The organism is Rhodanobacter sp. PCA2 (genome assembly GCF_013620825.1).
Classification (GTDB): Bacteria; Pseudomonadota; Gammaproteobacteria; order Xanthomonadales; family Rhodanobacteraceae; genus Rhodanobacter_A.
The window spans coordinates 61,244-161,435 of sequence record NZ_NJIC01000047.1 but is presented as its reverse complement, the minus strand read 5'-3'; the positions used below and the strand labels follow the sequence as shown (position 1 = coordinate 161,435).

The following is a 100,192-nucleotide window of genomic DNA, read 5'->3' as shown; positions in this document are numbered from 1 at the left end:
CGCCCGCATCCTGGTGCTGGGCGCGGGCGGCGGCACCGGTGGCGTGGAGGCCAGGTAGGCGCTGGCGGTGCTGCCGGCGTCCGCCGGCTTCGCGGCGTCGGCCACCACGCGGTAGGGCAGCACGCCGGCCAGCGCGACCAGCGCGACCAGCAGCCAGCTGCGCACGCGTGGCATGGCGGTGGAGGTCTGTTGCAGCATGACGAGTCGCCTCTTGAGGTTGTGGAAGGTGGGGGAGGCGCCGGCGAGGCCGGCGTGCAGCGGGTGGGCCACGCCCAGTTGCAGCAGCAGGCGCCCGTAGTCCTGCGGTGCGGCGCGTCCCTGCGCCAGCGCCAGCGCGTCGCAGGCCGCCTCGCGGTGCAGCGCGTATTCGCGCATCGCCCAGCGCAGCGGCGGATGGAAGAACAGCAGCCGCGACGCCAGCGCGGGAATCCAGCCCAGCAGCAGGTCGCCGCGCTTGAGGTGCGCGAGTTCGTGCGCCAGCGCCAGCGCGGAGGCCTCGGCGTCCAGTGTGGAATGCGCCGGCCACAGCACGGCGGGGCGCCAGCCGCCGCCGACCTGGGGCGAGTCGATGTCCGGCGAGACCAGTACCGCGGGCGCGTGTTGCAGGCCCAGCTCGCGCGCCTGCCGTGCGCAACTGGCCTGGAGCGCGGCGTCCGTCGTCGGTACGGCCGAGCGGCGCAGCCGGCGGGCAAGCCGGTGCTGGCGGATGAGCGCAGGCAACTGGGCCAGCAGCAGGCACAGCCACAAGGCGATCAGGGCGGAACGCCAGTGGGTGGCCAGCCAGCCGGGCGCGGCTTCGGCCAGCGGCAGAACGGCTGGCGCCGTCGCCGAGGCCGCATCATCCGCGCGGGCGGCGACGCGGGCCGCGCCTGCCGATGCCATGACCGGCGTGGCCGCGACAATGCGCTGCGGGACGGTCGCCACCGCGGCATCCGGCGACGCCAGCAGCGGCAGCCGGATCGGCGCCTGCCAGCACAGCCCCAGCACGACCTGCAGCCCGACCAGCCACCACAGCGCGCAGCGCGCGGCGGCGGGCAGGCGCGGCAGCACGCGGATCAGCAGCGCCACGATGCCCACCAGCACGGCGGCCTGCAGCGAGGTCCAGGCCAGGCGTTCCAGCAATGGCGCGGTCAGATGAGCCAGTGTCGTCATCTCACTTCTCCTTGCGCGTGTTCTGCAGTTGTTTGACCAGCGCCTGCAGCTCGGCCAGCTCGTCGTCGCTGACCTTGCCGCGTTCCGCCATCCACGCCACGAAGGGCGACACGGAGCCGCTCAGCGTGCTTTCCACGAAGCGGCCCACCGCGCCGCGCATCGCCTCGCCGGGGCCGGTGGCGGTGCTGTAGCGGTACACGCCCTGCGCCTGGCGGCGCTTGAGGTAACCCTTGGCGCGCAGGCGCTCCATCATCGTCAGCACGGTGGAGCGGGCGAGGCCGTGCGCCTCGCCGAAACCCGCGGCCACTTCGCCCACGGAGACGGGCTCGTGCTCGGCCAGGTAATGCAGCAGGGCGAGTTCCTGGTCGCCGATGGAAGGTCTGGACATGCGGGCGCACCTGTTGTGACTACACGTGTCGGCACACTACGCCTGACGACACGTGTAGTCAACGGGTGCCGGAATGCACATGGGCGGCTTGCCTCCCGGCAAGCCGCCCATGCATGCAACACGATCGTGCGCCGGCCTCAGAACGCCATGTCGAACGCCACCTCGCCCTCCACGCCGACCTGGTAGGCCGAGACGCGGCGCTCGAAGAAGTTGGTCACTTCCTGCACGTCCTGCAGGTCCATGAAGTCGAACGGGTTCTTCGCGCCGTACTTCTTCGGCAGGTCGAGCTGGGCGAGGCGCTGGTCGGCGCAGTATTCCAGGTACTGGCGCACGTCCTTCACCGACAGGCCCACCACGCCGCCGGACAGCACGTCCTCGGCGAACTGCGTCTCGCAGGCGATCGCGTCCTCCAGCATTTCCTCCACCTGCGCGCGCATGGCTTCGTCGAACAGGTCGGGCTCTTCCGCGCGCACGGTGCGCACCACCTCGAAGGCGAACGCCATGTGGCAGCTCTCGTCGCGGAACACCCAGTTGGTGCCGGAGGCGAGGCCGTGCAGCAGGCCGCGCGAGCGGAAGTAGTACACGTAGGCGAACGCGGCGAAGAAGAACAGGCCCTCGATGCAGGCGGCGAAGCAGATCAGGTTGAGCAGGAACTGGCGGCGCTGCTCGCGCGTCTCCAGCCGCTGCACGTCCTGGATCGAGTCGATCCACTTGAAGCAGAACTCGCCCTTGGCGCGGATCGACGGGATGTTCTCGATCGCCGCGAAGGCCTTGGCGCGCTCGCCCGGGTCGGGGATATAGGTGTCGAGCAGGGTGAGGTAGAACTGCACGTGCAGCGCTTCCTCGTAGAGCTGGCGCGACAGGTACATGCGCGCCTCGGGCGCGTTGATGTGCTGGTACAGGTTCAGCACCAGGTTGTTCGACACGATGGTGTCGCCGGTGGCGAAGAACGCGATCAGGCGATGGATCAGGTGGCGGTCGGCCGCCGACATCTTGGTGTTGAGGTCGGTGGTGTCGAGCGAGAAATCCACCTCGTCCACCGTCCAGGTGTTCTTGATGGCGTTGCGGTACATCTCGTAGAACGCCGGGTAACGCATCGGGCGCAGGGTGAGCTCGAAACCGGGGTCGAGGATGTGCTGGGGGCGTTCGGGTTGGGCGGACATGTGTGGTTCCTTGGTTTTTTGCTCGTCGTCCCGGCGAAAGCCGGGATCCAGCGACTTTCGCCTATGCGATGACGTGGCGAGGGACTAAGGCACTGGATTCCAGCTTTCGCTGGAATGACGACTTGGGTGTGTTTGGAAGAATTCGGGATGCGTGAGCGGCAGCCTTGTGTCTACATGCTTGCGAGCCGTCGCAACGGCACGCTCTATACCGGTGTCACCTCCAAGCTTCCGGCGCGCGTCTGGCAACACCGCAACGAAGTGGTCGAAGGTTTCACGAGACGTCATCACGTGCATTCCCTTGTCTGGTTCGAGCTGCACGACGCGATGGAATCCGCCATCACCCGCGAGAAGGCGATCAAGACGTGGAGACGGGCCTGGAAGATCGAGTTCATCGAAAAGTCCAATCCGTATTGGCGTGACCTTTACGCAGAGGTTTGCCAGTGATCTTTACGTGGAGCTTTGCCAGTCAGGTCGACAACCCCTCACCGTCATTCCGGCGAAAGCCGGAATCCAGCGCCTTTGCACCTCGATAGCCAAAGGCACCGGGTCCCGGCTTTCGCCGGGACGACGGCAGGGCGTTACTGGCAGGCCTCGCAGTACTCCGGATTCTCCAGCGAGCAGAACACCGCGGCGTTCGCCTTCTCCTGCTCGATGGTGGGCGCGGGCGCCTCGGCCTTGCCGGCCGAGACCGTGGTCTTGGCGATCTTGGTGGCCGGGCGCGAGCGCAGGTAGTAGGTCGTCTTGATGCCGGACTTCCACGCGTACATGTACATGGAACTGAGCTGACCGATGTTCGGGTTTTCCATGAACAGGTTCAGCGACTGGCTCTGGTCGATGTACGCGCCGCGTGCGGCGCCCAGGTCGATCAGGGCCTTCTGCGGCAGTTCCCACACGGTGCGGTAGATCGTGCGCAGGCGCTCCGGGATCGCCGCTATGCCCTGGATCGAGCCTTCCGCCAGCTTGATCGCGTCGCGAATCTCGGACGTCCACAGGCCAAGCGTCTTCAGCTCCTCGACCAGGTAGCGGTTCACCACCAGGAAGTCGCCGGACAGCGTCTCGCGCTTGAACAGGTTCGACACCTGCGGCTCGATGCACTCGTAGCAGCCGGCGATGGAGGCGATGGTGGCGGTGGGCGCGATCGCGATCAGCAGCGAGTTGCGCAGGCCCTTCGCCTTGATCGACTCGCGCAGCGCGTCCCAGCGCGCCGTGTCGTTCGGCCGCGCGTGGGTCCAGTAGTCGAACTGCAGCTCGCCGCTGGCGGCGCGGCTTTCGGCGAAGCCCGGATGTGCGCCGTGCTCCATCGCCAGCTCGTTCGACTGCGACAGCGCGTGGTAGTAGACCTCCTCGGCGATGCGCGTGGACAGCGCCAGCGCCTCGGCCGAATCGAACGGCAGGCGCAGCTTGAAGAACACGTCCTGCAGGCCCATCACGCCCAGGCCCACCGGACGCCACTTGCGGTTGGCGGTGGCGGCGGTGTCGATGGGATAGAAGTTGAGGTCGATCACGCGGTCCAGCTGGCGCACCGCGGTGCGCACGGTGGCGGCGAGCTTGTCGAAGTCGAACGCGCCGCTGCCGTCGGCGTTCGGGGCGACGTGGCGCGACAGGTTGATCGAGCCGAGGTTGCACACGGCGGTCTCGCCGGCGTTGGTGACCTCGAGGATCTCGGTGCACAGGTTCGACAGGTGGATGACGTTCCCCGCCTTCGCCGTCTGGTTGCTGGTGGCGTTGCTGCGGTCCTTGAAGGTCATCCAGCCGTTGCCGGTCTGCGCCAGCGTGCGCAGCATGCGGGCGTACAGCTCGCGCGCCTTCACCTTCTTCACCGCCAGGCCGGCGGCCTCGGCTTCGCGATAGGCCTGCTCGAACGTCTCGCCCCAGCTGTCGACGAAGTGCGGCACGATCTTGGGATCGAACAGCGACCACTCGCCGTCGCTCTCCACCCGGCGCATGAATTCGTCGGGAATCCAGTTGGCGAGGTTGAGGTTGTGCGTGCGGCGCGCCTCGTCGCCGGTGTTGTCGCGCAGCTCCAGGAATTCCTCGATGTCGGCGTGCCACGGCTCCAGGTACACGCAGGCCGCGCCCTTGCGCTTGCCGCCCTGGTTCACCGCGGCGACGGAGGCGTCCAGCGTCTTCAGCCACGGCACCAGGCCGTTGGAGTGGCCGTTGGTGCCCTTGATCAGCGAGCCGCGCGAACGCACGCGCGAGTAGGCCAGGCCGATGCCGCCGGCGAACTTGCTGAGCTTCGCCACGTCGGCGTACTTGTCGTAGATCGACTCCAGCGAATCGACCGGCGAGTCGAGCAGGAAGCAGGAGCTGAGCTGCTCGTGCGCGGTGCCGGCGTTGAACAGGGTGGGCGAACTGGCGATGTATTCCAGCGCCGACAGCAGGCGATAGAGTTCCAGCGTTTCGCCGATCTCGCCGCCGCCCAGCGCGCAGGCGATGCGCATGAAGAAATACTGCGGCGTCTCGATCACGTGGCGCTTCTGCGGGTGGCGCAGCAGGTAGCGGTCGTACACCGTGCGCAGGCCGAAGTACTCGAAGCGGCGCGTGGCCAGCAGGTCGATCGCGTCGTTGAGCTTGCGCGCGTTCGCGGCCACGAAATCGCGCAGGCGCGCGTTGAGGATGCCGAGTTCCGCGCCGCGCGCGATCGACTGCGAGAAGCTCTGGATCTCCTGCCCGCTCACTTCCTTGTCGATGTAGGCGCCGAGCAGGCGCGCGGCGAGCTGGCCGTACTCGGGCTCCTCCGCGGTGAGCGCGGCGGCGGTGCGGATCGAGAGCTGGTCCAGCTCCTGCGTGGTGGCGCCGTCGTACAGGCCGCCGATGGTCTTCAGCGCCACGCGCATCGGATCGACCGCGTGCAGGCCTTCGGCGCAGCGCGTCACCGCGCGCACGATCTTGTTGACGTCCACCGCCTCCTGGCCGCCGTTGCGCTTGGTCACGCGCATCTGCGCCGGGTTGTGCGGCGGGGTGAGGGCGAAAGGCTCGCTCGGGGCGGCTTGTCGTTTTTCTTGCAGGGCGGGCATCGGGGTTTCACTGGCGGCGGCCGCGGCTTCGGCGGCCCCGGCGGAAAAGGCGGACGGCTCCGCGCGGGCGCCGGAACGCTCGCGGGTAGCGGTATCGAGAGGCTGCATGTCGGTGACTCCAGACCGTGGTGATCAACCGCCTGCTCCCGCGCGCAGGGCTGAAGTGGCGGTTGCTCGCGGACGGTCGTGCCATCGGGCGGCGGCCCGATGATCCGACGCGCCTCCCCGCGGAAGCCGTCACCACTCGGCATGGCGTTCCGGCCATGCCGTGTCGGCAGGTCTTCGGACTCGCGGACCCGGGTCTTGCGACCCACCTACTTGCCTTCGCTTCCCGGCCGCTGCGAGCCAGTGCTTGAGGGCCGGAGTCCGCCCGTTCGGGAGTGTCTGACGTGTCCCCGCCGCCGCTGGCGTCGTTGCCGCGCCTCGCCATGGCACCACCATGGCTCGTTGCTGCACCTGGCCAGCGACACCGATGACGGTGTCACCCATCTCCCGAACGGACGGACTCCGGCCCTTGGGCGTTCGTTTCCGCTTACCGCTGCGGGGCAGTTCCGGATTCGCACCGGATTCCCTTTTGAGCCCTGCCGACGATCGCGTCTGGCGGGGCACCGACAGACACAACATATCGGGATGTGCTGTGGGGGTCAACCACAACAAGTTGTGGAAAAGCCGTGGATAAGTGGCGCGGGCCGCGCCACGGCGCGCCCGCCGAGGCAGCGCCGCGCGGCAAGCGGTCCGGGGATGGCGTACGAGGTGCCCGGGGCTGCAGCCCGGCGACGCGGGAAGGACTTACAGCGCGTCCTGGTCCAGCTCGCCCGTGCGGATGCGGATCACCTGCTCCAGCGGGCTGACGAAGATCTTGCCGTCGCCGATCTTGCCGGTGCGCGCGGAGTTCTGGATCGCCTCCAGCACGCGGTCCAGCTGTTCGTCGGCCACCGCGGCCTCCAGCTTGATCTTCGGCAGGAAATCGACCACGTACTCGGCGCCGCGGTACAGCTCGGTGTGGCCCTTCTGGCGACCGAAGCCCTTCACCTCGGTCACCGTGATGCCCTGCACGCCGACGTCGGCCAGCGCTTCGCGCACGTCGTCGAGCTTGAACGGCTTGATGATCGCCACGACCAGCTTCATGGGATGTCCTCGGCAGGGGCGTCGAAGGCGACGCGGACGCCCATTTTGCCTTCACCGCCTGCTGCTGTCGCGTGGCCGATGGTGGCGGGTGTCACCAGGCGGCGCGGATGCCCCGTGCGGCATCGGGACAGGGCAGGCGACGGAGTCTGCGCGGATTCGATCCGGCCGGCTCGCGAACCCGGCTGGAAAGGGGCGGTTCATCGCAGGATGATGGGAACGGCGCGTGTCGGGGCGGGATGCGCAATCGTGCCTCGACGTTGGCTTGGCAAACGACGGGTCGACGACTTTTTCAAGCCTTGTGTAGGAAAATCCCTACATAAACTCACGGAGTCCACCGATGGTTCGTCTACCTGTTGTTCATCGATACTTTCATCCGACGAGTTCGAGGCGCCATCCATGACGGATAGGCTGGATATCGACCAGATAGCACGGCGCCTTGCATCGTTGGTTCCGCCCGGAGTGGCGCAGGCGCAGCAGGATTTGCGGGCCAATTTCCACGATGTCTTGGCGCAAGGATTGCGCCGCCTCGATCTAGTCACCCGCGAAGAGTTCGACGTCCAGAGCCAGGTACTCGCACGTACCCGGGCCAAGGTCGAAGAGCTTGAGCGGCGCGTGGCCGAACTGGAGGCCGTTGCCGCCGCCCGCGGGAGCTAGCACCACCAAGCCTCCTGGGAGCCGCCCCCGACTTGTCACCCTCACCCCGAGCTAACGGTCGGGGGCGGTTATTTATGTCCCGGTCCCGTGAATGGAGTCGCTTGATGCAGGTGTGTGACAGCGGCTTGCATGCGGGCCGGCAAGCGGTGGCCGCATGAGTCTCGCAGTCACCCTCAGCCGTGCCCAGGAAGGCATTGCCGCACCGCTGGTGATGGTCGAGGTGCACCTGTCCGGCGGCCTCCCGGCCACCAGCATCGTGGGCCTGCCCGAAGCCGCCGTGCGCGAGGCGCGCGATCGCGTGCGGGTGGCGATCCAGAACACCGCGTTCGAATATCCCGGCCGCAAGGTCACCGTGAACCTGGCGCCGGCCGAGCTGCCCAAGGACGGCGGCCGCTTCGACCTGCCGATCGCGCTGGGCATCCTCGCCGCCAGCGGCCAGGTGCCGCGGGACAAGCTGGACGATTGCGAATTCCTGGGCGAACTGGCGCTCAGCGGCTCGTTGCGCAGCGTGTCCGGCGTGTTGCCGGCGTTGCTGCGCGCGCGGGCGCGCGGGCGCCGCGTGGTGGTGCCGCGCGCGAACGCGGCGGAGGCCGCGCTGGTGTCGGAAGTGGACGTGCGCGTGGCCGATACCCTGGCCGAGGTCTGCGGCTGGCTGCGCGGGGCGCAGGAGTTGGCCGCTCCGACGGCGGTGGACGGCGAGGGCGGCGTCCGCGACGGCCCGGACCTGCGTGACGTGCGCGGCCAGCTGCAGGCGCGCCGCGCGCTGGAAATCGCCGCGGTGGGCGGTCACCACTTGTTGCTGGTCGGGCCGCCCGGCACGGGAAAGACCATGCTGGCCGAGCGCCTGCCGGGCATCCTGCCGCCGCTCAGCGAATCCGAGGCGCTGGAAACCTGCGCGGTGCTGTCGGTGACCGGCCAGGCCACCGATCCCGCGCGCTGGCGACGGCGGCCGTTCCGCGCGCCGCATCACACCGCGTCGGCGGTGGCGCTGGTGGGCGGCGGTTCGTATCCGCGTCCGGGCGAGATCTCGCTGGCGCACAACGGCGTGCTGTTCCTGGACGAGTTGCCGGAGTTCAGCCGGCACGTGCTGGAGGTGCTGCGCGAGCCGCTGGAATCCGGCCAGATCGTGGTCTCGCGGGCGGCGCGGCAGTGCACGTTTCCCGCCCAGTTCCAGCTGGTGGCGGCGATGAATCCCTGTCCCTGCGGCCACGCCGGCGATGCGCGGCGGCATTGCCAGTGCACCCCGGACCAGATCCAGCGCTATCGCGCGCGGGTCTCCGGGCCGCTGCTGGACCGCATCGATCTCGCGGTGGAAGTGCCTCCGCTGCCGTTGCACGAGATGGACGCGGCGCGCAGCGTGCACGACGAGGATTCCGCCACGGTGCGTGCCCGCGTGCTGCAGGCTCGGCACCAAGCCCTGGTGCGCGCGGGCCGGCCGAATGCGGAGGTCAGCCACCGCGAGCTGGAGCGCGATTGCGCGCTGGGTCCGGCCGAGCGGCGCTGGTACGAGCAGGCGCTGGAACGGCTGGCGCTGTCCGCGCGTGCCTACCATCGCGTGCTGCGGGTGGCGCGCACGATCGCCGACCTCGACGGCGGCGCGGCGCTGATCGAACGCGAGCACCTGGCCGAGGCTTTGCAATACCGCCGCTTTTGACCGGTCGGCTGGACGCGCCGCGTCGGCAGGCGTTCCGATGGTTTCCGTTTTGTTCCGAGGATGGCAATGAGTATTGAACCGGGTCTCGTGTTGACCGGCATGTTGGTGGTGGGCTTCCTGTGCCAGTGGCTGGCGTGGCGGGTGAAGCTGCCGGCGATCGTGTTCCTGCTGCTGGCCGGCCTGCTGCTGGGGCCGGTGAGCGGCCTGCTGCATCCGGACCAGTTGCTGGGCCCGCTGCTGTTTCCCATGGTGTCGCTGGCGGTGGCGCTGATCCTGTTCGAGGGCAGCCTCTCCCTGCGTTTCCACGAGTTGCCGGGCATCGGCAGCGCGGTGCGCGGGCTGGTGAGCTACGGCGCGCTGGTGGCGTTGCTGCTGCTGGCGCTGGCGGCTCATGTGGTGGCCGGCGCGGCGTGGCCGATCGCGCTGCTGTTCGGCGCGCTCACCTGCGTCACCGGGCCGACCGTGATCGCGCCGATGCTGCGCACGCTGCGGCCCAACGCGCGCATCGCGAACACCTTGCGCTGGGAAGGCATCGTGATCGATCCGCTGGGCGCGCTGTTCGCGGTGCTGATCTACGAGGCCGTGGTGTCGCGCCACGAAGGCAGCGCGCTGGGCGTGTTCGCCGCCACGGTGGGATGCGGCGTGCTGGTCGGCGCGCTGGCCGCGCTGCTGCTGGGCTTCCTGCTGCGCCGCCAGCTGATTCCAGAATACCTGCAGAATTACGGCGTGCTGGCCGCGGTGCTGTTCGCCTTTGTCGGTTCCAATGCGATCGCGCACGAGTCGGGCCTGCTCACGGTGACGATCATGGGCATCGCGCTGGGCAACATGCGCGGCGTGCACATCGACGACATCCTCGATTTCAAGGAACACCTCACCACGCTGCTGGTGTCGCTGCTGTTCATCCTGCTGGCGGCGCGGCTGCCGTGGCCATTGCCGGGGCATCTGCTGCTGGCGGGCCTGGCGATCTTCCTGTTCGCGCAGTTCGTGGTGCGCCCGGTCACCGTGCTGGTTTCCAGCTTCGGCAGCGCGCTGGACTGGCGCGAGCGCGCGCTGATCGGCTGGGTGGCGCCGCGCGGCATCGTGGCCGCCTCGGTATCCGCGCTGTTCGCGCTGCGCCTGCAGGAGCTGGAAGTGCCGGGCGCCGAGGTGCTGGTGCCGCTGGTGTTCATCCTGATCATCGGCACCGTGGTGCTGCAGAGCGCCACCGCGCGACCGCTGGCCTTGTGGCTGAAGGTGGCCGAGCCCGAGCCGAACGGCGTGCTGATCTTCGGCGCCGATGCGGTGGCGCGCGGCATCGGCGGAGCCTTGCACGAGGCGGGCTTCCGCGTGGTGCTGGCCGACGACGACTACGACGGCATCCGCCGTGCGCGCATGGAAGGGCTGGCGACGTTCTTCGGCAATCCGGCCTCGCCGCACGCGGAGCGCCAGCTCGATCTGGCCGGCATCGGACGGCTGCTGGCGATGTCCACCCATCGCGAGCGCAACAGCCTGGTCTGCGTGCACTATCGGGAGGAGTTCGGCCGCGAGAAGGTCCATCGCCTGCGCGTGCTGCCGCCGGAGGAGAGCGCCGGCCGCGCCGCGCTGGCCGAGAAGCTGCTGGCGCCGCCGCTGTTCGACGAGGCGATGACGCATGCGCGCTTCGCCGAGTTGCTGGCGCGCGGCTGGCGCATCAAGTCCACGCGGCTGAGCAGCACCTTCGACTGGCCGCACTTCATCGAGCAGTACGGTCCGGACAGCCTGCTGCTGTTCGGCGTGGAGGAACGCGGCGCCCTGCGGGTGGCTTCCGCCAGGCGCGAACCGGAACCCCGGCCGGGCTGGACGGTGATCGCGCTGGTGCCGCCCGAACGCAGCGAGTGAGCGGAAACGGGAAAGGCAGGCGCCTGGCGCCTGCCTTTCCCGCATTCCGCGACGCCTGCCGCGATCAGGCCACGGCGCTGCGCTGGAACTGCGCTTCCTCGGTCGAGCCCTTCAGCGCGGTGGTCGAGGACTGGCCCTGCTGGATCGCCTGGGTCACCGCGTCGAAGTAGCCGGTGCCCACCTCGCGCTGGTGCTTCACCGCGGTGAAGCCGCGGTCGGCAGCGGCGAATTCCTTCTCCTGCAGTTCCACGAACGCGCTCATCTGGCGGCGTGCGTAGCCGTGGGCCAGGTCGAACATGCCGTAGTTGAGGCTATGGAAGCCGGCCAGCGTGATGAACTGGAACTTGTAGCCCATGGCGCCCAGTTCCTGCTGGAACTTCGCGATGGTGGTGTCGTCCAGGTTCTTCTTCCAGTTGAAGCTGGGCGAGCAGTTGTAGGCCAGCAGCTTGCCCGGGAACTGCGCGTGGATGGCTTCGGCGAAGCGGCGCGCGTCCTCGATGTTCGGCTTGCTGGTCTCGCACCAGATCAGGTCCGCGTAGGGCGCATAGGCGAGGCCGCGGCTGATCGCCTGGTCGAGGCCGGCGCGGGTGCGGAAGAAGCCTTCCACGGTGCGTTCGCCATGGATGAACGGGCGGTCGTTCGGATCGATGTCCGAGGTGAGCAGGTCGGCCGCGTCGGCGTCGGTGCGCGCCACGATCAGGGTGGGCACGCCCAGCACGTCGGCGGCGAGGCGCGCGGCGTTCAACTTGTCGACCGCCTCGCGGGTGGGCACCAGCACCTTGCCGCCCATGTGGCCGCACTTCTTCACGCTGGCGAGCTGGTCCTCGAAGTGCACGCCGGCGGCGCCGGCCTCGATCATCGCCTTCATCAGCTCGAACGCGTTCAGCACGCCGCCGAAGCCGGCCTCGGCGTCGGCCACGATGGGCGCCAGCCAGTCGATGCCGTCGTCGCCTTCGGCGTGGTGCAGTTGGTCGGCGCGCAGCAGGGTGTTGTTGATGCGCTTGACCACCTGCGGCACCGAGTTCGCCGGGTACAGCGACTGGTCCGGGTACATCTCGCCGGCGCCGTTCGCGTCGGCGGCCACCTGCCAGCCGCTGAGGTAGATCGCCTGCAGGCCGGCCTTCACCTGCTGCATGGCCTGGTTGCCGGTGAGCGCGCCGAGGGCGTTGACGAAATCCTCGGTGTGCAGCGACTTCCACAGGCGCTCGGCGCCGCGGCGGGCCAGCGAGTGCTCGACGGGCACGGTGCCGCGCAGGCGGACCACGTCCTCGGCGGTGTAGTTGCGGCGGATGCCGGTCCAGCGCGGGTTGTTGTTCCAGTCCAGCGTGATCTGTTCGGCGGTGGGCAGCGAAATCTTCATGGCATTGCTCCGTAGCGGGCGTTCAGGCGAGTTGGTCGTAGGCGGGCAGGGTGAGGAAGTCGGCAAGCGTGTCGGCGTGGATCAGCTGGCGGATCAGCGCGGCGGCGTCGTCGGCGCGGGCGGCGCCGGGGTGGGCGCTGTCGCGCAGGCGGCTGGTGTGCACGGTCAGCGCGTGGTCGAACAGGGCGAAATCGATCGGCGCGTGGTCCGGGAATTCCAGGCCGCCGTGATGCAGCCACTGCCACAGCTGGGCGCGGGCGATCTCGGCGGTGGCGGCGTCCTCCATCAGGTTGTGGATGGGCACGCAGCCCAGGCCGTCCAGCCACGCCGCGGTGTAGCGCAGGCACACCTCGACGTTGTTGTCGAAACCGGCGCGGGTGACCGTGCCGGGGCAGGGCGCCAGCAGCTGCTCGCGGCCCACCCGCACGTCGAGGCGCTCCACGTCGCGCTGGTTCGGCTCGGGCATGTATTCGTCGAACACGGCCTGCGCCACCGCCACCAGCGCGGGGTGCGCCACCCAGGTGCCGTCGTGGCCGGCCTTCACCTCGCGCAGCTTGTCGGCGCGCACCTTGGCCAGCGCGGCCTCGTTCGCGGCGTCGTCGCCCTTGATCGGGATCTGTGCCGCCATGCCGCCCATCGCGAACGCGCCGCGGTGATGGCAGGTCTGGATCAGCAGCTCCGAGTAGGCCTTCAGGAACGGCACCGTCATCAGCACCTGGCCGCGCTCCGGCAGCAGGCGGTCGCGGTGGCCGCGGAGGGTCTTCAGGTAGGAGAAGATGTAGTCCCAGCGGCCGCAGTTGAGGCCCACCGCGCGGGACTGCAGCGCGTGCAGGATCTCGTGCATCTGGAACGCGGCGGGCAGGGTCTCGATCAGCACGGTGACCTTCATGCTGCCCGGCGGGATGTCCAGCTCGGTTTCCGCGTGCGCCATCACGTCGTCCCACAGCGCGGCTTCTTCCATGCTTTCCAGCTTGGGCAGGTAGAAGTACGGGCCGCGGTCGCGGCGGTGCAGGGCGCGGGCGTTGTGGAACGCGTACAGGCCGAAATCCACCAGCGCGCCGGCCATGGTCTCGCCGTCCACCGTGACGTGGCGCTCGGGCAGGTGCCAGCCGCGCGGACGCACCACCAGCACGGCGGGGTTCTCGTTCACGCGGTACTGCTTGCCCTCCGGCGAGGTGTAGTCGAGCGTGCCGGCCACCGCGTCGCGCAGGTTGACCTGGCCTTCCAGCTGGTTCGCCAGGCTGGGGGCGGAGGAATCCTCGAAGTCGGCCATGAACACCTTCGCGCCGGAGTTCAGCGCGTTGATGATCATCTTCCGCTCCACCGGCCCGGTGATCTCCACGCGGCGGTCGCGCAGCGCGGGCGGGATCGGGCCCACCGTCCACTCCGATTCGCGGATCGCGGCGGTGTCGGCGCGGAAGTCCGGCAGTTCGCCGGCGTCCCAGCGGGCCCGGCGTTCGCTGCGCGCCGCCAGCAGTTCGCGGCGGCGGGCGTCGAAGCGCCGGTGCAGGTCGGCCAGGAAGGCCAGGGCGCCCGGGCTGAGAATGGCCTGCTGGGCGGGGGTGGGCTGGCCGTGCAGCTGCACGGCTTCGGTATCGAGGCGTTCCCGGGGCAGGGCCATGGTCGGCTCCGTAGTCTGTTGGGGACTCGAAGCTAGGTCATGGATTTATAGTTTGACAAACCAAATGTTTCAATTTTTGATATTGTCAATGCCAATATCAAGTTCAAGTCACTGATATGACAGAACGAAAACAGACGCCTGACCGGGCAAAATCGGTGAAAAAAACACGTCGCAGTGCAGCAAAAAAGCGCGCCGGCGACGAGGCGACTGGTGCGGAGGCCGCCCGTTACTACTACAAGGGCAACCGCCACAAGCAGCTGCGCGCCTTCGTGGCCACGGTGAAACTGGGCACCTTGAGTCGTGCCGCCGAGTCGCTGTACCTGTCGCAGCCGTCCGTGAGCCTGCAACTCCAGGCGCTGGAGCGCGAGCTGGGCGTGGCCTTGCTGGAGCGCCGCCGCCGCCGCATCAACCTCACCGACGCGGGCGAGGCCTTGTACGAGCTGGCCCGCCCTCTGGTGGAAGGCTGGGAAAACCTGGACCGCGACTTCCAGGCCAAGGTGCAGGGGCTGCAGGCCGGCAAGCTCACCATCGCGGCCGGCACCTCCACCATCCAGTACCTGCTGCCGGACCTGGTGCGGCGTTACCGCGAGCACTATCCCGCGGTGCACCTGCAACTGGCCAACGTCACCGGCAAGGACGGCCTGGCGATGCTGCGCGAGGACAAGGCCGACTTCGCGGTGGGTTCCATGCTGGACGTGCCGCACGACATCGCCTGGGCGCCGGTGCGCCACTACGACCCGATGCTGATCCTGCCGCCCGGGCATCCGCTGGCGACCAAGGAGCCGCTGCAGCTGCAGGATCTCTCGCCCTACGGCCTGATCCTGCCGCCGCAGCGGCTGTCCACCTACCGGCTGGTGGACCTGGTGTTCCAGCAGAACCAGGTTCCCTACCAGGTGGCGATCGAGGTGGGCGGCTGGGACGTGATCAAGGAATACGTGGCGATGGGCCTTGGCATCTCCATCGTCACCGGCATCTGTATCACCGACGCCGACCGCGAGCGGCTGGTGGTGCGCAACATGCAGCGCTGGTTTCCCCAGCGCAGCTACGGCGTGGTGGTGCGCAAGGGCAAGTTCCTGAGCGCCGAGGCGCGCGCCTTCATCGACCTGGTGCGCCCGGGCCTGCTGACCTACCGCGACTACGACGAGTCGGGGCATTCGGAGCGGTAGGCGAGGGCAAGAGTGCGACACCTCGAGCCCTGATGCACCTCACGAGCGGGAATACGGAAGGACAGGTTTTGTGGCTCTTCGGATTTGATCGCGGCGACATGTGTTGCGACGCCGAGGTGGGGCGGATCGGAGACTCGATTGCGCGAAGCGTCGACGCGATCGCGCAGAGACCATTTCGGGCGGAGAAAGCGGAACGGCCCAGCGGCGCGGCTATTTCCCGCCGGATGGAGCAGGCGAATCCTTCGGCGATGCGACAGCCGGCGCCTGCTGCAAGTCGCCTACCGTGACGCGGCCGTAACGGTCCGTCCCCAGCCATTCGATGTCTTTCAGGCGTGCATAGTCCTGTGCCCGCCACAAGCCATCTTCGTACTGTTTCATCAGCTCGTACGGGTTGCTTTGGAGTGCGGCGAATTCGGAGTTGCCGGGCGTCAGCAACGTGCCGCCGGTGCCCACGAAGCCGGTGCGGCTGCCAAGCACCCCTTTCCGCCACGCGGTGACAAGAGCCCCGTCGAGCCGCTTCAACGCAACGGCATCACCGTATTCGGCATAAATTTCACGGCCCACCTCCAATGCCTCTGCGCGCTCGGTGGGCCCGAGTTCTTTCCAGTACAGCTCACGCTGAGCCACCATTTCCGGATAGCCGCGGCTGGCCGCCAGATCCATCCATGCGTACGCTCGCGGGCGATCCCGCTTCACTCCATCGCCGTTCCAGTACATGACCGCGATGATCGCTTGCGACGGCTTGTCCGCGAACCCCGCCGCACGCAGGAACAGCGGGAACGCCGTGACAGGGGCCTTGTTTTCGTAAGCCCGCTTTCCGAGTGAGCGATACCACAGGTCGGGATGGCTGATGAGGATGGGGCGGCTGGCCAACATCGCGCTCAGCACAACGTCGGCCCTGGAGCCCGCCCTGCCGCCGTCGTCATCGGCAGCATGCACCGGCGCGGCAATCATCATGCACAGCGTTGCGCATAGCTCAATGACAAGACCGATGGCGACCCGGCGCGGTGTCCTGTGCATCGGAGTCCCTCAGCGGGCGGGAAGGCCCGCCTTGCTCCGCAAGCATACGCCACGCCCTTGCCCTGGAGGCGACGCTTGTTCGAGCCGCGACAACCGACTGCCGTTGAAGGCCATGGCAGGCCTTCGCGGCCGCTGCGCGCGAGGATGTGGAGCATGTCCAGCCCGGGCGTGAGGTTCAGCGCGATGCAGGCGAGCAGGAAGGCTTGGCCAGACCTTCCCCGGGCGCCTCAACTGCGCCGCTGCAGTGCCAGCTTCAGGCCGAAGCCCAGCAGCACCGCGCCGCAGACGCGATCCATCCACTGGCCGACGGCGGGCTTGCGCTGCAGCAGGCGGTGGATGCGGCCGCCGGCCATGGCAAGCACCAGCGACCAGGCCAGTCCGGTGGCGATGAAGCTGGCGCCCAGCACCAGCAGGGCCAGCTGCGGATGCCCGGCCTGCAGCGACACGAACTGCGGCAGGAAGGCGAGGTAGAACAACGCCACCTTCGGGTTCAGCACGTTGGTGAGCATGCCCTGGCGGAACGCGGCGGCGAAGCCGGTGCCGCGCGTCTGCGTCGGCGCGCGGGCATGTTGCCGGCTGAGCAGCATGCGCAGGCCGATCCACACCAGGTAGGCCGCGCCGAGGTACTTCAGCACCGCGAAGGCCAGCGCCGACGTCATCAGCAGCGCCGACAGGCCCAGCACCGCGGCCAGCGTGTGCACCACGCAGCCGGCATTGATGCCCAGCGCGGCGCCCAGGCCCACCACGTGGCCTTCGCGGCCGCTGCGCGCGAGGACGTAGAACGTGTCCAGCCCGGGCGTGAGGTTCAGCGCGATGCAGGCGAGCAGGAAGGCGTCGTAGTGCTGGATGCCGAGCATGGGTTCACTCCGTGTTGCGGTACTTGCCGCGGTAGCCGCGGAACAGCGCGCGGATGCGCGCCATGTCGGCGTCGTCGTCGCCGGTGGCGTGTTGCGGAACGCCCAGCGTGAAGGTCCTGCTGGGGTAGTCGATGAACACCGGCAGGATCGGCACGTTCGCCTCGCGCGCGATGCGCAGGAAGCCGCTCTTCCACTGCTTCACCGGCTTGCGCGTGCCTTCCGGCGTGATGCCCAGCCACATCCGGTCGTGTGCCGCGAAGCGCCGCGCCATCTGGCCCACCACGTTCAGCGCCGCCTTGCGGTTGATCGGGATCAGCCCCAGCGGGCGCAGCACGACGCCCAGCGGGCTGTCCATCACCTCGCGCTTGATCATGATGTTGATGTCGAGGTCCAGCGCGATCTTCATCACCAGTCCCCACACGCCGTCCCAGTAGGAGGAGTGCGGGGCGCCGATCACCACCAGCCTGGGCAGGTCGGGCAGTTCGCCGGCCAGCCGCCAGCCGGACAGGCGCAGCACGCCGCGCATCAGCCACGACCAGAAGCGGCTGCCCCGGCGCGGCGCCTGCGGCGGCACCGGCGGCAGGATGGCGGCGCTCATTCGCGGTTCCAGTCGCGCGAACGCGTCTGCTTGAGCTTGCCGCGCTGCTGCTTGCCGACCAGGCGGCGTTCCTTCGATGCGCGCGTGGGCTTGGTCGCCACGCGCTTCTTCGGCGCGGTGAGCGCGCCGCGGACGATCTCGGCCAGCCGCTCGCGCGCATCGTCGCGGTTGCGGGCCTGGTCGCGGAAGCGGCGCGCCTGGATCACCAGCACGCCGTCGTCGGTGAGCCGGCGGTCGCGCCGCGCCAGCAGGCGTTCGCGCACGGCTTCCGGCAGGGTGGGCGAGCGCGCCACGTCGAAGCGCAATTCCACCGCGCTCTCGGTGCGGTTCACGTGCTGCCCGCCGGGGCCGTCGGCGCGCAGGAAGCGCTCGACCAGCTCGGTTTCGGGCAGGGAAAGGGTGCGGCTGATGGTCAGCATGCGGGAAGTTTAGGGGGAAGCGCGATAGGGGGCGAGAACCTGCGCCGACTCCGTCCGGGCTGAGCGTAGCCGCGCAGCGGCGGAGTCGAAGCCCTGTCGTGCGGCCTTCCTTCGACTTCGCGCCTGCGGCGCTACGCTCAGGACGAACGGGGCAGGGTGTTGTCTGGCGTGTTGCCGGGCAGCGCCCAGCCGAAGCGTTCCAGCAGTGCGCCGTACTCGCCGTCCAGCGGCGCCTCCAGCGTCATCGCCTCGCCGCTCGCCGGGTGCCGGAAATCCAGCCGCCACGCATGCAGCAGCATGCGGTGGCAGCCGAAGTGCTGCTTGTAGAGGCGGTTGTGGTCGCCGCGGCCGTGCTGGCAGTCGCCGATCACCGGATGGTGGATGTGGGCGAGGTGCTTGCGGATCTGGCGGAAGCGGCCGGTTTCCGGTTCGGCCAGCAGCAGGGCGTAGCGCTGCTGCGGATAGCGGCCCAGCGCGATCGGCACTTCCGTCGTGGCGAGCGTCCGGTAGCGCGTGCGTGCATCGCGGCGCGGGCCGGTCTCGCGCGAGCCGGGCAGCGGATAGTCGACCATGCCCTCGCCCGGCTCCGGCCAGCCGCGCACCACCACGAGGTATTGCTTGCGCACGTCGCGGCCCATGAACTGCTCGCCCAGCGCGGCGGCGACCTCGCTGCTGCGCGCCACCAGCAGCACGCCGCTGGTGGCGCGGTCGAGGCGGTGCGCGAGGTAGACGTTGCCGCCCACCTGCTCGCGCAGCACGTCCACCAGGTATTGCTCGGCGTCGTTCACCATCGCCGAGCGGTGCACGGGCAGGCCTGCGGGCTTGTTCACCGCGATCAGGGCGTCGTCCTGGTGGAGGATGTCGAGCATGCTGGGCGAGCCGGACTCAGTGCGAACGCATCCAGCCCCAGCCGAACGACAGCAGCCCCGCGACGCCCATGCCCAGCGGCAGCCACGGGCCGTGCTGGGGCGCCAGCGCCCACAGCAGGGTGGCGCACAGCAGCAGGCTGGCGCCGAACGCGCTGCCCGCGATCATGCGCAGCAGCCGGTGCAGCAGATGGCGCTGGTGGCTGAGCGTGTCCACGTCGGCAAGCAGGCGATGCTCGCCGTGTGCGACGCGTTCCAGCGAGTCGTGCACCAGTTCGGGCAGCTGCGGCGCGAGATGGAACCACTCGGGCAGGCGCTTGCGCACTTCGCGCAGCGTGCGCAGCGGGCTGTAGCGTTCGCGCAGGATGCGCTTCAGCACCGGATGCGCCACGGCCCAGATGTCGATCCCGGGATCGAGCATGCGGCCCACGCCCTCGATGTTGAGCAGGGTCTTCTGCAGCAGGATCAGCTGCGGCTGCAGGGTCAGCTCGAAGCGGCGCGCGGTCTGGAACAGCTTCACCACCAGCTCGGCCAGCGAGATCTGCGACAGCGGGCGGGTGAAGTAGGGCTCGCACACCGTGCGCACCGCCGCTTCCAGTTCATCCAGTCGCACCGTGGACGGCATCCAGCCGGCATCCACGTGGAGCTTGGCGATGCGCGCGTAGTCGCGCTCGAACAGCGCGATGAAGTTCTGCGCCAGCCAGTACTGGTCGGCCTCGGGCAGCGAGCCCATGATGCCGAAATCCAGCGCGATGAAGCGCGGCTCGGTGGGGCGCGTGGGGTCCACCCAGATGTTGCCGGGGTGGGCGTCGGCGTGGAAGAAGTTGTCGCGGAACACCTGCTCGTAGAACACCCGCACGCCCTTCGCGGCGAGCGCCTTGCGGTCGATGCCGGCGGCGTCGATCGCGGCGATGTCGTCACTGCTGATGCCGTGCACGCGTTCCAGCGTCAGCACGCGCTGCGCAGTCAGGTCCCAGTGCACCTCGGGCACGTAGAGGTCCACGCCGCTGGCGAAATTGCGCCGCAGCAGGCTGGCGCTGGCGCCTTCGCGCTGCAGGTCCAGCTCGTGCTCCAGCATCTTCTCGACTTCGGCGACCACGTCGAGCGGGCGGATCTTGTCGGCGCTCGGGTGCCAGCGCTGCGCGAGATGGCCCAGCGAATGCAGCAGGCGCACGTCGCGCGCGATCTTGGCGTCGATGCCGGGGCGCAGCACCTTCACCACCACGGCGCGGCCGTCGGGAAGTTCCGCGGCATGCACCTGGGCGATCGAGGCGGAGGCCAGCGGCGTCTCGTCGAAGCGGGCGTAGAGCCGGCCGACCGGCGCCTTCAGTTCGGCCTCGACGATGGCCTTCGCTTCCACGCCGGGAAAGGGCGGCACCTGGTCCTGCAGCAGGGACAGTTCGTCCGCGATGTCCTCCGGCACCAGGTCGCGGCGGGTGGAGAGCACCTGGCCGGCCTTGACGAAGATCGGGCCCAGCTCGGTGAGCGCGAGGCGCAGCCGCGCGCCGCGCGCCAGCGGGCGCACGTCGACAGGCGGACGACCGAGCAGCGGGCGCAGGAATTTCAGCGGGCGGAACAGGTGGGCGGCGTCGACCAGCTCGTCGAGCCGGTAGCGCAGCAGCACCACGGCGACGCGCAGCAGGCGCGGCACGACGGCCAGCGGGGTCACGCGCCCGCACCCTGGGCATGCGTTCCCTTCAGGCGCGCTTCGAGCCGGGCGAGGCGCGCTTCCAGCCGTTCGCCGCGTTCGCGCAGCGCATCCACGCCGTCGAGGAAGGCTTCCGCCTCGCCGGGCGCCAGCGCGAGGCGCGACTCGTCGCGCAGCCACGCGGCGCCGTCCTCGGTGAGGTGGCTGGCGGTTTCCTTCGCGTGCGTCAGCGCCTTGCGCACGGCGCGCGCCAGCGGCACGCCCAGCACGTCGCCGAAGCTGCGCGCGAAGGCTTCCTCGAAATCCGGCGCGAACTGCGTGGCGAGTTTTTCCAGCCGCCGCGCGAGATCGGCGTCGCCGGCAATCTCCACCTTGCCCGGCGCCACGCCATCGTCGCCGCGGCGCAGCGCCATCGCCAGCAGGCTGCCGGGCGTGGCGGCCACGCGCAGGGTGCTTGCGCCGGCCTCGTCCGCGTCCGGCGGGCCGACCTTGAGGCGGCCATCTTCCACGCTCACCGCCAGCGCGAGTTCGGGCCCGCGCAGGTGCAGCAGCACGCGGCGGCCATCCAGGGCGGCGAGCCTGGTTTGCGTGTCGGGGTCGAGCGACAGCGTGTGGTTCAGCGCGGTTTCCAGCGCGCGTCCGGCCAGCTTGCGCAGCGGCGACGGCAGCCAGGCGTTGGGTGTGGGATCGGTCATCCGGCGATTGTAGCCGGCGGATGCCGGGGGCCGCGTGCAGGGGCGCCGGCGTCAGGCCACCGCGCCGTCGAAGCCGAGCTGCCGCCAGGCTTCGTACACGGCCACGGCGACCGTGTTGGAGAGATTGAGGCTGCGGCTGTCCGGCTGCATCGGCAGGCGCAGGCGGTGTTCCTCGGGAATGGCGTCGAGCACGTCCGCGGGCAGGCCGGCGGTCTCGCAGCCGAACAGCAGCGCGTCGCCGTCGGCGTGGCGTGCGTCGACATGCCGCGTGCGACCGCGGGTAGTGAACGCGAACACGCGTGGCTGGCCGATCGCGGCGAGGCAGTCGTCGAGGCTGTCGTACACCTGCACGCGGGCGTATTCGTGGTAGTCCAGGCCGGCGCGGCGCAGGCGGGCGTCGTCCAGCGCGAAGCCGAGCGGGCGGATCAGGTGCAGCGCGGCGCCGGTGTTGGCGCACAGGCGGATGACGTTGCCGGTGTTCGGCGGAATCTCGGGGCGGAACAGGATGACGTGCAGCATCCGGTGATTATCGCGTGCATGGCGGCACGCGGGCGAATCGTGCCGGCGATCAGCCGCGCGGCAGCGGGCACGGCGCGTCCTGCGTCGCCACGCAGGGGCTGGACGAGGTGGCCAGCGCGTGCGTGGCGCGGGCGGACGCGGACGCCTGCAGCGAGGCCGGGGTGGCGGTCAGCATCGTGCCCAGCACCAGGGTGCAGGCCAGCAGGCAGGCGGCGAACAGGCCGTGCAGCATCAGGGTTTCGTGTTTCATGGGGATACTCCGGTCATCGTGCAAAGAGGTTGGGATCAACCCGGCTGGCGCGGGCAGATCACGCCATCGGCGGGCAGCGCGCATTGCGCGGGGGAGGCCAGCAGGATGCTGGCGGCGGTGCCGGTGGCGACGGAGCCGTGCGCGGCCAGCTGCACCGACGCCGGGGTGGCCGTCAGCATCGCGCCAAGCACCAGGGTGCAGACCAGCAGGCAAGCGACGAACAGGCCGCCCAGCATCGCGTTCTCGTATTTCATGGGTGTTCTCCGATTCGGGTGGATGTTTCCTGCACGAGAGGAAGTGCAATCCGCGTGCCAAACCGGAGAAACAACTCAAGTTATTGAATTGGAATAATTTTCCAAACGAGGCGTGCGGGGAGCGGCTTGTCCGCGGACAGCCGGACAAACCAGCCGGACAGCGAACCGCGCTCACATGGGGACGTGCCGTTCGTCACTATCAGGAACTTGCGGGCTCCTCTAGCCTCGCGGGGTACCCGAACCCGCATAAGGAGCGACACGATGGGAAGCAAGCCCTTGGCCCTGCTGATTGCAGGCCTGTTGAGCGTCACCGGCGGGGTCGCGCCCGAGCTGGCGCGGGCAGCGCAAAGCACCCCTGCCACGCATGGCATTCCGGAGATCGCCTATACCCGCTTCACCCTGCCGAACGGCCTCACCGTGGTCGTGCACGAGGACCACAAGGCGCCGGTGGTGGCGGTGAGCATCTGGTACCACATCGGTTCGGCCGACGAGCCGAAGGGCAAGACCGGGTTCGCGCACCTGTTCGAGCACCTGATGTTCTCGGGCTCGGAGCACCACAAGGGCACCTACTTCAAGCCGTTCGAGGTGGCCGGCGCCACCGACATGAACGGCACCACCTGGTTCGACCGCACCAACTATTTCGAGACCGTGCCCACCACTGCGCTGGACATGGCGCTGTGGATGGAATCGGACCGCATGGGCCACCTGCTCGGCGCCATCGGCCAGAAGGAGCTGGATACCCAGCGCGGCGTGGTGCAGAACGAGAAGCGCCAGGGCGAGAACCGCCCCTACGGCCGCGTCGACGAGAACATCCTCGCCAACACCTATCCCGCGAACCACCCCTACCAGCACGACACCATCGGCTCGATGGCCGACCTCGACGCGGCCTCGCTGGACGACGTGAAGAAGTGGTTCCACGACAACTACGGCGCCGCCAACACCACCCTGGTGCTGGCCGGCGACATCACCGTGGCCGAGGCGCGCGCGAAGGCGATGAAGTACTTCGGCGACATCCCCGCCGGCTCGCCCGTGGCGCACCAGCAGGCGTGGATCACCCCGCTGGCAGCCTCCACCCGCGGCGTGCAGCACGACCACGTGGCGCAGCCGCGCATCTACCGCACCTGGGTGGTGCCGCAGCTCGGCAGCGACGCCGCGATCCAGCTCGACCTCGCCAGCACCGTGCTGGGCGGCGGCAAGACCTCGCGGCTGTACCAGCGCCTCGTCTACCAGGACAAGCTGGTGGACAGCGTTTCCGCCGGCATCGCGCCGTTCGCGCTGGCCAGCCAGTTCCAGATCCAGGCCGACGTGAAGCAGGGCGTGGACCCGGCCAAGGTCGAGGCCGCGATCAACGACGAGCTGAAGAAATTCCTCGCCGCCGGCCCCACCGCCGACGAGCTCGACCGCGCCAAGATCGGCAACCGCGCCCAGTTCGTGCGCGGGCTGGAGAAGGTGGGCGGCTTCGGAGGCAAGGCGGTGATCCTCGCCGAGGGGCAGGTCTATCGCGGCAACCCCGGCGCCTACAAGCAGGACCTGGAGCGCGCCGACGCGGCCACGCCGGCCAGCGTCAAGGCCGCGGCCGACCAGTGGCTCAGCAAGGGCGACTACCTGCTCACCGTGCTGCCCGCCGGCAAGGGCTTCGATCCGGTGGCCGAGGACAAGGCGGTGAAGCCGCTGGGCGACGCCGCCGGCCGCCCGCAGCCGAAGGCGCCGGCCGCGCATGAGTACGCCGTCGGCAAGAGCGACGTGGACCGCAGCAAGGGCGTGCCGGAAGTGAACAGCTTCCCCGCGCTGAGCTTCCCGAAACTCGAGCGCGGCAAGCTCGCCAACGGCATCGAGGTGATCCTGGCCCAGCGCCACACCATCCCGGTGACCCAGGTGAAGCTGGTGTTCGACTCCGGCTATGCCGCCGACCAGGGCCACAAGCTCGGCACCGCGAACTTCGCCGCCACCCTGATGAACGAGAGCACCGGCAAGCTCGACTCGGTGGAGGTGGCCAAGACCAAGCAGCGGCTGGGCGCCCTCACCAGCGTCGGTTGCGCGCTGGACAGCTGCAGCGCCTCGCTCAACGCGCTGAACGACCAGCTCAAGCCCTCGCTGACGCTGTTCGCCGACATCGTGCGCGATCCCGCGTTCAAGGCGGCCGACATCGAGCGCGTGCGCGGCCAGTGGCTGGCCGACATCGCGCAGGAGAAGACCCAGCCCGTGGGCCTCGCGCTGCGCACGCTGCCGCCGCTGCTGTACGGCGCCGACCACGCCTATGGCATCCCGTTCACCGGCAGCGGCACCGAGGCCAGCATCAAGGCGCTCACCGCCGACGACCTGCGCACGTTCCAGCACGACTGGCTGCGTCCGGACAACGTGAAGATCCTGGTCGCCGGCGACACCACGCTGGACAGGATCATCCCCGAGCTCGACGCCGTGTTCGGCGACTGGAAGGCGCCCGCCGGCGCGATCCCGCACAAGAACGTCGCCACGGTGGCCGCCCAGGCCAAGCCGCGCGTGTTCCTGATCGGCCGCCCGGACGCGCCGCAGTCGCTGATCATGGCCGGCCTGCTCGCGCCGTCCACGCGGGCGCCGAACAACCTCGCGATCCAGGCGGCGAACGGCGCGTTCGGCGGCACCTTCACCTCGCGCCTCAACATGAACCTGCGCGAGGACAAGCGCTGGGCATACGGCGCGCAGAGCTTCCTGATGGATGCGCAGGGCCAGCGGCCGATGCTGTTCTACGCGCCGGTGCAGACCGACAAGACCGCGCCGTCCGCCGAGGAAGTGCTGAAGGAAGCGCGTGCGGTGATCGGCGACAAGCCGCTGACCGATGCCGAGATCGCCAAGATCAAGGAGCAGCGCATCCGCGCCTTGCCGGGCAGCTACGAGACCACCAGCGCGGTGCTGGGCGCGATGGACGGCATCATCGAGTACGGCCGCCCGGACGACTACGTGCAGACGCTGAAGCCGCGGCTGGAGGCGATCACCCAGGCCGAGGCCGAGGCGGCGATCAAGGAGATCGTGCGGCCCGAGGCCATGACCTGGGTGATCGTGGGCGACCTCAAGCAGATCGAGGCGCCGGTGCGCGCGCTGAAGCTGGGCGAGGTGCAGGTGATCGACGCCGACGGTAAGCCGGTGGCTGAGCCGGCGGCGAAGTAAGTCGCCGTACAGGACGCGGGCTTGCGCCACGCGTTAGCATGACGGCCGGGCAGTCCGCTGCCCGGCCGTCCTTCATCCCGATCCGGAGTTTTCCATGCGCAAGAGCGTCCTGCTGCTCGTCCCCGCCCTGCTGCTGGGCGGCTGCACGTGGGGCATCAATCCCACCCCGGCGTCGCAGAACGTGCGCACGGCGTGGAACGGCGACGTTTCCGGCTGCCGCGACCTGGGCAAGGTCACCGTGTCGGTGATGGACCATGTGGGCCCGGTGGACCGCAACGACATCAAGGTGCGCGACGAACTGCAGGTGATGGCGCGCAACCAGGCCGCCGAGATGCACGCCGACACCATCAAGCCGCTGGCCGAACCCAGCGGCGGCTCGCAGCCCTGGGGCGCCTACCAGTGCGGCTCGCGGACGATCCAGCCCGCGGGCACGCCGGCCGACCAGACGCAGCCGCCGCAGGGCGGCGGTACGCAGACCTTCCCGGTCAAGGGCGGCTGAGCCGGACCCATCGAGACACGCATGCGAAGGGCGCCGAACGGCGCCCTTCGCATTTTGCGCGACCGTACGCGCCGACGGGCGGGTGTACAACCGCGGCGGCCTTGCAGTCGAGGTTGCCGCCGATGACGCCACTGCCTCGACGCAGCGGTGTCGCGCGCCTGGATTGAGCCGACCCGCGTCCCGGCCCCATGGCCGGGCGGGCAGGGCCGGATGCGGCTTGCAGAACGTCCGCTTCAGGCATAAGATTCACATCCATATATTTCATATCTGAAATACAAACACAGACATCAATGTCTTCCTGCCGACCATGAGCAGCTTCGACCCCACCGAACAGCGCCTTGCCGTCACCTGCCGCCGGCAGCCGGCGTTTCCGCGCGAACCGGCCGTGCTGGTGCGCCTGATCAAGCACCTGTACAAGCGCGTGCACGACGACGCCAACGCGATGCTGAAGCCCTGGGGCATCAGCCATGCCGAGTACAACATCCTGATGATGCTGTACGGCACCGAGGGCTACACGCTCAACCCCTCGCAGCTGGCCGAGGCGGCCGGCGAGAAGTCGGCCAACATCACCCGGCTGGCGGACAACCTGTGCGACAAGGGGCTGATCGAGCGCACCGCGAGCGACGAGGACCGGCGCAAGGTCAGCCTCACCCTGAGCCGGGCCGGGCTGGCGATGATCGACGACTTCATGCCGGCCGTCTGCGCGTTGCTGGAGAGCCAGACCGCCGGCATGAAGCCCGCCGAGACGGCGCAGCTGGAGCGGCTGCTGAAGAAGTTCCTGGGCCAGCTGGAACGGGACTGAGGCGATGCCGGCACTGTCGATGAAGGCGGCACGCCGCTGGCCCGGGCTGGCCGAAGTCCTTGCCGGCGAAGGGCGTGCGTGGCTGTTCGTGGCCAAGACGCTGCTGGCGCTGTACCTGGCCGCGTGGCTGGCGATGTGGCTGCGGCTGGAACAGCCGGCCACCGCGATGATCACCGTGGGCATCGTGATGCATCCGCACAGCGGCATGGTGCTGGCGAAGAGCTTCTACCGCGCGCTGGGCACGTTGTGCGGCAGCGCGTTCGGGCTGGCGCTGATGTGCGTGTTCCCGCAGCAGCGCGAGCTGTTCCTGCTCAGCCTGTCGGTGTGGGTGGCGCTGTGCGCCGGCGGCGCCACGCTGTACCGCAACTTCATGTCCTACGGCTTCGTGCTGGCCGGCTACACGGCCGCGATCGTGGCGCTGCCCGCGATCAACGATCCGCTGGGCGTGTTCGACTCCGCGCTGATGCGGGTGTGCGAGGTGATGCTGGGCCTGGTGGTGGCCGGGGTGGTGAGCGACGTGCTGTTCCCCGAGCGCCTGCGTCCGCTGCTGCGGCAGCGGGCCCGCGAACACTTCGCGCACTTCATCGACTTCGTGCGCGGCAGCACCGGCGGCAGCATCCCGCGCGCGGAGATGGAGCAGGCGCACCTGCGCTTCGTGCGCGCCGCGGTGGAGCTGGAGAACCTGCGCGCCTCGGTGATCTTCGAGGACCCCGAGGTGCGCGCGCGCAGCACGCGCATGCGCCTGCTCAACCAGCACAACATGGCGGCGGCGACCAGCTTCCAGTCCCTGCACCACACCATCAACCGGCTGCAGCGCGAAGGCCGCACGGCCGAAGTGGATGCGCTGATCGCGCTGTACCGCCCGCTGGGCGCGGCGCTGGCCACGGCGCCCGGCGACCTGCACGAGCCCGCGGTGCTGGCGCCGCGCCTGCGTGCCTGCGCGCGGCAACTGCCCGCGCGGGAAGCGGAGCTGCGCGCGGGGCTGGCGCCGGGCCGCGCGCAACTGGCCTTCGACACCGGCGCCACCCTGCTGCGGCGTTTCCTCGACGAACTGTGCGCCTACGTCGAGGTGGAACTGGCGCTGCGCGGGCGGGTGCAGCGCGGCGGCGTGGAACGCGTGCATTTCCGCCGCGGCAACGACGCCACCGGCGCCGCCGTGGCGGTGCTGCGCACCTTCCTCACCATGACCGTGCTGAGCGCGTTCTGGATCGCCAGCGGCTGGCCGTTCGGCGCCAGCGCGATGCTGCTCGCCACCATCTTCAGCGGCCTGCTCGCGGCGGCGCCGAACCCGCTGACCTCCGCGTTCGTCACCCTGCTGGGCTTCGCCGGGGGCATCCTGGCCGCGCTCCACGTGGCCTACGGGCTGCTGCCGGGCAGCAGCGGCTTCGTGATGCTGGTCGCGGCCAGCCTGCCGTTCCTGGCGATCGGGCCGTGGCTGAACGCGCATGCCGAATTCGGCGGCATGGGCGGCGGCTTCTCCATCGGCATCGTCTACATCCTCGCGCTGAAGGACCCGATGGTGTACGACCTGGCGCATGCGTTGAACGACGCGATCGCGCAGCTCGCCGGCGTGGCGCTGGCGGCGGCATCGTTCGTGTTCGTGCCGCGCGTCACCGGCAGCGGCTGGCAGCGGCGGCGGCAGGTGCGGCGGCTGCGCGGGCAGGTGGTGCTGGCGGCTACCGCGCCGCTGCAGGGCCTGCCGTGGCGCTTCGAGAGCGTCAGCCGCGACCTGTTCCACCAGGTGATCGTGCACACCCGTCCGGGCAGCCGTCGGTCGCGCGAACTGCTGGCCTGGGCGTTGGCGGTGCAGGAAAGCGGGCGCGCGCTGATCGAGCTGCGGCAGCAGTTGCGCGCCAGCACGGCATCGCCCGAGGTGCGCGCGGCGGTGGACCGCGCGGTGCAGGCGGTGGCGCAGCTGTACCACCGTCCCGACGCAGGCCGTCGCCAGCAGGCCGAGGACGCCGTGCGCGCGGCGATCGACGCCTGCGCCGGCACGCCGACGCTGCGTCCGCGCCTGTACCAGTTGCTGGGCGCGCTGCGCGACGACGAATCGCCGCTGGCCGCCTGGACGTCCGCCGGGGAGCCCGCCGATGCCCCGTGAGATCGCCATCTGGGGCGTGCTGGTGCCCGGCCTGCTGCCGGTCTTCCTCGGCAGCCTGCTGCTGATGGTGCTGGTCGACCTGCTGATCGGGCGCTACGGATTGCACCGCTACGTGTGGCATCCGCCGCTGTTCCGGCTCGCCCTGTTCGCCTGCCTGTTCGGCGCCGCCGCGCTGCTGCTGCTGCATTGAGCGAGGGCCCGGCCATGATCTCCAGGCACTGCGCATCGTCATCGAATGGCCGCCCGCCGGGCCGGTTCGGTCGGCCCGCATTCCCGCGTCATCTTCCGGTCGTGGACGGACGTCCACTTCTTTCCGCTCCCCTGGTCTGCGCGCATGCGGCTTCCGGCGCAAGGCGGCTGCAGGCCACGATCAGGCTCTACCCATGAACAAGACTTCGCTGCTGCGCTTCCTGGTCACCGCCGTGGTGGTGGTGGCCGCCGTGCTCGGCCACCTGCTGTGGAAGCACTACCTGTATTCGCCCTGGACCCGCGACGGCCGCGTGCGCGCCGACGTGGTGAAGGTGGCGCCCGACGTGGCCGGCCTGGTCGCCGAGCTGCGCGTGCACGACAACCAGTTCGTGCATCGCGGCGACGTGTTGCTGGCGATCGATCCCTCGCGCTACCGGCTCGCGCTGGAGCAGGCCCGCGCCAACCTCGACGCGGCCGGCGCCAGCGTGCAGGCCGCGCAGGCGAACATCGCCGCGGCCACCGCCGCCGTGGCGGCGCGCAGGACCGACTACACGATGTACCGGGCACAGGCCACGCGGCGGTTGCAGGTGCCGGCGGGCAGCGTGGTGTCCAGCGAGACGCGCGACAACGCGGTCGCCACCGCGGAAGCCGCCGAGGCGGCGTGGCGCCAGTCCGGGGCTGCGTTGAAACAGGCGCAGGCGGCGCACGACCAGGCGCTGTCGGCGCAGGCGCAGGCGCAGGTGGCCGTGCGGAACGCCGAGCTGAACCTGTCGCGCACGCAGGTGCGCGCGCCGGTGGACGGCTACGCCACCAACGTGCAGGTGCGCGCCGGCGACTACGCGAATGCCGGCGTGCAGCAGCTCGCGCTGGTGGACAGCCACAGCTACTACATCTACGGCTACTTCGAGGAAACCAAGCTGCCGCAACTGCGCGTGGGCGACCCGGTGGACGTCCGCCTGATGGCGGGCGGCCTCGAGCTCCGGGGCCGCATCGACGGCATCGCCCGCGGCATCACCGACCGCGACAACGCCGGCGGCGCGGACCAGCTCGCGAACGTGAACCCCACGTTCAACTGGGTGCGCCTCGCGCAGCGCATACCGGTGCGCATCGGCATCGATCCGGAGCGGCTGCCCGCAGGCAGCGTGCTGGTTGCCGGCATGACCGCGACCATCACCGTGCATCCGCGCGCTGACGGCCTCGCCTCGCGGCAGGCGCGGCCATGAAGCGCCTGCGGCAGACGCTGGGCGCGGCTGCGCTGGCACTGGCGCTGGCGGGCTGTGCGTCCACCCACGGCCTGCATCCGGTCGGCCAGGAAATTTCGCCGGACCGCCTGCAGGCGGGACAAAGCCTTGCCGGCGCGCCGGTCAGCCCTGCCGCGTGGCCGCGGCAGGACTGGTGGCATGCGCTGGGCGATACGCAACTCGATGCGCTGATCGCCGAGGCGCTGCGCGACAACCCCGGTCTCGCGGTCGCCGATGCGCGCGCGCGGCTGGCGCAATCCGAAGCGCAGGCGCTGGACGCCGCCCGCGAACCCACCGTGGAGGCCGGCTACGCCGCCACTGGCGCGCGGCTTTCCGAGAAGGAAGTCGGGCTGGTGCTGCCGGAGGCGGTGGGCACGTTCGCGTGGATGCAGAGCGCCCACGTGGATTTCTCGTGGAACCTGGACCTGTGGGGCGGCCAGCGTGCCGCCTGGGAAGCCGCGCTGGGACGCAGCCGCGCCGCGGAAGTGGATCGCCGCGCAGCGCGCATCCAGTTGTCGGCGAACGTGGCGCTGGCGTGGATCCAGCTGCGCCAGGCCTTCGTGCTGCGCGATATCGCGCAGCGCGACGTGGAACGCTCGAACCGCATCGCCGCGCTGACCCGCACCCTGGTCGCCAGCGGCATGGGTCTGCCGGACAAGCTGCTGCTGGCGCGCGCCGAAGCCGGCATCGCGCAGCAACACCTGGCTGCCGCCGACGCAGCCATCGACAGCGCGCGCATCACTCTCGCCGTGCTGCTGGGCAAGGGGCCGGATCGCGGCCTGCAGATCGCGCCGCCGGCCGCGCCCCGGCCGGTGCCGATGGCGATCCCGCCCGACCTCACCGCCAACCTGCTCGGCCGCCGTCCCGACCTCGTTGCCGCGCGCTGGCGCGTGGAGGCCGCCGCGCAGGACATCAAGGCGGCGAAGGCGCGGTTCATGCCCAACGTCAGCCTCGGTGCGATGGCCGGATTCCTCGCGGTGGGCGACAACGTGCCGCTGTTCCAGCTGCCCGCACGCACCTACAGCGTGGGCCCCGCGCTGTCGCTGCCGCTGTTCGACGGCAAGCGCCTGCGCGCCGGCCTGGGCGCCCGCGATGCGCTGTACGACGAGTCGGTGGCCGGCTACAACCAGACCCTGGTGCACGCGGTGAACCAGGTGGCCGACCTGCTCAGCCTGTCGCGCGCGGTGCAGAGCCAGTTGCAGGCCCAGCAAGGCGTGCTGCAGAACGCCCGGCGCGCCTGCGAGAACGCGCAGATCGGCTACCGGGCCGGCCTGGGCACGGAGCTGGATACCCTGGTCGCCCGCCGCCTGCTGCTCACCGCCGAGCAGAACGATGCCGTGCTGCAGAGCCGGCAGGCCGAGCTGGCGGTGCGCATGGTGGAAGCGCTGGGCGGCGGTTTCCGGGACGATGCCGCGCGACAGGCAAGCCTCCGCCCCTGAGGCGCCGAAGCGGGGCAGGCTTTCCCGCTTTCGTTATCCTCTGGCGCATGAATACGCTGATCGACGCGCCACGGCGGATCGCCCGCCGCCTGGTTTCGCCCCTGCGCCGGCCGCGCGCCGCGGCATGGCTGGAGACGTTGCCGGGCTTCGTGCTGCCGGCCGCCGCGGTGACCGCGCTGTGCGGGCCGGACGCGTTCCGGCAGGCCTTGCTGGAACAGATCGCGCTGGCCACGCGGCGCATCGTGATCGTCGCGCTGTACCTGCAGGACGACGACGGCGGCCGCGAGGTGATGGATGCGCTGTACGCGGCGCAGGCGCGGAATCCGCAGCTCAGTATCGACGTGTACGTGGACTGGCACCGCGCCCGGCGCGGCCTGATCGGCAGGCAGCAGTGCGACGGCAACGCGGCGATGTACCGGGAGTACGCGCGCCGCGGCGGCGGCGTGCGCATATGGGGCGTGCCGGTGCGCACCCGCGAGCTGTTCGGCGTGCTGCACCTCAAGGGCTCGGTGTTCGACGACACGGTGCTGTACAGCGGCGCCAGCCTCAACGACGTGTACCTGGCGAAGCACGGTCGCTACCGGCTCGACCGCTACCACCGGCTGCGCGATCCCGCGCTGGCCGACGCCATGGCGGACTTCGTGCGCGAGCACTTCCGCGGCAACGGCGCGGTGCAGCGGCTGGACGCCGCCGGGCTGCCGTCCACGCGCGCGCTGCTGCCGGCGATCCACGCGTTCCGCCAGCACCTGCAGAAGGCGCGCTACGCCGCGCCGGCCGCGCCCGTGGCCGGCGCGGACGAGGTGGTGGTGACGCCGCTGCTGGGCCTGGGCCGCAACGACAACCAGCTCAACGAGACGGTGCTGGCGTTGCTGGGCGAGGCGCGCGAACGGGTGATCCTGCTCACGCCGTACTTCAACCTGCCGCGGCCGGTGCGGGCGGCGGTGGGCGTGGCGCTGCGGCGCGGCTGCCGCATCGACATCATGGTGGGCGACAAGACCGCCAACGATTTCTACATTCCCCCCGGGCAGCCGTTCACCACGATAGGGCTGCTGCCCTACCTGTACGAGAACAACCTGCGCCGCTTCGCCCGCGCGCATGCGGGCCAGCTCGCCAGCGGCCAGCTCAACCTGTGGTTGTGGCGCGACGGCGACAACAGCTATCACCTGAAGGGCTTGTTCGTCGACGGCGACGCGGCGCTGCTCACCGGCCACAACCTCAACCCGCGCGCCTGGGCGCTGGACCTGGAGAACGGCCTGCTGCTGCGCGACCGCGCGCAGCGCCTGCGTGCGATGCACGAGGCGGAATGGGCGGAGCTGCGCCGTCACGCCACGCGGCTGGCCGACTACCACGCGCTGGAAAGCCCGCGGCACTACCCGCCGGAAGTGCGGCGGCTGCTGCGCCGGCTGAGCCGGGTGCGGCTGGACCGGCTGGTCAACCGCCTGCTGTAGCGCGGTGCGTCAGGCGCCGAGCCGCTGCAGGCGCAGTTCCAGCCAGCGGCTGACGTCCGGCCATTCGCGGTCGAGGATGGAGTAGCACACGGTGTCGCGCAGGCTGCCGTCGGGGCGGCGCTTGTCGTTGCGCAGCACGCCGTCGCGGTGCGCGCCCAGGCGCTCGATCGCACGCTGCGAATCGAGGTTGCGGTGGTCGGTGTGGAACACCACCGCCGCGCAGCCCAGCGCATCGAACGCGTGCGCCAGCAGCAGGCGCTTGCAGGCGGTGTTGAGGTGGCTCTTCTGCCAGCGCCGCGCGTACCAGGTGTAGCCGATCGCCAGCCGCGGCAGCTCGGGCACCAGGTCGTAGTAGCGCGTGGTGCCGACGATTTCACCGCTGCCGAGTTCGCGCACCGCGAACGGCAGCATGCTGCCGGCGCGCTGGCCGGCCAGGGCATGTTCCACATAGTCGCGGGCCATGCCGGGTGCGGGTGCGCTGGTGAACCACAGTTTCCACAGTTCGCCGTCGGCGGCGGCCGCTTCCAGCGCGGGGGCGTGGTCGAGGGTGAGCGGTTCCAGCGCGACGTGCGTGTCGCGCAGCAGGACAGGGCGGGCAAAGGGCATGCGGCGGGGGCTCAGGCGTCGAGGTCGGGGATCAGCTTGCTTTCCAGCCGCGCGATGTGGTCCTTCAGCAGCAGCTTGCGTTTCTTGAGCCGGGTGAGCTGCAGCTCGTCGCGGCCGATCGCGCTGGCCAGCTGGGTGATGGCGGTGTCCAGGTCGCGATGCTCCAGCCGGAGTTCGGCAAGCAACTGGGCGGTTTCGGCGTGATCCTTTACCTGCATGGCGATGGGCGGCGGCGCGGATGTTGCCCGGTAGTGTAACGCCGCCGGAAGCGGGTGGAGCAGAGGGTACAATGCGCGTTCCGACCCCGCCGTTGCCGTCATGTCCGCGCTGCCCGAAACCGTTTCCACGCCCGCCGCCGAGACCGAGCGGCTCGCCACCCGGCTGCGCCACCAGGCCGGCAGGGCGATCACCGATTTCCGCATGATCGAGGGCGGCGACAAGGTGATGGTGTGCCTGTCCGGCGGCAAGGATTCCTACACCCTGCTGGACGTGCTGCTGCAACTGCAGGCGAAGGCGCCGGTGCGCTTCGAGCTGATCGCGGTGAACCTGGACCAGAAGCAGCCGGGCTTCCCGGAGCACGTATTGCCGCAATACCTGAAGTCGCGCGGCGTGCCGTTCCACATCATCGAGCAGGACACCTACAGCACGGTCGCCCGGGTGATCCCCGAAGGCAAGACCATGTGCAGCCTGTGCTCGCGGCTGCGCCGCGGCGCGCTGTACACCTGGGCGGCGGCGAACGGCGTCGGCAAGATCGCGCTGGGCCACCACCGCGACGACATCCTCGCCACGTTCTTCCTCAACCTGTTCCACCAGGCCAGCCTGAAGGCGATGCCGCCCAAGCTGCGCTCGGACGACGGCCGCCACGTGGTGATCCGCCCGCTGGCCTACTGCCGCGAGAGCGAGATCGCCGAATACGCGGCGTTGAAGGAATTCCCCATCATTCCGTGCAACCTGTGCGGCTCGCAGGAGAACCTGCAGCGCAAGCAGGTGCGGCGCATGCTGGACGAGTGGGAGCGCGAGCACCCCGGCCGCAGCGAGACGATGTTCCGCGCGCTGGGCAATGTGGCGCCCTCGCAGCTGGCCGACCGCAGGCTGTTCGATTTCGAGGGGCTGGCCGCAGGCGCCGGCGATTCGTGACATCATGGCCCGTTCGTCCGTATGGACGTCCATACTTACATCCGACCAGCAGCGAGAAATCACGTGTCCATCTTTGCATCCGTTGAAATGGCCCCGGGCGATCCCATCCTCGGCCTCACCGAGAAGTACGTCGCCGATCCGCGCAAGGAGAAGGTGAACCTGGGCGTGGGCATCTACGTGGACGACCAGGGCAAGGTGCCGGTGCTGGACGCGGTGCGCCAGGTGGAGCAGGCGCTGGCACGCGACAACCTGGCGCACAGCTACCTGCCGATCGACGGCCTGCCCGCGTACAACCGCGAGACGCAGCAGCTGCTGTTCGGCGCCGGCGCGCCCATCCTCGAGGCGGGCCGCGTCGCCACCGCGCAGACCATCGGCGGCAGCGGCGCGCTGCGCGTGGGCGCGGACCTGCTGAAGCAGGTGCTGGGCGCGAACGCGAAGCTGGCGATCAGCAACCCGAGCTGGGGCAACCACCACGTGGTGTTCCGCACCGCCGGCTTCCAGCTGGTCGACTACCGCTACTACGACGACGCCAGCCACGGCCTGGACTTCGCCGGCATGCTGGCCGATCTCGGCAAGCTGGAGCCGGGCACCGTGGTGCTGCTGCACGCCTGCTGCCACAACCCCACCGGCGTGGACCTGGACGCCGCGCAGTGGGCGCAGGTGGTGGCGCTGCTGAAGGACCGCGGCCTGCTGCCCTTCGTCGACATGGCCTACCAGGGCTTCGACAAGAGCGCGACCGAAGACGCCACCGCCGTGCGCCTGCTGGCCGACTCGGGCATTCCCGCGTTCGTGGTGGCGAATTCCTATTCCAAGTCGTTCTCGCTGTATGGCGAGCGCGTGGGCGCGCTGAGCTTCGTGGGCGCCGACCGCGACGAGGCCGCGCGCCTGCTGTCGAAGATCAAGACCACCATACGTGCGAACTACTCCAGCCCCGCCACCCACGGCGCCAGGCTGGTGGCGGGCGTGCTGGGCAGCGTCGAGCTGCGCGCCCTGTGGGAGCAGGAACTGGGCGCGATGCGCGACCGCATCCACACCATGCGCGGGGCGTTCGTCGACCAGCTCGCCGCGCTGGGCGCACCGGACTTCGGCTTCATCAACAAGCAGGCCGGCATGTTCTCCTACTCGGGCCTCGGCAAGGCCCAGGTGGACCGCCTGCGCGACGAGTTCGCGATCTACGCGCTCTCCAGCGGCCGCATTTGCGTGGCCGCGCTCAACACCGGCAATATCGACTACGTGACCAGGGCGGTCGCCGCCGTCTGCCGCTGATCGCCCTGCCTGGCACCCCAAGCCGTTCGCGTTGAGCGCAGCCCGCGCAGCGGGCGGAGTCGAAACGTCCCCATGTTTCGACTCCGGCCCTTCGGGCCCGTGCTCAGTGCGGACTGCGTTTTCGTCGCGTTTTCACTGGATGTCCCATGTTCTTCCGCAACCTCACCCTGTTCCGCTTTTCCCCCGCCGTCGCCGACGACCTCAAGCGCCTGGACGAGGTGCTGGGCGAACACCGCCTGCGCCCCTGCGGCCCGCTGGAGATGTTCACCAAGGGTTTCGTGCCGCCGGTCGGCCGCGGCGAGGATGCGCCGCTCACCCACGCGGTGAAGCACTGCACCTGGCTCACCGTGGGCGGCGAGGACAAGCTGCTGCCCGCCGCGGTGGTCAACGACGAACTGCAGCGCAAGGTGCGCAAGATCGCCGAGGAGGAAGGCCGCAAGGTGGGCGGGCGCGAGCGCAAGCGCATCAAGGAAGACCTGCTCACCGAGCTGCTGCCGCGCGCCTTCGTGCGCAGTTCGCGCATGTCCGCCTACGTCGATCAGAAACATGGCTGGCTGGTGCTGGACACCTCCAGCCGCAAGAGCGCGGAGAACGCGCTCAGCCAGATCCGCGAGGCGCTGGGCAGCTTTCCCGCCGTGCCGCTGGCGCCGGAGGAAGGCCCGCGCGTGCTGATGACCGACTGGCTCGCCACCGGCGGCCTGCCCGCCGGCCTCGCGCTGGGCGACGAGTGCGAGCTGCGCGATCCCGCCACCGCCACCGGCGCCATCGCGAAGTGCCGCCGGCAGGATCTGGATGCCGACGAGGTGAAGGAGCACCTGCGCAACGGCAAGCAGGTGTTCCAGCTCGGCCTGGTGTTCGACGACCGCATCAGCTTCGTGCTGGGCGAAGACCTGATCGTGCGCAAGCTGAAGTTCCTCGACGTGGTGATGGACGAGCTTGGCGACAGCTTCGAGGACGCGTCCGCCGAAGCCGACGCCGGCTTCGCCCTGCTCACCCTGGAACTGGAGCGCCTGCTGGCCAAACTGGAGGAATGGTTCGGCCTTCCTCGTCCCGCCGACGGCTGAGACTGGCGCCGGGCAAGGCCTGGCGGCCCTGCCATTCACGGCCCTTGCACAGGGGTAAGGGTCTCCCCGCATACTGTCCGTCCGGGCAGGCCGACCGACGGCCTGTCACCGGTTGGGCAGGCAGCAGGATCATGGCGCAGCATCTCGAAGGCGACTGGTTGGAACTGGCGACCGCAGGCGGCAACATCATCCGCGTGCTCAAGGCCGCCCACCCGCGTGCGCGCCGGCTGCGCCTCACCGTCACGCCCAAGGGCGCGCGCGTGACCTACCCCGACGGCACCCATCCGGCCCAGGTCAGCGCCTTCCTGCGCCACCACGCCGACTGGCTGGAACAGAAGCTCGACGAACTCAACCTGATCGTGAAGCCGCTGCCCCCGCTGCGCGTCGGCCACGCCACCACGCTGCCGCTGCGCGGCGAGCTGGCCACGCTGGACTGGGCCGAGGGCGCCTATCCGAAGATCGAGGCGCAACCCGACGGCCTCACCCTGGTGATCCCGCGCCCGCACACCCGCGCGCTGCCGGTGGCGCGCGGCCTGCTCGCCTCGCACCTGGAATCGCTGATCCGCCGCGACGTCTCGCGCTGGCTCGCGTTCTACGTGCCGCAGCTGGGCCTCGCGCCCACCGCGCTCAAGGTGCGCCCGATGAAAAGCCTGTGGGGCAGCCTCGACACCCGCGATCGCATCAACCTCGATCTCGCGCTCGCGCTCGCCCCGCCCGCCGCGCTGCGCTACGTGCTGGTGCACGAACTCTGCCACCTGCGCGTGCGCAGCCACGCGCCGCGCTTCTGGGCGCAGGTGAGCCAGCTGCTGCCCGAGTGGGGCGAACAGCGCGACTGGCTGCGCGTCAACGGCGCCACGCTGAAGGCGGAACTCGACCGGTTGGTGGCCGACGTCGCGGATTGAAACCGCGCCGGCTGAGCGGCGTGGCAGCACTGCCGTCCCACCCGCCTGCGCGTGTTGTTTCAAGGGCGTTGCAAGCCGGCCGCAGCACCGCGCGCCCAAGCGAGACGCAGCGCACAAACAGCCTTGCCACGTGCTTGCCGGGACGGGATCGCGCGTGGCTGAATGGCGGGGTCTGCAGGGGGACGCGCCATGTTGTTCCGAAGCATCGCTTCGCGGCTGTCGTTGTGGGTGCTTGCCGGCTCCCTGGTGGTGCTCGCGATCGCCGGCGGCCTGCTGTTCTACCTGGTGAGCGGAGAGATCCTGCGGCAGGCGCACGGCGAAGCCACGGCGCTGGCGGGCGAGGCGGGCGCGCGCATCGAACAGCGGCTGGCCCGCGTGGCCGACACCTCGCGGACGCTGGCCACCGCGATGGCGACGCGCTCGGGCGATGCCGAGGCCTTGTTGCGCGACGCGCTCGCGCGCAACACCGACCTGTCGGGGCTGGCGGCGGCCTTCGTGCCCGCGGCGGACAACCCGCCGGAGTCGCCCTTCGTCAATCGGCAGGACGACGGTTCGCTGGGCTGGCGCGACATGCGCAAGGACCCCAAGCCGTACTGGGAGGCGAACTGGTTCCGCGTGGGGCTGCACTGCGCGCAAGGTTGCTGGCAGCGGCACTTCCATTCGCTGTCGCGCAGGCGCGAGCTGGTCAATTACTCGGCCGTGATCCAGCGCGACGGCCAGGCCATCGGCCTGATCAACGCCGACGTCTCGCTGGACTGGCTCAACCTCATACTCGGGGAGTTGCGCAAACCTCCGGGCGCCTACGCGTTCGTGCTGGACGAGGGCGGCGCCTATCTCGCGCACGACAATCCCGCCATGGTCGGCCAGCGCGGCGATCCCGCGCTGCTGCGTGCGCTGGCGCAACCGGGCACCGCCCGCGTGCGGCTGGCGATCGCTCAGAATCCGCAGGCCGGCGGCAAGCCGGTGTGGATCTACCTGTTTCCCGTCGAAGGCACGCACTGGAGTTTTGGCCTGGCCATGCCGGAGGCCATGATCTACGCCGGGGTGCGCCAGGCGTTCATGCGCGTGCTGCTGCTGGGGCTGCTCGCGTTGCTGGCGGTGGCGGCGATCACGCTGCTGGCGACGCGCCGCACGCTCGCCCCGCTGGGCACGCTGGCCACGCGCGCCGAGCAGGTGGCGCGCGGCGCGCTTGCGTTCGAATTGCCGCGCGCGCGCTTCCCCGACGAAGTCGGCCGGCTGACGCACGCGTTCGACCGCATGCGCAGGGAGCTGGCGCTGCACATCGCGGAGCTGACGCGCAACGCGAAGGAACAGCAGCGCCTGGCCAGCGAGCTGGACATCGCGCACCAGATCCAGACCGCGCTGCTGCCGGGCGAGCACTACATCGACGCCCGCTGCGAGAATTTCGAGCTGCGCGCGCTGCTGCGGCCGGCGCGCGCGGTGGGCGGCGACCTCTACAGCTACTTCATGCTGGGCGAACGGCGCTTCTGCGTGATGGTGGGCGACGTGTCCGACAAGGGCATTCCCGCGGCGCTGTTCATGGCGCGCACGATCACGCTGGCGAAGGCGCTCGCGCCCCGCGCTCGCTCGCCGCAGCACCTGCTCGCCATGCTCAATCTCGAACTGTGCCGCCACAACGAGAACTGCATGTTCGTGAGCCTGTCCTGCGGCATGCTCGACACGTCCACCGGCGAGCTGGTGATGTCCAGCGCCGGCCACGAACCGCCCGTGCTGTGCGACGCGGACGGCGCGCGGCTGCTCGAGCTGGAGACCGGCGCCGCGCTGGGGCTGGACGAGGACGCGCGCTATCCCGCCCGCACGCTGTGGCTGCAGCCCGGCCAGACCCTGATGCTCTACACCGACGGCATCACCGAGGCGAGCGACACGGACGGGCAGATGTTCGGCGTCGAACGCCTGCTCGCCTGCCTGCGACAGGCTGCGTCATGCGCCTCCGCCGAACTGGCGGACGGGTTGCTGGCCGAGGTCGACCGCTTCGCCGCCGGCGCCGCACAGGCCGACGACATCACCGTCCTCGCGCTGAACTGGCATCATGCGCTGGCCGACGGGAACGCGCACATGCTGGACCTGACGATCGAGGCGTCGATGGACGAGGTATTCGCCACGCTGGAGCGTTGCGAGGCCTCGCTGCGCGCCCAGGGCGTGTTGCCCGCGGTGCGCGAGGACATCCGCCTGGTGCTGGAGGAACTCATGGTCAACATGGTGGAGCACGGCCGCGACGACGGTCTGCAGCACCGGATCGGCCTGCACCTGCGCCGGGTCGAGGATGCGGTGGTGGTCGAGCTGCACCACGACGGCCGCCCGTTCGATCCGTTGCAGGCGCCGGCGCCCAACCTCACCGGCGACCTGGCCGACGCCGACGTGGTCGGCGGCCTGGGCATCCACCTGGTACGCGCCATGGCCAGCGAACTCAGCTACAGCCACGACGAGCAGGGCAACCACCTGCTGCTGCGCTTCCTCCACCCTGCACCTGCGGAATCCGGCCATGACATTCAGCCTGAACACTGAAAGCGAATCCCCTGCGCGCACGACCCTGCACCTGCACGGCCGGCTCGACGCCCAGACCTTCAACGACTTCGACCGGGCCATGCTGGACGTGCTGCCGCGCGTGGCGGAAGGCGGCACCGTGGTGCTGGACCTGTCCGCGCTGGAGTACATCAGCAGCGCCGGCCTGCGCAGCATCGCGATGGTGCGCAAGAGCATGCGCGCCCGCGGCGGCAACACGCTGCTGCTCAACCCGCAGCCGCAGGTGCGCAAGGTGTTCGACATCGTGAAGGCGGTGCCGCTGCACGAGGTCTTCGCGAACGCGACGGAGCTGGACCAGTACCTCGACCACATGCAGCGCCAGATCACCGGTGCCGGTCCGGCCGGCCACGCCTGAGCCGCCGGTCGCTACGGCGCCGGCGCGGGACTCATGTGCAGCAGCCCCCAGCCGTGGCCGTCCGGGTCGATGAAGCTGTGCGTGTACATGAAGCCGAAATCCTCCGGCTCGTCGTAGGTCCAGCCGCCCGCGGCGATCGCCTTCGCGACCAGGCTGTCGACTTCTTCGCGGCTGGCGCAGCTGAGCGACAGCAGCACCTCCACCGCCTTGCTGGTGTCGCACACGGCCCTGGGCGTGAAGTCGCGGAAGCGGACGTGGGTGAGCAGCATCACCGAAATCGTGTCGCTGACCACGATGCACGCGCCGGCGTCGTCGCTGAACTGCGGATTCCGTGCGAAGCCGAGCGCGGCGAAGAACGCGACCGAGCGCGAAAGGTCGGCGACCGGAAGGTTGATGAATACCTGTCTGCTCACGGTTTTCTCCTCGATGGTGGCGATGCCGCGCCGGCACCTGGCCTTTGCGGTAACGACGAACGGGGCGGCGGCAAATCGACCGGCCTGCGCGGATTCTTCCGGCGGCGGGCGGCGCCTAGCGTTCCGGCCAATACCAGGCCGGTTCGTCCAGCTCGCGCTGCCCCGCCACGCGGGTCTCGCTGAAGTCCTTCTCCAGCGTGATCGTGCGGCAGTCGGGAGCCGCCTCCAGCGCGGCGATCAGGCGCGACGCATGCGACACCACCCACACCTGGCTGCGCGTGGCGGCGTGGATGATGAGGCGTGCCAGCGCGGGCAGCAGGTCGGGATGCAGGCTGGTCTCGGGCTCGTTCAACACCATCAGCGGCGGCGGCCGTGGCGTGTGCAGCGCGGCGATCCACAGCAGGTAGCGCAGCGTTCCATCGGACAGCTCCATCGCGGAAAGCGGCCGCAGCAGGCCGTGCTGCGAAAACAGCAGGGTGAAGCGGCCGTCGTACGCGGCGATGTCCACCTTCGCCCCGGGAAACGCGTCCTCCACCGCGGCGTCCAGCGCCGCCGGGTCGCCGATCTCGCGTATCGTTTCCCAGGCCGCGGCGAGGTCGGCGCCATCGTGGCCCAGCACCACCGTGCGCGTGCCCCAGTGGGCTTGCCGCGCCGGCGCCTCGCGATCCGAGCGGAAATGGTCGTAGAAGCGCCATGCCCGGATCGACTCGCGCACGCGCAGCGCCTCCGGCGCACGCTCCGGATCGGCCACCTGGGTGAGCAGGCTCTCGAACGCATCGAGATGCTCGGACACCACCCGCCAGGCGCGCGCATCGCGCACGCGCGCCAGCGGACCGCGGCGGTCGACCAGCGTGTTGGACGCGCGCAGGAACGGGCCGCTCCAGATCGCCTCGCGCTTGAACTCCGGGTCCAGCGCGAACGCGGGCCGGTTCGGTGGCGGCGGAAAGCCGAGGTCCATGGCGTAGCCGAAGTCCTCGCCGGCGAAACCCAGCTTCAGGCCCACGGACTGTTGCCGGACCACGCCCTGGACCGGCACCTCGCCCCGGCGCATGCGCCCGGAGATGCGTTCGGGGCCGGCCCACAGCACGGAAGACAGGCCGCCTTCGCGGGCCAGCGCGCCCACCACGCCGCCGCCGGCCGATTCCGCCAGCAGCCGCAGCGCGCGGTAGAGGTTGGACTTCCCGCTGCCGTTCGCGCCGGTAACCAGGTTGAGCCGCCCCAGCGGCACGACCAGCGAGCGGATCGAACGATAGTTCGCGACCGCCAGAGTGTTCAGCATCGTGCGCTCCCCGAAGTCCGTCAGCGGAATATCGTGCGCATGCTAGCCGCGGGAAATCTCCGCCGCTGAGACAGGGATGGAACAGGCCGCTGGCCTGCCCGCCGCCCGCAGTCGCGCATCCATGCGCTCCGGCCTGCGCCCGCGTGGCGTTTCGCTGAACGGAGTAGGCGCCCGCACTCGATCATCGCGCGGCGACGTTGCATGCTGGCGGCATCGTCCGCGTGGAAACCGTCGCCGTGTCCTCTCCCTGGACCATCGCCGTCGCCGCGATCTGGCTGGCCTGGCTGCTGTACTGGTCGGTGGGCGCGCTGGGCAACAAGCGCGCCGCGCGGGTGGACAGCCTGGGCGGGATGCTGGTGTACCGGGTGCCGCTGGTGCTCGCCGTGATCCTGCTGTTCATGGGGCCGCCCGGCGCGGGCGTGGTGTGGTTGTGGCTGCGCTTCCTGCCGCCCTCGGCGGCGTGGCACTGGCTGGGCCTGGCGCTGCTGCTTCCGGGCCTGGGCTTCGCCTGCTGGGCGCGCGTCACGCTGGGGCGCAACTGGAGCGCCACGGTGCAGCTGAAGCAGGACCACGAGCTGGTGGTGGCCGGCCCGTATCGCTGGGTGCGGCATCCGATCTACACCGGCATCCTGCTTGGCCTGCTGGGCACCGCGCTGGTGTTCGGCCAGTGGCGCGGACTGCTGGTGCTGGCGCTGGCCGCGGTCGCGTTCTGGTTCAAGCTGCGCCACGAGGAAGCATGGATGCGCGAACGCTTCGGCAGTCGCTACGTGGATTACATGCGCACCACCCGGGCGTTGATTCCGGGCCTGCTTTGATCGTCTGAAGCGTCGCTTGCCGGCAGCGGGCCGAACCGGCACAACAATCCGAACAGCGCCAGGCGTCGGCTGCCGGGGCCTGGCTTCCGGGACGGCGCTGCGCTCAGTGCGACAGCGCGAACGCGGTGAGGATGCGCGCGGTTTCCTCGGGCTTCTCCAGCTCCGGCATGTGGCCGCAGCCATTGAGCGTGCTGGTGCTGATCGCCGGAGCGTGGGTGAGCCCGTTGCGCAGGCCGTCCAGCGCGGAGATGTCGATGACCTTGTCGTCGTGGCACCACAGGCCGAGCACCGGCATGGTGAGCTGGTCGAGACGGTTCTGCACGGCGAGGTATTGCGAGGGCTCGCGCAGTTCGGCCAGCACCTTCTCGATGAAGGCGTGGTCCTTCACGTTGCGCGCCACCAGCACGTCGACGAAGCGGCCTGGGATCGTCGGGCGTTTTTCGAAGACCATGTCCGCCGCATGCCAGAAACCGGCGCGGTCGGAGAACACGAACGGGTTCTTGCCCGCCAGCGTCTCGCGGGCGAAGTCGTTCTCGTCGAACTTCAATCCGAACGCGTCGAGCAGGGCCAGCTCGCCCACGTGCTCGGGGTGCTCGGCGGCGTAGGTGCCGGCGACCGCGCCGCCCATCGAGTGGCCCACCAGCAGGAAGCGGCCGAGGCCCAGCGTCTGCACGAAGCTCTGCAGCCGCGCGGCCTGCGCGTCGATGTTGTAGCTCGCGCGCATGTCGCGCGAGGACTCGCCCCAGCCCGGCAGGTCGGGGATGACGAGATGGAAGTGCGGAGTGAGTTCCTTGGCCAGCGGCAGCCACACATCCTTGCCGTCGGCGAAGCCGTGCAGCAGCACGATGGTGGGCCCCTGGCCGCCTTCGTAGTACGACCAGGTCGTGTCGCCGGCCTGCACCGTGTGCTTTTCCAGGTGCGCGGCCATCGCCTCGCGGGCGATGTTGGCGCGGAACAGCCACTGCGGCGCGAACAGGTAGCTGCCGCCCAGCAGCACGCCCAGCGCCACGACCACGATGGCGAGGAACTTCAGCCGGCGCAGCAGCATGCGCTGCCACAGCGGGCGGGTGGAGGTGTCGGTGGTGGGCATCGGGTCGGTTCCGGCAGGGTGGCTGCCCCGCTCCCTGCGCAAGGGAGCGGGGCAGGTTGCGTCAGTTTTTCGCGGCGGGCTGCTTCGCCTTCGCCCCGGCCTTGGCGAACAGCCGCTCCACCGCCTGCTGGGTCAGCGGGTGGTAGCCGTCCTTCGCCTTGGCGTAGACCTGCTGTGCGTAGGCGAGGCCGTCGGGCGTCTTCGCGAAGGCGCCGTACACCGGCATGGTGAGGTAGAGCCGGCCGATGCGCGTCATGTGCTCGGCGGCGGCCGGCCATGCGGCCTTGTCGCCGGCGGCGATCGCGTGCACGTACCAGCGCATGCCGATCTCGGCGTTGTGCGTGCCGGTGAGGTGCCAGGCGGCGTCGAGCTGCTGCATCTGCTCCAGCCTGGGCGCGTCGGGCAGGCGGTCGAGGAAGTACATCCACTCCTGGGTGTTCCAGTCCTTCGCGTCCAGCTTGGCGGCGGGCAGGGTGCCGGCGAGGAAGGCGCCGCGCTCCTTGTCGATCATGTCGAAGCGCGGCGAATCCGGCAGCGGCGCATCCTTGGGGATGCCGGTGCCGTAGACCCACTGCTGCACTTCGTCCCAGCTCATCTTGCCGGGGTACTTCTCGATCAGGTTCGGCTTCAGCCACGCCAGCATCTGCTCGGTGGTGATGCTGTGCCAGGCGAAGTGGTCGAAATAGCCCTTGAGGTAGGCGTCGAAATGCTCGCGGCCGAACTTCTGCTCCAGCGTGCGCAGGAACCAGGAGCCCTTGTCGTAGGCCACGTCGGACAGCGCATCGTCGGCACCCACGCCGCGCGGATCGGGCGCCAGCTTCTGCGAGTTCGCCGGCATATGGCCGATGGATTTCTCCAGTGCGCGCGCGGACAGCAGCGCCTCTTCGTCGGCCTGGCGCTTGCCGTACAGCGCCTCGGTGATGCGGCCCTGCACGTAGGTGGTGAAGCCCTCGTTGAGCCAGATGTCGCGCCACGAGGCGCTGGTCACCAGGTTGCCGGACCAGGAATGCGCCAGCTCGTGCGAGATCACGCTGACCAGGCTCTTGTCGCCCACGATGATCGTCGGCGTGGCGAAGGTCATGTTCGGATTTTCCATGCCGCCGTAAGGGAAGGAGGGCGGCAGCACCAGCAGGTCGTAGCGGCCCCAGCGGTACGGGCCGTACAGCGATTCCGCGGTGTCGATCATCTTCTCGGTGTCGGCGAACTCGCGCGCGGCGCCGTCGACGACGGAGGGTTCCGCATACACCGCCGAGCGCGGCCCGGTTTCCTTCACCGCGATGTCGCCGGCGGCGATCGCCAGCAGGTAGGAGGGAATCGGGTGCGGCTGGTCGAAGCGGAAGCTGCCGTCCAGCGGATGCTTCGCGTCGTTGAGCGCGCTCATCACCACGCGGATGTCCTTCGGCGCGCTGACGTGGGCGTCGTAGGTGAAGCGGATCGCCGGCGAATCCTGCAGCGGCACCCAGGAGCGCGCGTGGATGGACTCGGACTGCGAGAACATGAAGGGCGCCTTCTTGTCTGCCGTCTGCGCGGGCGGCAGCCACTGCAGGCCGGAGGCATCGGGCGAGGTGGCATAGGTGATGCGCACCTGCGCCGGATGCTTCGGCGTCTCGATGGTGAGCTTGCTGCCCAGCTCCTTGTCGGCGGGCGCCAGCGCGTACTTCAGCGCGCTGGTCTTGCCATTCGGCTCCACCGCAGCGATGGAGCCGATCTTCAGGTCGCGCGTGTCCAGCACCAGCGCCGACGCCTTCGGGTTCTTCCAGTCCAGCTTCAGCGTGGCCACGCCGTCCAGCTGCTTGTGCGGGAAGTCGATCTTCAGGTCCAAATTGAGATGCGTCACCACCACCTGGTCGGGCTGGGCATACGAGTTCGGGTCGTTGGCGCGGGCGGCCAGCGGCAGCATCAGGGCGCCGAGGGCGAGGAAGGGAAGCAGGCGCATGCGGCAGCTCCGGGAATGCTGGAAAGCCGCGAGTATGCCATCGGAGGCCCCCGCATGGCCCGTGGCGGAAGGCGGGGCGTCGGCGAACGGCCGCGCGGCCGGTTCGCGCTGCACGAGCGTTGCGGAGCGCCTTGCTGAACCGGTACGGCTTCCGGCTCGCAGATGGGGACGGTCGGGCGGTTGGGCCGTGTAAAATGGCCCATTTTCAGCTCCGGATTCATGGCGAAAGCTTCCCCCCGCACGCCCGCACCAGGCCCGGCGTTCATCCGCCTGCTGGCACGCTTCGGCGATGCCGACCTGCCGCGCACGCCGCCGGTGCTCACCGAGCGCCTGGCCGACTGGTTCGACTGGAACCGCGCCCTTGTGCTGTCGCGCGCGCTGGATGGCGGTGTTGCCGGCGTCGAGGACGATGCGGAGGGCGAGGACGGCCACGCCGCCGAATGCGCGCGCCTGCGCGGCGTGCTGCGGCAATCCATCGATGCCGACATCGATCCGGCCCCGCCCGCACGCAAGGATGCCCCGACCATCGACGACGACTACCAGCCCTATCGCCAGCACTGCATGGCCGCGCAGCGCGCGATGCAGGCGGCCACGGGCCAGCTGCGCGGCCGCCTGCGCGACGCGCTCGCGCGCCAGTCGCCCGCCAAGGCGCGGCTGGCCGAGGTGGACGCGGTGATGGAGGTCGTGCTCAGCCCGCGCGAGCAGATGCTGCTGGCGCGCGTGCCCGCTCTGCTTGGTCAGCACTACAGGCGCCTGCGCACAGCGGGCGCTCCCCATGCCACCGGCGCCGATGCGCCGGACGATGCCTCCGCCGCCGGCCCCTGGCTGGCGCGGTTCCGCCAGGACATGCGCATGGCGCTGCTGGCCGAGCTGGAGGTTCGCTTTCACCCCATCGACGGCCTGCTTGCAGCGCTGCGCACCCGGTAACCATGCACAGAAATTTCCTCGTCCCCGTCGTGTTCCTTGCCGGCCTGCTGGTCGTGTGCTGGATCGGCATCGGCTACCTCGGCAACCACACGCTGGCCGCCGCCGTCGCCGCCTTGATCGCCGCCTGCTATCTCGCCGGCACGTTCGAACTGCTGCGTTACCGCCAGGCCACCGCCACGCTGCTGCGCGCGCTGCCGTCCATCGGCGACGCGGCCGGCAACCTCGGCGGCTGGCTCTCGCAATTGCAGCCCGGCCTGCGCAACAGCGTGCGGCTGCGCGTCGAAGGCGAACGCGTGGGCCTGCCGGCGCCGGCGTTGACGCCCTACCTCGTGGGCCTGCTGGTGCTGCTGGGCATGCTCGGCACCCTGCTGGGCATGATGGCCACCTTGCGCGGCACCGGACTCGCGCTGGAAAGCGCCACCGATCTCGACGCCATCCGCAGCTCGCTGGCCGCGCCGGTGAAGGGCCTGGGCTTCGCCTTCGGCACGTCGATTGCCGGCGTGGCGACCTCGGCGGCGCTGGGCCTGTTGTCGGCGCTGCTGCGGCGCGAACGCGCGTTGGCCGTGCAGCAACTGGATGCCGGCATCGCCGCGCACCTCGCTCATCGTTCGCCATCGACGCAGCGCCGCGAGACCTTCCGCCTGCTGCAGGAACAGAACGCGCTGATGCCGGTGCTGGTGGATCGCCTGCAGACGCTGGCCGACACGCTGGAACGCCAGCAGCAGGCCGCGGGCGAACGCCTGCAGGCAGGCCAGCAGGCCTTCCACCAGCGCACCGAAGCGGCGTACACGCAACTGGCTTCCACGCTGCAGCAGGCCTTGCACGACGGCATCGCCCGGCAAGCCAACGCCGTCGGCGCCGCGTTGCAGCCGGTGGTGGACAGCACCATGGCTGGCCTGGCCACGCAGTCCGATCGTCTGCATGCCACCATCGAACAAGCCGTGCGCAAGCAGCTCGACGGCCTCGACAGCACCGTGCAAGGCGCGGCTGGTGCGGCCCGCGAAAGCTGGAGCGCCGCCGTCGCCGAGCAGCAGCGCGGCAATGCGGCGCTCTCCGACGATCTGCGGCAGGCCTTGCAGCAGTTCGCCGCCACCTTCGAGCAGCGCTCGACCGCGCTGGTGGACGGCGTGGCAGCGCGGCTGGAAGACAACACGGCCCGCACGGCCGAAGCGTGGAACGGCGCGCTCGCGCGCCAGCACGAGGCGCACGATGCGCTGGCGCGGCGCAACGAAGAAGCGTGGGCGTCAGCCTCGGCCGGTTTCGACCAGCGCTCCCGTGCCTTGATCGACAGCCTGCAGCAATCGCACGGCGATCTGCAGTCGGCCTTCGCCGGGCGCAGCGACGCGATGATCCAGTCGCTGCAACGTTCGCACGGCGAATTGCAGGCTGCGCTGGAAGCACGCGATGCTGAGCGCCTTGCCGAATGGCGCGATGCCTTCGCCGCGTTGACCGGCGAGTTCGGCCAGCGCTGGGAGCAGGGCAGCGAACAGGTGGCCGCGCACCAGCAGCAGGTTTGCGCCACGCTGGAGAAGACCGCGCAGGCGATGGGCGAACAGGCGCAGGCGCAGGCACGCGACACCCTGGCCGAGATTTCGCGGCTGGTCGCCACCGCCTCCGAGGCGCCGCGCGCCGCGGCCGAAGTGGTGGCCGAATTGCGGCAGAAGCTGTCCGACAGCATGGTGCGCGACACCGCCATGCTGGAGGAACGCGGCCGCCTGCTGGAAACCCTGCAGACCCTGCTCGACGCGGTCAATCACGCCTCCACCGAACAGCGCGGCGCCATCGACGCGCTGGTCGCCACCTCGGCCGATCTGCTGGAGCGCGTCGGTAGCCGCTTCAGCGCGCAGGTGGAAAGCGAAGCCGGCCGGCTCGACGCGGCCGCGGCCCACGTCACCGGCAGCGCAGTGGAAGTGGCCAGCCTCGGCGAGGCGTTCGGCGGCGCGGTGCAGTCGTTCGGCCAGTCCACCGCGGCATTGAACGAGCGCCTGCAAGGCATCGAGGCGGCGCTGGACAAGTCGCTGGCGCGCAGCGACGAGCAGCTCGCCTACTACGTGGCGCAGGCGCGCGAGGTGATCGAGCTGAGCATGCTCTCGCAGAAGCAGATCATCGGCGAGCTGCAGCAGCTCGCCGGCGCGCGCAACGACGCCGAGCCCGCCGGCGCATGAGCGACGAGATCGAGTTCGAGCCCGGCGCCGAATCCGGCGCCACCACCTGGGCCGCGTTCGGCGACCTGATGTCGGTGTTGCTGGGCGCCTTCGTGCTGATCCTGGCCAGCGTCATCGGCATCCAGCTGTTGCTGCACAACCGGCTGGACCAGGAAGTGAAGCAGCGCCAGGCCGATGCCGCCCGCCTCAAGACGCTGGAGCAGGCGCTGGCCGCGCCCTTGGCCGCCGGGCGCGTGACCCTGGTCGATGGACGCATCGGCATCAGCGGCAGCGTGCTGTTCGCGCTCAATTCCGACCAGTTGCAGCCGGAAGGCCGCGACCTGCTGCAAAGCCTCGCCGCGCCCTTGCGCGGATATCTTTCGGCGCGCGACGAGATCCTGATGGTCAGTGGCTTCACCGACAACCAGCCGGTGCGCGTGGCCAACGCGCGCTTCGCCGACAACCTGGAGCTGTCCGCCGCGCGCGCGCTCACCGTGACGCGCGCGCTGATCGCCGATGGCGTGCCGGCCCCGTCGGTGTTCGCCGCCGCGTTCGGCGCCGAGCAGCCGGTCAGTTCCAACGACAGCGCCGCCGGCCGTGCGAAGAACCGCCGCGTGGAAATCGCGCCGATCCCGCGCAGCAAGACCGGTGCGCACTGAGATGGACGTCCACGCGCGACTGGCGGCCTGGCGCGAGCAGGGCGCCGACCACATCGATCCGTTGCGCTTCGTGTTGATGGACGCGATGGCGCGGCGCGCACTGCGCCATGACGGACTGGTGCGCAAGCAACTGGATGCGCGCCTGCAGGAACTGGCCGATGCCTACGCCGGGTTGCTCGCCGATCAGTCTGAAGCCACGCTGCCGCGCCACGTCGACGAAAGCCCGATGCAGCAACTGCTGGCGCAATTCGCCAACGCCCCGCGGCTGGATGGCGTGCCGCAAGCCGTGTCGATGGTGCACGCGCGTGCCGAAACCATCGTCGCCGACATCGCGCCCATGCCGGCGCTGGACGAGTTCCAGCAACTGTGGAGCCGCATCCGCATCGACAGCCTGCTGCGGCAGTGCCTGGATTCGCTGCCCGAGGATGCCGGCCCGTTGCATTCCCGCGTGCTCGCCTACCGCGCCATGACGCTGATGCGCGATGTCTCGCCGGAATACCTGCAGCACTTCGTCGCGTATGCCGACGTGCTGACGTGGATGGAGCACGCCGCCGGCAAGGTCGTCGCCAGCGGCGATGCCGATGGCGCTGCGATGGCCCGCAAGCCGGCGCGCGCGGGCGGCAGTCGGCGGAAGAAGCCGGCGACTACGCCGCCCGCTCAGCCGTAGCGATCCGCCAGCTTGTCGGTGGCCTGCACCAGCGCATCGACGATGGCCGGGTCGGCCGCACTGTGGCCGGCCAGCACGATGCGCAGTTCCACCTCCGGCCACGCCGTGTGCAGGTCGATGGCGGTCTTCACCGGGCAGATGATGTCGTAGCGGCCATGCACGATGGTGGCGGGAATGCGCCGCAGCTTCGCCACGTCGCGCAGCAGCTGGTCCGGTTCGAGGAACATGCCGTGGCGGAAGTAGTGCGCCTCCAGTCGTGCAAGGCTCACCGCCTTGTGCGGCTCCGTGAAATCGCCGTCGGCGTCCGGATCGTGCAGCAGCGTGGTGCTGCCGCCCTCGTAGGCGCTCCAGGCCTGCGCGGCGGCGAGGCGCAGGGTTTCGTCGCTGCTGTCGAGGCGGCGCCAGTACGCCTCGATCATGTTGCCGCGCTCGACCTCGGGAATGAAATCGCGGAAGCGCGCCCAGCGTTCGGGGAAGATGTAGCGCGCGCCGCCGTCCACCTCGTTGAACCAGCGCAGCTCCTCGTCGCGGGCGAGGAAGATGCCGCGCAGCACCAGGCCCAGCACGCGCTCGGGATGCGCCTCGGCGTAGGCCAGCGCCAGCGTGGAGCCCCACGAGCCGCCGAACACCACCCAGCGCTCGATGCCGAGTTCCTCGCGCAGCGCCTCGATGTCGGCCACCAGGTGTGCGGTGGTGTTGTCGACGAGGTCGGCGAACGGCGTCGATTGCCCCGCGCCGCGCTGGTCGAACAGCACCACATGCCAGCGCGCGGGATCGAAGAAGCGGCGATGGTAGGGCGCGATGCCCGCGCCGGGGCCGCCGTGCAGGAACAGCACCGGCAGTGCGCCGGGCGTGCCGCATTCCTCCACGTGCAGGCTGTGCCGCGCATCGACGGCGAGGCGGCGGGTGCGGAAGGGTTCGATCTCGGGATACAGCTCGCGCATGGCGTTCAACCGAATTGCAGGGCGTTGGTGAGGTCGCCGGGCGGCGGTCCGCCGGCGTCGCGCATGGCCTTGTCGCGCAGCGCGATGCCGGGCAGCGGGTCCAGCCCGAAACGGCGGTTGATGAAGCGCTGCACCGAGCCGGTGTCGTAGACGGTGTGGTCGACGTGGCCGCGCTTCGCGTGCGGCGAGACCACCAGCGCGGGGATGCGCGTGCCCGGCCCCCAGCGGTCGCCCCTGGGCGGCGCCACGTGGTCCCACCAGCCGCCGTTTTCGTCCACGGTGATCACCACCATGGTGTGCGGCCACAGCGGGCTCTTCTGCAGCGCCTCGATGATCTGCACGATGTGCGCGTCGCCGGCGGAGACATCGGAATAGCCCGCGTGCATGTTGAGGTCGCCCTGGGGCTTGTAGAACGCCACCGCCGGCAGCGTGCCGCGTTCGATGTCGGCGATGAAGCGGCTGGTGGCCGCGGTGCTGCCGGTGCCGCCGTCGCGCAGGTGCTGCGCGCGCGCGCGGGTGCCGGGCGCGAACGCCTCGAAGTAGTTGAACGGCTGGTGGTGGATCTGGAAGTTCGGCGCGTACGGAAAGCTGTCGCGGGTGCCGCGCACGCCCTTGCCGTCCAGCGCCAGCTGCCAGCCGCCGGCGTACCACGCCCAGTCGATGCCCTTCGCGCTGAGCCGGTCGCCGATGGTGGCGTGCGACTGCGGCGGCAGCGTGCTGGGGTCGGCGGGGTCGGCCAGCAGCGGGTTCTTCGGATCGTCGGTGAAGGCCGGCGCATACGGCGGGCCCATGGTGTTCACCGCCCAGAAGTCGGGCGTGAGCGCCATGCGCGAGGCGAACTTCGGCCGGCCCTGCATCGCGCTGGCGGGCGAATCCTCGGCCAGCTTCGGGCGGATGCCGGTGGGGTCGTCGCCTTCCAGCTCGGTGATCTGGAACTTCGCCGGGCCCTGGTCGGCGTGCGGGAAGTACGGCGCCTGCGCGGCGATCAGGTAATGGTGGTTGAGGAAGGAGCCGCCGAACGCGCCCATGAAGAAGTTGTCGCACAGCGTGAACTGCTTCGCGAGTTGCCATAGCGCGAGCTTGTCCGCGCTGTCGCCGTAGCGCCCCATCACCAGCGCGCCGCTGTCGCCCCAGGCCACGAAGCCGTCGTTCCTGCCGCCGTTGATCTGCAGCTGGTTGTTGTAGAAGCTGTGGATGAGGTCGCGCGTGACCAGCGCCTGCGGCAGCGGTTCGCCCTCCGGCGTGACCAGCGCGAACGGCGCGTTGGTCAGCCCGTGTATCGCCTCCTCGCCGATCTGGTACTCGCGGCCGTACAGCACCTGCTTGTGCGGGATCAGGCCGTGCCAGATCGGCGGCAGGGTTTCGAGCACGCGGCCGTCGCGGTCGCGTTGCCGGTATTGCTCGGGCGCGAGCGCCGACAGCGGTTGCGCCAGCCCGGGGAAATCGCCGAACAGGTTGTTGAAGCTGCGGTTCTCGGCGTAGATCACCACCACGTGGCGGATGTGCTTGCGCAGCGCGGCGTCCAGCGCGCGGTCGCTGGCGCTGCGGGCATGGCCGCCATCGGCCGCGACCACCTGACCGCCGCCCACGGCCAGCGCGGCGCCGGCCAGCGCCATGCCGCCCAGCAGCTTGCGCCTGGCGGGATCGGCAGGCGCGTCGTCGGCATCGGCGGCGGTGGGGACGGGCGGCAGTTTGTCGGTCATGGCGGTTCGCTCTGCGGCAACAGGGGAGGAAGTATGCGCTGGGCGCGGATGGGGATTCCGGGATGAGTACCTTACTTGCATGACGCGGGCGTGGCTGCCGCGCGCGCATGCCGCGGGACGGTGAGGTTTTTCCGACGCGGCTCAGTCCAGCGGAAGTTTTCGCGCCGCCTCCCACATCGTGCGGGTGAGCGGGCGGTTCGCGTGCGGCGCCTGCAGCACCACCAGCGTCGTGGTGCTGACGCTGGCGTGGATCTTCAGCAGGCGGTCGAGCACGCTTTCCAGATGGCCGATCGACATCGCCACCACGCGCAGCAGCGCGGAGTCCTCGCCGGCGAGGCGACGGCAGTCCAGCACCTCGGGGATGTCGGCGACGATGGGGCCGATGCGCGCGCAGATGCCGCCGTCGCAGCGCAGTCGCACCATCGCCTCGATGCGGTAGCCCAGCCGCTTCGGTTCCACCACGGCGCGGTAGCCGGCGATCACGCCGGCTTCCTCCAGCCGCTTCACGCGCTCGGCCACGGCGGGTGCGGACAGGCGCACCTTGCGGCCCAGTTCGGCGTAGCCCAGGCGCGCGTCGCGCTGCAGGGCTTCCAGCAGTTGCCAGTCTTTGGCGTCCAATTCGGGTTTCGATTCCAAAGCCATGGGCTCCTGTTTCATTTCGATCGAAGGCGAAGCGTTGCGCAGGCCCGTCGATGCATTATTCCGCCATCTCGCCCGCAAGACTACGATGCGCTCTCCCCATGCCGGAATCCCCATCCATGAGCGCCACCGAGCGCCTCGACGCGCGTGCCCTCGTCTGCATCGCCGTCGCCCTGCTCACCTGGTCGTCGGCGTATGCGGCGATCGCCTACGCGCTGGCCTCGTTCACGCCGGGCGAAGTGGCGTTCGCGCGTCTCGCGATCGGCTCGCTGTGCTTCGCGGCGCTGCTGGCGGCGAAGCGCGTGCCGCTGCCGGCGCTGCGCGACTGGCCGCGGCTGTTCGTGCTGGGGTTGATCGGCCTCACCGCATACCACGTCTGCCTCAACTGGGCGGAAACGCGCATCGCCAGCGGCACCGCGGCGATCCTGATCTGCCTGGTGCCCGCGGCCACCGCGGCGGTGTCGGCGCTGTGGCTGCGCGAGCGGCTGAGCCTGCGCACCTGGGCCGGCCTCGCGGTGGCGCTGGCGGGCACGGTGCTGGTGGTGCTGGCGAGCGGGCAGAAGGTCGAGGCCGATCCGAAGGCGCTGCTGGTGCTGGTATGCGTGCTGGCCTCGGCGATCTATTTCGTGGGCCAGAAGCCGCTGTTCGCGCGTTCGGGCACGCTGGCGGTCACCGCCTTCACCTTCTTCGCCGGCACGCTGGGTTGCCTGCCGTTCGCGAGCGGCCTGTCGCAGGCGCTGGCGGCGGCGCCGTGGTCGCACATCGTCGCGCTGCTGTGGCTGGGCATCGCGCCGAGTTTCGTGGGCTATCTCGCGTGGAACGTCGCGGTGCATCGCGCCAGCGCGTCGCGCGTGTCCAGCTTCATCTACCTGTCGCCGCCGATCGCCATCGCGATCGGCTGGGTGTGGCTGCACGAGGTGCCGGGTGCGATGGTGCTGGCGGGCGGCGCCGTGGTGATAGCCGGCGTGGTGCTGGCGAATGCGCGACGCCGTCCTGCGCCTGCGGCGCCGGTGGCGCTGGCCGAGGCCTGCAAGCCGTCCTGAACGTTTCTCCCCCGTACAAGGAGTGCCGCGTGTACCAGCTCTGGATCGCCAACAAGAACTACTCGTCGTGGTCGCTGCGCCCGTGGGTGCTGCTGCGCGGGCTGGGCATTCCGTTCGACGAGAAGCTGGTGCCCTTCGTCGGCGGCGCCGGCGTGAACTGGGACGCGTTCCGCGCGTTCTCGCCCACCGGCAAGGTGCCGTGCCTGCGCGACGGCGACACCGTGGTGTGGGATTCGCTGGCGATCGCCGAATACGTGGCCGAGCGCCATCCCGGCGTGTGGCCGGCGGATGCCCAGGCCCGCGCGTGGGCGCGTTGCGCCGCCGCCGAGATGCATTCCGGCTTTTCCGCGCTGCGCAACGCCTGCACGATGAACTGCGGCGTCCGCGTGCGCATCGATGCACCCGCCGAGGCGCTGCGCAAGGACGTGGCGCGCATCGACGAATTGTGGAACGAGGGACTCGCGCGCTTCGGCGGGCCCTTCCTCGCCGGCAAGGCCTTCACCGCGGTGGATGCGTTCTACGCGCCGGTGGCCTTCCGCATCCAGAGCTACGGCCTGCAGCCGGGCGCTGCCGCGATGGCCTACGTGCAGCGCCTGCTCGACCTGCCCGCGATGCGCGAGTGGTACGCCGCGGCGCTGGCCGAGCCCTGGCGCGATCCGGAGCACGAGGAGGAGGCGCGTCGCGCGGGCGCCGTGCTGCAGGATCTGCGCGCGTCCTGAGCCGCCGGCCGCGGGGCGCGTCGCGGGCTCAGGCCAGCAGCCGCACGCGCACCACGGCGGGGTCGTCGGCGTGTTCCAGCAGCAGGCGGCGCACGCGTTCCTGCCACGCCGTGCCGAACGCGGCGCGCTGCGCGGCGGTGGCGTCCGGCTGCATCGCCGCGCCCATCAGCGCCAGCGTTTCCCGCGCGGGCGGCACGCTGGCCAGATCCAGTTCCACCGCGACCGCCGTGCCGTTGTCGCGGCGGTCGAAGCGTATGGGCTGGCCGTCCGGCGCATCCGCGAAGTGCATCAGGCCGTACCGCGCGTAGCGGCCGCGGATGCCGTGGAAGCCGTTGTCGGCCGCGGCGCCGGTGACCAGGGTGAGTACCTGCGCGATCACGCCGGTGACGCCCTCGCTGGCCGGCGCCGGCATGCGCACCGCAATGCCGCCGCGCTCGGCCGGTTCGTCGGGATACAGGGCGCGCAGCGCTGCGCGCGCCGTCAGCCACGCGCCGGCCACGGTGGGACAGGAGTGGCCGGCCAGCCGCACCGCGTCGATGTAGCGGTATTCGAGCAGGCCGCCCTCGGCGGCGCCCAGCAGCTCGGCCAGCGGGTCGCGCACCAGGATGCGTGGCGCGACGTCGAAGAACGCCGGGTGGTGCATCAGTCCTCCGGCAGGCCGACGATGCCGAAGTCGATCACCACCGCGTCGGCGTCGCGCTGGCGGTAGGTCACGGTGAGGTGGTCGCCGAGGCGCTCGCGCAGCTGGGCGATCAGCGGAATCGGGTCGTGGTCGTTGACGAAGCGCATCGTCTCGCCCGAGCGCAGCGCGCCGATCGCGCCGAAGATCGCCGAGTGGCGGAAGCGCCGCGCCACGCCGCGGGCGTCGAAAAGATGGGTGTGCTGCTCGAAGACCGTGTCGGAGGACATCGCTGCGTGCTCGCTGGAAAGGGAGCACCAACATAGGCCCGGCCCCGCGCCCGGCCACTGATCTGGATCAACCGTGCCGTCAGTCGGGCACGGCCGCGTTCATCCGCCGCAGGGCGCGGCGGCGGCCGACCGCGGCGTAGATGCGGGCGAGCAAGGGGATGGCCAGCAGCAGGATGTTGTTCTTGCCCGGGATGTGCGGCGCGGCCAGCAAGGCGGCGGTGGCCGCCGTGGGCAGCGCCAGCGTGCGCCAGCGCAGCGCGTTGACCTCTTCCGGCGGCGCGCCGTCGCGGATCCGCCCGGGCCGCAGCGCGAGCTGGAACAGGCACAGCTGCAGCAATCCGGCGGCCAGCAGGGTGGACGAGTAGAACACCTCCGGCACGCGCGCCAGCGGGTTGGAGCTCATCAGCGCGGTGGCGAACGGCATGAACGCGATCACCATCAGCAGCAGCATGTTCGGCCACATCAGCCTGGGCTCGTAGCCGGCCAGCACGCCGAACATCCGGTGGTGCGCGATCCACAGCGCGCCGATGGCGAGGAAGCTCAGGATGAAGCCCATGAAGCTGGGCAGCAGGTTCGCCAGCGCGGCGAGGTAGGCGCCGTCGTCGAGCGTGTCCAGCCGCGGCACATGCACCTCGATCACCAGCAGCGTGATCGCGATCGCGAACACGCCGTCGGAGAACGTCTTCAGCCGTTCGAGTTGTTGTGCGCCGTGGCTCATGCGTCGTCCCTCAGAACTTGTAGGCCCGGTGGATCGCCACGATGCCGTTGCTGAGGTTGCGCACCTCGACCCGGCCGAAGCCGGCGCGCTCCATCATGCCCTTCAGCGTTTCCTGGTCCGGGTGCTTGCGGATGGATTCGGCGAGGTACTGGTAGCTGTCGGCGTCGCCGGCGAACAGCCGGCCGAGCTTCGGCAGCACCTTGAACGAGTGGAAGTCGTAGAGCTTGTTGAACAGCTCGCTCTGCACGCGCGAGAACTCCAGCACCAGGGCGCGGCCGCCGGGCTTGAGCACGCGGCAGATGTCGGCCAGCGCCTTGTCCTTGTCGGTGACGTTGCGCAGGCCGAAGGCCATGGTCACCGCATCGAAGCTGTTGTCGGGAAAGGGCAGGCATTCGGCGTTGAGCTGCGCCCAGCGCAGGCCGCCGACCAGGCCGCGGTCGGTGAGGCGGTCGCGGCCCACGCCGAGCATCGCGGCGTTGATGTCGCCGACGACGACCTCGCCCTGCTCGCCCACCACCGGCTTCAGCAGGGCGGCGATGTCGCCGGTGCCGCCGGCGAGGTCCAGCACGCGGTCGCCCTTGCGCACGCCGCTGACGGCCACGAAGTGGCGCTTCCACAGCCGGTGGATGCCGAACGACATCAGGTCGTTCATCAGGTCGTAGTTGCGGGCGACCGAGGTGAACACCTGGCCGACCAGCTTCTGCTTGTCGGCGACGGGCACGTCGCGGTATCCGAAGTGGGTGGTGGGCTGCTCGTTCATGGCGTCATGCGGTCCGGTGAAGGGGTGGGAACAGGCGGCTACAGCGGCAGGTCGCGCTGCGTGCCTTCCTGTTCGCCGGTGGTGGCGTCGGCGTCGGCGGTCTCCGCGGGGGGCGGCGCGGCCTGGTGGCTGGCCTGCTCGGCCGCCACATGGCGCTGGTGCAGTTCCGCGCCGGCGTCGGCGGCCTGCACCGGCGGTTCGGGCGATGCGGCGGTCGCGGTCGCGGCTTCGGGAAGCGCCTCCTCGGCGGCGGCATCGCGTTCGCCGCCCGGCGTGATCTTGAGGATGGAGTGGCGCATCTCGCGCGACAGGATCACCCGCGCGTCGCGCACCATGTCTTCCAGCGAGCTGTCGTAGTCGAGCTTGCCGTTGTCGTCGTTCCAGACGATGCGGCGCTCGCGCAGTTTCTGGATGAAGCCGCGGAACAGCGCCTTGTCGAAGAACTCCGGCGCGCTGAGCTCGTTGAGCAGGGCCAGCCGCTGCGCGGTGAGCGTGCAGGTGGTTTCCAGCTCGCCGCTGGAGAGCGTGTGCGGGCCGTGCTTCACCAGCGCGGCGATCGCGATGTAGTAGCGCTCGAACGCCTGGATCAGGCTGCGGGCGATCACCTTGAGCTGGAACGCGCCGTCCTCCTGGCCGGGGCCGCGCTCCAGCATGCGGCCGTCGCCGGTGGCCTCGAGCAGGCCGCGGCGCACGAAGAAGTCGATGGTGGCCTGCAGCTGCGCGCCGAAACCCGCCTCGTCCCAGGGCAGGAACAGTTCGCCCTGCAGGAACGGATAGATGATGCGGCCCAGCCGCTGCACCGAGGCGCGCGACATGCGCCGGTTGTTGAGGAAGCAGCAGGCCACCCAGGCAGCGAGCGCCATCAGGTGCAGCACGTTGTTGCGGAAGTAGCTGAGCAGCACCGCCTGCTCGCCTTCCACGTCCAGCACGTCGCCCAGCGGATGCCGGATGCGGCGGATCCAGCCCATCTGCTCGCCGTAGGCGATGATGCCGGCCGGGTCCATCGGGGTCAGCGTGATGCGGTCGGAGTAGGGCAGCTCCTGCAGCAGCGACTTGGTGAGCTCCAGCTGCGCCAGCAGGTCGCCCTCGGCCATCGCGTGCTTGGGCGTGGCCAGCAGGGTCAGCGCGAGCAGGTTGATCGGGTTGACGTCGGCAGCGCGGTTGACGTTGACCTGGATCTTCTCGGCCAGCCGGTCGATCACGCCGCTCAGCCATTCGGGGCGGGTGTCGGGGTCGCCGCCGGCGCTGCGCCAGTCGGCGCTGGCCGCGTCCAGCAGCGGGGTCAGCTCGATCGGCTCGCCGAAGTTCAGCGCCACGTGGCCGTAGCGCTGGCGCAGCACCTTGAGGCCCTTGAGCAGGCCGATCAGGGATTCCTTCTCCTTGGGCTGGCCGCTGAGCTCGCCGGCGTAGCTCTTGCCCTCCATCAGCTTCTCGTAGCCGACGTACACCGGCTGGAACAGCACCGGCCGGCGCGGCGCGCGCAGGAACGCGCGGACCGTCATCACCAGCATGCCGGCGCGCGGCGCCAGCAGCCGGCCGGTGCGCGAGCGGCCGCCCTCGATGAAGTATTCCATCGGCACGCCGCGGTCGATCAGCTGCGCCATGTACTCGTTGAAGATCACCGAGTACATCGCGTTGCCCTTGAACGTGCGGCGCATGAAGAACGCGCCGCCGCGGCGCAGGATGGGGCCGATCAGCGGCAGGTTGAGGTTCACGCCCGCGGCGATGTGCGGCGGCACCACGCCGGACATGTGCAGCTGGTAGCTCAGCAGCAGGTAGTCGGTGTGGCTGCGGTGGCTGGGCACGTACACCACCTCGTAGCCCGGCGCGGCGGCGCGGGCCTTGTCGAAGTGGTGCATCGCGATGCCGTCGTACAGCTTGTTCCAGAAGTTGGACAGCAGGAACGACACTGAGCGCACCACCGGGTGCGAGTAGTCGGCGGCGATCTCCAGCATCATCTTCTGCGCCTGGCGCCAGGCCTTGGCCTTGCTGATCTTCTCCTTGGCCGCGGTGGCGGCGATCGCCGCGCGCACCGGCTCGGCGCGCAGCACGTCGTCCACCACGGTGCGGCGGTGCGAGAGGTCGGGGCCGATCACCGCGGCGCGGATGCGCCGGAAGTGGGTGCGCAGCACGCGCGCCAGCTTGCGCGCGAAGCGCGGCGGCGGCAGCTCGCCGGACTCGGCCAGCACCTCGCGCAGCGACACCGGCGTGGCGAAATGCACCACGGTGTCGCGGCCGTTCAGCAGCAGCGCCAGCAGGCGGCTGAAGCGGCCCACCATCACCCAGTTCTCGGAGAACAGCACGCTGAACCAGCCGGAGTCGCGGGTCGGCGCGCGGCCCACGTAGATCGACACCGGCACGATCTGGATGTCGCGGTCGGGCATGCCTTCCAGCGAATGCACCAGCTGCCCCAGCGGCTCGTTCGGCGAGCGGTGGCGCTTGCGCCCGAACAGCCAGCCGTCGCGGCGCATCAGCGCGAACACCGAGCGCTTGCGGCGCGTGCCGGCCAGCGGCTGCAACGGGCCGGGCAGGCCGGCCTCGCGGCAGGCGCGGTCGAGGATCAGCGCGTCGGAAAAGCCGTCGCGCTCGATCACGTAGCACACCGGCACGCCGGCCTTGAGCAAGGTGGTGGGTTCGGCCGGATCGCGGCGGATGCGCACCCAGGGTTGCAGCAGCTGCCCGGCCAGGTGGAACCACCAGGGGGTGCGGCGACGGGGGGTGTCCGCGGTGGAAATGTTCTGCATCCGCCTATTCTATCGGCTTGCCCGTTGAAACCATGCCCGGGCGTGTGGAGAACGCATCCTCGTCCCGGCGCCGTTCGCGGCGCCGGGGACGGCGAATCCTCAGGGGCTGGCGACGGAGCCGGCGCCGGCCGGCAGCACCGTGTCGCCGGCGGTGGCCGGCTGCTGCAGGCGCTCGTGCGCCTCGCGCACGTTGCGGATCATCGCCTCGCTGTACCAGCGGCCGTCCTGCTGCACCAGGGTCGATTCGGCGGAAAGCGGCTTGCCGAGCAGGGTGTAGTCCACCTTCACCACCGCGCGGCCGTCCTTGTTGGACAGCGTGCTGAGCCTGGCCGAGTTCAGCGCCTCGTCCACCGGCAGGCCGTAGATCGCCAGCACCTGCTTGAGGCCCGCGTAACCGGTGGTGTACTTCGCCATCGCGGTGTCGAAGTCCATCGTGCGCAGCTGCTCCGGGCTCTTGAGGTCCAGCTTGCGCGCGGCGGCCACCACCACGCCCACGGCCTGCTTCGCCTTGGCCTGGTCGAACCACGGCGCCTGCTGCGCCCACGGCACCACCACGTCCAGCAACTGGTTCGCCTGGGCCTTCTGCTCGGTGTCCAGGTTCTGGTTCTGCGCCACGCCGTTCTTCAGCAGGGCGTCGCCCACGCTGATCAGCACCGGCAGCTGGTCCTTGTACTGCTGTTCCATCTGCACCAGCTTGGGCTGCAGTTCGGCGTAGAGCTGGGTCTCGGCGTCCGGGGCGGTGAGCTTGTGCACGGCCTCGTCGAATTTCGCCTTGTCCGCGGCGTTGACCGACGGCTGCTCCGCGGAATGGCGGCTCCAGTCCGCGCGCAAGGTGGCGTAGTCGGCCGCCGGCACCGCGTGCTTCCACAGGCCGTTGAAGTCGCCGGCCTTGAGCAGGTCGATCGAGCCCTGCACGGCCGCTTCCGGCGTGCTGCCGCCGACCTGGGACGCTTCGTCCTTGTTGTGGCAGGCGGCGAGCGCCAGCACGGCGAGCAGGGGCAGCAGGGCGCGCAGGGGACGGAAATGCATGGGCAGGTCTCGCGATACGGGGAGGGCGGCGCCGACGGCGCGACGACGGGTCAGGGTACGGGGCGCGGCAGGGAGGGACAAGCGTCGGGCGCACAAATTTGCAGGCGCTGTCGTCGCGGATGGCGTGGCGATTGACGGGCCGGCCCGAAGGCGAACGCACCGCCCAAAGAAAACCCCGCGGGCGTTGGCCTCACGGGGTAATCCGGCTGGGCCGGAAGGGAAATGGCCTTGCCTGCGGGAACACGGTGGTCAGCAGCAGGTAGGCGCGACAAATATTACTTGGCCGTTAAATCTAAAGCAATACTTTGGTTTGTCGTTGTAACTCGATGTTTTTAATCAGTTATACCGGAGCGCTTCCAGCTTTTGACGGCGCTGCTCGGGCAGCGGCGCGCTCCAGTCGTTGTTGAACAGCGCCGGCTCCCACGAGCCGTAGGTGGCGTTGGGCAGCACGAACCAGCGCGTGCCGACCCAGTCCATGTAGTTCGCGACCGCCTGCTTGCGACCCGCCGCCGTGTTCGCGACGACGTCGACGAAATCGCCGATCTGGTCGCCGAACTGCATCAGCACGCGGTAGTTGCGGCTCACCAGCTGGCGGCGGCAGCCCTTCTCGGTGCCCACCTGCTCGCAGCCGGGCAGGATGGTGCCCAGGCCCAGGAAGGCCTCGGGGCCGGCCACCGGCAGGCCCAGCTTGCGCAGGTTCGCCACGGTGGCGGTGTCCAGGTCCTTGGCGCGGTTGGAGAGATAGATCACCGCGATGCCGTGCTTGGCGGCGAACTGGGTGAAGGCCACCACGCCCGGCAGGGCGCGGGCGGCTTCCTCCTTGCACCACTCGGCCCAGGTGGCCTCGTTGTACTGGCCGCCGCTCTTCACCAGCCGGGCCTGGTAGGGCGAGTTGTCCAGCACCGTTTCGTCGATGTCCAGCACCACGGCCGGCGGCAGGCCGGCGGCGGAGACCTGGCGGTCCTCCTTGGACAGCGCGTCCCACTTCGGGTCGCGCAGCGCCGGCAACAGGCGCGCCTCGGCATCGCGGAAGGTCTGGATGAAGATCAGGTCGTGCTCGATCGCGGTCTGCGTCCACGCCACGGCATTGAGATTGTCGTTGGCGGCGACGGCGGCCACCGGGGCCGGAGCCGGAGCCGTTTCCGGTGCAGGCGTGGGCGCGGGGCGCGACGGTGCGGCGGCGCAGCCGGCGAGCAGGGCGGACAGGGCCAGAACCAGCGGCAGGTGTGGGCGCATGAGGCAGGTGTCTCCGGAAAGGGTGCGCGAGTCTTGCAGGATTTTACGACAGTGACATGAAAGCGCCGGGCAGTCTCCGCCGGGCGGTTGCGACGGGCCGTACGGGTCATGCGCCGATCCGGAACAGGGCAGGCGGGCTTGGCTGCCGCCATGCCGGGCTGACAGACTGGCGGCCGTCCCCGTTATCGCCGGAACCCGCATGAACGATCCGACGCCCGTCGCGCCCCGCGCCGAGTCCACTGCCATCCGCACCGTCAGCTACGTGGTCGCGGGTGTCGGGCTGTGGCTGGTGCTGCACCTGCACCTGCTCGCCGCGCTGCTGGCCGGCCTGCTGGTCTACGAGCTGGTGCAGGCGGCGGTGCCGCTGCTGGGGCGGCGCATCCCCGGCGACCGCGCCCGGGTGGTGGTGGTGGCGGTGCTGGGCGCGGTGGTGGTGGGCCTGCTGATACTGCTGATACTCGGGGCGATCACTTTCTTCCGCAGCGAGCTGGGCAATCCCGAACTGCTGTGGCAGCAGCAGCTGATGCCACTGGTGGAAAAGGCCCGCCAGCAACTGCCGGTGATGCTGGTCGACCATCTGCCCGACAGCGTGGACGACTTGCGCGACGGCGTGGTCGACCTGGCGCGAAAGCATGCGGTGACCCTGCAGCTCGCGGGCAAGGAGGCGGCGCGCGCGTTCGTGCACATCCTGATCGGCCTGGTGCTCGGCGCGATCGTGGCGCTCAGCCGCACGCGGCCGGCGCACCAGCTGGGGCCGCTGTCCGCGGCGCTGGGCCAGCGCTGCCAGCGGCTGGCCGTGGCGTTCCACGACATCGTGTTCGCGCAGATCAAGATCTCGCTGGTCAACACCGCGCTCACCGCGATCTTCCTGCTCGGCGTCCTGCCGCTGCTGGGCATCCATGTGCCGCTGTCCAAGACGCTGGTGGCGGTCACCTTCATCGTCGGGCTGCTGCCGGTGGTCGGCAACCTGTTTTCCAACACCGCCATCACGATCGCCGCGCTGTCCATTTCGCTGGGCGTGGGCATCGCCGCGCTGGGCTTCCTGATCGTGATCCACAAGCTCGAATACTTCCTCAACGCCCGCATCGTGGGTGCGCAGATCCATGCGCGGGCCTGGGAACTGCTGATCGCGATGCTGCTGCTGGAAGCCGCCTTCGGCCTGGCCGGCGTGATCGCCGCGCCGATCTACTACGCCTACCTCAAGGGCGAGCTGGAAGCGCAGCGGATGATTTGATTACTCGCAAGAAAAGACACAACGCAATAAATAACGATTATATCTAACAAGATAATGCGATTAATGCAGCAAGATAATTCGATTATCGAGTTTTGCAGAAAAAAAGCCTGAAAAGTGTTGTTTCCCCGTTAAGGTGCGTGATAAGTATTGAATCCGCGGCGTTGAGTCGTGGCTTGAATCCGTCGAATCGTGCAGAGGACTTCCGCATCGGACAAGCCGATGCGGGAGCGCGATATTCGATCCAGGACGGGATTTCAATATTGGATATTAACGGGGAGCACCAAGATCATGATCAAGTCGAAACTCGCTATGGCCATCGTTGCGGCCATGGCGGTTGGTTCCGTTTCTGCGTACGCGCAGGACACCCACGGCGCGGCGCCGTCCAGCCAGCAGCGGAACCAGAAAGCCGAGCAAACGCCGGATACGGGCAACGCCAAGAATCTGCAAGCTGTCACGGTGACTGGTTCGCGCATCCGCGGCGTCGATGTGGAAACCGCGCAACCGGTGTTCACCATCACCCAGGCCGACATCCAGAAGACGGGCCTGACCACCGTCGGCGACATCCTGCAGAACATCACCATCGCCGGGGCGCCCACCTTCAGCAAGTCGTCCGTGCTGCTCGCCAACACCGAGCAGGGCGGCCAGTACATCAACCTCTACAACCTCGGCGAGAACCGCACCCTGGTGCTGGTCAACGGCAAGCGCTGGATGACCAGTCTGCAGGGCTTTACCGACCTGTCGACCATCCCGGCCTCGCTGATCGACCACATCGACGTGCTGAAGGACGGTGCTTCGGCCATCTACGGCTCTGACGCCATTGCCGGCGTGGTCAACATCATCCTGAAGGATCGTTACCAGGGTGCCGAGTTCAATGGTTCCATGGGTCGCAACCAGCAGGTCGGCGACGGCAGCCAGCAAGCCTATTCGTTCACGATGGGCAACACCACGGACAAGTCGTCCCTCGTGTTTGCGGCCACGTTCAACAAGACCGAGCCGGTCTGGGCCTCGTCGCGCCGCCTCACCAGGTTCCAGTACGGCCCGGATTTCGGCATGCTCGGTCTGAGCGGCACCGGTCCGTGGGGTCGCTTCAGCAATGGCGGCAAGACGTACGTGCTCAATCACACGGGCAGTTGGGATGGTCAAGGCGTGGGTGCGGATTCGCGGAATCTGGCGAATTACCACGGTGGCGTGACCACGGACGACCGCTTCGACCCGACGCTGCAGATGATGGAGCAGTTGCCCTCGCAGCTGAAGTCGATCTTCACCAGGGGCACCTACAACATCACCGACAACATCACGTTCAGCGCGACGGGCATGTACGCCGAACGCAACTCCTCGACGCAGGTTGCGGGTTATCCGTTCAATTCGGCCGCACTGGTCGAGGGCCTCAATCCGATGGTCAAGTTGAGCGGCGACAGCTACTACAACCCGATTCCCGGCACGGATCTGAACGTCGTTCGGCGCACCATCGAACTGCCGCGCACCAGCAACGAGTCCAGCAAATCCCTGCACTTCGACGCGGGCTTCAATGGCGAGTTCATGGTTGGCCAGAACCCCTGGGACTGGGACGTGGGCTTCGATTACAACAAGTACGACGTCAACACCCGACTCTCGGGCAACCTGAACCTGCCGAACCTGCAAAGCGCTCTCGGCCCCTCCTTCCTGAACTCCGCAGGCGTCGTGCAGTGCGGCACGGCGGCTGCTCCGATCGCGCTGAGCTCCTGCGTGCCGTTCGATATCCTGGGCGGCCCGAGCGCCTCGACGGCGGCTGCATTGAAATACATCAATGCGCTCGAGCAGGAAACCATGCAGAGCATCAACAAGGAGTTCAGCGCCAACATCACCGGCGGCCTGTTCGATATGCCGTTCAATGCGGGCACCTTCAGCTTTGCGGCAGGCATCGACCATCGCGACATCAGTGGTTACAACACCCCAGACTCGATGGCGGCGCAGGGCTACACCACAGACCTGGTGTCCGGGCCGACCTCGGGCGGCTACAGCCTCAACGAAGCCTACGTCGAGTTCAGCGCCCCAGTGCTGAAGGATCTGCCGGGTGTGAAGGAGCTGTCGTTCGACGTGGCCAGCCGCTACTCGCACTACAGCAACTTCGGCAGCACCACCAACAACAAGTTTAGCCTGCAGTACGTACCGTTCGATGACCTGAAGGTGCGCGCTACCTTTGCCAAGGGCTTCCGTGCGCCGACGATCAGCGACCTGTACGGCGGCGGTTCGCAGTCGTTCGACCACTACACCGACCCGTGCGACGCGAATCCCAATATTGGTTTTCTGAGCAACACCACGGTGGCCAAGAACTGTGCCGCCGCCGGCCTGTCGCCGACCAGCTTCCACCAGCTCGATACGGCCGGTCAGCCGGTGACGATCCGCGATAGCCAGAGCACCACGCCATTCTGGATTAACACTGGCAATACCGCCCTGCAGCCCGAACACAGCATCACTCGCACGATGGGCTTGGTCTACAGCCCGCACTACGTCGAAGGCCTGAACTTCACGCTGGACTACTACGACATCCTGATCCGCAACGTGGTCACGGGCATTTCCGCGGACTACACGCTGACGCAGTGCTACCAGTACGCGGTGCAGGCGTTCTGCAACCAGTTCGGCCGCGATGCGCAGGGCCAGGTGGTGGGGTTGCACGAAGGTACCGCGAACCTGGGCTGGATGAAGACTTCGGGGTATACCTTCGGCATGAACTACCGCCTGCCGCAGTACTCCTTCGGCCAGTTCGTGGTGACGCTGGACGCCAACTACCTGCATGAATACACCACGGAGAGCGCTCCGGGTGCGCAGGCGATCAACTATGCGGGCCAGTGGAGCTACCCGCGCTGGCGCGCCAACCTTGGCGTGGACTGGAAGCTGGGCAATTGGGGCGCCACCTGGGGCCTGCGCTACTACGGTGCGTTCCTCGACCAGTGCTTCGATTCCACCGACCACTGCAACATGCCGAACTACAACAGCGTGAACTGGGGTTATGGCACGGGCGCCGACCGCATCGGTGCGGTGGTGATGAATGACATCCAGGGTCGCTACAGCCTGCCCTGGAATGCCAGCGTCGCCGTGGGCATGCGCGACATGTTCAACAAGCACCCGCCCATTACCTTCAACGTTTCCAACAACAGCTCGACCTACCTCGACCCCATGCTGGATCTGGGCCGTTACATCTACGTGCAGTACAACCAGAAGTTCTGATCTGTCCCCTTGCGGGAATTCGGCCCGGGCTCCACGAGGAGCCCGGGCTTTTTCGTTGCATTGGCTGATGATTCCGGCTGTTTCAGGCTGTCGTGCCCACGCCCACGCCCACGCCCGCGCTGGCCAGCAGCCAGCGCAGGTCGCGCAGTTGGGGTTCGTAGTGGCGCCAGTGGCCGATCGCGCGCTGGTAGATCGGCGTGCGCACCTGCCAGGCGTTCGGCGTGTTGACCGGCGCGGTGTTGGTTTCCGAGCGCAGGCAGGCGTCGTCCCAGGGGAGTTCGCAGAACGCCAGCACGTCGCGCGCGGCGGCTTCGGTGTTCTCCACCAGCGATTCGTACGGCAGTTCCAGGATGCGGCCGGGCAGCACCTTGCGCCAGTGCGCCATCAGGCGGTCGAACTGCAGGTAGTAGCGGCCGATGTCGTCGAGGTTGAAGGAGTAGTCGTAGAAGCCCGATTCGTTCTCGAACAGGTGGCGGAAGTTGCCGACGCAGGTGTCCAGCGGGTCGCGGCGCAGGCAGACGATCTTCGCGTTCGGCAGCGCGCGGGCGATGAAGCCGGCGTAGAGGAAGTTGTGCGGCATCTTGTCGATGAAGCGCGGCGTCCCGCCGCTGACCGGCCGCGTGCTGGCGAGATACGCCGCGCCCAGCTGCTGCCAGTCGATGTGGCGGGTGCGCGCGGCGAGGTCCGCTTCGCCCAGCAGGGCGGTGGCGCAGCCGGAGGCGCGCTGCATCTGGGCGGGGAAGTTCTGCAGCTCGCCGGCGGAGCGCACGTCGGGATGGCTGGACAGGATGCGGTCCAGCAAGGTGGTGCCGGTGCGCGGCATGCCGATGACGAAGATCGGTTCGTGCGTGGGATCGCCCGCGGGCGCTTCGGTGTCGACCGCGGGGAACGCGCGGATCAGCGCGTCGAACATCGCCTCGTCGCGCGCGGAGGCATAGGGGCGCATGCGCCGGCCGGCCGCGTTGCCGCGCGTGTAGTGCCCGAACGCGGCGGGGTAGTCGGCGAGGTCGTCGCATTCCTTGCCCAGGGCGATGTTGAGCAGCAGCTGCGCGCCGGGGTCCTCGCCGTGGGCCTGCAGCAGTTCGCGCATGCGCGCGATGTGGTTGTGCTCCCCTGTCTGCCGCTGCAGCTGGGCCAGCAGCAGGTGCGCGTACCAATGGCGCGGCTCGATCCGGATGCAGGCTTCCAGCTCGTGCTCCGCCCCTTCGGCGTCGCCCAATGCGTTCAGCGAATAGGCGAGGTTGAGGTGGGCGATCGCATGCCCGGGCGCCAGCGCCACGGCGCGGCGGAACGCATTCGCCGACTGCATCAGCGCGTTCGCCTGCCGGTAGACCATGCCCAGCGTGTCCAGTACCTGGGCGTCGTCGGGCGACAAGGTCATCGCGCGGTCGGCCACCAGGCGCGCCTCGCGGAACCGGCGGGTCAGCGCCAGCGCCCTGGCGTACTGCGCGACGTAGTCGGCGCGGCGCGGTTCGAGGTGGGTGGCTTTCAGCAGGTGTTCCAGCGCCTTCGGCATGCGCTGCACCTGCCGCGCCTCCATGCAGGCGACGCCGGCCATGAAGTGCACGCGGGCGTCGTCCGGTGCGGCGCTCAGCAGTTGGGCCGCGCGCTGCTGCACCCGCGGCCAGTCGTGCTGGTCGAAGGCGGCGACGAGCTTGGCGTAAGCCCGGGTCGAGTCGATCACGGAATGTCCCCTGGCGCCGGGATGGAGAGGCGGCCGGTCGCCGGCGACACAATGAAAGGCGACCGCCGGTCCGTCAACCAGGGGCGGCCAGCATGGCCTTGATCCGCGCCATGTGCGATTCGGCGGTCTCGCGCACCGCCTCCTTGTCCGCGTCCGGGTCCTTGCCCTGCCAGTGCAGGTCGGCCTGCGGAAGTTCCTGCAGGAAGCGGCTGGGCTGGTTCGCGTGCACCTCGCCGTAGCGCTTCGTCTTCGCCGACCAGGACAGGGTCAGCAGCTCCTTGGCGCGGGTGATGCCCACGTACATCAGGCGGCGTTCCTCGTCGATGCGACCCTCGTCGATGGCGCCGTCGTGCGGCAGCGTGCCGTCCTCGCAGCCCACGATGAAGACGAAGCGGAATTCCAGGCCCTTGGCCGCGTGCAGGGTCATCATGCGCACCGCGTTGCCGGGGTCGTCGCGGTCGGCGTGGCTGAGCAGGGCGAGCTGGGCGGCGAGGTCGCCGGCGCTGTCGCCTTTCTGCATGGCGCGGAACCATTCGGTGAGTTCGCGCAGGTTGCCGAGCTTGCGTTCGCGCACGGAAGCGTCCGGCGTGGCGGCGGCAAGCTGGGCCGCGTAGCCGGTGCGTTTCAGGATGCGCTCGACCAGGTCCGCCGCGCTCTCGTGCAGCGAGGCGCTGCGCAGTTCGTCCAGCAGGTCGGAGAACGCGGCCAGCGCGGCGGCCGGGCGCGGGGAAAGCTGGCGCAGCACGCCGTCGCTGCGCGTGGCTTCCAGCAGCGAGCAATGCTTCGACTGCGCGAACTGGCCGAGCTTTTCCAGCGTGGTGGCGCCGATCTCGCGCTTCGGCACGTTCACCACGCGGAGGAAGGCGGCGTCGTCGCTGGGGTTGGCGAGCAGGCGCAGGTAGCAGAGCAGATCCTTCACCTCCGCGCGGTCGAGGAAGGAAAGCGCGCCGGTGAGGTGATACGGGATGCGCGCGAGGCGCAGCGCCATTTCCAGCGGCCGCGCCTGGAAGTTGCCGCGGTAGAGGATGGCGATATCGTGCCAGCGCGCCTTGTGCCTCTCGGCCAGGGTGGTGGCGATCGAGGCCACCTTCTCGGCCTCGTGCCCGGCTTCCTTGCATTCCAGCACGCGGATCGGCGCGCCTTCCGGGTGCTCGCTCCACAGCTTCTTTTCGTGCGCATGCGGATTGTTGGCGATCAGCGCATTCGCCGCGCGCAGGATGCGCTTGCCGCAGCGGTAGTTCTGCTCCAGCTTGATCACGCGCAGGTTCGGCCAGTCGCGGCCGAGCTGGTCGATGTTCTCGGGGTTGGCGCCGCGCCATGCGTAGATGCTCTGGTCGTCGTCGCCCACGCAGGTGATGCCGCCGCGCTCGCCGACCAGCGCCTTGAGCAGGCGGTACTGCGCGTCGTTGGTGTCCTGGTATTCGTCCACCAGCAGGTAGCGCAGCCGCTCGCGCCACGCGTTGCGGCAGTCTTCGTCGGTTTCCAGGATGCGCAGCGGCAGCCGGATCAGGTCGTCGAAGTCCACCGCGTTGAAGGTGGCGAGGCGCTGCTGGTACATCTCGTAGATCGTCGCCGCCTCCAGCTCGCGCGGGCTGCGCGCGGCGGCCAGCGCCTCCCCCGGCGACAGCCCCGCGTTCTTGGCGCGACCCAGCAGGTTGCGCAGGCCGTGCAGCACGTCGGGCTTGGCGCCCTTGGGCGCCAGCTCCTTCACGATGCCCTCGCTGTCGTCCGCGTCGAGCACGGAGAAGCCGCGGCGCAGGCCGGCGCGCGCATGCTCGATCTGCAGGAACTTCAGCCCCAGCGCGTGGAAGGTGCAGACGGTGAGCGCGGCGGCGTCATCGGTCGACACCAGCTTGCCCACGCGCTCGCGCATCTCGCGCGCGGCCTTGTTGGTGAAGGTGATCGCGGCGATCTTCGACGCGGCGAGCTTCCGCCGCTGGATCAGGTACGCGACCTTCTGGGTGATCACGCTGGTCTTGCCCGAGCCGGCGCCGGCCAGCACCAGGAGCGGCGTGTCGCAGTGTTCGACGGCGGCCAGTTGTTGCGGATTGAGCATGGGTGCAGCGTGGCGTGAGGCGGCGGCCGATGGTAGCAGAGCGGCGCCGGCGGCCCGGACGCCGGCGGCAGCATGGACGGATGACAGCCGCGCTACCATGCACGTCCACGAACGCCGCGTACCGCCATGGCCAAGCTCTATTTCTATTATTCGGCGATGAACGCCGGCAAGACCACCACGCTGCTGCAGAGCGCGTACAACTACCACGAGCGCGGCATGCGGACCCTGATCCTCACGCCGGCGCTGGACAACCGCTTTGGCGAGGGCGTGGTGGCCTCGCGCATCGGCCTGAAGGCAAACGCGCGGCGCTTCGGCGGCGAGGAAAGCCTGCTCGCCCTGGTCGAGGCCGACGTCGCCGCGCACGGCACGCTGGACTGCGTGTTCGTGGACGAGGCGCAGTTCCTCACCCGGGCGCAGGCCTGGCAGCTCACCGACGTGGTGGACAATCTCCGCATTCCGGTGCTGGCCTATGGCCTGCGCACCGATTTTCGCGGCGAGCTGTTCGAGGGCAGCCGCTACCTGCTGGCCTGGGCCGACGAGCTGCAGGAGATCAAGACGATCTGCCACACCGGCAGCAAGGCCACCATGGTGGTGCGCGTGGACGAACAGGGTCGCGCGGTCACCGACGGCCCGCAGGTTGAGATCGGCGGCAACGACCGCTATGTCTCGGTAAGCCGCGCCGAGTTCAAGAAGATCACCGAGGGCCACGGCCGCATCGAACTGCAGCAGGCGGTGCTTCCCCTGGGCGAACTGGCTCCGCGCAGCCAGGACGGCTGATGGCCTCCGGCCCACTCCCTCACCGCGATATGGCTGGCGAGCAGCGATATCTCCCGACCAAGGCAGGCAAATGACCGACGCACCGCAAACCCCCGAATGGCCGCGCCCCTACTGGCAACCCGGCACCGACGAGGACGCGCTGCTGCAGTTCTTCGTGTTCGGCAAGTTCGACCCGCACGAGCTGGTGATCCCGGCGCGCCGCTACGGCAGCCCCGGCCTGCCCGCTGGCGTGGACCTCAAGCGTTTCCAGAACCTGGAATTGCGCAAGTGGGAGGGCTATCCGCTGTCCGGGACGCTGGGCGAAATCATGCGCGAAGATGCGCCCGAGGCATACGAGCAGGCGCGCACCGCGCCCGAGGTGCTGGTGGTGCGCGGCCAGCTGAAGGACGGCCCCAGCCTCGACTACCTGCGCGACACCCTGGGCGTGCTTGCCGCCTTGCTCGACATCGGCGGCCGGGCGATCCTCGACCCGCAGATCATGGGCCTGTTCGACGCCGACGCATGGCGCGCGCGTTACCTGGTGCCGGGCGGCGCGCCGCCGCGCAACCACGTGCTGATCCTGCGCAGCGACGAGCCGGGCGGCGACCGTTCCTGGGTGCACACCCGCGGCCTGCGCAAGTTCGGCCGCCCCGACCTCAGCTTCCGCCAGATCCCCGCGCACGAGCTGGATCGCGCCGGCGTGCTGTGCGAGAAGCTGGTGGAGATGCAGGCGCTGGGCACACGCTTCGCCGCCGGCCAGGCGCTGGAGGTGGAAGGCATGCAGCAGGCGCTGGTCGCGCAGCCGGGCGGCAGCCTCGACGACCCGGAGTTCAACAACCGGCACGTGGAGTTCCGCTGGCCGTTCTGACCTGGCCGCGGCCTGTCGCCGAAACAAAGAGGGCGGCCATGGGCCGCCCTCTTCGCAGGCATGACGCGAGAACTCAGCCGGCGACGATGAAGCGCTGGCCGTCGTCCATGAAGGCCTTCTCGCCGAAGCCGTTCTCGTGCGAGCCGAACGGCATCTGCGCACGCAGCTTCCACGAAGCCGGCACGTTCCAGGCCGCACGGGCGGAATCGTCCACCAGCGGGTTGTAATGCTGCAGGCTGGCGCCGATGCCGGCCTCGGTCAGCGCCAGCCACACGGCGAACTGCGCCATGCCGTCCGACTGCTCGGACCACACCGGGAAGTTGTCCGCATACAGCGCGAACTTCTCCTGCAGGCCCTTCACCACGTCCTGGTCCTCGTAGAACAGCACGGTGCCCGCGCCGGCGGCGAAGCTGTCGAGCTTGGCGGCGGTCTGCGCGAACGCATCGGCCGGCACGATCTTGGCGAGGGCTTCCTTGGCCAGCCCCCAGAACTTCACGCTCTGTTCGCCGAACAGGATCACCGCACGCGAACTCTGCGAGTTGAACGACGACGGCGTGTGCTTGATGGCCTCCTGGATGAGGCTGTTCAGGGCTTCCTTGGACATGCCAAGGTTGCGGCCCAGCGCGTACTGGGTGCGGCGCTTCTTGAGATGTTCGATCACGGCGTTGCTCATGGACGTTTCTCCGCAAAAAGAAAAGCCGAACCCGCGGAACGGCAGGGCGTCCCGGTCTTGTGCGTGTGTGTTCGGTATGGCGCTCATGTTGAGCGCCTTGCGCCGCGACGTGTAGCCGGCAATCCGTGGTTACACCGTTTCCTCTGGGAAACGCCGGCCGTTCAACGCTGACAGCGCGGGCACCAGAACGTGGAACGCTGGCCCAGCACGGTCTGCCGGATCGCCGTGCCGCAGACCTTGCACGGTTCGCCCGCGCGGCCGTAGACCATCAATTCGCGGAAGAAATAGCCGGGCGCGCCGTCGGGGGCGAGGAAGTCGCGCAGCGTGGTGCCGCCGCGTTCGATGGCGTGGGCGAGGATGCGCTTCACCTCGGCGGCCAGCCGTGCGTAGCGGGCACGCGACACGCTGCCGGCTTCGCGGCGCGGGTCGATGCCGGCGGCGAACAGCGCCTCGCTGGCGTAGATGTTGCCCACGCCCACCACCACGGCGTTGTCCATCAGGAACAGCTTCACCGCCGCCTTGCGGCCGCGCGACACGTGCCACAGCAGGTCGCCGTCGAAGGCGTCGGTGAGCGGCTCGGGGCCGAGCTTCGCGAGCAGTTCGTGGGTGGCGCCGGGCGGCTGCCAGAGCAGGCAGCCGAAGCGGCGCGGGTCGGTGAAACGCAGCACGCGCGGGCCTTCGTGCGCGCCGCGCGCCAGCGCGATGTCGACGTGGTCGTGCAGGCCCACCGGCACGTCGGGCGGCAGCACGCGCAGCATGCCGCTCATGCCCAGGTGCAGCAGCGCGCTGCCGGCTGGCGTGTGCAGCAGCAGGTATTTCGCGCGGCGTTCCACGATCTCGATGCGCTGCCCGGGCAGCAGTGCGGAGACCTCGGGCGGGATCGGCCAGCGCAGGTCCGGCCGGCGCAGGATCACCGCCGTCACGCGCCGGCCGGTGAGGTGCGGGGCGATGCCGCGGCGGGTGGTTTCGACTTCGGGCAGCTCGGGCATCAGTGCGCCCCGGACAGCTCGACGTGGTCCTGCTGCGGCGCCTTCGGCATGTAGCGCAGCGAGACCAGCGCCACGCGCGCGCCGGCCTGCACGTAGCACTGCGGCCCGGTGGCCGACATCGCGCCGAAGGCGAGGCGCTGGCCGTCGAGGCTCAGCACGGCGTGCGGCGGTTCGAGGCCGATCTTCGCGGCGTCGAAATCGGCGCCGGCGCGCCATTGCAGCACAGGCGCTGCCGCGGCGGCGGCGAGCGTTTCCACGTAGCGGTCGTCGGCGCGCTGGCCATCATCGCGCCACCAGTGGCCGTCGCGTTTCGCGTAGTGCGTGGCGGGCGCATCGCCCAGTTGCAACGTCACCTGCGTGATGGCGGCGGGATCGAGCGCGAGCAGGGTGCCCGGCGCGTCGCGCGCATCGCGCCGCCACTGCCACAGCGCCAGCGCGAACAGGGCGGCGACGCCCAGCAGCAGGTACAGCCGGCCGCGCGCCGTGCGCTTCATGCGCGGCGCCGGCGCCAGGCGATCAGCGCACCGATCGCGAGCAGCAGCAGCGGCAGCACCAGCATGAAGCCGATGCTCACGACGTTGAGTTCGCCCTGGCCGATGCACAGCACGCGGTCGGGCACGCCTTCGCGCGGCAGATCGATGAGGGCGTCGTCGCCGAGCAGCCAGTTGAAGATGCGCTCGCCCAGCGCGCGGTTGCCGCCTTCGCCGAGGTAGGCGTTGGACAGGAAGTCGCCGTCGCCGACCACCACCGCGCGCTGCTCGCGCTTGTCCGGGCTGGGCGAGAGCCGGCTCAGCGCGAAGCCGAAGTCCAGCGGCCCCTTCAGCTCGCCGGCCGCGGCGTCGTAGCGGATCGCCGAGGGATGGGTATTGTCGATGGGGTGGAACTCGGTCCAGCTCTGCGCGCCGGAGCGCAGCAGCGGCGTGGCCGTCCAGCCGCCCGTGCCGGTGCGCGCCAGCGCGGCCACCTGCGGGAAGCGCGTGGCGAGCCGGAAGCCCCGGGTGATCGGGTTGGGCGGATACATGCCCACCGCCAGCAGGCGCGGGTCGTCCAGGCCCAGCGCGGCACCGCCGCCGTCCACCAGCACGCCCGGCAGCACCTGGATGTCCAGCGCATCGGCCAGCGGCGTGAGGGCCAGGTCGCCGTTCGCCGGATCGCGCAGCCACAGCAGGTTGCCGCCGTCCCGCACGTAGGCGACCAGCGCCTGCGCCGCGCCGGCCGGCAGCGCGGCGGTGGGGCTGGCCAGCACCACCAGGTCGGTGCCCTGCGGCACGGCGGCGGCCTGGGTGAAGCTCAGCGGCACCGTGCGCAGGCCGCTCTGCGTGAGCAGGCCCATCAGGCTGCCCATGTCGGCATTGCCCTCACCGGCCGGCAGGCGTTCGCCGTCGCCGGTGACGAAGGCCACGATGCGGTCGTTGCCGCGGATCAGCCGCTCCAGCGCGTTCGTCACGCTGCGCTCGGAGAGTTCCGTGAGCCGCTGCTCGTGGCCGCGGTAGTGCAGGATCATCTCGCCGTCCACGGCGATGCCCAGCTCGCGCATCTTCGCCGGGTCCTGCTGCGGATCGACGAAGCGCAGGGCGAGGTCGGGCTTCGCCTGCTCGTAGCGCTGCAGGAAGCCGGCGACCTGGGCGCGCAGGTCGCCCTGCGGGTTCGCGTAGCTGACGATTTCCACCGGGCCATCCAGCTTCGCCAGCACGGCGCGGCTCTGCGGCGACAGGCTCAGGCGGCCGTTCGCGGTCCAGTCGGCCACGTGCGCGTAGCGCGTGCCGAGGTAGCCGATGGCGCCGGCGCCGGCCAGCAGCAGCAGCGCGAACAGCCAGCCGTCGAGGCGTTTCCACAGGCGCTGCATCAGCCACGCTCCTTGTCGGCCGCGAGCCGGCGCGTGGCGATGGCGAGGCAGACCGCGACCAGCAGCACGAACCACAGGATGTCGGCGGTGGAGACCAGCCCGCGCAGCAGGTTCTGCCCGTGCGTGCTCATCGCCAGCCAGTTGATGGCGCCGCCGTCGATGCCGGCCATCTGCGCGCCCAGGTTCACCGTCCACAGCGCCAGGCCAAGGAGCAGGGCCACCACGGCCGCGATCGCCGGGTGCGAGGTAAAGGCGGAAGCGGCGACGGCGAGTGCGGCGAGCGCGGCCAGCATCAGGGCAATGCCCAGCGTGGCGGCGGCCAGCTTGCCCCAGTCCGGCGTGGTGGCGTGCGCCAGCGCCAGCGGCATCGCCAGGGTCAGCAGCAGCCACGCCAGCAGCCATGGCAGCAAGGCGAGGTACTTGCCCAGCACGATGCGCGAGGCCGGCACGCCGGCTGCGAACAGCAGCGGCAGCGTGCCGTTGCGGCGTTCGCCGGCCAGCGTGGACATCGCCAGCAGCGGCACCACGAGGAAGGCGATCTGGGCGAGCTGGCCGAGCAGCGGCACGGCCACGAGATCCACGTAACCCGGGCCATCCGGCTGGGCCGCGCGCTGGATCTCGCCGGCCAGGAAATCGCCCAGCAGGCGCGTGAAACACCAGCCCAGCCAGGCCAGGCCCAGGGCCAGCAGCACCCAGGCCAGCGGCTGCACCAGCAGGCGGCGCAGTTCGAGACGGAACACCGCGAGCAGCGTCATGCGGCGCACGCCGCCGGGGTGGCGCCCTGCATCGCGATCCCGAAGAAGCGGCGCTCCAGCGCGGCATGGTCGTCGGCGCTCACCGGGCCGTCGTGGTGCAGGCGTCCCTCGTGCAGGATCGCCACGCGATCGCACACCGCGGTCACTTCGACCAGCACATGGGTGGACAGGATCACCGCCGTGCCCGCGGCGGCCTGTTCGCGGATCAGCTCGCGCAGCGCGCCGACCTGCACGGGATCGAGCGCGTTGGCCGGCTCGTCCAGCACCAGCAGGGCGGGGCGGTGCAGCAGCGCGCAGGCCAGTCCCAGGCGCTGGCGCTGGCCCTGCGACAATATGCCCGCCAGCCGCCGCGCCAGCGGCTGCAGCTCCAGCCGTTCGATGATGGCCCCGCGGGCTTCGCGCAGCGCCGCACCGTGCAGGCCGCGCAGGCGTCCATGGGCGTCCAGGTGCTCCGTCACGCTGAGCTCCGGCCACACCGGCGCGCGTTCGGGCAGCCAGCCGACCAGGCGCCGCGCCAGCTCGGGGCGCTCCAGAAAATCCTCGCCATTCAGGCGGATGGCGCCCGCGTCCGGGCGCAGCGCGCCGGCGATCATCGACAGCGTGGTGGACTTGCCCGCGCCGTTCACGCCGAGCAGGCCCAGCACCTGGCCGGGCGCCAGTTCCAGGTTCAGGTCCTGCACGGCGACCCGGCCGGCGCGGCGGCGGGTGACGCGGTCGAGTTGCAGCACGGGCGGTGCGGCGGAGAGGGCGGCAGTCATTGCGCGATTGTCGATGCGGCCCCACCTTCATACAACCGGTCGCCTTCACGGACCGGTTTAACGAAAGCACAAACCATCACGCCCTAACATGCTGGCGGGTATGGGAATCCCCTTCTAGACTGCCCTCACTTTCACCCGAGTCTTTTCACGATGTTCGATACCGTGCTGAACTTCCTGTCCAGCGGCCTGACGCACGCCAGCTGGATGGGCATGCTGGTCTACCTGCTGGTGGTGACCCAGCTCACCATCTTCACGGTGACGCTGTACCTGCATCGCAGCCAGACCCATCGCGGCGTGGATTTCCACCCCGTGCTTGCGCACTTCTTCCGCTTCTGGGGCTGGCTCAGCACCGGCATGGTCACCCGCGAGTGGGTGGCGGTGCACCGCAAGCACCACGCCAAGGTGGAGACCGAGGAAGATCCGCACAGCCCGGTGATCTACGGCATCAAGAAGGTGTTCTGGGACGGCGTCTCGCTGTACCGCGACGCCTGCGCCTCGAAGGAAGACATGCAGCAGTACGGCCGCGGCGCGCCGGACGACTGGGTGGAGCGCAAGGTCTACGGCGGGCATCCGTACTGGGGCCCGGCGCTGATGCTGGTGATCGACCTCGCGCTGTTCGGCGTGATCGGCGCGGCGATCTGGGCCGTGCAGATGATCTGGATCCCGTTCTGGGCCGCCGGCTTCGTCAACGGCATCGGCCACTGGGCCGGCTACCGCAACTTCGAGAGCGCCGACACCTCGCGCAACCTGCTGCCGTGGGGCTTCTGGATCGGCGGCGAGGAGCTGCACAACAACCACCATGCCTTCCCCAGCTCGGCGAAGTTCGCGCTGCGCAAGTGGGAGTTCGACATCGGCTGGGCGGCGATCTGCGGCCTGCGCGCCGTGGGCCTCGCCAAGGTGCTGCGCGTGGCGCCCACGCTCGACGTGCGCCCCAACGTGCCGCTGCCCGACGCCGAGACGCTGAAGGCCCTGCTCACCCATCGCTTCCAGGCGATGACCGACTACTACCGCAACGTGATCGTGCCCACCCTGCGCGACGAGGCGCAGCACGCCGGCGAAAGCATCAAGTCGGTGCCGCGCCGCCTGCGCCGCGCGCTGGCCGACGGCGGCCGCTGGCTCGACAGCGACGGCAGCAGCAAGCTGCAGGCCGTGCTGGCCAAGCGCCCGACCCTGCGCACCGTGTGCGACTTCCGCAGCCGCCTCGCCGCCCTGATGGAGCAGCGCGGCGCCGACCAGGCGCTGAAGGGCCTGCAGCAGTGGATCGTCGAGGCCGAGCAGAGCGGCATCCGTTCGCTGCAGGAATTCGCCGGCAGGCTCAGGAGCTACGCGGTTGCCGCCTGATCCGGCATCCATCGCCAGCACGAGAAAGGCCCGCCTTCAAGGCGGGCCTTTCGTTTGGGACGATCAGACTTCGACCACCGGCGCGTTCAGAGCTGGTCGGGACCCTTGCGCAGCCAGCGGTCGAGCAGGGCCTTCTCGTAGCGCAGGCTGTCGTTGCTCGAAGTCGCGCCGCCGCTGGACATGAAGCCCGGATCGCGCAGCTTGCGCTCGCCCTCGCGGATCACCTTGCCGCTGGCGTCGAGCAGGCGGAAATGCAGGTCGATGCGCGGCGGGTAGATGTCCTTGATGATGCGCACCTCCTGCATCGTGCCCCGGCGCCACGGCTCGAAACTGCCCGCGCGGTCGATGTCGGTCACCACGATGTCCAGCCGGTCGCCCGGCGGCAGCATCTTGCCGGCACGGGTCTCGATGTAGGTCTTGAGCGTCTTCAGGTAGCCGTCGTCCAGGCGCGTGGGCGCCAGCGAGCGCAGCTTGCGCGTCTCGGTGAACTTCTCGGGCTGGTCGTAGGTGACCGTGACGTTCGCGGCAGTCGCGGTATCCGCAGTGGCCGCGGGAGGCGTCGCGGCCGCGGCCATCGCGGGCATTCCGAGCAGCGTCATCGCGGCAAGCAGCAACTGCAGGGTGGTCCGGCATTTCATGGCGGCTTTCCTCGGCGTGGGCATGCAGCCCGGATACCCAACGATAACGTCCAGGCGCCGTTGCGGTGTACGGGCGTGCATGGGTGCGCGCTTCCGTCGCGGTTGCATGGGCGCCGCGGGTTCGAGCGACGGCTCAGGCCAACAAAGGCAACGTGCCGCGAATCTGCACCAGCAGTTCCGGGATCGCTTCGGGCTTGCCGCTGATGTGCTGCAGCAGGTGCTTCTGGAACAGGCCGTCCAGCATGGCGTAGGCGATGCCGGGCGAGACCTTGGGCGTCTGGCCGCCGAGTTCGGTGTAGCGCGTCACCACGCGCCAGATCATGTCCTGCAGCTTCTGGTCGATCACGGCGACGTCTTCGCGGAAGCCCGGCTCGAACAGCGCCTGCGAGCGCAGGTCGTACCAGAGGCAATGCAGTTGCGCCTCGTGGCGGATGGTGTCCTCGATCTTGTCGAGGAAGCCGGCCACCAGTTCCTCGCGGGTGCGTGCCTCGGCAACCACCTGGTCGTAGCGGGTGGCGCACTTGCTCTTGTACTGCCGGATGCTGCAGGTGATCAGGTCCAGCTTGTCCTGGAAGTAGTAGTGCAGCACGCCGTGCGAGAACACCGAGTTCTGCGCGATCTCGCGCAGGCTGGTGCGGGCGTAGCCCATTTCGGCCAGCGTCTGCAGCGCGGCATCGGCCAGTTCGGCGCGGCGCGAATCGTACTTGTCCACCGGCGGCCCGTGCTTGCGGCGGGCACGTGCGTGGCTCGGCCGGTTGGGGCTGGTGGCGGCGGGCATGGGGTCGGTTTCTTCGAGTCGGGGCCGCGCGGCGCAATGCCGGGCGGAACGGCCTGGACGTGGTTCGATGATGCCATTGCGCGTTGCGGCGTGACAACCGCCAGGCGGAGTCGTGACGCGCGCCGAAGCAGATCGTGAGAGACAACCAGATTCTCGATGCGGGATCGTCCGCGCAACGCAAAAGGGACTCGGCAGACGGCGTGGCCGCATGGGGCGGACGGGCGCTTGCTGAACGCGCGGCCCGGCGGACCCCACAAACGAAAACCCCGGCACAGGGCCGGGGTTTTCGCTCCACGCATGGACGGAACGGCGATGCGTTCCGCCCGGGGCGGGCTTACTTGATCTTGCCTTCCTTGTAGATCACGTGCTTGCGCACGACCGGATCGTACTTCTTGAACTCGAACTTTTCCGGCGTGTTCTTCTTGTTCTTCTGCGTGGTGTAGAAGTGGCCGGTACCGGCCGAAGAAATCAGGCGGATCTTGTCGTTTGCACCTTTGGCCATGACTGTTCTCCTCAGACCTTCTCACCGCGGGCACGCAGCTCGGCGATCACGGCCTCGATGCCCTTCTTGTCGATGGTGCGCAGCGCGTGGTTGGAAACGCGCAGCTTGACCCAGCGGTTCTCGCTGGCGACCCAGAAGCGGCGCTCGTGCAGGTTCGGCAACCAGCGGCGACGGGTCTTGTTGTTGGCGTGCGAGACGTTGTTGCCGGTCTGCACACCCTTTTGGGTGACTTGGCAAATGCGGGCCATGATGAGCTCCGTGATGTTCCGTAGACCGCCCGTTGGCCAGGGCGACATCGGCCCAGCGGCGCCATGCGCCACGCGATGCTGGAGGGTGTTGCGCCTGCTTCGCCGCAAGGTCCGCATCGCGTGGCGGACTCCCCGAATGGCTCGGGTCGGCAATGACAAGCCGTGCATTATCCCGCAAAAACAGGCCCGTGCGCAATCCGTCGGCCAAACCGCGTCATCGGCGCGTATCCATGGGGCCGGCAGGTATGAAACAATCGACCTCTTTAATTACGCCAGACCTACAGAGGAATCCCCATGGCAGAAGTCATCGCCAACGGCCAGGCCAGCGCGCAGGGCAACCAGCCGCAGCTGGTGCTGCAGAAGATCTACGTGAAGGACGTGTCCTTCGAGGTGCCCGGCGCGCCGCAGATCTTCCAGGAGTTCTCCGGCGAGAGCGACCAGACCGCGCCGCAGGTGCAGCTCAACCTGGGCCACAAGGCCATGGACCTGGGCAACGACCTGTACGAAGTGGTGCTCAGCGTCACCCTGACCTGCACCCTGGGCGAGCGCACCGCCTACCTGGCCGAGGTGGAGCAGGCCGGCCTGTTCGGCATCTCCGGCTTCGGCGAGAACGACCTCTCCGGCGTGATCGGCAGCTATTGCCCGAACCTGCTGTTCCCCTACGCGCGCCAGGTGATCTCGTCGATGGTGCTGGAGGGCGGCTTCCCGCCGTTCCTGCTGCAGCCGATCAACTTCGACGCCCTGTACGCCGAGCAGCAGCGCCGCATGGCCGGCGGCGGGGACGCCCCGGCCACGCTCAACAGCTGAGCCAGCCGCATGACGCAGCATCCGACCCTGGCGGTACTCGGTGCCGGTTCCTGGGGCACGGCGCTGGCCGCCCTGACGGCGCGCAACGGCGTGCCGACGCGGCTGTGGGGCCGCGATCCGGCCGCCCTGGCGGCAATGGCCGCGGCCCGCTGCAACCAGCGCTACCTGCCGGGCATCGAGTTGCCGGAAGCCTTGCGCTACGAGCCGGACCTGGCCACCGCGGTGCATGGCGCCGCCATCGTGCTGCTGGTGGTGCCCAGCCACGCCTTCGCCTCGATGCTGGAGGACGTCGCGCCGCTGCTCGACGCGGGCGCGGCGATCGCCTGGGCCACCAAGGGCTTCGAGCCCGGCACCGGGCGCTTCCTGCATGAGCTGGTGGCCAAGCGCCTGCCGGGCAGCCCGGCGGCCGTGATCACCGGGCCTTCGTTCGCCAGGGAAGTGGCGGCCGGTTTGCCCAGCGCGGTCACCGTGCATTCGGAGGATGCCGCCTGCGCGCAGCGCGTCGCCAACCTGCTGCACGCGCCCAACCTGCGCGCCTACACCGGCGGCGACATGCTGGGCGCCGAACTCGGCGGCGCGATGAAGAACGTGCTGGCGGTGGCCACCGGCATCGCCGACGGCATGAACCTGGGCCTCAACGCCCGCGCCGGCCTGATCACCCGCGGCATGAACGAGATGCTGCGCCTCGGCGTGGCGCTGGGCGCGCGGCCGGAAACCCTGATCGGCCTGTCCGGCCTCGGCGACCTGGTGCTCACCTGCACCGGCGACCTGTCGCGCAACCGCCGGCTGGGCCTCGCGCTCGGCAAGGGCATCGCCATCGACGAGGCGGTGCGCCAGATCGGCCAGGTGGTGGAAAGCGTGCTCACCGCGGACGAGGTCGCCCGTCTGGCCGACCAGCACGCGCTGGACCTGCCGATCAGCGCCGGCGTGCGCGCCGTGTTGCACGGCGAGGTCACCCCGGCCGAGGGGCTGAAGCTGCTGATGGCGCGCGAGCAGAAGCCGGAATATCCGCGCGGGCTGTTCGGCAACGCCTGAGCGTCAGGCGGCCCGCGTGTCGCGGCCGCCGGCCGGCCACGCGCGGGGATCGGACCGCCCCCCTGTCCATACCTGAACGCGCGTTTGTGCACGCGAACTCCCGCATGAGCCTGCTAAGCTCGGCGTTTTGGTCGTCGTCAAGAGGCGCATGCGCATGCCGCAGCCGGACGGGAAACAGCAGGCCACGCCATCGGGCGGCCGCGACGAACGCCTGCCGTCCGCCTGGCAGCGCCTGCTGGACGGCCCGCGTGCCAGCAGCGGCGACGAACCCGGCGTGCTGGGTTTCTTCCTGGAAGTGGTGCCGGAAGAGGGCGCCGCCTCGGCCCATCTCGAAGTGGCGCCCCTGCTGCTGGCGGTGATCGAGCACGGCCGCTACGCCCGCCCCGTGCCGCTGGACAGCCGGGTCCTGGTGCAGACGCCGCTGCCGCCGCACGAGCAGCGTCTCGCCGCCACCGTGCTCGGCCTGCCGCAGAGCGTGCGCAAGAGCCGCAGCTATGCGCGCCTGAGCGGCCACGTCGGCGACAGCCTGCTGATCGAGCTGCTGGATACCGCGCCGTGCTTCCTCGGCGGCCTCGCCGGCCTGCGGCTGTCGCGCGGCAAGGCGCACCCGCTCAACTGGCACTGGCAGCTTGAATCGGACGGCAGCCAGCGCCTGCTGCCCCTGCTGCCGCACAGCCAGCGCCTGCTGCGCATCGACGGGCTGTGGTACCTCGACGCCGAGCACGCCACGCTCGGCCATCTCGAAGCCGCGCCCGAGGAAACGGCCTGGCTCGACCTGCCCCCGCTGAAGCACGACTACGGCCGCCGTTTCGCCGAGACGCTGCCCGCGAGCCGGCTGGCCGCGCGCATCCCGCCGCCGCAGGTGTTCGACGCGCTGCACCGCGCCGAGCTGGCGCCCAAGCCCGTGCTGACCCTGCATGCGCTGACCCGCCACGCGCGCCTCGCCGCTGGCACCTCGCCGCTGGCCTGGGCGCGGCTCTCCTTCGACTACGCGGGCGAACGCCTGCCCGGCCGCGGCGGCGAGCCGCTGGTGCGCCGCGTGCGCAACGGCCAGCTGGTGGAGATCGCGCGCCGCCGCGCCGAAGAACTCGCCACCATGGAGCAGCTCGAACGCACCGGGCTCACGCCCGCGGTCGACACCGAAGGCCTGCCCTGGGACATGGCCGACACCCTGCCCGACGACGCCTGGCTGTTCCCCGGCACCGGCCACGCCGGCGCGCTGGAAGTGAACACGCCCGCGCGCTGGCTGGCGCTCCGCCCCAAGCTCGAAGCCGAGGGCTTCGCGCTGGAGTACGCGCCCAGCTTCCCGTTCGAGGTGCTGGAAGGCCCGGTGCGCTGGTACGGCCAGGCCGCCGAGGACGCCGACGACCACGCCTTCGACCTGGAGATCGGCATCGAGCTGGAAGGCAAGCGCCACAACCTGCTGCCCGCGGTGGCGCAGGCGCTGGCCGAGCACCAGTTGAACCTCAGCCCCGCGCCCAACGAACCCGAGGACGCGGTGTGGTACGCGCCGGTCGACGAGCGCCGCCGCGTGCCGGTGCGCCTCAAGGTGCTGCGCGGCCTGCTGGCGCCGCTTGCCGAATACCTGGAAAAGCCGCGCAAGAAACTCCACCTGCCGCGCGTGCAGGCGGGGCGGCTGGAAGAACTGGTCGAGGCCTTGCCGGGCGACGGCGCGCTGGAAGCGCCGGAAGCGCTGCGCGGCTTCACCGCGCGCCTGCGCGACGCCGCCGAGCGCGCCAGCGACGCGATCCCTGCCGGCCTCACCGTGGAACTGCGCCCCTATCAGCGCGAAGGCCTGCGCTGGCTCAACGCCCTGGCCGAGGCCGGCGTGGGCGGCGTGCTCGCCGACGACATGGGCCTGGGCAAGACGCTGCAGCTCATCACCCACCTGCTGGCGCTGAAGGAACACGGCGCGCTCAACCAGCCCGCGCTGATCGTGGTGCCGACCAGCCTGATCCCGAACTGGCAGGCCGAGATCGCGCGCTTCGCGCCCGCGCTCAAGGTGCTCACCCTGCACGGCTCGCAGCGCGCCGAGGCCTTCGCCCAGCTCGGCGCGCAGGACATCGTGCTCACCAGCTACGCGCTGCTGCCGCGCGACGTGGTGCCGCTGCGCAAGCAGCCGTTCGCGCTCACCGTGCTGGACGAGGCGCAGCAGGTGAAGAACCCGCGCACCCAGGCGCGCCGCGCCCTGCTCAGCCTGCGCACGCGCCGCCACGTCTGCCTCACCGGCACGCCGCTGGAAAACCACCTCGGCGAACTGTGGTCGCAGGTGGATCTCGCCGTGCCCGGCCTGCTCGGCGACGAGAGCGCGTTCCGCCGCTACTACCGCATCCCGATCGAGCGCCAGCACGACGAGGAATGCCAGGCCCGCCTCAACCGCCGGCTCGCGCCCTTCATCCTCCGCCGCACCAAGGCGCAGGTGGCTTCCGAGCTGCCGCCGAAGACCGAGATCACCCGCCGCGTGGTGCTCGAAGGCCGCCAGCGCGAACTGTACGAAGGCCTGCGCCTGTCGCTGGCCGAGGAACTGCGCGAGGTGATCGCCCAGCGCGGCATCCAGCATTCCGGCATCGTGGTGCTGGATGCGCTGCTCAAGCTGCGCCAGGTCTGCTGCGATCCGCGCCTGGTGAAGCTGGAGGCCGCACGCGGCGTGCACGGCTCGGCCAAGTTCGAACTGTTGATGGACATGCTGCCGCCGCTGCTCGACGAAGGCCGCAAGGTGCTGCTGTTCTCGCAGTTCACCGGCATGCTCAAGCTGATCGCACACGAGCTGGACCGTCGTCGCATCCCCTACGTCACCCTCACCGGCGAAACGCGCGACCGCGCCACGCCGGTGCAGCAGTTCCAGCAGGGCGAGGTGCCGCTGTTCCTGCTCTCGCTGAAGGCCGGCGGCGTGGGCCTCAACCTCACCGCCGCCGACACCGTGATCCACTACGACCCGTGGTGGAACCCCGCCGCCGAGGCGCAGGCCAGCGACCGCGCGCACCGCATCGGCCAGGACAAGCCGGTGTTCGTGTTCCGCCTGATCACCGCGGGCACGGTGGAGGAACGCATCGAGGAACTGAAGGCGCGCAAGGCCGAACTCGCCGAAGCCGTGCTCGAGGGCGGCGGCAGCCGCGAACGGCTCAGCTTCGACCAGGACGATCTGGACGCGTTGCTGGCGCCGGGCTAGTCGGCCGCTTCCGCGCTGCGGGCCTCTGCAGCGTCCGGCGCGAACTTGCCGTCCTCGGCCAGCCGCGCGAACAGGCCGCCCTGGCGGATCAGTTCGTCGAAGCGCCCTTGTTCCACCAGCCGCCCGTTTTCCAGCACCAGGATCAGGTCCGCGTTGCGCACCGTGGACAGGCGGTGCGCGATCACGAAGGTGGTGCGGCCGCGGGTGAGCGTGTCGAGCGCGCGCTGGATGCGCACCTCGGTGGCGTTGTCCAGCGCGCTGGTGGCTTCGTCCAGCACCAGTATCGGCGCGTCCTTGAGCATCGCGCGGGCAATCGCGAGACGCTGGCGCTCGCCGCCGGAAAGCGAGCGGCCGCGCTCGGCGACCAGGGTTTCCAGTCCTTCCGGCTTGCGCGCGATGAAGGCGGCGGCCTCGGCCGCGGCGACCGCCCTCTCGATCTCGGCAAGGTCGGCGTCCGGCTTGCCCACGCGCAGGTTGTCGAGGATGGAGCGGTAGAACATGCCCGGGTCCTGGAACACCACGCCGATGTTCTGCCGCAGCGAATCGAGCGTGACGCCGCGGATGTCGTGGCCGTCGATGGCGACCGTGCCGCCGGACGGGTCGTAGGCGCGATACAGCAGGCTCAGCACGGTGCTCTTGCCCGCGCCGGTGGGGCCGACCAGGGCGATGGTGTCGCCCGGCGCCGCGCGGAAACTGAGGTCGTGCAGCGCCGGCTGCACCGGGTCGTAGCCGAAGCTCACCTTGTCGAACACCACCTCGCCGCGCACGCGCGGCAGCGCGGTCGCGCCGGGCGCGTCGACGATCGTCGGGCGCGCGTCCAGCACGGCGAAGAAGTCCTGCAGCGACTGCGTCTGGAAGAACAGGCTGGAGAGGAAGCTGGCGAACTGTTCGAGCCGGCCGATCAGCATGATCGCGAAGCCGACGAAGCTGACGATGCCGCCCACCGTGATCTCGCCGCGCGCGTGCAGCGAGGCGCCGAGCGCGAAGATCGCCACGATGGTCAGCGTGCTGGCCGCGCGGTTCAGCACCGAAAGGATCGCCCAGCCGCGCAGCACGGGATACTGCGCGGCCAGCACGCGCGCCATCATGGCCTTCATCGCGGCGGCTTCGTTGCGCAGCCGGGTGAAGCTCTGCACCACGGTGACGTTGCCGAACACGTCGCCGGCGCGCGTGGCGATCTCGTTGTGCAGCTCCTCGACTTCGCCTTGCGCCTTGTGCGTGCGCCGCACGGTGACCGCGTTGGAGATCGCGAAGCTGAGCATCAGCGCGATCATCAGCAGCGCCAGCTTCCAGTTCATCGACAGCGCCAGCGGCACCATCACGATGATCGACAGCAAGGTGGCCAGGTGCTCGCGGAAGAAGCTCAGCCACAGGTTGAACAGGTTGCTGACGCCGTTGTTCATGATGCGCGCGAGGCGGCCGGTGTGGTACTCGCCGTGGAAGGCCAGCGGCAGCGCGGCGGCGTGCTCGAAGAACGCCGCGATGGCGGCCAGCCGGCGCCGGTGCGCGAGGCGATCGGCATGCAGCGAGGTCCACACGGCCGCCGTCACGCCGCCGAAGCCGGCCAGCGCCCACAGCGCGATCAGTCGCGGCGCGGCGCCGGCCTGCGGCGACGAGAGCGCATCCACCACCTTGCCGAACAGCAGCGGTTCGAGGAAGTACACGCCGGCCAGCGCAAGGTTGGCGATGGCCAGCGCGATCGCCAGCCTGCGTTCCGGGGCGAGCATGGCGAGCACGCGCACGTACAGCCGCAGAATGGGCACGGGCCGGTTCTCCTTGAAGCCTGTTCAGCGTCCCCGGATGGCGCGCAGCGGACTCAGCCGCGCGCCGCCACCTCGTCGATGCGCCTCAGCATGTCCGCCGGATCCTCGTACACGCGGAACGCGCCGGCGCGGGCGAGTTCGTCCTCGCCATAGCCGCCGGAGAGCACGCCGATGCCGAGCGCGCGGGCGCGCTGCGCGGCGAGCATGTCCCACACGCTGTCGCCCACCACCATGGCGCGGGTGATGTCCACGCCCAGCCGTTCGGCGGCGGCGAGGAACAGGTCGGGATCGGGCTTGGCGTGGCGCACCTGGTCGCGGGTCACCACCGGCACCCTGGACGGGTCGACGCCGAGCGCCTCGAGGTTGTGGATCGCGGTGCGCAGCTGGCCGCTGGTGGCGATCGCCCAGGGAATGTCCTCGGCGGTGAGGTAGTCCAGCAGTTCGCGCGCGCCGGGCAGCGGCTTCACCGCACCCTGCGCGTGCAGGCGGTTGAAGGCCTCGGCATGGGCGTCGTACAGCCGGATGCGGCGCTCCTCGCCGATGTCCTGGCCGGTCTCGCGCAGCAGCATGCGGGTGAACAGGCCGCCGCTCATGCCGATGCGGCGATGGATGCGCCACACGGAGAGGTCGATGCCTTCGGCATCCAGCGCTTCCTTCCACGCCAGCACGTGCTGGTAGACGCTGTCGACGAGGGTGCCGTCGAGGTCGAACAGGAAGGCGTGGTCGCGGCGGGACATGGGGATTCCTTGCAACGGACGGGGCAGGGCGTGCGGTCGCGCGCGATGCGAGCGGGAAGTTTCAGTGCGGCAGTTGCAGGCTCTGGCCGGCGGCGCTCAAGGCGATCGCCGCCGCGCCCAGCAGGCCCGGCTCGGGATGCACGATGGCCAGCGTGGGCACGCGCTCCATCGTTTCGCGGAAGCGGCCCTTGGCCTCGAAGCGTTCGCGGAAACCGCCGCGGTGCAGCCACGGCAGCAGGAAGGGCAGCACGCCGCCGGTGAGGTAGACGCCGTCCCAGCCGCCCAGGCTCAGCACCAGGTCGCCGGCCACGCTGCCGAAGATGCCGGCCAGCGTTTCCACCGTGCGCACGCACAGCGGGTCGCTGCCGTCCTCGGCGCGCGCGGTGATGTCTTCGGGCGTGTATTCCTCGGCCGGCTGGCCGGCGATGTCGGCCAGCGCGAGGTAGAGGTTGACCAGGCCGTTGCCGCAGATCATGCGCTCGTTGGAGACGCGGCCGAAGCGCGCGTTGAGCCGGTGCAGGATCTCCACGTCCTCGGTGGTGTGCGCGGCGAAGCCGGCGTGGCCGCCTTCGCTTTCCAGCACGATCCACTTCTGGTCGCGCCACAGCAGGCCGGCCACGCCCAGGCCGGTGCCCGGGCCCATCACCACGAAGGTCTGCGGCTGCGTGCCGTCCAGTTTCGGCGCGGACAGCGCGCCCACCGGCAGCAGGCTGTCGGCGGCCAGCAGCGGCACCGCCATGCTTTGCGCGGCGAAGTCGTTCACCAGGTGCACCGCGCGCATGCCCAGTTCGGCCTGCAGCGCATGCGCCACGATCGCCCACGGGTTGTTGGTGACCTTCACCGTCTCGCCGCCGGCGATGCGGCCCGCCGCGGCGATCACCGCCTGCGACGCGCTGCGGCCGGTGTCGGCGAAGTACTGCCGCGCGGCATCGGCCAGCGAGGGAAATTCCTTCACCCGGTAACGCCGGATGCTGTCCATGACCAGGGGCGAGGTGGCATCCGGGCCGGCCAGTGCGAAGCGCACATTGGTGCCGCCCAGATCGGCAAGCAGGGTGGAGGCGTTTCCGTGGGGCATCGGGGGAGGAACCCTGTGACGTGGCACAAAGGACAAGCGTGCCTTGTCAGGCCGGTGCGCGTCCACTATCTGCATACGTATGGTGCGGAAACATCCGCTCAGCCGTGCTTGTGCTTGCGGTGATGCCTGCCCGGTTTGGGCGGTGGCGCGGGTGCAGGCGCCGGAGCGGGCGTCGGGGCAGGCGCGGGCGTCGGAGCGGGCGAGCCCGTGACGGGCGGGTTCTGCGCGGTGAGCGCGGTCAGCAGCATCTGGCCGTCTGGACTGCCAAGCCCGGTGCAGGCATCCCAGCCCGTGCTTGCGTTGTAGGCGCCGTTGTTGCCCTGGGTGATGTCGCGGAACGCCGTCGTGCCGACCTGGTACAGCGCGGCATGCACGTCGCCCACGGCGCGGCCCAGCGCCTGGTTGCAGCGCGCCAGCAGCGCGGCCCACAGCGGCGCCACCGCGCTGGTGCCGCCGATCACCTCGTCCTGGCCGTCCACGCGCACCTGGTAGCCGGTGAGCGGATCGGCGTTGCCAGCCACGTCGGGCACGCCACGCCCCGCGTAGCCGCCGGGCGCCTGCGGCACCTTGCTGCCCTGCTGCCAGGTGGGCAGCGCGTAGTCGATGCTGACGCCGCCGCCGGTGGCGCCGTTGTTGCTGGCGGTGTCGTTCCACACCACTTCGCTGCTGATCGTGCCGGCGCTGGCGGTCAGCGTGGTGCCGCCGCAACCCAGCGCATAGGGGCTGGAGGCGGGGAAGTCCACGTGCGGCTGGCCGTCGGTTTCGCCGTCGCCGGAGCCGCTGTCGCCGGACGCGGCGGTCACCGTGACGCCCATCGCGGCGGCGTCCGCCAGCGCGCTCTGCATCGCGGCGAGCGAGGACGCGCTCCAGCTGTCCTCCGGGCCGCCCCAGCTGATCGAGATCACCGAGGGCTTGAGCTGCGCATCGTGCGCGGCCTGCGAGATCGCCTCGTAGAAGCCCTGGTCGGTATTCGGCGCGAAGTACACCGCGATTGCCGCCCCGGGCGCGAGGCCGCCCACCATCTCGATGTCCAGCATCACCTCCGCGTCGGCTGCGCCGCCGGGCGCGTTCTTGCCGCCGGCCACCGACACCGCCGTCACCGTGGGCGGCGTGGCGATGCCCAGCCCGTTGAAGTACGTGGTGAGGTCGGCCTGGCTGAAGCCGCCGCCCAGCTCGATCAGCGCCACGCACTGGCCGCTGCCGTCGGTGTTGGCGGGGAAGTTGTAAAGCTGTCCGATCCCGGGCGGGGTATAGGTCTGGTGCGGTGCCGCCAGCGCCTTGCGGAAGTGCGGCTTCGCCACCGGGCGGCGATCCAGCCCCAGCACGGCGAGCACCGACGGCGCCACGTCCGCCGGCAGCGCGGGGGCGTGTTCGCAACCCACCACGTAGCTGCGCTGGCCGGGCAGCCGGTAGCGCCCCAGCTGCACGCCGAATGCGCGCTGCAGCGCGTCCACGGACCCCTTGAAGTGCAGCACGCGCCGATGCGGTTCGCAGCCGGTTTCCACCAGACCGTGCGAGGTGGCGTAGTTGCGCACGCAGTCGATGTCTGCCGGATCGGCGCCGCAGTGCGCGCCGAACTCGCCGCGCGGCCAGCGCGGGGGATGCGGCCAGGCCGCCGGCGCGGGTGGCGGCTGCGCGCCCATGCGGCGCAGCACCACGGTGACGCCGATCGGGCTGCGGCTGGTGTGCGGGCCCAGGTAGCGTGCCCCGGCCGGAAGCGGGTGGCCGGCATGGAGGACGCGATTCGCAAGAGTTTTCATGGCGGAGCCTCGCGGGGGTGTCGCGAGCCTGTACTGAACGCCGTATGCGTGGCGTGTGTTCCATGTAGCGGTTTCGTTGCGGCATGCGGCGCTGCGGCAAACCGCCCGCGCCGGCCGTGCCGGGCCGTGCGCGGCGCTAAGATGCGCGTCTGTACCTGCGAGACCACCCCATGAACTTCCCCGCCGTCCGTCCGCGCCGCATGCGTCGCGACGCCTTCTCCCGCGCGCTGATGCGCGAGCACACCCTGCTGCCGTCCGACCTCATCATGGTGGCCTTCGTGATCGAGGGCGAAGGGCAGCGCGAGCCGGTGCCGTCGATGCCGGGCGTGGACCGGCTCTCGATCGACGAGCTGCTGAAGCTGGCCGGCGAATGCATGCGCCTGGGCATCCCCGCGCTGGCGCTGTTCCCCTCGCCGGGGCAGGGCGTGAAGAGCGAGGACGCGCGCGAGGCGTGGAACCCCGACAACCTGATGCATCGCGCCACGCGGGCGCTGAAGGCGGCCCATCCGGAGCTGGGCCTGATCGGCGACGTGGCGCTCGATCCCTACACCACGCACGGCCAGGACGGCCTGATCGACGCCGACGGCTACGTGATGAACGAGCCCACCGTGGCGGCGCTGGTGAAGATGTCGCTGGCGCAGGCTGCGGCCGGCATGGATTTCGTCGCGCCCTCGGACATGATGGACGGCCGCATCGGCGCGATCCGCGACGCGCTGGAGGAAGCCGGCCACATCCACACCCGCATCCTCGCCTACTCGGCGAAATACGCGTCCAGCTTCTACGGCCCGTTCCGCGACGCGGTGGGCTCCGCGGCGAACCTCGGCAAGGGCAACAAGCACACCTACCAGATGGACGTGGGCAACTCCGACGAGGCGCTGCGCGAAGTGGAGCTGGACATCGCCGAAGGCGCCGACGCCGTGATGGTGAAGCCCGGCCTGCCCTACCTCGACGTGCTGCGCCGGGTGAAGGACGCCTTCGGCATGCCCACCTTCGTGTACCAGGTGTCCGGCGAGTACGCGATGCTCAAGGCCGCTGCGCAGAACGGCTGGCTGGACGAGAAGGCGGTGGTGCTGGAAACGCTCACTGCGTTCAAGCGCGCGGGCGCGGACGCGATCCTCACCTACTACGCGGTGGATGCGGCGCGCTGGCTGCGCGGGGAATAGCCGGCGCGGCCTGCCCGGAAAAATCCATGCCGGCGGCCGCCCCGCGTCCGCAATGCGCTGCATGATGGTGGCGGCATTCGTCCGAATGCCGCCACTACCATCCAGCCCCGGCCCGGCGCCGCGGCGAGGGAGCAGCATGAAAACCTGGCTGATGCCGCTGTGCCTGTTGTTCGCCTGCGCCAGCCTGCCGGCCGGGGCCGAGGTCTGGCAGCCCGCCGCCGGCCACGCGCAGATCCCGCTGTGGCCAGGCACGCCGCCCGACATGCGGGCGATGCCGGGGCCGGAGACGGTGAAGACCAGCCCCGACCTGCTCGCCGGCAAGCACGTGACCGCGATCAGCAACGTGTCGCGGCCCACCATGACGGTGTATCCGCCGCAGGGGAAGAACACCGGTGCCGCGGTGGTGGTGATTCCTGGCGGCGGCTTCGAGATCCTGGCCATCGACCTCGAAGGCACCGAGATCTGCGACTGGCTGACTTCGCGCGGCATCACCTGCGTGCTGCTGAAGTACCGCGTGCCGGGTGCGCCCTACGACTGGCGTACCAACAGCCGCCCGCACAACTACCAGGTGCCGACGATGGCGCTGGAAGACGTGCAGCGCACGATGGGGCTGGTACGTTCCCGCGCCGCCGAATGGCATGTCGATCCGCACAAGGTCGGCGTGGTCGGCTTCTCCGCCGGCGGTTTCCTCGTGGCGGAGATCAGCACGCACTTCAAGCGCCTGTACAAGCCGGTGGACGCGGCCGACAAGGAAAGCGTGCGCCCGGATTTCGCCATGGCGATCTACCCGGGGCATCTCGCGCTGGAGAACGGCAAGCTGAATCCCAACGTGCCGGTCACCAGCGACACGCCGCCCACCTTCATCGTGCAGGCCGAGGACGACGACGTGGACGGCGTGCAGCAGGCGCTGGTCTATTTCGCCGGATTGAAGCAGGCCGGCGTGCCCACGGAGATGCACCTCTATGCGCACGGCGGCCATGCGTTCGGCGTGCGCCGCACCGACAAGCCCATCACCCGCTGGACCGACCTGGCCGACGAGTGGATGCGCGGCCTGGGCGTGCTGCCCCACTGAGCCGGCGCCGCGCCACGTTCACGCGTACTGCGCGATGCCGTTGCCGAACGACCAGTTCTGCTTCGCCGTTTCCAGCAGGTTGATGAACACGTCTTCGGGCCGCAGGCCGGGATCGGCTGCAAGATTCTCGACGACGCGCTGGTAGAGCGCCTGCTTCTGCTCCAGCGTGCGCGTGTCGTTGCAGGCGATCTGCACGATCACCAGGTCGCTGCTGCGCGCGATGCCCAGATAGTCCGGATCGCAGTCGAACTCCTCCGCCTCGTGCTGGTGGATGAGGATGAAGCGGTCGCGCTCCGGCACGTCGAACGTGTCGCGCATGGCGGCGTAGATGCCGTTGCGCAGGGCGGCGAGGTGGGCGGCGGACTTGCCGCGGCGCAGGGAGATGCGGACGAGTGGCATGGGATGCTCCTTTGAATGCGGATCGCGCTGCGGCCGGTGGCCGCTTCCGTTCCGGCCAGGCGCCGAACGGGTTAACCTGTCGCCCCGCGCCAGCGCGATGCGGCGCATCCGCGCCGGCTGATCACCGCCGCCGCGCGGACCTAGTGCTGGGCGCGGTGAGCTTGATCTCGTACAGCCGCGGCCAGCACTTGCCGGTGACGAACAGGCGGTCGTGCTTCGCGTCCCAGGCGATGCCGTTCAGCACGTCGTTGGTCGGATCGGCCAGCTGCTCCGGCTTCGGCCCCAGCCCGGCCAGCTCGATCCAGCCGACCACCTTGCCGCTGGCCGGGTCGATGCGCGCGATGCGCGTGGTGAGCCATACGTTGGCGAAGATTTCGCCCTTCACCCATTCCAGCTCGTTGATGTTCTGCAGCGGCTGGCCGTCTGCCGTCACGTCGATCCGGCCGGTCTGCTTGAGCGTGTCGGGATCGAGGATGCGGATCACCGGCGTGCCGTCGCTCATGTAGAGCCGCTCGCCGTCGCTGGTGAGCGCCCAGCCTTCGCCGGGATAGGCGAAGCGCGCCTGCGGCTTCAGCGTGGCGAGGTCGTAGACGAAACCCACGTGGTCCTGCCAGCTGAGCTGGATCAGCCGGTCCTTCCACACCGCGATGCCTTCGCCGTAGGCCGGCCAGGGCGTGGGCGACTGCTGCAGCACCTTGCCGGTCGCGAGGTCCACCTTGCGCACGCTGGAGCTGCCGACCTGGCCGGTGCTCTCGTAGAGGCGGCCGTCCAGATAGAGCAGGCCTTCGGTATAGGCCCTGGGATCGTGCGGGTAGCTGTGCACCACGCGGTAGCCGTAGACCGGGATGCCGTCCTGCGCATGCAGCGGGGCGACCAGCGCGAGGGCGAGCGCGGCGAGGGCGACGAAAATCTTCATGCCGGCATGATCCCATGCGGCGGCGCCGGGCGGCACCACCTCTCCTGAACATGGCCGCGTGGAATAATCGGGCCTCGCGATCGAACCGGAGTGCGCGTGGACAGCCATCATTTCCTGCAGGTCGCCGTGGTGTTCCTGCTGGCCACGGTGATCGCGGTGCCTCTGACCAAGCGGTTCCGGCTCGGTTCGGTACTCGGGTATCTCCTGGCCGGCATGGCGATAGGGCCGCAGGCGCTGCGCCTGGTGAGCGACACCGGGGGCATCGCCACGATCTCCGAGTTCGGCGTGGTGCTGATGCTGTTCGTGATCGGCCTGGAGCTGTCGCCGCAGCGCCTGTGGGTGATGCGGCGACAGGTGTTCGGCACCGGCCTGCTGCAGGTGCTCGCCACCAGTGCGGTGATCGGCGTGATCGCGTGGCAGCTGCTGGGCATGCTGCCCGGCGCGGCGATGATCGTGGGCGGCAGCCTGGCGCTGTCCTCCACCGCGTTCGGCCTGCAGATACTGGGCGAGCGCAAGGAGGCCGGGACCGCCTACGGACGGCAGGCGTTCGCGATCCTGCTGTTCCAGGACCTGGCGGCGATTCCGCTGATCGCCGCGGTGCCGCTGCTGGCCAGCGGCGCGGACACCCACGGCTTCGATCTCGTCGGCGCGCTGCGCACGGTGGGCGTGATCGTGGCCGTGATCGTGGGCGGCCGCTACCTGTTGCGGCCGGTGTTCCGCTTCGTGGCGAAGGCGGACGCGGTCGAGGTGTCCACCGCCACCGCGCTGCTGGTGGTGATGGGCGTGGCGCTGCTGATGGAAGTGGCCGGCGTGTCGGTGACGCTGGGCGCCTTCCTCGCCGGCGTGCTGCTGGCCGATTCGGAATACCGCCACGAGCTGGAATCCAACATCGAACCGTTCAAGGGCCTGCTGCTGGGCCTGTTCTTCATCAGCGTGGGCATGTCGATGGACATCTCGCTGCTGCTGCACCAACCCCTGCTGGTGTTCGGGATCGTGGCCGCGCTGCTGCTGCTGAAAGGCGCGCTGCTGTGGCCGCTGGGGCGCATCGTGGGCGCGCTGGAGCCCGGCGACGCGCTGCGCCTCGCGGTGCTGCTGGCCTGCGGCGGCGAGTTCGCGTTCGTGGTGCTCAAGCTCGCCGACGAGCGCAAGCTGATCAGCGCGGAGCAGCACAACCTGCTGGTGCTGGCGATCACGCTGTCGATGGCGCTGACCCCGCTGCTGGTGTCCGCGCTGGCGAAGCTGCTGGGCGCGCACAAGGTGCGCAAGCCGGCGCGGGACTTCGACACCATCGTGGCGCATTCGCCGCGGGTGATCATCGCCGGCTACGGCCGCATGGGGCAGATCGTGTCGCGCATCCTGCGCGCCGAAGGCGTGCCGTTCGTGGCGCTGGACCATTCGGTCGAGCAGGTGGACCTGGTGCGCCGCTTCGGCCGCTGGAGCGACATCTTCTACGGCGATCCGGCGCGGCCGGAGCTGCTGCGCGCGGCGCAGGCGGACAAGGCCGAGGTGTTCGTGCTGGCCAGCGACGATCCGGAATCCAGCCTGCACGTGGCGCGCGTGGTGCGGCGCATGTATCCGCACCTGAAGATCGTGGCGCGCGCGCGCAACCGCCAGCACGTGTGGCGCCTGATGGACCTGGGCATCGAGGAGCCGATCCGCGAGACGCTGTACTCCAGCCTGAAGATGAGCAAGCAGGCGCTGATCGCGCTGGGCATGACGCCGGAGCGCGCGATGGATCGCGTGGAGCGTTTCCGTCGCCAGGACTCCGAATTGATCAAGACGCAATACCTCGTCTACGACGACGAGGCCAAGCTGGTGCAGACCACCCGCGAGGCGGTGGCGGAGCTGGAAAAACTGTTCGAGGCGGATGCCGAACCCGCCGCGCGGCAGGCGCGCGAACGCGATCCGGACACGCCGCTGACCAGCACCGATTGAGCGCGGCGCGGCGGCTGATTTTACGTTTCGATACAAGCTCTTGCGCCGCAAGTTCCTGCCGTCAACGGAGGCCCGGCATGCGGCGTTCGACCGGGCATGCCTGCCTCTCCGTGCCCGCTCGTCATCCGCTACGGCCGCCTCGGCGATACCGTGCTGCTGCAACCCCTGCTGCACAAGTTGCAGCAGCGCTACGGCCAGCCCTGCGACCTGCTGGCAATAGGCGCGTGGCCCACCGGGCTTTATGCGGACCAGCCCGAGGTGGCCGACGTGTTCGCGCTGCGGGCGCCGCGCCGTCCGCTGCTGGTCAGCCGCGAGCACTGGCGCGCGATCGGCTGGCTGCACGAGCGCCGCAACGCACCGGTGTACATCTGCGAACCGCAGCCGCGTGCGCTGCTGCGGATACGGCGCGCGCTGGGCCTGGCCGGCGTGCCGGCGGCGCATCGCGCCTGGCTGCTGGACACGCCGCTGCGCGAACGCGAGCACTGGGTCGACCACCTGCTGCGTTTCGGCGATTGCACGCCGCCCGCGTTCCGCGGGCGCTGCGATGCGCTGGCCGTCGATCCCGGCGCAGCTCCGCAGTTGCAGGTCGATGTGGTGGCGCGGGCGGAATGCGCGCGCTGGCTGCAGGCGCGCGGGCTGCACGACCGGCCGCTGGTGCTGCTGCAGCCCGCGAACAAGCGCACGCTGCGCTGGAACGGCGTGCGCGCGATCGCGGACGACGACAAGGCGTGGCCGCTGCAGCATTGGGCGGCGCTGGCGTGGACGATCCTGGAGACGCTGCCCTCGGCGCGCGTGCTGTTGTGCGGCAGCCCGCGCGAGGCCGACTACCTGGAAGGCATCCGCGCCATCGCGGCGAGTGAGTCCGTGGTATCGGTGGCCGATGACCTGCCGCTGGGACGGCTCAAGGCGCTGCTGGCCTGCGCGCACAGCATGGTCTCGGTGGACACCGGGCCGGCCCACCTCGCCGCCGCGATGGGCTGTCCGCTGGTGGTGATGTTCGGCGCGGCATCGCCCGCGCACTGGGCGCCGCGCGCCGCGCCGGGTGGCTGGGTGACGGTGCTCGGCGGTCCGCCGCACGCTGCGCGCGTGGACGAACTCGGCGTGGAGCAGGTCGCCGATGCCTGGCGCGGCCTGCCGTCGCTGCGGCATGCGCACCGGCAGGCCGAGGTGGCCTGAGGGACGGCCCGGGCCGCGCGGGCCCGGACGCTCATTCCGCCGGCTGGGCCGGCTGGCGCAGCGTCTGCCGCACGCTGGGGATCGCGCTGCTGCGCACGGCCAGTTCGTGGGCGATGTCCACGTAGCCCAGCTGGCGCGCCACGTCGGCCGCCGTGCGGCCGAACGCATCGACGGCGGCCCGATCCGCGCCGCGCGACAGCAGCACCCGGGCCGGCGACAGCAGGGCGTGCATCGCGCAGGCGTGCAAGGCGGTGACGCCGCGCTGGTCCGCGTGCGCCACGTCGGCGCCGGCTTCCAGCAGCACCGGGGCGAGCGCGCCCAGATGGGTGGCGTCGCAGGCGCTGCCGGGGCGCGCCTGGGCGCCCAGCAGCAACAGCAGGGCGGTCTTGCCCTCGCTGTCGGCGTGGTTGACGGTGGCGCCGTGCTTCAGCAGCACGTCGAGCAGGCGCCGCGCGCGCAGGCTGTCGGTGTGCTCGAAGCCGTATTGCGCGGCGGCATGCAGCGCGCTGTGGCCGCGCGTGTCCACGGCGTTGACGTCCGCGCCGGCGGCGAGCAGCGCCTCGGCCAGTTCGGGGCGCCCGGTCGCGGCGGCCACCATCAGCGCGGTGCTCTGGTTCGGCAGGCGCTGGTCGACCTCGGCCTTGCGCTCCAGCAGCAGCGCCGCCGTGCCCTCGCGGCCGCCGGCCACCGCCGCGGCCAGCGGGGTGATGCCGTTCGCCGCGGCCAGCGCGGGATCGGCGCCGGCGTCCAGCAGGCTGGCGGCGATCTCGCCGTGGCCCGCGCCGCCGGCGTGCAGCAGCGCGCTGGCGCCGTGGCTGTCCACGGTGTCGACCGGAAAGCCCAGTTCCAGCAGCCGCTGCACCGCGACCAGCGCGCCGGCCTGCGCCGCGGCGGGCAGGTCGCCCGCGCGCAAGGGGCGCAGCGGGCGCGGCCAATGGCCCCAGTCCAGCCAGCGTTCGATCGCCGGGTGTTCCAGCGCCAGGCCCAGCGGCGTCTCGCCGTTGGCGTCGGTCGCTTCCGCGTCGGCGCCGTGGGCGATCAGCGCGCGCACCAGCGGCAGCGCGGCTTCGCCGTGCTCCAGCGCGTTGAACAGCGGCGTGCGGCCCTCGCGGTCCCGGCTGTTGGGATCGCAGCCGCGCGCCAGCAGGGCTTGCAGCAATGCGCCGTGGCCGTTCACCGCGGCCAGTTGCAACGGCGTGCGCGCGCGCGCGTCTGGGCCGAACGGATCGGCGCCACGCCGGCGAGCAGCAGGTCTTCCACCGCCTCGGTGGAGGCGGGCAGCTGCAGCAGCAGCGCGTCGAACAGGCGCCGCCCCAGCGGCGGCAGCGCGGGTGCGGCGGCCGGTTCGTCCGCGGCCGCGTCGGCCAGCTCCGCGCCGTGCTCGTCGTCCGGCTGTTGCGCGGCGAGGCGCGCCTCGGCGTCCAGGCCGTGATCAAGCAGCCAGCGTCGCGC

91 protein-coding genes and 1 riboswitch are annotated in these 100,192 nt (G+C 69.9%); of the genes, 38 read left to right on the top strand and 53 right to left on the bottom strand.

Going from position 1 to position 100,192, the window contains the following annotated elements; all coding sequences use genetic code 11:
• The 3 genes from PCA_RS15055 to PCA_RS15045 all read right to left on the bottom strand — a co-directional run.
• Positions 1 to 1,152: M56 family metallopeptidase (locus PCA_RS15055; RefSeq protein ID WP_181303435.1), on the bottom strand; the 1,152-nt coding region annotated here is incomplete at its 3' end.
• Between the two features lies 1 nt (position 1,153).
• Positions 1,154 to 1,540 carry a BlaI/MecI/CopY family transcriptional regulator gene (locus tag PCA_RS15050; protein ID WP_181303434.1) on the bottom strand — a complete coding sequence of 129 codons (387 nt, stop codon included), beginning with the start codon at positions 1,538 to 1,540 and terminating at the stop codon, positions 1,154 to 1,156.
• Positions 1,541 to 1,677: 137 nt separating this feature from the next.
• Complete coding sequence (locus PCA_RS15045) at positions 1,678 to 2,703, bottom strand: ribonucleotide-diphosphate reductase subunit beta (protein ID WP_181303433.1); 1,026 nt, start codon at positions 2,701 to 2,703, stop codon at positions 1,678 to 1,680.
• A 147-nt stretch (positions 2,704 to 2,850) separates the two neighbouring features.
• Between PCA_RS15045 and PCA_RS15040 the strand changes: the two genes are divergently transcribed.
• Complete coding sequence (locus PCA_RS15040; protein WP_181303432.1) at positions 2,851 to 3,147, top strand: GIY-YIG nuclease family protein; 297 nt, start codon at positions 2,851 to 2,853, stop codon at positions 3,145 to 3,147.
• 134 nt (positions 3,148 to 3,281) lie between these two features.
• On the opposite strand, the gene PCA_RS15035 is transcribed toward PCA_RS15040, so the two are convergent.
• Positions 3,282 to 5,645: a ribonucleoside-diphosphate reductase subunit alpha gene (locus tag PCA_RS15035; protein WP_255436901.1), complete on the bottom strand. Its 2,364-nt coding sequence runs from the start codon at positions 5,643 to 5,645 to the stop codon at positions 3,282 to 3,284.
• 333 nt (positions 5,646 to 5,978) lie between these two features.
• Positions 5,979 to 6,351: riboswitch (cobalamin riboswitch) on the bottom strand.
• A gap of 161 nt (positions 6,352 to 6,512) precedes the next feature.
• Positions 6,513 to 6,851, bottom strand: a complete 339-nt coding sequence (gene glnK, locus PCA_RS15030; RefSeq protein ID WP_181303430.1) for a P-II family nitrogen regulator — start codon at positions 6,849 to 6,851, stop codon at positions 6,513 to 6,515.
• A 396-nt stretch (positions 6,852 to 7,247) separates the two neighbouring features.
• Between glnK and PCA_RS15025 the strand changes: the two genes are divergently transcribed.
• The 3 genes from PCA_RS15025 (at position 7,248) to PCA_RS15015 (ending at position 11,016) form a co-directional block, all read left to right on the top strand.
• Positions 7,248 to 7,505 carry an accessory factor UbiK family protein gene (locus tag PCA_RS15025; protein ID WP_181303429.1) on the top strand — a complete coding sequence of 86 codons (258 nt, stop codon included), beginning with the start codon at positions 7,248 to 7,250 and terminating at the stop codon, positions 7,503 to 7,505.
• A 154-nt stretch (positions 7,506 to 7,659) separates the two neighbouring features.
• The gene (locus PCA_RS15020; protein WP_181303428.1) at positions 7,660 to 9,159 is read left to right on the top strand and encodes a YifB family Mg chelatase-like AAA ATPase; all 1,500 of its coding nucleotides are present in this window, start codon (positions 7,660 to 7,662) and stop codon (positions 9,157 to 9,159) included.
• A 66-nt stretch (positions 9,160 to 9,225) separates the two neighbouring features.
• Positions 9,226 to 11,016 carry a sodium:proton antiporter gene (locus PCA_RS15015; protein ID WP_181303427.1) on the top strand — a complete coding sequence of 597 codons (1,791 nt, stop codon included), beginning with the start codon at positions 9,226 to 9,228 and terminating at the stop codon, positions 11,014 to 11,016.
• A 64-nt stretch (positions 11,017 to 11,080) separates the two neighbouring features.
• On the opposite strand, the gene aceA is transcribed toward PCA_RS15015, so the two are convergent.
• The gene (gene aceA, locus PCA_RS15010) at positions 11,081 to 12,376 is read right to left on the bottom strand and encodes an isocitrate lyase (RefSeq protein ID WP_181303426.1); all 1,296 of its coding nucleotides are present in this window, start codon (positions 12,374 to 12,376) and stop codon (positions 11,081 to 11,083) included.
• Positions 12,377 to 12,398: 22 nt separating this feature from the next.
• Entirely contained in the window at positions 12,399 to 13,997 is a 1,599-nt protein-coding gene (aceB, locus tag PCA_RS15005) for a malate synthase A (RefSeq protein WP_181303425.1), read from the bottom strand.
• Positions 13,998 to 14,113: 116 nt separating this feature from the next.
• Between aceB and PCA_RS15000 the strand changes: the two genes are divergently transcribed.
• Complete coding sequence (locus tag PCA_RS15000) at positions 14,114 to 15,163, top strand: LysR family transcriptional regulator (protein WP_181303424.1); 1,050 nt, start codon at positions 14,114 to 14,116, stop codon at positions 15,161 to 15,163.
• 210 nt (positions 15,164 to 15,373) lie between these two features.
• On the opposite strand, the gene PCA_RS14995 is transcribed toward PCA_RS15000, so the two are convergent.
• The 10 genes from PCA_RS14995 to PCA_RS14950 all read right to left on the bottom strand — a co-directional run bounded on the left by PCA_RS14995 (position 15,374) and on the right by PCA_RS14950 (position 22,289).
• Positions 15,374 to 16,120: a sel1 repeat family protein gene (locus PCA_RS14995; RefSeq protein WP_181303423.1), complete on the bottom strand. Its 747-nt coding sequence runs from the start codon at positions 16,118 to 16,120 to the stop codon at positions 15,374 to 15,376.
• Positions 16,121 to 16,410: 290 nt separating this feature from the next.
• Complete coding sequence (locus tag PCA_RS14990; protein ID WP_181303422.1) at positions 16,411 to 17,040, bottom strand: LysE family translocator; 630 nt, start codon at positions 17,038 to 17,040, stop codon at positions 16,411 to 16,413.
• 4 nt (positions 17,041 to 17,044) lie between these two features.
• Positions 17,045 to 17,638, bottom strand: coding sequence for a 1-acyl-sn-glycerol-3-phosphate acyltransferase (locus tag PCA_RS14985; protein WP_181303421.1), 594 nt, complete (start codon positions 17,636 to 17,638; stop codon positions 17,045 to 17,047).
• On the bottom strand, positions 17,635 to 18,057 hold the full coding sequence (gene arfB / locus PCA_RS14980; RefSeq protein WP_181303420.1) for an alternative ribosome rescue aminoacyl-tRNA hydrolase ArfB: 423 nt from the start codon (positions 18,055 to 18,057) through the stop codon (positions 17,635 to 17,637). Before arfB ends, PCA_RS14985 begins: the two co-directional genes overlap by 4 nt.
• 137 nt (positions 18,058 to 18,194) lie before the next feature.
• Positions 18,195 to 18,926 (bottom strand): pseudouridine synthase, encoded by a 732-nt coding sequence (locus PCA_RS14975; protein WP_181303419.1) that lies wholly within the window; start codon positions 18,924 to 18,926, stop codon positions 18,195 to 18,197.
• Between the two features lie 16 nt (positions 18,927 to 18,942).
• Positions 18,943 to 20,592, bottom strand: coding sequence for a ubiquinone biosynthesis regulatory protein kinase UbiB (gene ubiB / locus PCA_RS14970; protein WP_181303418.1), 1,650 nt, complete (start codon positions 20,590 to 20,592; stop codon positions 18,943 to 18,945).
• Positions 20,589 to 21,266 carry an SCP2 sterol-binding domain-containing protein gene (locus tag PCA_RS14965; protein WP_181303417.1) on the bottom strand — a complete coding sequence of 226 codons (678 nt, stop codon included), beginning with the start codon at positions 21,264 to 21,266 and terminating at the stop codon, positions 20,589 to 20,591. Before PCA_RS14965 ends, ubiB begins: the two co-directional genes overlap by 4 nt.
• Before the next feature lie 51 nt (positions 21,267 to 21,317).
• A complete protein-coding gene (locus PCA_RS14960) occupies positions 21,318 to 21,785 on the bottom strand; it encodes a tRNA (cytidine(34)-2'-O)-methyltransferase (RefSeq protein WP_181303416.1) in 468 nt (155 codons plus the stop codon).
• A gap of 49 nt (positions 21,786 to 21,834) precedes the next feature.
• A complete protein-coding gene (locus PCA_RS14955; RefSeq protein ID WP_181303415.1) occupies positions 21,835 to 22,035 on the bottom strand; it encodes a hypothetical protein in 201 nt (66 codons plus the stop codon).
• Between the two features lie 35 nt (positions 22,036 to 22,070).
• Positions 22,071 to 22,289 carry a hypothetical protein gene (locus PCA_RS14950; protein WP_181303414.1) on the bottom strand — a complete coding sequence of 73 codons (219 nt, stop codon included), beginning with the start codon at positions 22,287 to 22,289 and terminating at the stop codon, positions 22,071 to 22,073.
• Positions 22,290 to 22,550: 261 nt separating this feature from the next.
• Between PCA_RS14950 and PCA_RS14945 the strand changes: the two genes are divergently transcribed.
• From PCA_RS14945 to pssA, 8 genes are all read left to right on the top strand, one after another.
• Positions 22,551 to 25,433, top strand: coding sequence for a pitrilysin family protein (locus tag PCA_RS14945; protein ID WP_181303413.1), 2,883 nt, complete (start codon positions 22,551 to 22,553; stop codon positions 25,431 to 25,433).
• A 94-nt stretch (positions 25,434 to 25,527) separates the two neighbouring features.
• The gene (locus tag PCA_RS14940) at positions 25,528 to 25,932 is read left to right on the top strand and encodes a DUF4156 domain-containing protein (protein WP_181303412.1); all 405 of its coding nucleotides are present in this window, start codon (positions 25,528 to 25,530) and stop codon (positions 25,930 to 25,932) included.
• Positions 25,933 to 26,239: 307 nt separating this feature from the next.
• Positions 26,240 to 26,734 carry a MarR family transcriptional regulator gene (locus tag PCA_RS14935; RefSeq protein WP_181303411.1) on the top strand — a complete coding sequence of 165 codons (495 nt, stop codon included), beginning with the start codon at positions 26,240 to 26,242 and terminating at the stop codon, positions 26,732 to 26,734.
• Positions 26,735 to 26,738: 4 nt separating this feature from the next.
• Positions 26,739 to 28,835 (top strand): FUSC family protein, encoded by a 2,097-nt coding sequence (locus PCA_RS14930; RefSeq protein ID WP_181303410.1) that lies wholly within the window; start codon positions 26,739 to 26,741, stop codon positions 28,833 to 28,835.
• Positions 28,825 to 29,025 (top strand): DUF1656 domain-containing protein, encoded by a 201-nt coding sequence (locus tag PCA_RS14925; protein WP_181303409.1) that lies wholly within the window; start codon positions 28,825 to 28,827, stop codon positions 29,023 to 29,025. Before PCA_RS14930 ends, PCA_RS14925 begins: the two co-directional genes overlap by 11 nt.
• Positions 29,026 to 29,218: 193 nt before the next feature.
• Positions 29,219 to 30,247: an HlyD family secretion protein gene (locus tag PCA_RS14920; protein WP_181303408.1), complete on the top strand. Its 1,029-nt coding sequence runs from the start codon at positions 29,219 to 29,221 to the stop codon at positions 30,245 to 30,247.
• On the top strand, positions 30,244 to 31,704 hold the full coding sequence (locus tag PCA_RS14915; RefSeq protein WP_181303407.1) for an efflux transporter outer membrane subunit: 1,461 nt from the start codon (positions 30,244 to 30,246) through the stop codon (positions 31,702 to 31,704). Before PCA_RS14920 ends, PCA_RS14915 begins: the two co-directional genes overlap by 4 nt.
• A gap of 47 nt (positions 31,705 to 31,751) precedes the next feature.
• Positions 31,752 to 33,152 carry a CDP-diacylglycerol--serine O-phosphatidyltransferase gene (gene pssA / locus PCA_RS14910; protein ID WP_181303406.1) on the top strand — a complete coding sequence of 467 codons (1,401 nt, stop codon included), beginning with the start codon at positions 31,752 to 31,754 and terminating at the stop codon, positions 33,150 to 33,152.
• Positions 33,153 to 33,161: 9 nt separating this feature from the next.
• On the opposite strand, the gene PCA_RS14905 is transcribed toward pssA, so the two are convergent.
• Together PCA_RS14905 and PCA_RS14900 are read right to left on the bottom strand one after the other, a co-directional pair.
• The gene (locus PCA_RS14905) at positions 33,162 to 33,758 is read right to left on the bottom strand and encodes a GNAT family N-acetyltransferase (protein ID WP_181303405.1); all 597 of its coding nucleotides are present in this window, start codon (positions 33,756 to 33,758) and stop codon (positions 33,162 to 33,164) included.
• Between the two features lie 11 nt (positions 33,759 to 33,769).
• A complete protein-coding gene (locus PCA_RS14900; RefSeq protein ID WP_181303404.1) occupies positions 33,770 to 33,976 on the bottom strand; it encodes a DUF465 domain-containing protein in 207 nt (68 codons plus the stop codon).
• A 100-nt stretch (positions 33,977 to 34,076) separates the two neighbouring features.
• Here PCA_RS14900 and ttcA point away from each other — a divergent pair, with 100 nt between their 5' ends.
• The 6 genes from ttcA (at position 34,077) to PCA_RS14870 (ending at position 41,026) form a co-directional block, all read left to right on the top strand.
• A complete protein-coding gene (gene ttcA / locus PCA_RS14895; protein WP_181303403.1) occupies positions 34,077 to 34,895 on the top strand; it encodes a tRNA 2-thiocytidine(32) synthetase TtcA in 819 nt (272 codons plus the stop codon).
• Between the two features lie 63 nt (positions 34,896 to 34,958).
• The gene (locus tag PCA_RS14890; protein WP_343204472.1) at positions 34,959 to 36,161 is read left to right on the top strand and encodes an amino acid aminotransferase; all 1,203 of its coding nucleotides are present in this window, start codon (positions 34,959 to 34,961) and stop codon (positions 36,159 to 36,161) included.
• A 146-nt stretch (positions 36,162 to 36,307) separates the two neighbouring features.
• Positions 36,308 to 37,225 carry a recombination-associated protein RdgC gene (locus PCA_RS14885; RefSeq protein WP_181303401.1) on the top strand — a complete coding sequence of 306 codons (918 nt, stop codon included), beginning with the start codon at positions 36,308 to 36,310 and terminating at the stop codon, positions 37,223 to 37,225.
• Between the two features lie 131 nt (positions 37,226 to 37,356).
• The gene (locus PCA_RS14880; protein ID WP_181303400.1) at positions 37,357 to 38,127 is read left to right on the top strand and encodes a YgjP-like metallopeptidase domain-containing protein; all 771 of its coding nucleotides are present in this window, start codon (positions 37,357 to 37,359) and stop codon (positions 38,125 to 38,127) included.
• Between the two features lie 189 nt (positions 38,128 to 38,316).
• Complete coding sequence (locus PCA_RS14875; RefSeq protein WP_181303399.1) at positions 38,317 to 40,653, top strand: SpoIIE family protein phosphatase; 2,337 nt, start codon at positions 38,317 to 38,319, stop codon at positions 40,651 to 40,653.
• Positions 40,631 to 41,026, top strand: coding sequence for an STAS domain-containing protein (locus PCA_RS14870; protein ID WP_181303398.1), 396 nt, complete (start codon positions 40,631 to 40,633; stop codon positions 41,024 to 41,026). The genes PCA_RS14875 and PCA_RS14870 overlap by 23 nt, the downstream gene beginning before the upstream one ends.
• 11 nt (positions 41,027 to 41,037) lie before the next feature.
• Here PCA_RS14870 and PCA_RS14865 read toward each other — a convergent pair whose 3' ends face one another.
• Together PCA_RS14865 and PCA_RS14860 are read right to left on the bottom strand one after the other, a co-directional pair.
• Positions 41,038 to 41,439, bottom strand: a complete 402-nt coding sequence (locus tag PCA_RS14865; RefSeq protein ID WP_181303397.1) for a glyoxalase/bleomycin resistance/extradiol dioxygenase family protein — start codon at positions 41,437 to 41,439, stop codon at positions 41,038 to 41,040.
• Positions 41,440 to 41,554: 115 nt separating this feature from the next.
• On the bottom strand, positions 41,555 to 42,718 hold the full coding sequence (locus PCA_RS14860; RefSeq protein ID WP_181303396.1) for an AAA family ATPase: 1,164 nt from the start codon (positions 42,716 to 42,718) through the stop codon (positions 41,555 to 41,557).
• A gap of 221 nt (positions 42,719 to 42,939) precedes the next feature.
• Here PCA_RS14860 and PCA_RS14855 point away from each other — a divergent pair, with 221 nt between their 5' ends.
• Positions 42,940 to 43,533: an isoprenylcysteine carboxylmethyltransferase family protein gene (locus tag PCA_RS14855; RefSeq protein WP_343204470.1), complete on the top strand. Its 594-nt coding sequence runs from the start codon at positions 42,940 to 42,942 to the stop codon at positions 43,531 to 43,533.
• Positions 43,534 to 43,636: 103 nt separating this feature from the next.
• Here PCA_RS14855 and PCA_RS14850 read toward each other — a convergent pair whose 3' ends face one another.
• Together PCA_RS14850 and PCA_RS14845 are read right to left on the bottom strand one after the other, a co-directional pair.
• A complete protein-coding gene (locus PCA_RS14850) occupies positions 43,637 to 44,623 on the bottom strand; it encodes an alpha/beta fold hydrolase (RefSeq protein WP_255436894.1) in 987 nt (328 codons plus the stop codon).
• A 61-nt stretch (positions 44,624 to 44,684) separates the two neighbouring features.
• Positions 44,685 to 46,559 (bottom strand): M1 family metallopeptidase, encoded by a 1,875-nt coding sequence (locus PCA_RS14845; RefSeq protein ID WP_181303395.1) that lies wholly within the window; start codon positions 46,557 to 46,559, stop codon positions 44,685 to 44,687.
• A 219-nt stretch (positions 46,560 to 46,778) separates the two neighbouring features.
• Here PCA_RS14845 and PCA_RS14840 point away from each other — a divergent pair, with 219 nt between their 5' ends.
• From PCA_RS14840 to PCA_RS14825, 4 genes are read left to right on the top strand one after another with little or no spacing between them, the layout of a single operon-like run.
• Entirely contained in the window at positions 46,779 to 47,486 is a 708-nt protein-coding gene (locus tag PCA_RS14840) for a DUF3348 domain-containing protein (protein ID WP_181303394.1), read from the top strand.
• A 2-nt stretch (positions 47,487 to 47,488) separates the two neighbouring features.
• A complete protein-coding gene (locus tag PCA_RS14835; protein ID WP_181303393.1) occupies positions 47,489 to 49,651 on the top strand; it encodes a DUF802 domain-containing protein in 2,163 nt (720 codons plus the stop codon).
• Entirely contained in the window at positions 49,648 to 50,289 is a 642-nt protein-coding gene (locus PCA_RS14830; RefSeq protein WP_181303392.1) for an OmpA family protein, read from the top strand. The genes PCA_RS14835 and PCA_RS14830 overlap by 4 nt, the downstream gene beginning before the upstream one ends.
• Positions 50,279 to 50,956, top strand: coding sequence for a DUF2894 domain-containing protein (locus tag PCA_RS14825; RefSeq protein ID WP_181303391.1), 678 nt, complete (start codon positions 50,279 to 50,281; stop codon positions 50,954 to 50,956). The genes PCA_RS14830 and PCA_RS14825 overlap by 11 nt, the downstream gene beginning before the upstream one ends.
• On the opposite strand, the gene pip is transcribed toward PCA_RS14825, so the two are convergent.
• The 3 genes from pip to PCA_RS14810 all read right to left on the bottom strand — a co-directional run bounded on the left by pip (position 50,947) and on the right by PCA_RS14810 (position 54,239).
• Positions 50,947 to 51,900 carry a prolyl aminopeptidase gene (pip, locus tag PCA_RS14820; protein ID WP_181303390.1) on the bottom strand — a complete coding sequence of 318 codons (954 nt, stop codon included), beginning with the start codon at positions 51,898 to 51,900 and terminating at the stop codon, positions 50,947 to 50,949. The two genes, PCA_RS14825 and pip, sit on opposite strands and share 10 nt — an antisense overlap.
• Before the next feature lie 5 nt (positions 51,901 to 51,905).
• Positions 51,906 to 53,603 (bottom strand): acid phosphatase, encoded by a 1,698-nt coding sequence (acpA, locus tag PCA_RS14815; RefSeq protein WP_181303389.1) that lies wholly within the window; start codon positions 53,601 to 53,603, stop codon positions 51,906 to 51,908.
• Positions 53,604 to 53,744: 141 nt separating this feature from the next.
• The gene (locus PCA_RS14810) at positions 53,745 to 54,239 is read right to left on the bottom strand and encodes an Lrp/AsnC family transcriptional regulator (protein ID WP_181303442.1); all 495 of its coding nucleotides are present in this window, start codon (positions 54,237 to 54,239) and stop codon (positions 53,745 to 53,747) included.
• Between the two features lie 122 nt (positions 54,240 to 54,361).
• Between PCA_RS14810 and PCA_RS14805 the strand changes: the two genes are divergently transcribed.
• On the top strand, positions 54,362 to 55,285 hold the full coding sequence (locus PCA_RS14805) for a DMT family transporter (RefSeq protein ID WP_181303388.1): 924 nt from the start codon (positions 54,362 to 54,364) through the stop codon (positions 55,283 to 55,285).
• Positions 55,286 to 55,314: 29 nt separating this feature from the next.
• Positions 55,315 to 56,004 carry a glutathione S-transferase family protein gene (locus PCA_RS14800; protein WP_181303387.1) on the top strand — a complete coding sequence of 230 codons (690 nt, stop codon included), beginning with the start codon at positions 55,315 to 55,317 and terminating at the stop codon, positions 56,002 to 56,004.
• Between the two features lie 28 nt (positions 56,005 to 56,032).
• Here the strand turns inward: PCA_RS14800 and PCA_RS14795 are convergent, their stop codons facing one another.
• From PCA_RS14795 to PCA_RS14765, 7 genes are all read right to left on the bottom strand, one after another.
• Positions 56,033 to 56,647 carry a hypothetical protein gene (locus PCA_RS14795; protein ID WP_181303386.1) on the bottom strand — a complete coding sequence of 205 codons (615 nt, stop codon included), beginning with the start codon at positions 56,645 to 56,647 and terminating at the stop codon, positions 56,033 to 56,035.
• Positions 56,647 to 56,913, bottom strand: coding sequence for a DUF2249 domain-containing protein (locus PCA_RS14790; RefSeq protein WP_181303385.1), 267 nt, complete (start codon positions 56,911 to 56,913; stop codon positions 56,647 to 56,649). The genes PCA_RS14795 and PCA_RS14790 overlap by 1 nt, the downstream gene beginning before the upstream one ends.
• A 79-nt stretch (positions 56,914 to 56,992) precedes the next feature.
• Positions 56,993 to 57,631: a TMEM175 family protein gene (locus PCA_RS14785; RefSeq protein ID WP_181303384.1), complete on the bottom strand. Its 639-nt coding sequence runs from the start codon at positions 57,629 to 57,631 to the stop codon at positions 56,993 to 56,995.
• Between the two features lie 10 nt (positions 57,632 to 57,641).
• Positions 57,642 to 58,391, bottom strand: a complete 750-nt coding sequence (ubiE, locus tag PCA_RS14780; protein WP_181303383.1) for a bifunctional demethylmenaquinone methyltransferase/2-methoxy-6-polyprenyl-1,4-benzoquinol methylase UbiE — start codon at positions 58,389 to 58,391, stop codon at positions 57,642 to 57,644.
• A 38-nt stretch (positions 58,392 to 58,429) separates the two neighbouring features.
• Positions 58,430 to 61,135 (bottom strand): glycerol-3-phosphate 1-O-acyltransferase PlsB, encoded by a 2,706-nt coding sequence (gene plsB / locus PCA_RS14775; RefSeq protein ID WP_181303382.1) that lies wholly within the window; start codon positions 61,133 to 61,135, stop codon positions 58,430 to 58,432.
• A 99-nt stretch (positions 61,136 to 61,234) separates the two neighbouring features.
• Entirely contained in the window at positions 61,235 to 62,164 is a 930-nt protein-coding gene (locus PCA_RS14770) for a hypothetical protein (protein ID WP_181303381.1), read from the bottom strand.
• A gap of 336 nt (positions 62,165 to 62,500) precedes the next feature.
• Positions 62,501 to 63,400 carry an HAD family acid phosphatase gene (locus PCA_RS14765; protein ID WP_181303380.1) on the bottom strand — a complete coding sequence of 300 codons (900 nt, stop codon included), beginning with the start codon at positions 63,398 to 63,400 and terminating at the stop codon, positions 62,501 to 62,503.
• A 199-nt stretch (positions 63,401 to 63,599) separates the two neighbouring features.
• Between PCA_RS14765 and PCA_RS14760 the strand changes: the two genes are divergently transcribed.
• Both PCA_RS14760 and PCA_RS14755 read left to right on the top strand, forming a co-directional pair.
• Complete coding sequence (locus tag PCA_RS14760) at positions 63,600 to 64,634, top strand: AI-2E family transporter (RefSeq protein ID WP_181303379.1); 1,035 nt, start codon at positions 63,600 to 63,602, stop codon at positions 64,632 to 64,634.
• Between the two features lie 219 nt (positions 64,635 to 64,853).
• Positions 64,854 to 67,841, top strand: coding sequence for a TonB-dependent receptor (locus PCA_RS14755; protein WP_255436893.1), 2,988 nt, complete (start codon positions 64,854 to 64,856; stop codon positions 67,839 to 67,841).
• A gap of 82 nt (positions 67,842 to 67,923) precedes the next feature.
• Here PCA_RS14755 and PCA_RS17800 read toward each other — a convergent pair whose 3' ends face one another.
• Both PCA_RS17800 and PCA_RS14745 read right to left on the bottom strand, forming a co-directional pair.
• Complete coding sequence (locus tag PCA_RS17800) at positions 67,924 to 69,525, bottom strand: tetratricopeptide repeat-containing sulfotransferase family protein (RefSeq protein ID WP_181303378.1); 1,602 nt, start codon at positions 69,523 to 69,525, stop codon at positions 67,924 to 67,926.
• Positions 69,526 to 69,598: 73 nt separating this feature from the next.
• On the bottom strand, positions 69,599 to 71,581 hold the full coding sequence (locus tag PCA_RS14745) for a UvrD-helicase domain-containing protein (protein ID WP_181303377.1): 1,983 nt from the start codon (positions 71,579 to 71,581) through the stop codon (positions 69,599 to 69,601).
• A gap of 126 nt (positions 71,582 to 71,707) precedes the next feature.
• On the opposite strand from PCA_RS14745, the gene PCA_RS14740 reads away from it, so the two are divergent.
• Positions 71,708 to 72,358 carry a thymidine kinase gene (locus PCA_RS14740; RefSeq protein ID WP_181303376.1) on the top strand — a complete coding sequence of 217 codons (651 nt, stop codon included), beginning with the start codon at positions 71,708 to 71,710 and terminating at the stop codon, positions 72,356 to 72,358.
• Positions 72,359 to 72,428: 70 nt separating this feature from the next.
• Positions 72,429 to 73,205: a hypothetical protein gene (locus tag PCA_RS14735; RefSeq protein ID WP_181303375.1), complete on the top strand. Its 777-nt coding sequence runs from the start codon at positions 72,429 to 72,431 to the stop codon at positions 73,203 to 73,205.
• 73 nt (positions 73,206 to 73,278) lie between these two features.
• Here the strand turns inward: PCA_RS14735 and PCA_RS14730 are convergent, their stop codons facing one another.
• From PCA_RS14730 to PCA_RS14705, 6 genes are all read right to left on the bottom strand, one after another.
• Positions 73,279 to 73,878: a nitroreductase family protein gene (locus tag PCA_RS14730; RefSeq protein ID WP_181303374.1), complete on the bottom strand. Its 600-nt coding sequence runs from the start codon at positions 73,876 to 73,878 to the stop codon at positions 73,279 to 73,281.
• 161 nt (positions 73,879 to 74,039) lie between these two features.
• Complete coding sequence (mutM, locus tag PCA_RS14725; protein ID WP_181303373.1) at positions 74,040 to 74,867, bottom strand: bifunctional DNA-formamidopyrimidine glycosylase/DNA-(apurinic or apyrimidinic site) lyase; 828 nt, start codon at positions 74,865 to 74,867, stop codon at positions 74,040 to 74,042.
• Positions 74,867 to 75,361: a hypothetical protein gene (locus tag PCA_RS14720; protein WP_181303372.1), complete on the bottom strand. Its 495-nt coding sequence runs from the start codon at positions 75,359 to 75,361 to the stop codon at positions 74,867 to 74,869. Before PCA_RS14720 ends, mutM begins: the two co-directional genes overlap by 1 nt.
• Positions 75,358 to 76,713 carry a GldG family protein gene (locus PCA_RS14715; protein ID WP_181303371.1) on the bottom strand — a complete coding sequence of 452 codons (1,356 nt, stop codon included), beginning with the start codon at positions 76,711 to 76,713 and terminating at the stop codon, positions 75,358 to 75,360. Before PCA_RS14715 ends, PCA_RS14720 begins: the two co-directional genes overlap by 4 nt.
• Positions 76,713 to 77,468: an ABC transporter permease gene (locus PCA_RS14710; RefSeq protein ID WP_181303370.1), complete on the bottom strand. Its 756-nt coding sequence runs from the start codon at positions 77,466 to 77,468 to the stop codon at positions 76,713 to 76,715. Before PCA_RS14710 ends, PCA_RS14715 begins: the two co-directional genes overlap by 1 nt.
• On the bottom strand, positions 77,465 to 78,226 hold the full coding sequence (locus PCA_RS14705; protein WP_181303369.1) for an ABC transporter ATP-binding protein: 762 nt from the start codon (positions 78,224 to 78,226) through the stop codon (positions 77,465 to 77,467). The genes PCA_RS14710 and PCA_RS14705 overlap by 4 nt, the downstream gene beginning before the upstream one ends.
• A gap of 150 nt (positions 78,227 to 78,376) precedes the next feature.
• Here PCA_RS14705 and PCA_RS14700 point away from each other — a divergent pair, with 150 nt between their 5' ends.
• Positions 78,377 to 79,567, top strand: coding sequence for a fatty acid desaturase (locus PCA_RS14700; protein WP_181303368.1), 1,191 nt, complete (start codon positions 78,377 to 78,379; stop codon positions 79,565 to 79,567).
• An 86-nt stretch (positions 79,568 to 79,653) separates the two neighbouring features.
• Here the strand turns inward: PCA_RS14700 and PCA_RS14695 are convergent, their stop codons facing one another.
• The 4 genes from PCA_RS14695 to rpmB all read right to left on the bottom strand — a co-directional run bounded on the left by PCA_RS14695 (position 79,654) and on the right by rpmB (position 81,733).
• The gene (locus tag PCA_RS14695) at positions 79,654 to 80,205 is read right to left on the bottom strand and encodes a DUF3016 domain-containing protein (RefSeq protein WP_181303367.1); all 552 of its coding nucleotides are present in this window, start codon (positions 80,203 to 80,205) and stop codon (positions 79,654 to 79,656) included.
• Positions 80,206 to 80,338: 133 nt separating this feature from the next.
• Positions 80,339 to 80,983 carry a TetR/AcrR family transcriptional regulator gene (locus PCA_RS14690; RefSeq protein ID WP_181303366.1) on the bottom strand — a complete coding sequence of 215 codons (645 nt, stop codon included), beginning with the start codon at positions 80,981 to 80,983 and terminating at the stop codon, positions 80,339 to 80,341.
• A gap of 334 nt (positions 80,984 to 81,317) precedes the next feature.
• Positions 81,318 to 81,485: a 50S ribosomal protein L33 gene (gene rpmG, locus PCA_RS14685; RefSeq protein WP_181303365.1), complete on the bottom strand. Its 168-nt coding sequence runs from the start codon at positions 81,483 to 81,485 to the stop codon at positions 81,318 to 81,320.
• An 11-nt stretch (positions 81,486 to 81,496) separates the two neighbouring features.
• A complete protein-coding gene (gene rpmB, locus PCA_RS14680) occupies positions 81,497 to 81,733 on the bottom strand; it encodes a 50S ribosomal protein L28 (protein ID WP_181303364.1) in 237 nt (78 codons plus the stop codon).
• Positions 81,734 to 82,027: 294 nt separating this feature from the next.
• Between rpmB and secB the strand changes: the two genes are divergently transcribed.
• The 3 genes from secB to PCA_RS14665 all read left to right on the top strand — a co-directional run bounded on the left by secB (position 82,028) and on the right by PCA_RS14665 (position 86,744).
• Complete coding sequence (gene secB / locus PCA_RS14675; RefSeq protein WP_181303363.1) at positions 82,028 to 82,540, top strand: protein-export chaperone SecB; 513 nt, start codon at positions 82,028 to 82,030, stop codon at positions 82,538 to 82,540.
• A 9-nt stretch (positions 82,541 to 82,549) separates the two neighbouring features.
• Positions 82,550 to 83,575 carry an NAD(P)H-dependent glycerol-3-phosphate dehydrogenase gene (locus tag PCA_RS14670; RefSeq protein WP_181303362.1) on the top strand — a complete coding sequence of 342 codons (1,026 nt, stop codon included), beginning with the start codon at positions 82,550 to 82,552 and terminating at the stop codon, positions 83,573 to 83,575.
• 154 nt (positions 83,576 to 83,729) lie between these two features.
• On the top strand, positions 83,730 to 86,744 hold the full coding sequence (locus tag PCA_RS14665) for a DEAD/DEAH box helicase (RefSeq protein ID WP_181303361.1): 3,015 nt from the start codon (positions 83,730 to 83,732) through the stop codon (positions 86,742 to 86,744).
• Here the strand turns inward: PCA_RS14665 and PCA_RS14660 are convergent.
• The 4 genes from PCA_RS14660 to PCA_RS14645 form a co-directional block, all read right to left on the bottom strand.
• Complete coding sequence (locus tag PCA_RS14660; protein ID WP_181303360.1) at positions 86,741 to 88,507, bottom strand: glucan ABC transporter ATP-binding protein/ permease; 1,767 nt, start codon at positions 88,505 to 88,507, stop codon at positions 86,741 to 86,743. The two genes, PCA_RS14665 and PCA_RS14660, sit on opposite strands and share 4 nt — an antisense overlap.
• A gap of 53 nt (positions 88,508 to 88,560) precedes the next feature.
• On the bottom strand, positions 88,561 to 89,244 hold the full coding sequence (locus PCA_RS14655; RefSeq protein ID WP_181303359.1) for an HAD family hydrolase: 684 nt from the start codon (positions 89,242 to 89,244) through the stop codon (positions 88,561 to 88,563).
• Positions 89,245 to 89,305: 61 nt separating this feature from the next.
• Positions 89,306 to 90,319 (bottom strand): glucokinase, encoded by a 1,014-nt coding sequence (glk, locus tag PCA_RS14650; protein WP_181303358.1) that lies wholly within the window; start codon positions 90,317 to 90,319, stop codon positions 89,306 to 89,308.
• A 98-nt stretch (positions 90,320 to 90,417) separates the two neighbouring features.
• The gene (locus PCA_RS14645; RefSeq protein ID WP_181303357.1) at positions 90,418 to 92,079 is read right to left on the bottom strand and encodes a S53 family peptidase; all 1,662 of its coding nucleotides are present in this window, start codon (positions 92,077 to 92,079) and stop codon (positions 90,418 to 90,420) included.
• 170 nt (positions 92,080 to 92,249) lie between these two features.
• Between PCA_RS14645 and hemB the strand changes: the two genes are divergently transcribed.
• Positions 92,250 to 93,242, top strand: coding sequence for a porphobilinogen synthase (gene hemB, locus PCA_RS14640; RefSeq protein ID WP_181303356.1), 993 nt, complete (start codon positions 92,250 to 92,252; stop codon positions 93,240 to 93,242).
• Positions 93,243 to 93,378: 136 nt separating this feature from the next.
• Positions 93,379 to 94,314, top strand: a complete 936-nt coding sequence (locus PCA_RS14635; RefSeq protein WP_181303355.1) for an alpha/beta hydrolase — start codon at positions 93,379 to 93,381, stop codon at positions 94,312 to 94,314.
• 18 nt (positions 94,315 to 94,332) lie between these two features.
• Here the strand turns inward: PCA_RS14635 and PCA_RS14630 are convergent, their stop codons facing one another.
• Entirely contained in the window at positions 94,333 to 94,713 is a 381-nt protein-coding gene (locus tag PCA_RS14630) for a tautomerase family protein (protein ID WP_181303354.1), read from the bottom strand.
• A gap of 121 nt (positions 94,714 to 94,834) precedes the next feature.
• Entirely contained in the window at positions 94,835 to 95,629 is a 795-nt protein-coding gene (locus PCA_RS14625) for a glutaminyl-peptide cyclotransferase (RefSeq protein ID WP_181303353.1), read from the bottom strand.
• A gap of 96 nt (positions 95,630 to 95,725) precedes the next feature.
• Here PCA_RS14625 and PCA_RS14620 point away from each other — a divergent pair, with 96 nt between their 5' ends.
• Together PCA_RS14620 and PCA_RS14615 are read left to right on the top strand one after the other, a co-directional pair.
• Complete coding sequence (locus tag PCA_RS14620) at positions 95,726 to 97,564, top strand: monovalent cation:proton antiporter-2 (CPA2) family protein (protein ID WP_181303352.1); 1,839 nt, start codon at positions 95,726 to 95,728, stop codon at positions 97,562 to 97,564.
• Between the two features lie 96 nt (positions 97,565 to 97,660).
• Complete coding sequence (locus PCA_RS14615; RefSeq protein WP_181303351.1) at positions 97,661 to 98,740, top strand: glycosyltransferase family 9 protein; 1,080 nt, start codon at positions 97,661 to 97,663, stop codon at positions 98,738 to 98,740.
• A 31-nt stretch (positions 98,741 to 98,771) separates the two neighbouring features.
• Here PCA_RS14615 and PCA_RS17700 read toward each other — a convergent pair whose 3' ends face one another.
• Both PCA_RS17700 and PCA_RS17695 read right to left on the bottom strand, forming a co-directional pair.
• Complete coding sequence (locus tag PCA_RS17700) at positions 98,772 to 99,932, bottom strand: ankyrin repeat domain-containing protein (RefSeq protein WP_255436892.1); 1,161 nt, start codon at positions 99,930 to 99,932, stop codon at positions 98,772 to 98,774.
• The coding region (locus tag PCA_RS17695) for a hypothetical protein (protein ID WP_255436891.1) at positions 99,914 to 100,192 on the bottom strand (279 nt) is incomplete at its 5' end. The genes PCA_RS17695 and PCA_RS17700, both read right to left, overlap by 19 nt.

Coding starts and splice junctions, on each gene's coding strand:
- PCA_RS15050 (WP_181303434.1), bottom strand. CDS start 1,540: ATGTCCAGACCTTCCATCGGCGACCAGGAACTCGCCCTGCTGCATTAC.
- PCA_RS15045 (WP_181303433.1), bottom strand. CDS start 2,703: ATGTCCGCCCAACCCGAACGCCCCCAGCACATCCTCGACCCCGGTTTC.
- PCA_RS15040 (WP_181303432.1), top strand. CDS start 2,851: ATGCGTGAGCGGCAGCCTTGTGTCTACATGCTTGCGAGCCGTCGCAAC.
- PCA_RS15035 (WP_255436901.1), bottom strand. CDS start 5,645: ATGCGCGTGACCAAGCGCAACGGCGGCCAGGAGGCGGTGGACGTCAAC.
- glnK (WP_181303430.1), bottom strand. CDS start 6,851: ATGAAGCTGGTCGTGGCGATCATCAAGCCGTTCAAGCTCGACGACGTG.
- PCA_RS15025 (WP_181303429.1), top strand. CDS start 7,248: ATGACGGATAGGCTGGATATCGACCAGATAGCACGGCGCCTTGCATCG.
- PCA_RS15020 (WP_181303428.1), top strand. CDS start 7,660: ATGAGTCTCGCAGTCACCCTCAGCCGTGCCCAGGAAGGCATTGCCGCA.
- PCA_RS15015 (WP_181303427.1), top strand. CDS start 9,226: ATGAGTATTGAACCGGGTCTCGTGTTGACCGGCATGTTGGTGGTGGGC.
- aceA (WP_181303426.1), bottom strand. CDS start 12,376: ATGAAGATTTCGCTGCCCACCGCCGAACAGATCACGCTGGACTGGAAC.
- aceB (WP_181303425.1), bottom strand. CDS start 13,997: ATGGCCCTGCCCCGGGAACGCCTCGATACCGAAGCCGTGCAGCTGCAC.
- PCA_RS15000 (WP_181303424.1), top strand. CDS start 14,114: ATGACAGAACGAAAACAGACGCCTGACCGGGCAAAATCGGTGAAAAAA.
- PCA_RS14995 (WP_181303423.1), bottom strand. CDS start 16,120: ATGATGATTGCCGCGCCGGTGCATGCTGCCGATGACGACGGCGGCAGG.
- PCA_RS14990 (WP_181303422.1), bottom strand. CDS start 17,040: ATGCTCGGCATCCAGCACTACGACGCCTTCCTGCTCGCCTGCATCGCG.
- PCA_RS14985 (WP_181303421.1), bottom strand. CDS start 17,638: ATGAGCGCCGCCATCCTGCCGCCGGTGCCGCCGCAGGCGCCGCGCCGG.
- arfB (WP_181303420.1), bottom strand. CDS start 18,057: ATGCTGACCATCAGCCGCACCCTTTCCCTGCCCGAAACCGAGCTGGTC.
- PCA_RS14975 (WP_181303419.1), bottom strand. CDS start 18,926: ATGCTCGACATCCTCCACCAGGACGACGCCCTGATCGCGGTGAACAAG.
- PCA_RS14965 (WP_181303417.1), bottom strand. CDS start 21,266: ATGACCGATCCCACACCCAACGCCTGGCTGCCGTCGCCGCTGCGCAAG.
- PCA_RS14960 (WP_181303416.1), bottom strand. CDS start 21,785: ATGCTGCACGTCATCCTGTTCCGCCCCGAGATTCCGCCGAACACCGGC.
- PCA_RS14955 (WP_181303415.1), bottom strand. CDS start 22,035: ATGAAACACGAAACCCTGATGCTGCACGGCCTGTTCGCCGCCTGCCTG.
- PCA_RS14950 (WP_181303414.1), bottom strand. CDS start 22,289: ATGAAATACGAGAACGCGATGCTGGGCGGCCTGTTCGTCGCTTGCCTG.
- PCA_RS14945 (WP_181303413.1), top strand. CDS start 22,551: ATGGGAAGCAAGCCCTTGGCCCTGCTGATTGCAGGCCTGTTGAGCGTC.
- PCA_RS14940 (WP_181303412.1), top strand. CDS start 25,528: ATGCGCAAGAGCGTCCTGCTGCTCGTCCCCGCCCTGCTGCTGGGCGGC.
- PCA_RS14935 (WP_181303411.1), top strand. CDS start 26,240: ATGAGCAGCTTCGACCCCACCGAACAGCGCCTTGCCGTCACCTGCCGC.
- PCA_RS14930 (WP_181303410.1), top strand. CDS start 26,739: ATGCCGGCACTGTCGATGAAGGCGGCACGCCGCTGGCCCGGGCTGGCC.
- PCA_RS14925 (WP_181303409.1), top strand. CDS start 28,825: ATGCCCCGTGAGATCGCCATCTGGGGCGTGCTGGTGCCCGGCCTGCTG.
- PCA_RS14920 (WP_181303408.1), top strand. CDS start 29,219: ATGAACAAGACTTCGCTGCTGCGCTTCCTGGTCACCGCCGTGGTGGTG.
- PCA_RS14915 (WP_181303407.1), top strand. CDS start 30,244: ATGAAGCGCCTGCGGCAGACGCTGGGCGCGGCTGCGCTGGCACTGGCG.
- pssA (WP_181303406.1), top strand. CDS start 31,752: ATGAATACGCTGATCGACGCGCCACGGCGGATCGCCCGCCGCCTGGTT.
- PCA_RS14905 (WP_181303405.1), bottom strand. CDS start 33,758: ATGCCCTTTGCCCGCCCTGTCCTGCTGCGCGACACGCACGTCGCGCTG.
- PCA_RS14900 (WP_181303404.1), bottom strand. CDS start 33,976: ATGCAGGTAAAGGATCACGCCGAAACCGCCCAGTTGCTTGCCGAACTC.
- ttcA (WP_181303403.1), top strand. CDS start 34,077: ATGTCCGCGCTGCCCGAAACCGTTTCCACGCCCGCCGCCGAGACCGAG.
- PCA_RS14885 (WP_181303401.1), top strand. CDS start 36,308: ATGTTCTTCCGCAACCTCACCCTGTTCCGCTTTTCCCCCGCCGTCGCC.
- PCA_RS14880 (WP_181303400.1), top strand. CDS start 37,357: ATGGCGCAGCATCTCGAAGGCGACTGGTTGGAACTGGCGACCGCAGGC.
- PCA_RS14875 (WP_181303399.1), top strand. CDS start 38,317: ATGTTGTTCCGAAGCATCGCTTCGCGGCTGTCGTTGTGGGTGCTTGCC.
- PCA_RS14870 (WP_181303398.1), top strand. CDS start 40,631: ATGACATTCAGCCTGAACACTGAAAGCGAATCCCCTGCGCGCACGACC.
- PCA_RS14860 (WP_181303396.1), bottom strand. CDS start 42,718: ATGCTGAACACTCTGGCGGTCGCGAACTATCGTTCGATCCGCTCGCTG.
- PCA_RS14850 (WP_255436894.1), bottom strand. CDS start 44,623: ATGCCCACCACCGACACCTCCACCCGCCCGCTGTGGCAGCGCATGCTG.
- PCA_RS14845 (WP_181303395.1), bottom strand. CDS start 46,559: ATGCGCCTGCTTCCCTTCCTCGCCCTCGGCGCCCTGATGCTGCCGCTG.
- PCA_RS14840 (WP_181303394.1), top strand. CDS start 46,779: ATGGCGAAAGCTTCCCCCCGCACGCCCGCACCAGGCCCGGCGTTCATC.
- PCA_RS14835 (WP_181303393.1), top strand. CDS start 47,489: ATGCACAGAAATTTCCTCGTCCCCGTCGTGTTCCTTGCCGGCCTGCTG.
- PCA_RS14830 (WP_181303392.1), top strand. CDS start 49,648: ATGAGCGACGAGATCGAGTTCGAGCCCGGCGCCGAATCCGGCGCCACC.
- pip (WP_181303390.1), bottom strand. CDS start 51,900: ATGCGCGAGCTGTATCCCGAGATCGAACCCTTCCGCACCCGCCGCCTC.
- acpA (WP_181303389.1), bottom strand. CDS start 53,603: ATGACCGACAAACTGCCGCCCGTCCCCACCGCCGCCGATGCCGACGAC.
- PCA_RS14805 (WP_181303388.1), top strand. CDS start 54,362: ATGAGCGCCACCGAGCGCCTCGACGCGCGTGCCCTCGTCTGCATCGCC.
- PCA_RS14795 (WP_181303386.1), bottom strand. CDS start 56,647: ATGCACCACCCGGCGTTCTTCGACGTCGCGCCACGCATCCTGGTGCGC.
- PCA_RS14790 (WP_181303385.1), bottom strand. CDS start 56,913: ATGTCCTCCGACACGGTCTTCGAGCAGCACACCCATCTTTTCGACGCC.
- PCA_RS14785 (WP_181303384.1), bottom strand. CDS start 57,631: ATGAGCCACGGCGCACAACAACTCGAACGGCTGAAGACGTTCTCCGAC.
- ubiE (WP_181303383.1), bottom strand. CDS start 58,391: ATGAACGAGCAGCCCACCACCCACTTCGGATACCGCGACGTGCCCGTC.
- plsB (WP_181303382.1), bottom strand. CDS start 61,135: ATGCAGAACATTTCCACCGCGGACACCCCCCGTCGCCGCACCCCCTGG.
- PCA_RS14770 (WP_181303381.1), bottom strand. CDS start 62,164: ATGCATTTCCGTCCCCTGCGCGCCCTGCTGCCCCTGCTCGCCGTGCTG.
- PCA_RS14765 (WP_181303380.1), bottom strand. CDS start 63,400: ATGCGCCCACACCTGCCGCTGGTTCTGGCCCTGTCCGCCCTGCTCGCC.
- PCA_RS14760 (WP_181303379.1), top strand. CDS start 63,600: ATGAACGATCCGACGCCCGTCGCGCCCCGCGCCGAGTCCACTGCCATC.
- PCA_RS14755 (WP_255436893.1), top strand. CDS start 64,854: ATGCGGGAGCGCGATATTCGATCCAGGACGGGATTTCAATATTGGATA.
- PCA_RS14745 (WP_181303377.1), bottom strand. CDS start 71,581: ATGCTCAATCCGCAACAACTGGCCGCCGTCGAACACTGCGACACGCCG.
- PCA_RS14740 (WP_181303376.1), top strand. CDS start 71,708: ATGGCCAAGCTCTATTTCTATTATTCGGCGATGAACGCCGGCAAGACC.
- PCA_RS14735 (WP_181303375.1), top strand. CDS start 72,429: ATGACCGACGCACCGCAAACCCCCGAATGGCCGCGCCCCTACTGGCAA.
- PCA_RS14730 (WP_181303374.1), bottom strand. CDS start 73,878: ATGAGCAACGCCGTGATCGAACATCTCAAGAAGCGCCGCACCCAGTAC.
- mutM (WP_181303373.1), bottom strand. CDS start 74,867: ATGCCCGAGCTGCCCGAAGTCGAAACCACCCGCCGCGGCATCGCCCCG.
- PCA_RS14720 (WP_181303372.1), bottom strand. CDS start 75,361: ATGAAGCGCACGGCGCGCGGCCGGCTGTACCTGCTGCTGGGCGTCGCC.
- PCA_RS14715 (WP_181303371.1), bottom strand. CDS start 76,713: ATGCAGCGCCTGTGGAAACGCCTCGACGGCTGGCTGTTCGCGCTGCTG.
- PCA_RS14710 (WP_181303370.1), bottom strand. CDS start 77,468: ATGACGCTGCTCGCGGTGTTCCGTCTCGAACTGCGCCGCCTGCTGGTG.
- PCA_RS14705 (WP_181303369.1), bottom strand. CDS start 78,226: ATGACTGCCGCCCTCTCCGCCGCACCGCCCGTGCTGCAACTCGACCGC.
- PCA_RS14700 (WP_181303368.1), top strand. CDS start 78,377: ATGTTCGATACCGTGCTGAACTTCCTGTCCAGCGGCCTGACGCACGCC.
- PCA_RS14695 (WP_181303367.1), bottom strand. CDS start 80,205: ATGAAATGCCGGACCACCCTGCAGTTGCTGCTTGCCGCGATGACGCTG.
- PCA_RS14690 (WP_181303366.1), bottom strand. CDS start 80,983: ATGCCCGCCGCCACCAGCCCCAACCGGCCGAGCCACGCACGTGCCCGC.
- rpmG (WP_181303365.1), bottom strand. CDS start 81,485: ATGGCCAAAGGTGCAAACGACAAGATCCGCCTGATTTCTTCGGCCGGT.
- rpmB (WP_181303364.1), bottom strand. CDS start 81,733: ATGGCCCGCATTTGCCAAGTCACCCAAAAGGGTGTGCAGACCGGCAAC.
- secB (WP_181303363.1), top strand. CDS start 82,028: ATGGCAGAAGTCATCGCCAACGGCCAGGCCAGCGCGCAGGGCAACCAG.
- PCA_RS14670 (WP_181303362.1), top strand. CDS start 82,550: ATGACGCAGCATCCGACCCTGGCGGTACTCGGTGCCGGTTCCTGGGGC.
- PCA_RS14665 (WP_181303361.1), top strand. CDS start 83,730: ATGCCGCAGCCGGACGGGAAACAGCAGGCCACGCCATCGGGCGGCCGC.
- PCA_RS14655 (WP_181303359.1), bottom strand. CDS start 89,244: ATGTCCCGCCGCGACCACGCCTTCCTGTTCGACCTCGACGGCACCCTC.
- glk (WP_181303358.1), bottom strand. CDS start 90,319: ATGCCCCACGGAAACGCCTCCACCCTGCTTGCCGATCTGGGCGGCACC.
- PCA_RS14645 (WP_181303357.1), bottom strand. CDS start 92,079: ATGAAAACTCTTGCGAATCGCGTCCTCCATGCCGGCCACCCGCTTCCG.
- hemB (WP_181303356.1), top strand. CDS start 92,250: ATGAACTTCCCCGCCGTCCGTCCGCGCCGCATGCGTCGCGACGCCTTC.
- PCA_RS14635 (WP_181303355.1), top strand. CDS start 93,379: ATGAAAACCTGGCTGATGCCGCTGTGCCTGTTGTTCGCCTGCGCCAGC.
- PCA_RS14630 (WP_181303354.1), bottom strand. CDS start 94,713: ATGCCACTCGTCCGCATCTCCCTGCGCCGCGGCAAGTCCGCCGCCCAC.
- PCA_RS14625 (WP_181303353.1), bottom strand. CDS start 95,629: ATGAAGATTTTCGTCGCCCTCGCCGCGCTCGCCCTCGCGCTGGTCGCC.
- PCA_RS14615 (WP_181303351.1), top strand. CDS start 97,661: ATGCCTGCCTCTCCGTGCCCGCTCGTCATCCGCTACGGCCGCCTCGGC.